At 58.5% G+C, this 115,343-nt stretch carries 104 protein-coding genes, 1 tRNA gene and 5 pseudogenes (1 of these 110 running past the window's edge); 59 read left to right on the top strand and 51 right to left on the bottom strand.

Features of this window, described 5'->3' with window-relative positions; genetic code table 11:
* From BLR16_RS27020 to dibA, 6 genes are all read right to left on the bottom strand, one after another.
* Positions 1-740: the 5' portion of a sulfate/molybdate ABC transporter ATP-binding protein gene (locus BLR16_RS27020; protein ID WP_002551393.1), read on the bottom strand. It extends 241 nt beyond the left edge of the window; the window shows 740 of its 981 coding nt (coding positions 1-740); the start codon lies at positions 738-740; its stop codon lies beyond the left edge, outside the window.
* A gap of 2 nt (positions 741-742) precedes the next feature.
* A complete protein-coding gene (gene cysW, locus BLR16_RS27015) occupies positions 743-1,615 on the bottom strand; it encodes a sulfate ABC transporter permease subunit CysW (RefSeq protein WP_002551394.1) in 873 nt (290 codons plus the stop codon).
* A 13-nt stretch (positions 1,616-1,628) separates the two neighbouring features.
* Positions 1,629-2,450, bottom strand: coding sequence for a sulfate ABC transporter permease subunit CysT (gene cysT, locus BLR16_RS27010; RefSeq protein ID WP_003367677.1), 822 nt, complete (start codon positions 2,448-2,450; stop codon positions 1,629-1,631).
* A gap of 95 nt (positions 2,451-2,545) precedes the next feature.
* Positions 2,546-3,556 carry a sulfate ABC transporter substrate-binding protein gene (locus tag BLR16_RS27005; protein WP_003435137.1) on the bottom strand — a complete coding sequence of 337 codons (1,011 nt, stop codon included), beginning with the start codon at positions 3,554-3,556 and terminating at the stop codon, positions 2,546-2,548.
* 149 nt (positions 3,557-3,705) lie between these two features.
* Positions 3,706-3,885 carry a sulfur starvation response protein OscA gene (gene oscA, locus BLR16_RS27000; RefSeq protein WP_003367675.1) on the bottom strand — a complete coding sequence of 60 codons (180 nt, stop codon included), beginning with the start codon at positions 3,883-3,885 and terminating at the stop codon, positions 3,706-3,708.
* Between the two features lie 201 nt (positions 3,886-4,086).
* Positions 4,087-6,006, bottom strand: coding sequence for a phosphodiesterase DibA (gene dibA / locus BLR16_RS26995; protein WP_003435135.1), 1,920 nt, complete (start codon positions 6,004-6,006; stop codon positions 4,087-4,089).
* A 153-nt stretch (positions 6,007-6,159) separates the two neighbouring features.
* Between dibA and desA the strand changes: the two genes are divergently transcribed.
* Positions 6,160-7,344 carry a delta-9 fatty acid desaturase DesA gene (gene desA, locus BLR16_RS26990; protein ID WP_003367671.1) on the top strand — a complete coding sequence of 395 codons (1,185 nt, stop codon included), beginning with the start codon at positions 6,160-6,162 and terminating at the stop codon, positions 7,342-7,344.
* Between the two features lie 129 nt (positions 7,345-7,473).
* Entirely contained in the window at positions 7,474-8,472 is a 999-nt protein-coding gene (locus tag BLR16_RS26985) for a GGDEF domain-containing protein (RefSeq protein WP_032609721.1), read from the top strand.
* Between the two features lie 861 nt (positions 8,473-9,333).
* Here BLR16_RS26985 and BLR16_RS26970 read toward each other — a convergent pair.
* The 5 genes and pseudogenes from BLR16_RS26970 to BLR16_RS26945 all read right to left on the bottom strand — a co-directional run bounded on the left by BLR16_RS26970 (position 9,334) and on the right by BLR16_RS26945 (position 15,498).
* On the bottom strand, positions 9,334-10,716 hold the full coding sequence (locus tag BLR16_RS26970) for an HDOD domain-containing protein (RefSeq protein ID WP_074809270.1): 1,383 nt from the start codon (positions 10,714-10,716) through the stop codon (positions 9,334-9,336).
* A 156-nt stretch (positions 10,717-10,872) separates the two neighbouring features.
* Positions 10,873-12,153, bottom strand: a complete 1,281-nt coding sequence (gene gabT / locus BLR16_RS26960) for a 4-aminobutyrate--2-oxoglutarate transaminase (protein ID WP_054082315.1) — start codon at positions 12,151-12,153, stop codon at positions 10,873-10,875.
* A gap of 179 nt (positions 12,154-12,332) precedes the next feature.
* Complete coding sequence (gene gabD, locus BLR16_RS26955) at positions 12,333-13,775, bottom strand: NADP-dependent succinate-semialdehyde dehydrogenase (RefSeq protein WP_074809268.1); 1,443 nt, start codon at positions 13,773-13,775, stop codon at positions 12,333-12,335.
* 328 nt (positions 13,776-14,103) lie between these two features.
* Positions 14,104-14,184 (bottom strand): annotated as a pseudogene (locus BLR16_RS29420) (LysE family translocator); the annotation flags it as partial.
* Positions 14,185-14,229: 45 nt separating this feature from the next.
* Positions 14,230-15,498, bottom strand: a complete 1,269-nt coding sequence (locus tag BLR16_RS26945) for an FAD-dependent monooxygenase (RefSeq protein ID WP_161437962.1) — start codon at positions 15,496-15,498, stop codon at positions 14,230-14,232.
* A gap of 156 nt (positions 15,499-15,654) precedes the next feature.
* Here BLR16_RS26945 and BLR16_RS26940 point away from each other — a divergent pair.
* The 3 genes from BLR16_RS26940 (at position 15,655) to BLR16_RS29040 (ending at position 16,931) form a co-directional block, all read left to right on the top strand.
* Positions 15,655-15,731: transfer RNA gene (locus BLR16_RS26940), tRNA-Arg, on the top strand.
* 243 nt (positions 15,732-15,974) lie between these two features.
* On the top strand, positions 15,975-16,595 hold the full coding sequence (locus tag BLR16_RS29045) for a tyrosine-type recombinase/integrase (RefSeq protein WP_241689284.1): 621 nt from the start codon (positions 15,975-15,977) through the stop codon (positions 16,593-16,595).
* A gap of 27 nt (positions 16,596-16,622) precedes the next feature.
* Complete coding sequence (locus tag BLR16_RS29040) at positions 16,623-16,931, top strand: tyrosine-type recombinase/integrase (protein ID WP_241689285.1); 309 nt, start codon at positions 16,623-16,625, stop codon at positions 16,929-16,931.
* A gap of 2,315 nt (positions 16,932-19,246) precedes the next feature.
* Here the strand turns inward: BLR16_RS29040 and BLR16_RS26925 are convergent.
* Positions 19,247-19,555, bottom strand: a complete 309-nt coding sequence (locus BLR16_RS26925) for a hypothetical protein (protein WP_092194643.1) — start codon at positions 19,553-19,555, stop codon at positions 19,247-19,249.
* Between the two features lie 279 nt (positions 19,556-19,834).
* Complete coding sequence (locus tag BLR16_RS26915; protein ID WP_241689286.1) at positions 19,835-20,212, bottom strand: hypothetical protein; 378 nt, start codon at positions 20,210-20,212, stop codon at positions 19,835-19,837.
* Positions 20,213-20,250: 38 nt separating this feature from the next.
* On the opposite strand from BLR16_RS26915, the gene BLR16_RS26910 reads away from it, so the two are divergent.
* From BLR16_RS26910 to BLR16_RS26895, 4 genes and pseudogenes are all read left to right on the top strand, one after another.
* Positions 20,251-20,454: a helix-turn-helix domain-containing protein gene (locus BLR16_RS26910; RefSeq protein ID WP_092194649.1), complete on the top strand. Its 204-nt coding sequence runs from the start codon at positions 20,251-20,253 to the stop codon at positions 20,452-20,454.
* Positions 20,455-20,686: 232 nt separating this feature from the next.
* A complete protein-coding gene (locus BLR16_RS26905) occupies positions 20,687-22,291 on the top strand; it encodes an AAA family ATPase (protein WP_092194639.1) in 1,605 nt (534 codons plus the stop codon).
* Positions 22,292-22,406: 115 nt separating this feature from the next.
* Positions 22,407-23,330, top strand: coding sequence for a hypothetical protein (locus tag BLR16_RS26900; RefSeq protein WP_092194637.1), 924 nt, complete (start codon positions 22,407-22,409; stop codon positions 23,328-23,330).
* Positions 23,331-23,880: 550 nt separating this feature from the next.
* Positions 23,881-24,642 (top strand): annotated as a pseudogene (locus tag BLR16_RS26895) (chromosome segregation protein SMC).
* Positions 24,643-24,931: 289 nt separating this feature from the next.
* On the opposite strand, the gene surE reads toward BLR16_RS26895, so the two are convergent.
* Positions 24,932-25,726 (bottom strand): 5'/3'-nucleotidase SurE, encoded by a 795-nt coding sequence (gene surE, locus BLR16_RS26890; RefSeq protein ID WP_092194635.1) that lies wholly within the window; start codon positions 25,724-25,726, stop codon positions 24,932-24,934.
* A gap of 103 nt (positions 25,727-25,829) precedes the next feature.
* Here surE and BLR16_RS26885 point away from each other — a divergent pair, with 103 nt between their 5' ends.
* Entirely contained in the window at positions 25,830-26,258 is a 429-nt protein-coding gene (locus tag BLR16_RS26885) for a MarR family winged helix-turn-helix transcriptional regulator (RefSeq protein WP_092194633.1), read from the top strand.
* 109 nt (positions 26,259-26,367) lie between these two features.
* Here BLR16_RS26885 and BLR16_RS26880 read toward each other — a convergent pair whose 3' ends face one another.
* The 3 genes from BLR16_RS26880 to BLR16_RS26870 form a co-directional block, all read right to left on the bottom strand.
* A complete protein-coding gene (locus tag BLR16_RS26880) occupies positions 26,368-27,828 on the bottom strand; it encodes a P-loop ATPase, Sll1717 family (protein WP_371125129.1) in 1,461 nt (486 codons plus the stop codon).
* Between the two features lie 51 nt (positions 27,829-27,879).
* On the bottom strand, positions 27,880-28,722 hold the full coding sequence (locus BLR16_RS26875; RefSeq protein WP_092194629.1) for a DUF4062 domain-containing protein: 843 nt from the start codon (positions 28,720-28,722) through the stop codon (positions 27,880-27,882).
* A gap of 262 nt (positions 28,723-28,984) precedes the next feature.
* Positions 28,985-29,479, bottom strand: coding sequence for a hypothetical protein (locus tag BLR16_RS26870; protein ID WP_092194627.1), 495 nt, complete (start codon positions 29,477-29,479; stop codon positions 28,985-28,987).
* Between the two features lie 727 nt (positions 29,480-30,206).
* Between BLR16_RS26870 and BLR16_RS26865 the strand changes: the two genes are divergently transcribed.
* Positions 30,207-31,025, top strand: coding sequence for a PDZ domain-containing protein (locus tag BLR16_RS26865; RefSeq protein ID WP_241689287.1), 819 nt, complete (start codon positions 30,207-30,209; stop codon positions 31,023-31,025).
* 236 nt (positions 31,026-31,261) lie between these two features.
* Here BLR16_RS26865 and BLR16_RS26860 read toward each other — a convergent pair whose 3' ends face one another.
* Complete coding sequence (locus BLR16_RS26860; RefSeq protein ID WP_074809246.1) at positions 31,262-31,888, bottom strand: TetR/AcrR family transcriptional regulator; 627 nt, start codon at positions 31,886-31,888, stop codon at positions 31,262-31,264.
* A gap of 112 nt (positions 31,889-32,000) precedes the next feature.
* Between BLR16_RS26860 and BLR16_RS26855 the strand changes: the two genes are divergently transcribed.
* The 8 genes from BLR16_RS26855 (at position 32,001) to BLR16_RS26820 (ending at position 39,342) form a co-directional block, all read left to right on the top strand.
* A complete protein-coding gene (locus BLR16_RS26855) occupies positions 32,001-32,921 on the top strand; it encodes an NmrA family NAD(P)-binding protein (protein WP_074809279.1) in 921 nt (306 codons plus the stop codon).
* Positions 32,918-34,072 carry an epoxide hydrolase family protein gene (locus BLR16_RS26850; RefSeq protein ID WP_074809244.1) on the top strand — a complete coding sequence of 385 codons (1,155 nt, stop codon included), beginning with the start codon at positions 32,918-32,920 and terminating at the stop codon, positions 34,070-34,072. Before BLR16_RS26855 ends, BLR16_RS26850 begins: the two co-directional genes overlap by 4 nt.
* Before the next feature lie 196 nt (positions 34,073-34,268).
* Positions 34,269-34,604, top strand: coding sequence for a hypothetical protein (locus tag BLR16_RS26845; RefSeq protein ID WP_005745763.1), 336 nt, complete (start codon positions 34,269-34,271; stop codon positions 34,602-34,604).
* 157 nt (positions 34,605-34,761) lie between these two features.
* Positions 34,762-35,526, top strand: coding sequence for a hypothetical protein (locus tag BLR16_RS26840; protein WP_074809240.1), 765 nt, complete (start codon positions 34,762-34,764; stop codon positions 35,524-35,526).
* Positions 35,527-35,584: 58 nt separating this feature from the next.
* A complete protein-coding gene (locus BLR16_RS26835) occupies positions 35,585-36,355 on the top strand; it encodes an SDR family NAD(P)-dependent oxidoreductase (RefSeq protein WP_074809239.1) in 771 nt (256 codons plus the stop codon).
* 172 nt (positions 36,356-36,527) lie between these two features.
* Positions 36,528-38,075 (top strand): M10 family metallopeptidase C-terminal domain-containing protein, encoded by a 1,548-nt coding sequence (locus BLR16_RS29110; protein WP_054082325.1) that lies wholly within the window; start codon positions 36,528-36,530, stop codon positions 38,073-38,075.
* A gap of 442 nt (positions 38,076-38,517) precedes the next feature.
* A complete protein-coding gene (locus tag BLR16_RS26825) occupies positions 38,518-38,883 on the top strand; it encodes a histone-like nucleoid-structuring protein, MvaT/MvaU family (RefSeq protein ID WP_003435103.1) in 366 nt (121 codons plus the stop codon).
* 159 nt (positions 38,884-39,042) lie between these two features.
* The gene (locus BLR16_RS26820) at positions 39,043-39,342 is read left to right on the top strand and encodes a hypothetical protein (RefSeq protein WP_002555839.1); all 300 of its coding nucleotides are present in this window, start codon (positions 39,043-39,045) and stop codon (positions 39,340-39,342) included.
* 156 nt (positions 39,343-39,498) lie between these two features.
* Here the strand turns inward: BLR16_RS26820 and BLR16_RS26815 are convergent, their stop codons facing one another.
* A complete protein-coding gene (locus tag BLR16_RS26815) occupies positions 39,499-40,377 on the bottom strand; it encodes an SDR family oxidoreductase (RefSeq protein ID WP_074809237.1) in 879 nt (292 codons plus the stop codon).
* 97 nt (positions 40,378-40,474) lie between these two features.
* Between BLR16_RS26815 and BLR16_RS26810 the strand changes: the two genes are divergently transcribed.
* The 3 genes and pseudogenes from BLR16_RS26810 to BLR16_RS29025 form a co-directional block, all read left to right on the top strand.
* Positions 40,475-41,296 carry a helix-turn-helix transcriptional regulator gene (locus BLR16_RS26810; protein ID WP_074809236.1) on the top strand — a complete coding sequence of 274 codons (822 nt, stop codon included), beginning with the start codon at positions 40,475-40,477 and terminating at the stop codon, positions 41,294-41,296.
* Positions 41,297-41,579: 283 nt separating this feature from the next.
* The gene (locus BLR16_RS26800) at positions 41,580-42,254 is read left to right on the top strand and encodes an HAD family hydrolase (protein ID WP_003435091.1); all 675 of its coding nucleotides are present in this window, start codon (positions 41,580-41,582) and stop codon (positions 42,252-42,254) included.
* Positions 42,255-42,263: 9 nt separating this feature from the next.
* Positions 42,264-42,437, top strand: a pseudogene (locus BLR16_RS29025) (DUF4411 domain-containing protein); the annotation flags it as partial.
* Here the strand turns inward: BLR16_RS29025 and BLR16_RS26795 are convergent.
* Complete coding sequence (locus tag BLR16_RS26795; protein WP_003367627.1) at positions 42,356-42,610, bottom strand: hypothetical protein; 255 nt, start codon at positions 42,608-42,610, stop codon at positions 42,356-42,358. The pseudogene BLR16_RS29025 and the gene BLR16_RS26795 overlap by 82 nt on opposite strands.
* 83 nt (positions 42,611-42,693) lie before the next feature.
* Positions 42,694-43,164: an Lrp/AsnC family transcriptional regulator gene (locus BLR16_RS26790; protein WP_002555835.1), complete on the bottom strand. Its 471-nt coding sequence runs from the start codon at positions 43,162-43,164 to the stop codon at positions 42,694-42,696.
* 709 nt (positions 43,165-43,873) lie between these two features.
* Between BLR16_RS26790 and BLR16_RS26780 the strand changes: the two genes are divergently transcribed.
* From BLR16_RS26780 to BLR16_RS26735, 9 genes are all read left to right on the top strand, one after another.
* Positions 43,874-45,028, top strand: a complete 1,155-nt coding sequence (locus BLR16_RS26780) for a cysteine desulfurase family protein (RefSeq protein ID WP_044310391.1) — start codon at positions 43,874-43,876, stop codon at positions 45,026-45,028.
* A gap of 1,222 nt (positions 45,029-46,250) precedes the next feature.
* Positions 46,251-47,063 carry an energy transducer TonB gene (locus BLR16_RS26770; RefSeq protein WP_161437959.1) on the top strand — a complete coding sequence of 271 codons (813 nt, stop codon included), beginning with the start codon at positions 46,251-46,253 and terminating at the stop codon, positions 47,061-47,063.
* Positions 47,064-47,137: 74 nt separating this feature from the next.
* Complete coding sequence (locus tag BLR16_RS26765; RefSeq protein WP_003435083.1) at positions 47,138-47,824, top strand: MotA/TolQ/ExbB proton channel family protein; 687 nt, start codon at positions 47,138-47,140, stop codon at positions 47,822-47,824.
* The gene (locus BLR16_RS26760; protein WP_002555939.1) at positions 47,824-48,225 is read left to right on the top strand and encodes an ExbD/TolR family protein; all 402 of its coding nucleotides are present in this window, start codon (positions 47,824-47,826) and stop codon (positions 48,223-48,225) included. Before BLR16_RS26765 ends, BLR16_RS26760 begins: the two co-directional genes overlap by 1 nt.
* Positions 48,226-48,324: 99 nt before the next feature.
* Positions 48,325-51,150: a TonB-dependent receptor gene (locus BLR16_RS26755; RefSeq protein ID WP_024661789.1), complete on the top strand. Its 2,826-nt coding sequence runs from the start codon at positions 48,325-48,327 to the stop codon at positions 51,148-51,150.
* A 143-nt stretch (positions 51,151-51,293) separates the two neighbouring features.
* On the top strand, positions 51,294-53,177 hold the full coding sequence (locus tag BLR16_RS26750; RefSeq protein ID WP_054082329.1) for an extracellular solute-binding protein: 1,884 nt from the start codon (positions 51,294-51,296) through the stop codon (positions 53,175-53,177).
* Between the two features lies 1 nt (position 53,178).
* Positions 53,179-54,246 carry a microcin C ABC transporter permease YejB gene (locus BLR16_RS26745; RefSeq protein WP_003367615.1) on the top strand — a complete coding sequence of 356 codons (1,068 nt, stop codon included), beginning with the start codon at positions 53,179-53,181 and terminating at the stop codon, positions 54,244-54,246.
* A complete protein-coding gene (locus BLR16_RS26740; protein ID WP_003435077.1) occupies positions 54,246-55,268 on the top strand; it encodes an ABC transporter permease in 1,023 nt (340 codons plus the stop codon). Before BLR16_RS26745 ends, BLR16_RS26740 begins: the two co-directional genes overlap by 1 nt.
* Position 55,269: 1 nt before the next feature.
* The gene (locus tag BLR16_RS26735) at positions 55,270-56,853 is read left to right on the top strand and encodes an ABC transporter ATP-binding protein (protein WP_024661786.1); all 1,584 of its coding nucleotides are present in this window, start codon (positions 55,270-55,272) and stop codon (positions 56,851-56,853) included.
* Between the two features lie 9 nt (positions 56,854-56,862).
* On the opposite strand, the gene BLR16_RS26730 is transcribed toward BLR16_RS26735, so the two are convergent.
* From BLR16_RS26730 to gabT (BLR16_RS26715), 4 genes are all read right to left on the bottom strand, one after another.
* Entirely contained in the window at positions 56,863-58,359 is a 1,497-nt protein-coding gene (locus BLR16_RS26730; RefSeq protein ID WP_161437960.1) for a methyl-accepting chemotaxis protein, read from the bottom strand.
* A 487-nt stretch (positions 58,360-58,846) separates the two neighbouring features.
* A complete protein-coding gene (locus BLR16_RS26725; protein WP_002555947.1) occupies positions 58,847-59,335 on the bottom strand; it encodes an Lrp/AsnC family transcriptional regulator in 489 nt (162 codons plus the stop codon).
* A 47-nt stretch (positions 59,336-59,382) separates the two neighbouring features.
* On the bottom strand, positions 59,383-60,039 hold the full coding sequence (locus tag BLR16_RS26720) for an HAD family hydrolase (RefSeq protein WP_003435070.1): 657 nt from the start codon (positions 60,037-60,039) through the stop codon (positions 59,383-59,385).
* Between the two features lie 81 nt (positions 60,040-60,120).
* On the bottom strand, positions 60,121-61,425 hold the full coding sequence (gene gabT, locus BLR16_RS26715) for a 4-aminobutyrate--2-oxoglutarate transaminase (protein ID WP_054082330.1): 1,305 nt from the start codon (positions 61,423-61,425) through the stop codon (positions 60,121-60,123).
* 284 nt (positions 61,426-61,709) lie between these two features.
* Here gabT (BLR16_RS26715) and BLR16_RS26710 point away from each other — a divergent pair, with 284 nt between their 5' ends.
* Positions 61,710-62,639, top strand: coding sequence for a 2-hydroxyacid dehydrogenase (locus BLR16_RS26710; RefSeq protein WP_044310401.1), 930 nt, complete (start codon positions 61,710-61,712; stop codon positions 62,637-62,639).
* 92 nt (positions 62,640-62,731) lie between these two features.
* Here the strand turns inward: BLR16_RS26710 and BLR16_RS26705 are convergent, their stop codons facing one another.
* From BLR16_RS26705 to BLR16_RS26655, 11 genes are all read right to left on the bottom strand, one after another.
* Entirely contained in the window at positions 62,732-64,189 is a 1,458-nt protein-coding gene (locus tag BLR16_RS26705; RefSeq protein ID WP_072365221.1) for an NAD-dependent succinate-semialdehyde dehydrogenase, read from the bottom strand.
* Between the two features lie 114 nt (positions 64,190-64,303).
* Entirely contained in the window at positions 64,304-65,461 is a 1,158-nt protein-coding gene (gene argE, locus BLR16_RS26700; RefSeq protein ID WP_054082331.1) for an acetylornithine deacetylase, read from the bottom strand.
* Positions 65,458-66,627, bottom strand: a complete 1,170-nt coding sequence (locus BLR16_RS26695) for an NAD(P)/FAD-dependent oxidoreductase (RefSeq protein ID WP_060708494.1) — start codon at positions 66,625-66,627, stop codon at positions 65,458-65,460. Before BLR16_RS26695 ends, argE (BLR16_RS26700) begins: the two co-directional genes overlap by 4 nt.
* Entirely contained in the window at positions 66,624-68,033 is a 1,410-nt protein-coding gene (locus BLR16_RS26690) for an FAD/NAD(P)-dependent oxidoreductase (protein ID WP_060708495.1), read from the bottom strand. Before BLR16_RS26690 ends, BLR16_RS26695 begins: the two co-directional genes overlap by 4 nt.
* Positions 68,012-68,323: a (2Fe-2S)-binding protein gene (locus tag BLR16_RS26685; protein WP_003367589.1), complete on the bottom strand. Its 312-nt coding sequence runs from the start codon at positions 68,321-68,323 to the stop codon at positions 68,012-68,014. Before BLR16_RS26685 ends, BLR16_RS26690 begins: the two co-directional genes overlap by 22 nt.
* Positions 68,320-70,161 (bottom strand): ABC transporter ATP-binding protein, encoded by a 1,842-nt coding sequence (locus tag BLR16_RS26680; protein WP_074809224.1) that lies wholly within the window; start codon positions 70,159-70,161, stop codon positions 68,320-68,322. Before BLR16_RS26680 ends, BLR16_RS26685 begins: the two co-directional genes overlap by 4 nt.
* A gap of 1 nt (position 70,162) precedes the next feature.
* Positions 70,163-71,041 carry an ABC transporter permease gene (locus BLR16_RS26675; RefSeq protein WP_054082334.1) on the bottom strand — a complete coding sequence of 293 codons (879 nt, stop codon included), beginning with the start codon at positions 71,039-71,041 and terminating at the stop codon, positions 70,163-70,165.
* A complete protein-coding gene (locus tag BLR16_RS26670) occupies positions 71,038-71,994 on the bottom strand; it encodes an ABC transporter permease (protein WP_003367584.1) in 957 nt (318 codons plus the stop codon). Before BLR16_RS26670 ends, BLR16_RS26675 begins: the two co-directional genes overlap by 4 nt.
* 31 nt (positions 71,995-72,025) lie before the next feature.
* Complete coding sequence (locus tag BLR16_RS26665; RefSeq protein ID WP_003367582.1) at positions 72,026-73,663, bottom strand: ABC transporter substrate-binding protein; 1,638 nt, start codon at positions 73,661-73,663, stop codon at positions 72,026-72,028.
* A gap of 93 nt (positions 73,664-73,756) precedes the next feature.
* Positions 73,757-75,031, bottom strand: coding sequence for an NAD(P)/FAD-dependent oxidoreductase (locus BLR16_RS26660; RefSeq protein WP_003367580.1), 1,275 nt, complete (start codon positions 75,029-75,031; stop codon positions 73,757-73,759).
* Between the two features lie 66 nt (positions 75,032-75,097).
* On the bottom strand, positions 75,098-75,766 hold the full coding sequence (locus tag BLR16_RS26655) for a haloacid dehalogenase type II (protein ID WP_003367579.1): 669 nt from the start codon (positions 75,764-75,766) through the stop codon (positions 75,098-75,100).
* A gap of 534 nt (positions 75,767-76,300) precedes the next feature.
* Here BLR16_RS26655 and BLR16_RS26645 point away from each other — a divergent pair.
* From BLR16_RS26645 to BLR16_RS26630, 3 genes and pseudogenes are all read left to right on the top strand, one after another.
* Positions 76,301-77,158, top strand: coding sequence for a GNAT family N-acetyltransferase (locus BLR16_RS26645; protein WP_074809222.1), 858 nt, complete (start codon positions 76,301-76,303; stop codon positions 77,156-77,158).
* 160 nt (positions 77,159-77,318) lie between these two features.
* On the top strand, positions 77,319-78,032 hold the full coding sequence (locus BLR16_RS26640; protein WP_074809219.1) for a cupin domain-containing protein: 714 nt from the start codon (positions 77,319-77,321) through the stop codon (positions 78,030-78,032).
* A gap of 539 nt (positions 78,033-78,571) precedes the next feature.
* Positions 78,572-79,278 (top strand): annotated as a pseudogene (locus tag BLR16_RS26630) (hypothetical protein).
* Positions 79,279-79,373: 95 nt separating this feature from the next.
* Here the strand turns inward: BLR16_RS26630 and BLR16_RS26625 are convergent.
* The 4 genes from BLR16_RS26625 to BLR16_RS26610 form a co-directional block, all read right to left on the bottom strand.
* Positions 79,374-79,877: a GNAT family N-acetyltransferase gene (locus BLR16_RS26625; protein ID WP_003435032.1), complete on the bottom strand. Its 504-nt coding sequence runs from the start codon at positions 79,875-79,877 to the stop codon at positions 79,374-79,376.
* Positions 79,878-80,005: 128 nt separating this feature from the next.
* Complete coding sequence (locus tag BLR16_RS26620; protein WP_092194621.1) at positions 80,006-81,550, bottom strand: phosphoenolpyruvate carboxykinase; 1,545 nt, start codon at positions 81,548-81,550, stop codon at positions 80,006-80,008.
* A gap of 179 nt (positions 81,551-81,729) precedes the next feature.
* Complete coding sequence (gene hslO, locus BLR16_RS26615; protein ID WP_003367572.1) at positions 81,730-82,632, bottom strand: Hsp33 family molecular chaperone HslO; 903 nt, start codon at positions 82,630-82,632, stop codon at positions 81,730-81,732.
* A 177-nt stretch (positions 82,633-82,809) separates the two neighbouring features.
* Positions 82,810-83,217 (bottom strand): RNA-binding S4 domain-containing protein, encoded by a 408-nt coding sequence (locus BLR16_RS26610; protein WP_044310511.1) that lies wholly within the window; start codon positions 83,215-83,217, stop codon positions 82,810-82,812.
* Positions 83,218-83,388: 171 nt separating this feature from the next.
* Between BLR16_RS26610 and BLR16_RS26605 the strand changes: the two genes are divergently transcribed.
* The 7 genes from BLR16_RS26605 to BLR16_RS26575 all read left to right on the top strand — a co-directional run bounded on the left by BLR16_RS26605 (position 83,389) and on the right by BLR16_RS26575 (position 91,216).
* On the top strand, positions 83,389-84,171 hold the full coding sequence (locus BLR16_RS26605) for a S6 modification regulatory phosphodiesterase RimA (RefSeq protein ID WP_003367569.1): 783 nt from the start codon (positions 83,389-83,391) through the stop codon (positions 84,169-84,171).
* 49 nt (positions 84,172-84,220) lie between these two features.
* Positions 84,221-84,664: a retropepsin-like aspartic endopeptidase RimB gene (locus BLR16_RS26600; RefSeq protein WP_170846052.1), complete on the top strand. Its 444-nt coding sequence runs from the start codon at positions 84,221-84,223 to the stop codon at positions 84,662-84,664.
* Entirely contained in the window at positions 84,661-85,566 is a 906-nt protein-coding gene (gene rimK / locus BLR16_RS26595) for a 30S ribosomal protein S6--L-glutamate ligase (RefSeq protein ID WP_003318100.1), read from the top strand. Before BLR16_RS26600 ends, rimK begins: the two co-directional genes overlap by 4 nt.
* 457 nt (positions 85,567-86,023) lie before the next feature.
* A complete protein-coding gene (gene gltP / locus BLR16_RS26590) occupies positions 86,024-87,355 on the top strand; it encodes a glutamate/aspartate:proton symporter GltP (RefSeq protein ID WP_074809214.1) in 1,332 nt (443 codons plus the stop codon).
* A gap of 91 nt (positions 87,356-87,446) precedes the next feature.
* Complete coding sequence (locus BLR16_RS26585; protein ID WP_003344493.1) at positions 87,447-87,722, top strand: hypothetical protein; 276 nt, start codon at positions 87,447-87,449, stop codon at positions 87,720-87,722.
* Positions 87,723-87,938: 216 nt separating this feature from the next.
* Positions 87,939-88,187, top strand: coding sequence for a TIGR02647 family protein (locus BLR16_RS26580; protein WP_074809211.1), 249 nt, complete (start codon positions 87,939-87,941; stop codon positions 88,185-88,187).
* 182 nt (positions 88,188-88,369) lie between these two features.
* Complete coding sequence (locus BLR16_RS26575; protein WP_058416108.1) at positions 88,370-91,216, top strand: class I adenylate cyclase; 2,847 nt, start codon at positions 88,370-88,372, stop codon at positions 91,214-91,216.
* Positions 91,217-91,309: 93 nt separating this feature from the next.
* On the opposite strand, the gene rnk is transcribed toward BLR16_RS26575, so the two are convergent.
* The 3 genes from rnk to cyaY form a co-directional block, all read right to left on the bottom strand.
* Positions 91,310-91,717, bottom strand: coding sequence for a nucleoside diphosphate kinase regulator (gene rnk / locus BLR16_RS26570; protein ID WP_003367560.1), 408 nt, complete (start codon positions 91,715-91,717; stop codon positions 91,310-91,312).
* A gap of 134 nt (positions 91,718-91,851) precedes the next feature.
* Complete coding sequence (locus BLR16_RS26565; RefSeq protein ID WP_003318094.1) at positions 91,852-92,088, bottom strand: DUF1289 domain-containing protein; 237 nt, start codon at positions 92,086-92,088, stop codon at positions 91,852-91,854.
* A gap of 2 nt (positions 92,089-92,090) precedes the next feature.
* Positions 92,091-92,423: an iron donor protein CyaY gene (gene cyaY / locus BLR16_RS26560; protein WP_002555818.1), complete on the bottom strand. Its 333-nt coding sequence runs from the start codon at positions 92,421-92,423 to the stop codon at positions 92,091-92,093.
* Between the two features lie 237 nt (positions 92,424-92,660).
* On the opposite strand from cyaY, the gene BLR16_RS26555 reads away from it, so the two are divergent.
* From BLR16_RS26555 to BLR16_RS26530, 6 genes are read left to right on the top strand one after another with little or no spacing between them, the layout of a single operon-like run.
* The gene (locus BLR16_RS26555; RefSeq protein ID WP_002555817.1) at positions 92,661-92,807 is read left to right on the top strand and encodes an LPS translocon maturation chaperone LptM; all 147 of its coding nucleotides are present in this window, start codon (positions 92,661-92,663) and stop codon (positions 92,805-92,807) included.
* A 9-nt stretch (positions 92,808-92,816) separates the two neighbouring features.
* The gene (gene lysA / locus BLR16_RS26550) at positions 92,817-94,064 is read left to right on the top strand and encodes a diaminopimelate decarboxylase (protein ID WP_074809209.1); all 1,248 of its coding nucleotides are present in this window, start codon (positions 92,817-92,819) and stop codon (positions 94,062-94,064) included.
* A gap of 5 nt (positions 94,065-94,069) precedes the next feature.
* Entirely contained in the window at positions 94,070-94,900 is an 831-nt protein-coding gene (gene dapF, locus BLR16_RS26545; protein WP_044310515.1) for a diaminopimelate epimerase, read from the top strand.
* 13 nt (positions 94,901-94,913) lie between these two features.
* Positions 94,914-95,648, top strand: a complete 735-nt coding sequence (locus tag BLR16_RS26540) for a DUF484 family protein (protein WP_003367552.1) — start codon at positions 94,914-94,916, stop codon at positions 95,646-95,648.
* Positions 95,649-95,650: 2 nt separating this feature from the next.
* A complete protein-coding gene (xerC, locus tag BLR16_RS26535) occupies positions 95,651-96,550 on the top strand; it encodes a tyrosine recombinase XerC (protein ID WP_003367550.1) in 900 nt (299 codons plus the stop codon).
* Positions 96,543-97,235, top strand: coding sequence for an HAD family hydrolase (locus BLR16_RS26530; RefSeq protein WP_058397866.1), 693 nt, complete (start codon positions 96,543-96,545; stop codon positions 97,233-97,235). Before xerC ends, BLR16_RS26530 begins: the two co-directional genes overlap by 8 nt.
* A gap of 70 nt (positions 97,236-97,305) precedes the next feature.
* On the opposite strand, the gene sutA is transcribed toward BLR16_RS26530, so the two are convergent.
* The 4 genes from sutA to glnK all read right to left on the bottom strand — a co-directional run bounded on the left by sutA (position 97,306) and on the right by glnK (position 100,110).
* Positions 97,306-97,635: a transcriptional regulator SutA gene (gene sutA / locus BLR16_RS26525; protein WP_003367546.1), complete on the bottom strand. Its 330-nt coding sequence runs from the start codon at positions 97,633-97,635 to the stop codon at positions 97,306-97,308.
* Between the two features lie 104 nt (positions 97,636-97,739).
* A complete protein-coding gene (locus BLR16_RS26520; RefSeq protein ID WP_003367544.1) occupies positions 97,740-98,159 on the bottom strand; it encodes a secondary thiamine-phosphate synthase enzyme YjbQ in 420 nt (139 codons plus the stop codon).
* Positions 98,160-98,400: 241 nt separating this feature from the next.
* A complete protein-coding gene (locus BLR16_RS26510; protein ID WP_003435008.1) occupies positions 98,401-99,738 on the bottom strand; it encodes an ammonium transporter in 1,338 nt (445 codons plus the stop codon).
* Positions 99,739-99,771: 33 nt separating this feature from the next.
* A complete protein-coding gene (glnK, locus tag BLR16_RS26505) occupies positions 99,772-100,110 on the bottom strand; it encodes a P-II family nitrogen regulator (protein WP_002555808.1) in 339 nt (112 codons plus the stop codon).
* Between the two features lie 417 nt (positions 100,111-100,527).
* Here glnK and BLR16_RS26495 point away from each other — a divergent pair, with 417 nt between their 5' ends.
* On the top strand, positions 100,528-100,803 hold the full coding sequence (locus BLR16_RS26495) for an accessory factor UbiK family protein (RefSeq protein ID WP_003367538.1): 276 nt from the start codon (positions 100,528-100,530) through the stop codon (positions 100,801-100,803).
* 173 nt (positions 100,804-100,976) lie between these two features.
* On the opposite strand, the gene BLR16_RS26485 is transcribed toward BLR16_RS26495, so the two are convergent.
* Positions 100,977-101,840, bottom strand: a complete 864-nt coding sequence (locus tag BLR16_RS26485) for a LysR family transcriptional regulator (protein ID WP_044310527.1) — start codon at positions 101,838-101,840, stop codon at positions 100,977-100,979.
* Positions 101,841-102,366: 526 nt separating this feature from the next.
* Between BLR16_RS26485 and BLR16_RS26480 the strand changes: the two genes are divergently transcribed.
* From BLR16_RS26480 to BLR16_RS26435, 9 genes are all read left to right on the top strand, one after another.
* The gene (locus BLR16_RS26480; RefSeq protein WP_003435000.1) at positions 102,367-103,887 is read left to right on the top strand and encodes an amino acid ABC transporter permease/ATP-binding protein; all 1,521 of its coding nucleotides are present in this window, start codon (positions 102,367-102,369) and stop codon (positions 103,885-103,887) included.
* 24 nt (positions 103,888-103,911) lie between these two features.
* Positions 103,912-104,784 carry a phytanoyl-CoA dioxygenase family protein gene (locus BLR16_RS26475; RefSeq protein WP_074809205.1) on the top strand — a complete coding sequence of 291 codons (873 nt, stop codon included), beginning with the start codon at positions 103,912-103,914 and terminating at the stop codon, positions 104,782-104,784.
* 26 nt (positions 104,785-104,810) lie between these two features.
* On the top strand, positions 104,811-105,644 hold the full coding sequence (locus tag BLR16_RS26470) for a transporter substrate-binding domain-containing protein (protein ID WP_003367532.1): 834 nt from the start codon (positions 104,811-104,813) through the stop codon (positions 105,642-105,644).
* A gap of 58 nt (positions 105,645-105,702) precedes the next feature.
* Positions 105,703-106,434 (top strand): class II aldolase and adducin N-terminal domain-containing protein, encoded by a 732-nt coding sequence (locus BLR16_RS26465; protein WP_003367530.1) that lies wholly within the window; start codon positions 105,703-105,705, stop codon positions 106,432-106,434.
* 126 nt (positions 106,435-106,560) lie between these two features.
* Complete coding sequence (locus BLR16_RS26455) at positions 106,561-107,856, top strand: flavin-containing monooxygenase (RefSeq protein ID WP_074809202.1); 1,296 nt, start codon at positions 106,561-106,563, stop codon at positions 107,854-107,856.
* A 31-nt stretch (positions 107,857-107,887) separates the two neighbouring features.
* Positions 107,888-108,304, top strand: coding sequence for a RidA family protein (locus BLR16_RS26450; RefSeq protein WP_003408344.1), 417 nt, complete (start codon positions 107,888-107,890; stop codon positions 108,302-108,304).
* 12 nt (positions 108,305-108,316) lie between these two features.
* On the top strand, positions 108,317-108,994 hold the full coding sequence (locus BLR16_RS26445) for a DUF1028 domain-containing protein (protein WP_074809199.1): 678 nt from the start codon (positions 108,317-108,319) through the stop codon (positions 108,992-108,994).
* On the top strand, positions 108,991-110,145 hold the full coding sequence (gene argE / locus BLR16_RS26440) for an acetylornithine deacetylase (protein WP_074809196.1): 1,155 nt from the start codon (positions 108,991-108,993) through the stop codon (positions 110,143-110,145). The genes BLR16_RS26445 and argE (BLR16_RS26440) overlap by 4 nt, the downstream gene beginning before the upstream one ends.
* A 114-nt stretch (positions 110,146-110,259) precedes the next feature.
* Positions 110,260-110,877 carry a hypothetical protein gene (locus BLR16_RS26435; protein ID WP_161437961.1) on the top strand — a complete coding sequence of 206 codons (618 nt, stop codon included), beginning with the start codon at positions 110,260-110,262 and terminating at the stop codon, positions 110,875-110,877.
* A gap of 15 nt (positions 110,878-110,892) precedes the next feature.
* On the opposite strand, the gene BLR16_RS26430 is transcribed toward BLR16_RS26435, so the two are convergent.
* Entirely contained in the window at positions 110,893-111,810 is a 918-nt protein-coding gene (locus tag BLR16_RS26430) for an AraC family transcriptional regulator (protein ID WP_074809192.1), read from the bottom strand.
* 235 nt (positions 111,811-112,045) lie between these two features.
* On the opposite strand from BLR16_RS26430, the gene BLR16_RS26425 reads away from it, so the two are divergent.
* Positions 112,046-112,780 (top strand): SDR family oxidoreductase, encoded by a 735-nt coding sequence (locus BLR16_RS26425; RefSeq protein ID WP_074809190.1) that lies wholly within the window; start codon positions 112,046-112,048, stop codon positions 112,778-112,780.
* Positions 112,781-112,792: 12 nt separating this feature from the next.
* On the opposite strand, the gene BLR16_RS26420 is transcribed toward BLR16_RS26425, so the two are convergent.
* Together BLR16_RS26420 and BLR16_RS26415 are read right to left on the bottom strand one after the other, a co-directional pair.
* Positions 112,793-113,536, bottom strand: coding sequence for a hypothetical protein (locus BLR16_RS26420; protein WP_003434974.1), 744 nt, complete (start codon positions 113,534-113,536; stop codon positions 112,793-112,795).
* 4 nt (positions 113,537-113,540) lie between these two features.
* Positions 113,541-115,343, bottom strand: a pseudogene (locus BLR16_RS26415) (hypothetical protein); the annotation flags it as partial.

Here is a 115,343-nt window from a genome sequence, read left to right as displayed (position 1 = left end):
TCGCCCAGGCTCAGGCGATTGGAGTCGCCGAGGAAGTGGTAGACGAAGTCGTTGGACGGGTTCTCGTAGACCTCGCCCGGCGAGCCGATCTGCTCGATCACACCCTTGTTCATCACCACGATGCGATCGGCCACTTCCATGGCCTCTTCCTGATCGTGAGTCACGAACACCGAGGTCAGGTTAATGTCCTCGTGCAGGCGCGCCAGCCAGCGACGCAGCTCCTTGCGGACCTTGGCGTCCAGCGCCCCGAACGGCTCGTCCAGCAGCAGCACTTTTGGCTCGACCGCCAGGGCGCGGGCCAGGGCGATGCGCTGGCGCTGTCCACCCGACAGTTGCTCCGGATAACGGTCGGCCAGCCAGTCCAGCTGCACCATGTTCAGCAGCTCATGGACCTTCTCGGCGATCCGTGTCTCGTTCGGGCGCTCGCGTTTGGGCTTCATGCGCAGGCCGAACGCGACGTTATCGAACACCGTCATGTGGCGGAACAGCGCGTAATGCTGGAACACGAACCCGACGTTGCGATCACGCACGTCGTGACCGGACACATCTTCGCCGTGGAACACAATGCTGCCGTCATCCGGGGTTTCCAGACCGGCAATGATGCGCAGCAGGGTGGTCTTGCCGCAGCCTGACGGGCCGAGCAACGCCACCAGCTCGCCACTCTGGATGTCCAGACTGATGTTGTTCAGGGCCTTGAAGGCGTTGAAGTTCTTGCTGACGTTACGGACTTCGATCGACATGATTATTCCTCCGCCGCGTTATGGCGCAGACGGTTAATGCGGGATTCGCTCCACTGCTTCAGCAGCAGGATGAACAGCGCCAGGATCAGCAACAGGCTCGCCACGGCAAAGGCGGCAACGTGGTTGTACTCGTTGTAGAGGATTTCGACGTGCAGCGGCAGGGTGTTGGTGACGCCGCGAATGTGCCCGGAAACCACCGACACCGCGCCAAACTCACCCATCGCCCGTGCCGTACACAGCACCACGCCGTAGATCAGGCCCCATTTGATGTTCGGCACCGTGACGTGCCAGAACATCTGCCAGCCATTGGCGCCCAGCAGCCGTGCGGCCTCTTCTTCCTGAGTGCCCTGCTCCTGCATCAGCGGGATCAGCTCACGCGCAACGAACGGCACGGTGACAAAGATGGTCGCCAGCACGATACCCGGCAGGGCGAAGACAATCTGGATGTCGTGATCCTGCAACCACGGCCCGAACAGCCCCTGCGCACCGAACATCAGCACGTAAACCAGACCGGCGATGACCGGCGACACCGAGAACGGCAGGTCGATCAGCGTGACCAGAATGCTCTTGCCACGGAACGAGTATTTGCTCACGCACCATGCGGCGCTGACGCCGAACACCAGATTGAGCGGCACCGAGATCAGTACCGCAATAACCGTCAGCTTCAACGCCGACAGCGCGTCCGGCTCGAGGATCGCGGTAAAGAACGCGCCCAGACCGTTTTTCAGGCCCTGGGACACCACGATGAACAGTGGCAGCCCTAGAAACAGGACGAACACCAGCCAGCACAGGCCGATCAGAATGCGTCGCGACACCGCGCTGCCACGACGGGCGGCGTTGGCAGAGGCGGCGGCTGAAACAGATGAATAAGACATGTTCTGCGCCTCCTCAGGATGGGGTTTCAATGCGCCGCTGCAGCAGGTTGATCAGCAGCAGCAGAATGAAGGACACCACCAGCATCATCACGCCGATAGCGGTTGCGCCGGTGTAGTCGTACTGGTCGAGCTTGACCATGATCAGCAGCGGCAGGATCTCGGTTTTCATCGGCATGTTGCCGGCAATGAAAATCACCGAACCGTACTCGCCCACGCCACGGGCAAACGCCAGGGCGAAGCCGGTCAGCCAGGCAGGCAGCAACGCCGGCACGAGGATGTGGCGAAACACCTGTAACGGACGCGCGCCCAGGCAGGCAGCGGCCTCTTCGACTTCCTTGGGGATATCGGCCAGCACAGGCTGCACGGTGCGCACCACGAACGGCAGGGTGACGAAGGTCAGCGCCAGGGTGATACCCAGCGGGGTGTAGGCGATCTTGAAACCCAGATCAGCCGCGAACTGGCCGACCCAGCCGTTGGGCGCGTACAGCGCTGTCAGGGCGATACCGGCCACTGCGGTGGGCAGGGCGAATGGCAGATCGATCATCGCATCGATGACCTTGCGCCCGGGGAAGGTGTAGCGCACCAGCACCCAGGCCAGCAGTGTGCCGATCACACCGTTGATGAGGGCTGCGTAAAAGGCGGTGCCGAAGCTCAGCTTGAGTGCCGCGATCACGCGTGGTGCCGTGATGATGGTCCAGAACTGATCCCAGGTGAGCTGCGCGGCATGTACGAACATGGCGGCGAGCGGTATTAGCACAATCAGACTGAGGTACACCAAGGTGTAGCCCAGCGTCAGCCCGAAGCCGGGTATGACGGGGGAGATACGACGCGACATAAAAGTCCCTGGTTTCACTTGCACGAAGCCCGGAGGGTAATCCGGGCTGTTTGGCCAAGCCTGCGATGCCGCTCGGGCGGCATCCTCATTTCGGCTTATTGCGCCTGATAAATCTGGTCGAAAACGCCGCCGTCATTGAAAAACTTCGGCTGCGCAGTTTTCCAGCCACCAAAGTCTTTGTCGATAGTCACCAGATCGAGTTTCGGGAATTGCTTCTCGTACCTGGCGGCCACTTCGGCATCACGTGGACGATAGAAGTTTTTCGCAGCAATTTCCTGACCTTCCTTGCTGTACAGGTGCTTGAGGTATTCAGTCGCGATTTCGGTGTTGCCCTTCTTCTCGGCGTTCTTGTCGACCACGGCGACAGGAGGTTCGGCAAGGATCGACAGCGAAGGTACGACGATGTCGAACTTGTCCTTGCCGCCGTCTTCTTTCAACGCCAGGAACGCTTCGTTTTCCCACGCCAGCAGCACGTCACCCTGACCGTTGTTGACGAAGGTGATGGTCGAACCGCGTGCGCCGGTATCCAGGATCGGCACGTGCTTGAACAGCGTCTGCACGTATTCCTTGGCCTTGGCTTCGTCACCGCCGCCCGCCTTCAGGCCGTAGGCCCAGGCGGCCAGGAAGTTCCAGCGCGCACCGCCGGAGGTTTTCGGGTTCGGTGTGATCACCGAGACGCCTTCCTTGGTCAGATCGCCCCAGTCCTTGATGCCTTTCGGGTTGCCCTTGCGCACCAGAAACACGATGGTCGAGGTGTACGGCGTGCTCGCGTCCGGCAGACGGGTCTGCCAGTTTTCGGGCAGCGTCTTGCCGAGCCTGGCGATTTCGTCGATATCACCGGCCAGTGCCAGGGTCACTACGTCAGCGCGCAGGCCATCAATCACGCCACGCGCCTGCTTGCCCGAGCCGCCGTGGGATTGCTTGATCTCGACCTTGTCGTCCGGATGGGATTTTTTCCAGAAATTAACGAATTCTGCGTTGTAATCCTGGTACAGCTCGCGGGTCGGATCGTAGGACACGTTGAGCAGTTCGTAATCCTTGGCGACAGCCGAGCCTGCGAAAACAGCACTGGCGAGAGCCGCCAGCGCAAAACGGCGAATGGACATAGATTGAAGCTCCTGGAAATGCTGTGTGTTGGCTTTTTTGATTTCTTGGCGCGTCAGAACGGCATTCGCACGGGCGCGTTGCTGTTTTTCAGGGGGGTATCAGGAGTCAGGATGAAACCCTCCGGTTGACCAGTCGGGTGATTGCCGCTTCAGTTCTGCTTGGCAGGGTTCTGCAAACGAAACTTTTCCTTGCGCTCGATCTGCACCACCTGTGCGTTGTGCACGGTGATTTCGACGGCACCAAAACGCAGGTCACGCAACGCACTCTGAATTTCACGCAGAATGGCTGCTTCGTCCTGACCGTCAACACTACGTAGAGATGCGCTCATTGTCTTAATCCTTGAGAAGTGAGGGGCCTGCCGTCGCGACTGGGGGCGATGGCGTATGGCGGTGAGGCAATAATAGTGAGGTGCGGATATTCTTAAAAAGACTATTTAAGAATGCAGATATAACCAAAAAGACTTTATAAGGGTGGAAGCCACTCAGGGTGCATTGCACACCCTGACCCGCGTTATCAGTGGGGGCCTGAACTAGTTGAACGCGGGCGCGTGCGTCCAGTCAATCGACTGTGCCGCCATGGGCCGGGCAAACCAGTAGCCCTGGCCCAACTCGCAACCGTTGCTTAACAGGAATGAAGCCTGACTGGCGTGTTCGATCCCCTCCGCCAGTACACGCATGCCCAGGCTCGAAGCCAGCGCGATGACCGTCCGTACAATCGCGATGTCATCCACGTCGCCCGGCAGCCCGGCCACGAAACCCTGGTCGATCTTGAGCTTCTGCACCGGCATGCTCTTGAGCCGCAGTAGCGATGAGTAGCCTGTGCCGAAGTCATCGATGGCCAGACTCAGGCCCAGTTCACGCAGGCGATGCAATTGCTTGATGGCCTGTTCAGGGTCCTCCATGACGGCACTTTCAGTGACTTCCAGCTCAAGAAATGCCGGATCGAGGCCGGTCTCGTTCAAGACCTCAGCCACTCGCCGATCGACATCACCACGACTGAACAGGCGGCTGGACACGTTGACCGCGACGGACGCAATCGAGACGCCTTCTGCCAGCCATGCCTGCATTTGCCGACAGGCAGTATTCAATACCCAGGCATCGATATCGGCGATGAGCCCGTTCTGCTCGGCGATAGGGATGAAATCGCCGGGCGAAACCATGCCACGAGTCGGGTGCTGCCAGCGCACCAGCGCTTCGACCGCGCAAATACGTCCGGTTACCAGGTCGTAAACCGGTTGGTAGAACACCCGCAATTGGTCCTGCTCGATGGCCTGGCGCAGCTCGCTGGCCAGTTGCACCCGCTGCTGGGCGTGGGCGGTCAGCTCTTCGGTGTACAGCGCAAACCCTTCGCGGCCATCGGTCTTGGCCTTGAACAGCGCCGAGTCGGCATTGCGCAACAATTGCTCGGCCGTCAGCGCGTCACCGGGAAACAGGCTGATACCGATACTGGCAGTGACGAACAACTGATGCCCGCCAATCGGGTACGGCGCTTTGAAGGCATTGATCACCTGCTGCGCGAGCGCTGCGGCATGCACCATGTGCGTACAGTTTTTGACCAGCAGCGCGAATTCGTCACCGCCCAGCCGCGAGACCGTCATACCGCTATCGGCCAGCGCATTGAGACGTTCGGCTGCCGCCTTGAGCACTTCGTCGCCGATGTTATGGCCAAGGCTGTCGTTGATGTTTCTGAAGTTGTCCAGGTCGACCACCAGCAGCGCACAGCCGCGCTTGCTGGAGCGCGCCGAGGTCAGCGCCTGGCTGATACGGTCGGTCAGCAGCAGACGATTGGGCAACTCGGTCAGCGCATCGTAATGGGCCAGTTGCGCCAGTTCCTGTTCGGAGCGCTTGATGGCCGTGATGTCGGAAAACACCGCCACAAAATGCCTGGCCTGCCCGTCTTCACCCTTGATGCAGCGGATGGTTTGCCATTGCGGATAGATCTCGCCGCTTTTGCGCCGGTTCCAGATCTCTCCGCTCCACTGCCCGGCACTCTGCAGTGAGTGATACATCTGCCGATAAAACTCGGGGCCATGACGACCGGACTTGAACTTGCTGGGGTTGAAACCCAGCACCTCGTCGGCCTGATAGCCAGTGATGTCCACAAACGCACGATTTACATGGACAATACGCCCTTCGGCATCACTGACCAGCACACCCTCACGCGTACTGTCGAACACCACCGCCGCCAGCAGCAGCCGGTCATAGTCCTGTTGTTGGCGCTCAAACAGCGCTTCGCCGCCGACGATGGCCTTCAATTTGTCACGTGCAATGAAGATCATGACGGTGCTGAGCAACGCCCAGCCGTAACCGATCATCTGTTGTCCGACGGACAGTCGAGCCGGATCCTTGACGAAAAAAGACAGCAGGGCGCTGCCTGTCGCGAACCACAGAATCGACAGCAGCCCATACAGAACGGCGGTTCGCAGCGCGTTACGGGAATAATCGGACATAAAAAACCGAGCCTTACGAAAGGTCTGGATTATAAAGCAAGAAACATCCTGCGACGCTTATCTGCAAGGGTGACTGGTTTTCTGAGCCATGTCAGTGATAATGCCGTTGCGACTTTTTTCTTCACAGGTATTTCTACGAGGGCCAAACAGCCTATGTGGTACAACGGTTTGCTCGACCTTTCCGTCTGGCAGTTAATAGCGGTCACGCTGGTCATGACCCATATAACGATCATTGGCGTTACGGTCTATCTGCACCGCTATTCAGCCCACCGCTCCCTGGAGCTCAATGCGGGTCTGAAACACTTCTTCCGCTTCTGGCTGTGGCTGACCACTGCCCAGAACACCCGCGAGTGGACAGCCATCCACCGCAAACACCACGCAAAATGCGAAACCGTCGACGACCCGCACAGCCCGGTCGTCAAGGGTCTGTCTACGGTACTGCGCAAGGGCGCAGAGCTGTACCGCGAGGAAGCGCAGAACCAGGACACCCTGCGGATCTACGGCAAGAACTGCCCGGAAGACTGGATCGAGCGCAATCTGTACTCGCGCTACAAGCTGCTGGGCATCGCTTTGATGGCGGTCATCGACGTGGCGCTGTTTGGCGCGCTCGGTATCACGGTCTGGGCCGTGCAGATGATGTGGATTCCCTTCTGGGCTGCCGGTGTGGTCAACGGGCTGGGTCATGCGGTCGGCTATCGCAACTTCGAGTGCCGCGATGCAGCCACCAATCTGGTGCCGTGGGGCATCGTGATCGGCGGCGAAGAACTGCACAACAATCACCACACCTACCCCAACTCGGCCAAGCTGTCGGTCAAGCCCTGGGAGTTCGACATGGGCTGGGCATGGATCAAAGTGTTCAGCTTCTTGGGTCTGGCCAAGGTCCAGCGGGTCGCGCCTATCGCCCATCGGGTCGAAGGCAAGGGCCATATGGACATGGACACCGCGATGGCGATCCTCAACAACCGTTTCCAGATCATGGCGCAGTACCGCAAGCTGGTCATCGCGCCGCTGGTTACTCAGGAACTCGGCAAGGCCGACGAGTCGGTGCGTCATCAGTTCCGTCGTGCCAAGCGCCTGCTGTCGCGTGAGACCAGCCTGCTCGATGACAGGCATCACCTGCGCATCCAGACCATGCTGGAGCACAGCCATGCGCTGAAAGTGATCTACGAAAAACGCCTCGCGTTGCAACAGATCTGGGTCAAGACCAGCAGCAACGGTCACGACATGCTGTCGGCCATGAAAGAGTGGATTCACGAGGCCGAAGCCAGCGGCATTCAGTCCCTGCGCGAGTTCGCCGACCAGCTGAAAACCTACTCGCTACGCCCCGCACACGCCTGAACCGTTGATCGGCGCGCCATCCCCTGGCGCGCCGGTCCCGGAACTTATCCCCTCCCCGTCTATCTCATCAACTTTCCCGCCAATCGGGATAGGGCGCCTTACTGGCCGTAAACGTTTGAGATGGTTCTTATGGAAAAGCAGCCTTTCACTTCCCTACCCGGCTCACCGATCACTGATATGCCCGCAGCCGCAGAAACCCTGTTAGCCCTGATGCACGCTCAGGCAGAAGTCGCACGTCTGAGCGAGCGCGAACAATTGTTCAGCTCGTTGCTGGTGAGCGTGAACGCTGTTTTGTGGGCGTTCGACTGGGAAACCCAGCACATGATCTATGTCAGCCCGGCCTACGAGCGCATCTTCGGTCGTTCGGCGGGCCTGCTGCTGGCTGACTACAGTGAGTGGCGCGACAGCATCTACCCCGATGACCTTAACTACGCCGAGCGCAGCCTGAACGAGGTCATCGAGAAAGGCTCGATCGAGGACCGCGAGTACCGGATCATTCGTGCGGATGGCGAAGTACGCTGGCTCAGCGATAAATGCTTCGTCAGTCATCGTGCCGACGCCAGCCAGCGTCTGATCGTGGTGGGTATCGCCGAAGACATCACCGAGAAGAAGCACCTCGAGGATGAGCTGCAACGCCTGGCGACCACCGATGTGCTGACCCAGAGCAGCAACCGCCGGCACTTTTTCGAATGCGCCCAGCGCGAGTTCGAACTGGCTCGCCTCAACGGTACGCCGCTGGCGTTTTTGCTGCTGGACATCGATGACTTCAAGCTGGTGAACGACACCTACGGCCATCAGGAAGGCGATACCGTACTGCAACGCATCGCCGAAAGCGGTCGTTCGGCATTGAGGCGTGGTGACCTGTTCGGGCGTATCGGCGGTGAAGAGTTCGCCGCAGTATTCCCCGGTTGCGCGCCGGACATGGCCATGCAGATCGCCGAGCGCCTGCAACGCGAGATCCAGCGTCAGAATTTCCAGTCCGGCGGCACCACTTTCAGCATCACCGCCAGCCAGGGCCTGACCAACCTGGGCGCGGACGACCCAAGCCTCGAAACCCTCTACGGCCGCGCCGACGCCGCGATGTATCAGGCCAAGCGCCAGGGCAAGAACCAGATCGTACTGGTCTGAAATGCCTTCTCGAATGTAGAAAGCACGACTGGCCCCTTCGCGAGCAAGGCGGATCGCCGCCCCGGTCGCCCCCGCGGGAGCACGAGGTATCTTGTGGGAGCGAGCTTGCTCGCGAAGACGGTCTTCCTGATCAGCAAATCTTCAGTGGCTGTACCGGCCCCTTCGCGAGCAAGTGCGCACACAGCATCAAGCCCTGTGGGAGTCTGCGGTGCCCTGTAGGAGCGGACTTGTCCGCGAAGAGGGCGGTACATTCACTGCGTTGGCTGCGTTTGGAATATAGCTTTCGCGAGCAAGCTCGCTCCCACGGGAGCGCGCACGGCATCAAGCCCTGTGGGAGTCTGCGGTGCCCTGTAGGAGCGGACTTGTCCGCGAAGAGGGCGGTACATTCACTGCGTTGGCTGCGTTTGGAATATAGCCTTCGCGAACAAGTTCGCTCCTACAGGAGTACGCGGTACCTTGTGGGAGCGAGCTTGCTCGCGAAGAGTCCGGTGCAGTCCATTGCTTTTCTGCGTCAGGAATACCGCCTTCGCGAACAAGCTCGCTCCTACGGAGTACGCGGTACCTTGTGGGAGCGAGCTTGCTCGCGAAGAGTCCGGTGCAGTCCATTGCTTTTCTGCGTCAGGAATACCGCCTTCGCGAACAAGTTCGCTCCTACGGGAGTACGCGGTACCTTGTGGGAGCGAGCTTGCTCGCGAAGAGTCCGGTGCAGTCGATGGCTTTTCGGCGTCAGGAATACCGCCTTCGCGAACAAGTTCGCTCCTACGGGAGTACGCGGTATCTTGTGGGAGCGCGCACGGCATGACACCCTGAGGGAGCGGCTGGGCGGCGATTCGCCTTGCTCGCGAAGGCGTCGGTCGGGTTTTACTTCTCGGGCGAACCCTGAACAGCGGCTGCCGGATCCTCGATTGCAGCAGGCTCTTCAGCAGGTGCCTCAGGTGCCACGTCGAGCAACCCATCTTCGACCGCCTCGGCAGCCACCTCAGTTTCGGTCGTCAGCGGCCTCAGCAAACTCGGATCCGTCACCCCCGTCAGCTTCTTGCGCAGGCGCTGCAAGTCACCGACGCTGAGCTTCAACAGTTTGGCCGACTTGGTCTTGATCAGCGTGGTGACACTTTCTTCCTCGCCCAGGCGAGCCATCTGCCCCGCCAGGTTCATTGCCAGCACTTCGCGCGTGTAGATGCCGGTGTTGTACTGATACACCGCAGCGATCAGCTCACGCAGTTCCAGCGGCAAACGCCAGCGCGTGCGCAGAGCAGAACCGAAGGCAGCGGAATACTGCTCCAGAGACTGCCCGATCACCTGCTCATCCAGTTGGCCGCCAGCCAGCAGCCACTCCTGCAGACAACCCAATACCGCCAGGTCACCCAGCGACTGCAACAGCCCGGCGCTGAAGCAGCGCTCCGCATCCAGCTCCAGCATGCCGCCCAGAATGCGTGCGTAATCTGCCGTGCGCTGCGACAGGGTCCAAAGCTCATGGGCCTTGGCCAGCAACGCATCATTGGTCAGCACCGCCATACGCTTTTTGGCCAGGCCTGACGCGATATTGGCACCCTGCACCGGCCCGAGAATGGCCAGCGCCCCGCCCATGGTCTGGATCGGCTTGCCCAGATGCTGCGCCGCCGTATTGGCAGCTGCGATCAGTACTGCCGTGATGTGCGGATCGTTGCGCAGCTCCTGCTCCAGCAAGGCGGCGTCGATGCCGCTGGCGGTCTGGCTGAGCGTCACCGCCGTGGCGACATCGACGAACAGCGGCGCGCCATCGGCTATATCACGGCGTTTGTCGAGAAACTTGGTCAGGGTCAGGCCCGGCGTCAGCGCGGGCACCGCACCCGCAACCGGGGCACTGCGTTCCAGCAACAGGCCTTCAAGACGCTGGCGCAGCCCTTCGGTGTTCAGTGGTTTGGTCAGGTAGGCAGTCGGCGCCAGCGGCACGACTTCACGCACGCTGGCGCTGTCATTGCGATTGCTGATCAGAATGAACGGGATGGCGGGCTGACGACGCAGATTGCGCACGCCCCGCAGCAGGCTCAGGCCATCGATCCCCGGCAGCTCGCGGGCGGCGATGATCAGGTCCGGCAGGTGTTTTTTCATCCACTCGACGGCCTGTTTGCCATCGGTGCACATCTCCAGCTCGATATCCGCACGCACGTCCAACACCAGGTCGCTAAGCGTCTCGCGAACCCATGGATCAGACTCGGCTATCAGTACGCGAGGAACGGCGGGCAAAACTACAGCGGTCATCATGACTCTCCGATGTCAATGCGATCACCTTAGCCAATGCAAACGTCCGGATATACCCAAAACAGCGAAATACCCTGCTCAAACGCAAAAAAAACCCGTCGAAACGGGCTTTTTTTGTCTGTTTGGTCATAAATTAATCAATTCATGACTTCACACTTTTTACGCGATTTCAGCAAAGCATTCGTCGAGAATGGCCAGGCCGCGGTTCAGCAATTCGTCTTCGGCGGTCAACGGCACCAGCACGCGCAACACGTTGCCGTAAGTACCGCAGGACAGCAGAATCAGACCCTTGTCACGCGCCTTGGCAACCACCTGAGCCACGGCAGCGGCGTTAGGCTTGTGCGAATCGCCGTCTTCGAACAGCTCGACAGCGATCATCGCACCCAGCGCACGCACTTCACCGATAACCGGGTACTTGGCCTGCATCGCCTTGAGCGAGGTCACCAACTGCTCGCCAACCGCCTTGCAGCGCTCCAGCAGGTGCTCTTCTTCGAAGATGTCCAGCACCGCCAGTGCCGCAGCACAGGCCACCGGGCTACCGGCATAGGTGCCGCCCAGACCGCCGGGTGCGATGGCGTCCATGTATTCAGCCTTGCCGCATACGCCCGCCAGCGGGAAGCCGCCTGCGATGGACTTGGCGAAAGTAGTCAGGTCAGCCGCAACGCCCATCTGCTCCATCGCGAAGAACGTGCCGGTACGACCCGCGCCGGTCTGCACTTCGTCAGCGATCAGCAGAATGCCGTGCTTGTCGCACAGCTCGCGCAGACGCAGCATGAAGGCCTTCGGCGCCACGTAGAAACCACCTTCGCCCTGAACCGGCTCAATGATGATTGCAGCGATGTCCTTGGGCTCGGCGTCGTTCTTGAAGATGCGCTCGATGCTGGCGATGGAATCGTCAACGCTCACGCCATGCAGTTCGCACGGGTACAGCGCACGGAAGATACCGCCTGGCATCAGGCCCATGCCGGCCGAGTAAGGCACGACTTTGCCGGTCAGGCCCAGGGTCATCATGGTGCGGCCGTGGTAAGCGCCGGTGAAGGCGATAACGCCCGCACGACCGGTCGCAGCACGGGCGATCTTCACGGCGTTTTCCACCGCTTCGGAACCGGTGGTCACCAGCAGGGTTTTCTTGTCGAAATCGCCTGGCACTTTGGCGTTGATCTTCTCGCACAGCTCGACGTAAGGCTCGTAGGCCAGCACCTGGAAGCAGGTATGGCTCAGCTTGGTCAGCTGCTCTTGCACAGCGGCGATGATCTTCGGATGCAGGTGACCGGTGTTCAGAACGGCAATACCGCCCGCGAAGTCGATGAACTCACGACCTTCCACGTCGGTAACGGTCGCGTTCTTCGCCGAAGCAGCAAAGATCGGGTGGATCTGACCAACGCCACGCGGGACGGCTGCATGGCGGCGTTGCATCAGGGATTCGTTAGTCTTGCTCATGTATTCCTCATTCGCCGCTCATCGGTCGGCGTGGGTCAAGGATCAAGCGGACCGGATCAACTGCGGCAGCATACGATGATCGACTGCTGCAGCCTTCAGGCCACCAGGAAACTGCGGTGCAACAAAAGCCGATGACACGTCGCTCTCGCGCGCCATCGGCTGCAATACCCGAGCGTCGGTCAGACCGACAGGCAGAGGTATTTGATTTCCAGATAATCTTCGATGCCGTACTTGGAGCCTTCACGGCCCAGGCCGGACGACTTGATACCGCCGAACGGTGCCAATTCGTTGGAGATCAGGCCGGTATTGATACCCACCATGCCATATTCCAGCGCCTCGGCAACACGGAACACGCGGCTCATGTTCTGTGCGTAGAAGTACGACGCCAGACCGAACTCGGTGTCATTGGCCATCGCGATCACTTCGGCCTCGTCCTTGAAGCGGAACAGCGGGGCCAGCGGACCAAAGGTTTCTTCCCGGGCCACGGCGGCATCTTTCGACACGTTGACCAGAATGGTCGGTTCGAAGAACGAGCCTTCCAGGCTGTTGCCACCGGTCAGCACGGTTGCGCCCTTGCTGACGGCGTCGGCGATATGTTCCTTGACCTTGGCCACCGCCTTGTCGTCGATCAACGGGCCGGTGGTGACGCCTTCTTCCAGACCGTTACCGATCTTCAACTTGCCGACCGCCACCTTGAGCTTCTCGGCGAACGCGTCATACACCGCGTCCTGCACATAGATGCGGTTGGCGCACACGCAGGTCTGGCCGTTGTTGCGGTACTTGGAGATCATCGCGCCTTCGACCGCCTTGTCGAGGTCGGCATCGTCGAACACGATGAAAGGCGCGTTACCGCCCAGCTCCAGGGAAACCTTCTTGATGTCCTTGGCGCACTCGGCCATCAGCTGGCGACCAATGTCGGTCGAGCCGGTGAAGGACAGTTTGCGCACGATCGGGTTGCCGGTCAGCTCGGCACCGATATCGCCTGCGCTGCCGGTCACCACGCTGAACACACCAGCCGGGATACCCGCACGCTCGGCCAGTTCAGCCAGGGCCAGTGCCGAGAACGGCGTTTGCGACGCAGGCTTGAGCACCATGGTGCAGCCCGCCGCCAGTGCCGGACCGGCCTTGCGGGTGATCATTGCCGCCGGGAAGTTCCACGGGGTGATCGCCGCCGTCACACCAATCGGTTGCTTGAGCACGATCAGGCGCTTGTCCGGCTGGTGACCAGGGATCACATCGCCATAGACGCGCTTGGCTTCTTCGGCGAACCACTCGATGAACGACGCGGCGTAGGTGATCTCGCCCTTGGCTTCGGCCAGCGGCTTGCCCTGCTCCAGTGTCATCAGCAGACCCAGATCGTCCTGGTTCTCGATCATCAGCTCGAACCAGCGACGCAGCTTGTTGCCGCGCTCTTTGGCGGTCAGTGCACGCCAGGCCGGCAGCGCCTTGTCAGCCGCCTCAATTGCCCGACGCGTCTCGGCTGCGCCCATTTTGGGCACAGTGCCGAGGATTTCGTTATTAGCAGGGTTGTTGACCTTGATCGACTGACCACCGTCCGCATCCAGCCACTGGCCGTTGATGTAGGCTTGCTGGCGGAACAGTGTGGAATCTTTGAGCTGCATGTCGGCCTCCTAAACAGCATCGCCCGAGAGGCGACGCGAACAATTGATATCGATGCACCCCATTTGGAAGCCATCGTCAGGAAAACATTCCATCGGGTTCCAGCGCTGCGCAACGCATGAAGGCAGGAAGACCGAACAAGAGCGTTTGAAATCTCAAACGAATCCTAGGCATTGCGGGGGGAAAGGACAATAGCCCGTTCGAAAAAAAGAACGGGAGTACGGAGGTGTGTAGTTTTCTGATCAGCGCCGAACCTGACCGCAAGGCAGCCGCAGCGTGATCAGGCAGCGCATAAAAGCCGTGAGCGACCACGGAGTAACCGGCGAAGGTCACGATCAACCTCAAGGCATTGCCGAACGACCCGATCATCGTCCTGGCCGGGCCGTGGCTGATCGAGTTCGACAGCGCCATGAGCACCGCATGGCCCGGCGCAGGTTTTAACCCACGCCTGTAGCGCTATCGATAATCCGGAAGCGTGAAGGACTGAATCGCCGGGGTCAGCGCCTTGGCAGCACGCTTGCTGATAAAGGGCGTTGCCACCAACCGCTGCACGGCGCGCAGGATTTTCACCCCGGTCTGACTGCGAGGGTGGACCAGACGCGGAACAAGTTTCGGCACGCTCTGCGACTTTTTCACCACAGGGCGCAGGACATATTCGTACGCGGCAAGCGCCTCGGCAATGGTGTCGGTCTTGGTGAGTTCGCCCGCCAGCACATACGCACCAATCAGCGCCAGCGAAGCACCCACCCCGCCCAACGGCGTGACACACCAGGCCGCATCGCCCAGTAACACCACAGGGCCGCTCGACCAGCGATCGATCTTCACCTGACGCAAGTCGTCGAACCAGAAATCCTCCGCAGCCTCCATCCCCTCCAGCAGACGAGGCACCTCCCAGCCCGCGCCTGCAAACGACGCCCGGAGAAACGCCTTCTGCTCGGCAACACTGTTGCCTACCGCAAGGTGGCTTCGGCCGTGCACATTAAAGAACGCACGCGTCGTACCGCGATTGTCCGGACGAACACCCGCACTGCGCCCGCCCACCGCGTTATACCAGCGCGCGGTCTGGCTATCGGTCGGTGCCCGAGGCACGGTAAAGAACGCGCTGGCCAAGTCCATCCGGCGCGGCTGGTTCTCGCCGGGGAACACCAGCTCCCGCGTGCGCGAACCGACACCTTCGGCAATGATCAGCAGATCAAAACGCTCCTCGCCACCGCCCTCGAACGTGACCGACACGCCCTCCGCATCGTGCTCGACCGAGACGATACGATCACCAAAGCGATAGAACGCATCAGCAGACGACGCCTCATACAGCAGACGCGCAAGATCACCGCGCAACACCTCAAGCTCAGCCGTCGGGCCGTCTCCGTCCAGACCGGCCATATCGATGCGCGCCGCCGTGCGGTTGTCCTCATCGACCCACGCAAGCCCCGTCTCGCCGGTGTTGAGACCCTTCACCGCCTGCTCAAGCCCCATCAGGCGCAAGACCTCCCGAGCCGCGCCCCGCACATCCACATTCTGCCCGCCATCGCGAAAGGCAGGCGCCTGCTCGACAACCGTGACATCGCAATCGCGCTGCGTCAGCCACCAGGCCGCGGCACACCCCGCGATACTGGCCCCGGTAATAAGAACGCGGCACGGGCTGCGCTCGATGCTTTTGAACTGATTGATAAGAGGCCCTCGGTGAGAACGAACTGACGGAGTGGTATGGGGAGCATCATGCACCACCACACAGCCGTGCCGAAAGCGCAGGTCTGATCCTTTGCGGGCGGTAATGGGTGTGGGCTGATGAAAGGCTGTCGCGGGGCGCGCTGGGTGATTTGTGTCGCACACCGCCCGCAACTGGACGCCCCGTACCCATGTGAGTATCATGGCGCCCGCGTCGCACCAGTAGCTCAGCTGGATAGAGTACTGCCCTCCGAAGGCAGGGGTCGTGGGTTCGAATCCCGCCTGGTGCGCCATCTTCTTTTCCCTTGTGTTCACGAGGGTTGTCGCTACTGCCAGATACCAGTCCTAGTCCTGAAAGTTGTTTTTGCTGCGATCTCCCATTCTCAAGTGTTGCGGGAATGGTCGAAATGGCAGCGATCAGGAGTCGCGGCCCAGCCGTTGGATGAGGACAGTGGGAAGCGCAAATTCGTCGTAAGGGCTATCCAGCCCAGCGCAAAACCTTCGAAACCAAATCCGATGCCCAAGTCTGGGCGCGCATGATCGAAAGCGAAATCGACCGGGGCATCTTTGTCTCTCGAGTCGAGGCTGAACGCACCGCCTTTCATCAACTCATCGATCGCTATATCTCCGAGATCGCTCCGAAGCACAAAGGCGCGTACTCGGAAATCAAACGCCTGGAAGCGCTCAAGCGTCATCCGCTCGCGACACGCATCGTTGCCACCCCCACCTCTTCAGATTTTGCCCGCTACCGTGACGAGCGCCTGAAGACCCGCAAGGGCAATACGGTGAAGCGTGAGCTGGCTTTGTTTCAGTGCGTGATCGAGGTCGCTCGCCGCGAGTGGGGAATTCATCTAGCCGAAAACCCGGTCAGGATGGTCAGTCGTCCCAGCTATAACGACGAGCGCTCGCGACGGCTCGACCCAATTGAAGAGCAATATATGCTCGGCGCGTTAGAGCTTCGTGAGCGACGTGCTGATGGGACCTACGCCGATGCATCACACAATCCTTTGATACGGCCCATCGTCCAACTGGCAATTGAGACAGCCATGCGCCGTGGCGAGATTTTCGAGCTGCGCTGGAAGCATGTGAACCTGGATCGTAGGACCGCGCACCTGCCTGCGACAAAGAACGGACTGCCCAGAACCGTCCCGCTTTAGCCAAAGGCTATTCATCTGCTAAAGAACTTGCCGCGCTCGCTGTGCGGTCGAGTTTTCCCCACCACGGCTGATGCGCTCAAGAAGGCCTTTGTCCGAGGCCTGGAGCGTGCGACGCTGAAATACTTGGGAGATTACGACGTAGCGCAGGTCAGGCCTCAGGAAGACTTTCTGATCGATCTGCGCTTTCACGACCTGCGGCATGAAGCGACCTGTCGGCTTGCGACCAAGCTGCCGAATTTGATTGAGCTTGCAAGCGTGACGGGGCATCGGGAGGTGAACATGCTTAAGCGGTACTACAACATTACTGCGGAGGAGCTGGCGGCAAAGCTGGCCTGATCAGACCACTCCCGTCTGTAGCCATTGCTCAGACGGGGCCCATTTGCATTCGACTTAGGTAGTCGTTTGCATCGAACTTGACCAGTAAAGTTGAGAACTTCGACCCGTAGAAGTAAACCCATTGCGATCGTTGATCAACTACAGAAATAGACCCAGAGCGGCCATTTCAACAATGCTGATTGTCGTCGGTACGATGCTTTCAATCCCGAAGTCTTCAGCGCGCCGATAGGATTTTCGTAAAATCGCGACAAAAATCCAGATTTTTACTCCGAGAGCCACTGTGTGCTTGGAGGCTATTACTTTGGCTTGAAAGTCTAACTTTACTGTAGGAGCAGCTCCCCTATCATGGTCTTAATTACGTCCGGATCCTCATGAAAACCATATTTAGATGCATGTGCTTTGTTAGTATTATGCCCCAAGTAACTACCATAGTAGGCAAAGTAATAACTTCCTATCTTTATGGTCTTTGGCTCTGGACCGCAAAGCAGTGAGTGGAGCTTAAGTAACTGGGCTCTTGTAAAGTAAAAGGGCAAAGTTTTGCTAGGATCAATATCATAAGTCAATTCAAGTTTCAGTCGTGACATAATTCAGCGGCCCAGCTTATGTAATAATTCCCCATAGGATAGCACCTTTTCTATCCGGCTGTTGATTCCGTAGCACCAAACTGCTTGTGCAGTTTTAGGTAATGCTGAACTCTATGGTAAGAATTAATTTTTCTATGCTTATCTTGCGCAAAACTTTTTCAATTTAGGAAGGGGTAAGTGTCGGTTTATTCTCCAGGTAGGTTCCGAACTCTTTCGGTAAACTCCATAAATTTTAGCACCTTGCGTGGTACATCGACGATTCATACTGTCTGTACAACGCACGCGTCAAAAAGGCTGACCACCGTAATCCTAAGCGATTCACCCATGAGCAATTGATTCCTGCGCTCTGGAGCGCAATGCCCTGAAGCCTGAATACGCACAGGAAAAGCTTTGGAGTAGAAATTTTCCGTATGGCGACTTAACCTAAGCGTGATGGAACGGTTTTGGTACAAACACATGGCGTTCTCGTGGGTGTGTGAATTTCGTTTAGCGGTACCGTTAGAATGGCTGAAGAATCCGGTCGCAGTGCCAGAGTTTGGAGTGTTTATCGAATTAGATCTTGATGTACTAGCTGATAGAATTTACTTAGACTCTTATCTAGTCGAGTCCGATATTGAGGCAGTACGCACCGCGGCAGTATACCGTGGCATTTGGTAATCGGGTTCGGGCTTCGAGTCTTCTTGACAGTCCACGTTACAGATAACAGCTAGACGTTAATATGTAGATAGTGGCACTGGAAACTCAACTCCGGAAGGCAGCTCATCAAAGACAATCCAGCTCCGTAACAAGTCCTGATGCTCATGAAGCTACACACTGACTAGCGTCCCGCTCGGTTAGTTCGTTAGTTTAAATCCCAGAAATGATTGCGAAATCATTTAAATAGAAAAATTAATTAACCATGCGGGACACTAGCATCCGTCTAGGTGGGTGGCCGACTGAGGACGGACTGTACTCCGATGTCGGCCACGCCCAACTAAGTTTTGCGTTTAAAGCATATCAATGCTTAGCACTTCACCCGTATCATCCAATACATCCCAAACATAGCTAATCTCAGTTTCTGAGCCACAATTTTGGCACTCAATAGTTCCGGAGCCGGAGTACTGCGTGGTATGACTCCCAGATGACTCTGAGTTTTCAACGTCCAAGGCGGACAGATCAAACTCTATATCTTGGCCGCACTCTTCATTGCTGCATGTAGTTGTTGGCATCTAAATATCCTTATTCCTGCTCAGTAAATATAAGGTTTAATTAAGGAGTAAGCTTTTGCCCGTCCTGCGAGCATAGCGAGCAACTTGAACCGGCGACAAGCCAAGTGCTGGATTGACTGCAACGCTGACTATACCTCAAGCCGAACTGCTTGTGGGCGTTGAAAACCCTGACAACCTGGGACTTCCAAGCTTAACCGTACCTAGCTGAAGACTTCCCATAGAACGATGGGATACGTTCCACCGCCCTCAAATCAAGTGGGTTCTAGAAAACTTTCCACCTAGTCGGGGTGCTTCTGATCGGCAACTATGGGTCGAAAGCCGCCGCTTGGGAACGACCGCTTTTGGCCGACAGCAGTCCATGCAAACGATCGGTCTCCATGGCAGGCTAAAGCCCCCGCTACCGCTCCCCACAAGCCATCTGTTAAAAACATGTCCTAGCTGTTACCTGCTCAGGGCAAGCCCCGAGACCCCACTGCGGCCAATGGCCGGAAAGTTTTGGTAGAACGGCGCTGCCGTCGATGGCTCACAACTCGCTAGAGATGCACCACAGCGCAAGAACCTCATGCTCCGCCAGCCCTTGCCTACGCTGCGCCAATCCGACGGGTGAAATAAGCGCCTCATGTTCGATGAATTGCTGTTCAAGCAACCGCCCTAAAAGCAGCAGCTCTCCCTGCGCTTCGAGTGCGCGAAGCTGCTCGGGAGAATTAAACGCCCAGCGGTCAAGAATCTGCCAGCCGCAGGCATGATACGAAGTCGATCGGCGGACAGAATCGATGGTCGTAGCCGCCAGGACACTGGACGCGATTCTCAATGGCGTGTGGTTAATCAGCATGGGCAGATTCCCTTTGTTGTAGGCAATTGATCATTCGCGTGTTCTGCGCAATGGAAGAGGTTCTGAAGCCGCCTTTGCGTATTAGCTCTCGAATGTGAGCGAGCGAAAAACCGAGACTGGATAGGACGGCAACATCGTCAGAGGCCAGCGCTTGATTGGCCAAACGCGTAGTGGCGTTGGCTTGCTTCAGTTGAGCGATATCTACCTGCCAAACACTGCCTGCAGTTAAGTCCGTCATCGGGCTACTCCGAATGGGTCAGTGAAGGCTCCATCAACCTGTTAAGTGCTGAAGATTGCATGCAGCCGTGCCTCCGTATTGGTCACGTCCGCCGTTTTAAGCGCGAGGCTGAACGTCGGAATAGCCAAGTCGCTCGTCAACAGCTCCAATCGATGGTTGCTCTTGCCGACTGGAAGGATGCGCCAGGAGCGAATCTCATCCAAACGGAAGAGATGACCGTCCTGACCAACGGGGTAGGCCAGCAACCTTTTCGATTGCAGGTCGACACCAACGTAGGCGTCATTGATCTTCGCGAACACCTCTACCTGCGGATGGAACCCTTCAGCCTGATAGCCGGTAACCATTGTTCTCAGCTTTGCGGCATAGCTCTGGTTTACACGGGAGAACAGCCATCCGCCCCCGACGAAGTAGAGAGCCAAGGCCCAGAACAGCCAACGAATTGGAGGTGCTGAAGCGCATGCGTGTTGAATCAGGCATGACCCAAGCCCAGTGCTCTGCCGCGCTGGAAAGGCCGCAATCGTTCATGAGTGATGTGGAAAGAGGGGGCCGGCGGCTGGACATGGTTCAGCTGAGGGATTTGTGCCTAGTTTTAGGTACCGGACTTAGCAGCTTCACTAAAGCTTATGAGCAAGCTCTGACAGATGGCGGACTCGAGCATTGACCTTCATCAACATCCTATAGATGAGGAATGACTGGATGGGCCACGTATAGAAACGGCCTGAAAATGCATAGCAAGGTTCTGGACGCAACGATGTCATTTTGATATTTTCAGCTGCCATGACGACTTTGGTCAAACCAACGTCATGGACGGCATAAATTGTTTTAGCTGGCAGGTGCTCATTTTTACTCTGCACAATCAAATTATATTAGTGGAAATGATGGTGGAATGATTTATGAGCGAAATTAATAGCATCGGGATTCGAGGGCTACGTAGTTTTGGCTACGAAACCCAATCAATACCGTTCCGAAAAATAAACATCTACGTTGGGAAAAATAGCTGCGGGAAGAGTTCCTACTTACGAACTTTCCCGCTCCTACGTCAATCTGTAGAATCAGACACACGCTTTCCGATACTTTGGTATGCAGGGCATGGGAGCTATGTAGACTTTGGGAATTTTGAGAGCGCCCTGCATGATACTGGAGAGTCGATTCATTTTGATTTCAACTTGACACTTTCACCACTTGTATCCTCTATAAGAAGACATGCAGAAGTTTTTGAGGATTATTATACAACCTCATTACCAAATCAACTTGAAGCCGCATTTGATGTAAACATATCGGTAAGTTTAAAAAACAAAGAAAAAACACTAGGAATCTCGATAAAGTTTGAAATTGAAAATAGCCATGTAGAGCTGAACTACTCAGGGGAGGATGTATCCAGCCTAATCGCAACCAATAAAAAATATGATATAGTCGAACAATTCTCTACCCCGCTGCAAATCTCAAAAGGATCGCTTATACCAAGAGACGTACTGCGTAGACGACAGCTAATCATAAAAGGCTCTAGCATACGCAGAGTAAGTTCTGCCCACCCCATGAGGCAGGAGGCACTTATATCTCTGAGCAAATACCTACAGCAGTTTCATCACAAGTCAAAACAGCTAAAAAACATTCAACACTCCCTAGAGTATTTAGCTCTAACACAAAAAAACCGACTATACAAAAATATAAAGAGCATTTTTTCTTCTGATAAATACTTTATAAGAAAGCTAGACGAGCATAAAAATGAAATATTGGATGTCGTATTCACTTACTTGTTTGCCAAAAACATCTATATGTTTTGGGAAAGCGCCGACGAAGCTTTCAAAAAATTCTACGGTGGGGTTAGATACTTAGGTCCGCTTCGCGCCTCGGCCGAACGCTTCTACCGCCATCAGGACCTTCAGATAGGAGAAATTGATCATACAGGTGCGAACCTGCCCATGGTAATTAACTCTTTAAGCGATGTGCAGAAGGAGGAGCTTACGATATGGATAAAAGAGAATTTCGGCTTTGATTTGCTTCTGGAAACCGCAGGGCTTCATTACGCCCTCCTAATCCGAGAAGAACACGATTTACAGTATCACAATGTTAGTGATATGGGGTTTGGCTACTCCCAGATCTTACCCGTCATAGTTTCGATATGGCTGGAATTAACCAGCGAGAGTACTGAGCCATCAGGCTTGCCAAGTTGGATGAGAGCAAAAGCCTCTAGAAGCATTGTCATAGAGCAGCCAGAGCTACATCTACACCCTGCACTGCAATATAAGTTCGGTCTAGCAATAGCAAAAGTTATCAGCCTAGTTAAAGAAAGAGACTATAACTTCATAATAGAAACACATAGCAAGCATCTAATTGATGCAATAGGACAAAGCATAGCAGACAGTATTATTGATCAAGACTATGTAAATATCACTCTGTTTGAAAAAGGCACATCAGGCGTAACCGACGTAACTCTATCTGGGTTCGATAACGAAGGTTACTTAGTTAATTGGCCTGCTGGGTTCTTGTCTGCATAATTCTATGATTATATTAATAAAGAAATCCCCTGACCTTACTACCGATAAGCACAGAAAGCTTAGAGCTCTAGAAAACATTCTGGCCTCATTTGGCGAATGCCGACATGTGGTGTGGATGCCGGTGCAAATCGCAAGCGAGTTAATGGCGCAGAAAGACTTTGGCGAATACTCTCGTAGAGTGTTGGTGGAGCTCAAAAGTTTTGTAACTGAATCCCGCGGAATTGAAAACTTATTTTCGTTCCATTTGAGCGTTGACTTTGATAACGGAAACCGCCTAGAAATTGAAAATGACAAAGTTTTAAACATCGGATATCTACACCTTACAGACTCTATGCAGCTAAGGAGATCTATTTTATTGACAGAAAATTTGCGAGACGCAGAAATTTTTAAAATAGGGAGTGAAGCATACCTATTCAGCGAGAATCTATATCGTGTTTATGGCATATCTCTGGAGCAAATGCCGGGCGGCGGCAATACTACCTATGACTTGTTTGGGCATCTAGAAAAGAATGAAATATTTTTCTTATGCATAATTGATAGCGACCTCAAACATCCGAAAGGTCCGAAAGGTAGCACCGCTAAAAGATTTTCAACTACACCTATTGGACATTTAAATAAGAGGTTCTTAAAGATCCTAGAGTGCCATGAAATTGAAAATATTATCCCACTCTCTATTGTTAAAGAGGCTACTAATGGCTTAGTAGAAAATGGTCTAATCTACAAATTGGATAGAGCAGCTTTGGACAGGACACACCCAGACCACAAAGCAGGCCTAACTGTATCAAATGCCATAGCGAATGACCACGAGTATGGAAGTGATCACTGGAGCCAATATTACCCTTATGCAGTTGCAGGCAGAGATGTTTGGATCATCCCACCGCTAGGAGAAAATCTCCTATCCAATTGCTTGAAAATTATGGCTCAAGAGAGCATTGGCAAACTATCTGAGAAAATATCTCAAGAACTAGACAGGACATGGATTGACGTAGCTCAAAGCGTCGCGTCTTGGGGTATTTCTATGAGAAGACGAGTTAACTAAAGCATTATAATTCACTGTCCAGTAATTTACGTTCTGTGCACTTTCAAATTCACAAATCAACCAGCCCACAGGCCATCTCTTCCTGCGAGCGTCAGTAAAGCAAGGCACTCGCTAGCAACGGATTCAGACCCACAACGAATTTGACAATACGCTTCCAAACCAAAATTCACGTGGAAAGCCAAGCCCGGTTCGTTTTTAGGGCGAATGCAAGCATATGTTGCATCATGCAAATCTGCCACCAATTTGCCACACTCACCCCGCTAACCAAGGCGAAAACCCGCTAACCCCAGCTAATACAACCCATTGATTTTCCAGCTAATCCCCGCTAACGTATTGACTCTAAACGTCGACTTTTAGGACTCCGAAGGCAGGGGTCGTGGGTTCGAATCCCGCCTGGTGCGCCATATTTTGCAGTCTGGATGTGTCTTGGTATTTGGATAGTCCAGGAAATGCTCGAAGCCCGCCTTGTGCGGGTTTTTTTGTTTTTGGGTTTAGCAATTCTCAAGATATGTCGGCATCCACCATCCGTGAGTATTCCGACAGCCTCCTAATGGTTGGTGAGATCAGCATGTGCGATCCGCGCATCGTCGACTCGCGCAGACACAATGCGGACCTGTTGGATCAGAAGATCAATCGCCGCGAGTCCCTCATCAACAGCCAGTCCCTGATGGCGGGTTACATCGAGGCCATGAACACCTGAAAAGCCGATGAGCAGGAGCTGAATGAAAAACGTCAGAGCCTCAGCACCCGTCTTGAACAGATCAAACAACAGGCCGTAGATGACATGGCCAAAGCGCGTCAGGACGAAATGGATGCTGCTACTGCGTATGCACATGCCGTCGCATGGGGCGACACCGAAGGCGAAAAGACCGCCAACGCCGATGCGCAAAAAGCCGCAAAAAACCTGGCAACCGCCGCCGAGCATGATCGTCGGCAGGGGCTGATCATATGCGCGCTCAAGCAGCAGCTGGCCACCGTAGATCAATACATCGTTGAAGCACAGGAAAAGCACAGAGGCATAGAGCGCGACGCCCTGTGGCTCTCTCAGACGGTCCTTGAGGAGAAATGGAACGAGGCCGCAAAGTCATTGTTTGAAGTCGGTGGAAGGCTCTGGGCGAATTACAACCTGCTCGGCCTTGATCAAGTGAGCCTGTTGAAACTGGCGGTTCCGCATGAAGGCGAAACCGTCGGGAACTGGACGTGGCATGAATTATCCGACCGAGCGCGCAACTACTGCTCGCAGGATCTGATTCAGCTTAACAATATCTCGACACCTCAACAGGCTGCACTCGTGAGCCAACTGGAGGAATGAACGGATAAAAGCCGTGAGCAACATGGCGCTGATGTCATTGAGGGATGGTTGAAGAAATAAGCAGTTTCACCTGAAAAAGGGCCCAGATGGGCCCTTTTTGGTGTAGACACTTTATTGGAAGTACACAGTATTTCTAGCCCATCGCATCAAGATAACTCTCCATAGGATGCGCGGCTCTCTACCTAGCCAGTCACAGTCTGTTCTTGGCCAAAAGCAGTCACTTGTAAAAGCGACAAATGGTTTTCTAACTGTGGCCACTCCACTCACAACCTGTAGGAACCAAGCCTTTCTAATCCACTGGCGAGCCTCGGTTCGGCTGCCCAAGCGATCCGAATGCCTTGTCGTATGTTCGCTCAAATTGCAGCGGCGTCACGGTAATATGCCCAGCAAGAAGCTCGGCCGTTTCAGTGCCTAAGGCATCGGCTTGTGTATGCCTATCCAGCTTCAGCCAGTGATACTGAAGACCACGAGGATCATTTTCTGTGCGTACAGATACACCGCTCAAACGCCCAGATCTTTGGCGTGTCAATTTCAATGGAAGCACGGCGGCCAAGGCGCAGCTGGGGAAGTTGATGTTCAGGCAAACATCCTTCGGCCAGTCCATATCCATGAGCTGGGCGATGACATGTGGCGCATGATTGAGCGCGTTTTCCCAAGGCACAGCACTCCTATCGGCAAAGGACTGGCTCAATGCGATAGATGGTATTCCAAACAGCAAACCCGTCATGGCCGCCCCAACCGTACCCGAGAACACTGTTTCGACTCCCAAGTTCGCGCCTCGATTCACTCCTGACAAAATCAGATCCGGACTGTCGTGGCTGAGCAGGTGCCCGAGCGCCATTGCCACACAATCTCCCGGCGTTCCGTTGACTGCAAAACGTCTGACACCATGAAAGCTCAGCCGCAACGGCGTGTGAAGACTCAGCGAGTGGGAGGTGCCGCTTTGATCCAGTAAAGGGGCTACGACCCAAACCTCCCGTGCCATTTGAGACGCAATACCCTCCAAGACCTTGAGTCCCGGAGCGTTAATACCGTCATCATTGGTCAGAAGAATCCGCTCGAATCTTCGATGATCATTAGGCATCGTTATCCCCTTCGTAATTTTCTGCGGCCGCGTCTCAGAGTGAACACCATCGCAGGCCCATTTAGCTATAATTGCATAGCTATTTTATTATAGGTATAGGTTTATGGATATTTCGTTGTTTCGTGGACAGGTAACTCGATTAAGCAAGCGCCTGCGTCAGGAAGCGCAAAACCACCCCGAAACCTGGTCGCAGATGCTGGTCATGAGTGCAATTGACCATATGGACGGGACGGCAACGCCCTCGAAAATTGCAGAAGCGGAAAATATGCGGTCGTCGAATTTGGCCTCTCTGCTGCGCGACCTAGAAGCTCGCGAGCTAATTACGCGCACTCAAGACACAGGTGATCGTCGCCGCACATGGATAGAGTTATCCGAAAAAGGCAGGTTGGTATTGCAGGAAAACCGTGATCGGCGTGATGAATGGCTGGGCAATGCGGTGCAAGCCTGCCTTACGGACAAAGAACGTGAACAATTGGGAGCTGCTGGAGCGCTGATAGAGAAGCTGAGCGCCTATAGAGGTTTAGGTGATTAGGACAACATGGGCCACGACAAAAGTTCGCTTTGGGTCGATTGCAGTCACCCACCGCCAACGTCAGCGCTCAATGCATCCGCTGGGTGGCTGATATGATCCGAGAATCTCTTCAATGAATATTCAGGAATTTACGATAACTAGGATGAATTGACCATGTGACTTTATCTCGCCGATTTTCAATTGAGCGATAAAGGTCTGGGTCATCAGTGAAATGAGTAAATTCTTTTCCGTCCAAGTGTACGTGCGAAATTATGCCAAGTTTATAAAGAAAGTCGCCTAGGTCTTCAGGCGCTGAATATTGCTTGCCATCAACAGGAGGGATGTTCTCTTTGTCGCGCCCTCGCACGTAATTGAACTCAAGCATTTCTTCTAAGCCAGAGCAAAGAAATTCTTTTTTTGATGCTCTCAATGCGTCAATTAAATTGGATAACTCATCAAATTGATGGATGTGCTCTTTTATTAGATCGTCCCTGCGATTAGCTCCATACTCGGAAAGAATGTAGTCTATGTGCTCGATGTTGATTTTCTTTATTCTCGGATTCTCTTTGGCTTTTTTGCCCGCCATTCGACACAGTTGTCCCATCCATCGAGGTCTGCGGTTCGAGAACGTTGATATAGCCTCAAAGAGCTTGGCATCTTTGTTGTCGCCCCATTCAATTGGCGAATTAAAAACCACGTCTAATATTTTGTTATAGTCCGTTGCGATTTTGAGCTTAGATTCGGGAGAGTCTGAATGTTTATTTTTTATGTATACCAAAATTTTTTGGGCGAGCATGTCCCTCATTTGTTTTTTTGTCCAAACAATAGGGATCATGTACTGTTGTAGCTTGTCAAGGTCTTCGAGATGTCGAAGACAAGACCAGACGTCACTACGAACCGTAGTGCGAACCACAAGCCCTTTATAGTCGAATGCAAGCGAGCGAATTGCGCTGAAGAAAGATCCAACCTTGGCTTGGCTTTCCACTGTATTCTGAAATTTTGCGTCGATGTCGTCAATTAGTAACCAGACGGTCTTATCAGCATGAGTCTCTTGATATCTTCTCAGTAGTGCCTCACTGTTGTTGGGAATGGAGTTTTTGATTTCAATTCCTAGGCCTGGGATTTTTCCAACTGTGCGGGAAATAAGAGCGCCTATCATGTTTTTGCTCTTTGCCCCTTCTAGCTCTGCCAACTCAACCAGCGACATTTCATCACTGGTCAACGCCATGTTCAAGCGACTACCAACTTCGATGAGAATTCTCTTGCAGATAATTTGTTTCCAGTAATTTTCCAGATACGTATGATCCGAACCTTGGAAATTGCCAAGCCCAATAAGCTCATTGCCCTTGACTCTAATGACAATTGGTGTTTGAAAATTATCCGGCTCAGTTTTTAGACGGTATTCAAGCCGAGATAAAAGCGCTGATTTGCCCATTCCTTTTCGTGCGCTTGCTATTGATAACTGCTCGCGCGGGTCGAAATAATCATGGAAATTTGCATTGTCTATATAGTAGGCGTTTAAAATCTCAAGATCTTCGTCTTCCCCTGCGTCATTGCCAAATAATCTTTTATCATCGAGCCTAACATTAATTACGTTACATCTTCCCTGTAATGATTGTCGGTCTAAAGATTTAATACTGGGCTAAGCAGGCTTTAATATTGTGGCGATCTGGTAGCCGCTATTGGTTACTTCGTATATTTCCCCTTTTTGACCTCTTCCAATCACAAGCTTTTGATCAAGCAGTTCTTGCAATGCAGCTTCCCACTTTGCAGTAATTCTGCGTTCATTACTATCTATCAGGTTTTTGTTATTGGTTTGGAGGTCCGTGCCACCTAGGTGGCGCAAATAAAGTATTACCCCTGATGAATCGAGTGATGCTTCATGCAGAAGCATCGTGGCTTCATAGGATAAATCCGGAATATCTGTTTGACTGGAAATCACAATTTGTTGCTCACGATTTTCAGCGATGCTAAACAGCTCGTGACTATTGATTTTTAATTGAAGCTGGCGGTTGAATTTTGTGTGAAATTCAGTGAGAGTTTCGTAGCTCTCATGCAAACTGCGACTACGGCAACTTTCTTTGAAAGATTTTAACTTGGCGTACTGTTCCGGCAGGACTGTATCAAGTACTACAGGTTTGCTCGAAAAGTAAAGCATAGCTGGTCGGCCACTCGCAACATGCCGCTCTATTTCTTCCACTGTACCGCTAGCATATTCACCGGTCGCAGTGCCAATACGTGTCCAGAAAATGCCCACGAGCAAATCACATTTTTGGAGGATCTGCTGGTTGATTATCGCTTGCGGTTCCGCACCCATGTCCGGAGAGGAGTGAGATTCCCAGCCGATAGGGAGCAGGACAATTTTTTGTTTAGCGGAATGGATCGCATTCCACTCAGCGAGTACTTCTCGTACAATGTTGCGTTCTGCGTCGACGTCCCCAGGAGAGGCGATCATTACATTGAACACTTCAGCCGAATAGCTCATGCGGTTCCCTTGCGTGGCAGATGTTTCTTAAATGCGTCCATACTGCCTGCACGGGAGTGGCTTGGCTATCGAATTTCCAGCGTATTCATGATGTTCGGCATCGTGATGGCTCGCCGCATACCATCGTGTGCCGTCGTTTTAACGGGGCGGTTTAGGCCCAAAGCTTTTCAGGAGGCTTCACTGGCTGTCCGCTTTTGGCCGATAGCTGCCCGTCAAGAACGGTAGAAATCGGCCAAAAGCGGTCGCACCATTCACTACATCCTCAGCTATGGGCGACGTCATGCCGACTTCGCACTCGTAGTACAAATACGCCCCACACGATAAACATAACACCTACAACCACACCGCCAACAATGGACGAATTTTTTATTTTAGATCGATCCAAAGATTTGGTTCTTTCTGGATCACGTATGATCTTTTCGCCGTCATCAAGTCCAACCAGCTTGTTCCTCCTAATCCCGCCATAAACTGACTGACGATACCAATGAGCTGTTACGCGCCTACCGGTCAAAGCTTGAAGCTGCTCTTGCGAAAAACATCGCGTCGAGCCACTCATACCCAGAGAGCAACTGAGAACAACAGCCCCCTGTTCATTGGAGATTGACAAGTACTCGTCTCGCCCACCTGTTTTGACGGAAAACGTCCCGACAGCCACCTCCAACTGTTCGGGCCACGTAGACGAAATCAGCTTATCGACCACGACCAGGCACTCAATGGCAAATATCACAAAAATCACGATCAAATAACGTTTTCGCATCAAAGCCCTTCCTGGAAAATGATGAGCACGGCGTGAATCCGGCTGCTTCGCCAACCTCGCATAACATTAGATGAATGTTTGACGGTCGGTTTACTTTCACGATGCCCAGCAGGATTTTGCGGGTTGATGATTCGCATTGAGCTTCAATGCCTGGCAACACAAGCAGCGCACGGGGAGATCGGTCGTAGGCGTCCGCTCTTGGTCGATAGCGGCCTATTGCCCGTAGGGCACAGAGGCAGCGACAGCGTTACACAAATCCGTATTGTTACATCGCATACATAGAAACTCCCGGCGAAGTGTTACAGCTATTTTATTCTTGTTTTTCATGTAGTTAAGCGTTACCGCTACACCTGAAACACCAGTTACACCGCATTTGAAGGGCCTGGCCCCCGCCCCCCTATGAAGTGAGCCCCATCAGCGAATGGAATCCGGCATAAGCCGGGGGACCCTGAGGACTTCCGCTGCATACGGGGCAGGGAACCCGCGCGTCTTGAGTAGCTGACGCTTCCGCAGCTTAGTGAACTGGTGAACTCGGTGAACTCACTCATCGGCTGGTGAACTGACTTCTCATTCCTTCCGCGACTAATCCGATTCAGTAACTGCCAACAGCCTCACCGCTTCCACGGCCAGCGGCCACGCGCTGCATACGGGCTAAGCTGTATCAAGTAGCGGCATTCCGCCATACTGGAGAAAGACAATGGCGTCATTGGGGCAAGGACCGGTTCGTATGAGAAAGCTATCTATGCACGCTCTGTTGGCAATAATCGCGTCGCTTGTCATGACTGGATGCGCCAGTGGCTACAAAAAGTTTTATACCCCGAGTTCCGGCGCAACGCCTGAGGAGATCTCCGCAAATCGAGCTTCGACGCCTCCTGCGACGCCCCTTGTCGAAAGGTCAGCATTCGGAGATGCCGATCAAATCGTCGACAGGTACACGAAACGGGGATACGTGATCATTGGCGAGTCGCACTTCAACAGCGGAGAAAGAGTTTCTGAAGAGGACGCATTGGAGCAAGGCAAGGCGGTAGGAGCAGATTTGGTTCTGGTCTATCTACCGAAATATACCGGTTCCATTACCTCAAGCATGCCGATCACGACTCCCACCACCAGCACTTCCTTCACCTCAGGAAGCGCCAACGCCTATGGTCCTGGTGGCCCGGTCACTGCTTACGGAAATGCCACGACTACCACTTACGGGAGCACCACCACTTATGTACCAATTACGGTAAACCGATCCGACTATGGAGCGGTTTACTTTGTGAAGGGGAGATTTCGCCTTGGGGCGTTTGTGCGCAACCTGAACGACTTAGAAAGGCAACTGCTGCAGACAAACCAAGGAGTCGTGGTCCGGACCATCGTCGATGATAGTCCTGCTTACAAAGCAGATGTCTTGCTTGGCGATATGCTCGTGGCGATTGATGGTGAGAAAATCTCGAATGAAGAGGGCTTTACCAAAATGATCGCCGCTCGGAGGGGGCAAGCCGTCAGACTCGCTTTGATTCGAAATGGCACCCCCTTATCGAAGACCATACAGGTAGGAAAATGAATCATCCAAATGACCAGCTGCTAACCATAGCGAGCTGGGCCGTGTATGCCCATGTGTATGCCTAACTGAGATGCAGTCAGCAGAGCCCTTATAAAACGGGCCTCTGACAGTCCAGTTCAAACGACGCCTGGGCAAGCTATTAGTAATGGCCAGTGGCAGGCCTCCTGAGTCAAAGCCCCCACGAGGGCTTCACAGCCTAGGCCCATTGCCTCACAAGCTGGTAAAACCCAACCCCCTCACCCCAACAACCCAGCACCTCCAACCATCCTCACCCCCCATTCCACCCGCTCCGGAATACCCTGAATCAACTCCCCCCGATCCTCCCCCAACAGCGCTCTAAGCTGATGGGGAGCGAACACCAGATCAATGAATTGACGGGCCAGTGCGTCAGGGTCGGTGGGCTGGTCCGAGCCTGCCAATATCGCCGAACGTACTCTGATGAAACCGCCTTCCCACCCGATGCGGTTGACCTCAGCCGCCAGCAGCGGGGTGCGGTTAGAGGTGGCGATCACCAGGCGCATCATGGCCAAGGTATCGGCTTGCAATGCATGTTCGAGGATGCCGTGGCCCACGTGCCGCAGGCGGCCTTCGAGTGGGAGCGCGGGAGTTGTTTCGGCGGGCCCCAGCAAGGTCGCTACGTGGCGTCGCACCACGGCTTCGAACAGCGCTTCCTTGTTGGCGTAACGGGCATAGAGGGTGGCTTTGCTTGCACCTGCGGCGCGGGCGATGTCTTCGCATGAGGTACCTTCGAAACCGCAGGCCAGAAAGCGCTGCAGGGCGGCATCCAGCAATCGACGCTCGGCCTCGCCCGCCTGGTCTTGCCTGGGCCTGCCACCTTTGGATTTGGTCTTGATCGCTGTCATGGCCGGAAACTTACAGCCCGCTTGTTTGTTCGTCAACTAAACGGTAACGTTCAGTTAAATGGAAGCAGGTGAACGCCGTTTCTACCTATTCATAACGACCAAGGAAGCGCTTGTGAATGACGTGACTGCTTTACCCATTGTGGTTGCTGGCGCTACGGGAGATCTGGGCCACCGCGTCGTGCGGGCCTTGGCAGAGCGCGGTGCCCATGTCATAGCGCTGGTTCGGCCGGGCACTGAACCAGCCCGGCTGAATGGCCTGCGCAACAGCACCACGACGATCACGCCTGTTTCACTGGATGACGCTCAGGGCCTGCGCCGTGCTATTGCCGGCTCGGGTTGTGTGGTGTCTACGCTCAACGGCTTGGAAGAGGTGATTATCGAGCAGCAGGGCAGGCTGTTGGAGGCTGCCGTGGCGGCTGGCGTGCCCAGGTTCATTCCCTCGGATTATTCGCTCGACTACACCCGTACCCGGCCTGGCGATAACCGCAACCTGGACCTTCGCCGACGCTTCGTCACCCAGCTCGATGCGGCCGACATCAACGTGACCTCGATCCTCAACGGTGGCTTTCTGGAGCTGCTCGAAGGCGACGCACCTATCGTGCTGCCCGGACGGCGGGTGCTGCATTTCGGTGATGCACAACAGCCGCTGGACTTCACGGCCAAGGACGACGTAGCCGCTTTCACCGCCGATGCCGCGCTGGATTCCCACACGCCGCGCTTTCTGCGCATTGCCGGTAACAGTCTGTCGCCTGCGCAGATCGCCAGTCTCCTCACCGAGCTGACCGGGCAGCGTTACCGCACCCTGCGCCCCGGCAATATCGGCACGCTGTCCACCCTCATCGGCGTGGTGCGCGCGCTCACGCCGGCCAGTGACAAGCCGTTCCCGGCTTGGCAGGGCATGCAATACCTGCGCGATATGATGAGCGGGCGCGGCAAGCTGCTCAATCTGGATAACGACCGCTATGGCCAACGTGAATGGGCATCCGTGCGTGACACGCTGGCCCGTACCCATGTGCAAGGGAGCAACCAATGACCTACCTTATCGAGCCTTTTCCTCTTCAAGTCCCCCAGGCGCAACTCGACGATCTGGCTCAGCGCCTTGCGCAAACCCGCTGGCCTGATCCCGAAACCGTGTCCGACAACAGCCAGGGACCACGGCTTGAGCGTCTGGGCGCGCTGGTCGAGCGCTGGCGTAATGGCTATGACTGGCGGTCCACCGAAGCCCAACTCAACCAGTGGAACAGTAGCCGAGTCGAGATCGACGGCCTTGGTATTCACTTTCTGCACATCCGCTCGCCTCATCCTGACGCCTTGCCCTTGCTGATGACCCACGGTTGGCCGGGCTCGATTCTTGAGTTCAGGAAGATGATCGGGCCACTCACCGACCCCGTCGCCCACGGTGGGCAGGCCAGCGATGCGTTCCATTTGGTGATCCCGGCGCTACCGGGCTTTGGTTTCAGTGATAAGCCGCGTTCTACAGGCTGGGGCGTGGGCAAAACGGCGGCGGCCTGGGCACAGTTGATGGACCGTTTGGGCTATGGCCAGCGCTGGGCCGCTCAGGGTGGGGATTGGGGCGCGGCCGTGACCACCGCCCTTGGGCACATGCGCCCGCCTGGCCTGATCGGCATTCACCTGAACATGGTCATGTACCAACCCACCGAGGCGGAAATCGCCCAGGCCACGCCTGAAGAACAGCGCATGTTGGCCGACGCGCTGCGCTACGACCGAGAGCTTTCCGGCTATATGAAAGTGCACAGCACACGGCCGCAGTCAGTGGGCTTCGCCCTGTCGGATTCGCCCGTTGGCCTGGCGGCGTGGGTGTATGCACTGTTTCAGGATGCCTCCGACAGCGGCGGCGAGCCTGAGCGGGTAATCGAGCTCGATGCGCTGATCGACGACATCATGCTGTACTGGCTGCCCAATGCCGGCCCCAGCTCGGTGCGTTTCTATTGGGAAGGTATGCGCGAAATGCAACAGCAAGGCCCTGCCCCCGCGATGCCGATCCCTGCCGGCGTAAGCATGTTCCCGGGCGAGCTGCTGCGCCTGTCACGGCGCTGGGCGCAGGCGCGTTTCGACGACCTGCGGTTCTTCGCGGAAGCCGAGCACGGCGGCCACTTCGCGGCCATGGAAAACCCGAAAACGCTCACCGAGCATGTGCGTGAGACCTTCCGCCTGCTGCGTTAATACTTTTGCAGGCGTGCTGAATATCTTGGAGGTGGAGCGCCCCGCTACAACCGGAAACAGTCACTCTCGGAGTTGGCGGATGCTCGGTCGTGAGCGCGCTGTGAGGCAATTTCAAAAAATTACCTCAAGCATGAACCCTGCGAGTAAAGTACCGCCGCCCGAGACGTGGATCCGGGTTTTCCCATGGAGTTTCACCTTGAAGTCATTTAGCAAAGTCGTAGCCGCAGCAGTATGTGGTCTGGTTCTGGCGGGTTGCACCGGCACCCCTATGAAAACGCCGCAATACGACAGCAGCCAATACACCGTCGTAGGTCACAGTGAAGCAAGCGCCACCGGCCTGATGCTGTTCGGTCTGATCCCGATTCGTCAGAACGACCGTTTCGTTCGTGCGCAGAACAGCGCCATTCAGGCCAAGGGTGGCGATGCGCTGATCAATACCCAAGTGCAGGAGAAGTGGTTCTGGGCCTGGGTTCTGAACGGCTACACCACTACGGTTTCTGGTGACGTGATCAAGCTGAAAACCGCTAAATAAGCACTGCCCGTTTTCAGAAAGCCCGGTTCGCCGGGCTTTTCTGTTTCTGGCGATTGGCGGATGCGCTGTCGAGCGATGGAGTAAGCGCTGACATGCATCGTTACCCACCGCCAAAAGGTTTAGCATTCAGCCCACTTTCGGATGTGAAGTTTTCTGCATGACGGCCTTCTACCTCAAGTTACTCATCACCCCCGCGCTGATGCTGGCTATTTCATTGGCGGCAAAGCGCTGGGGTACCGGCGTGGCAGGGCTGCTTTCCGGCCTGCCGATGACCTCGGCGCTGGTCATGCTGTTTCTCAGCCTTGAGCAAGGCACCCAGTTCGCCTCGATGGCGGTGCCCGGCGCACTGGCCGGGCTGGCGGCGATTCAGGCGACTTACCTGTTTTATTTTCTGGTCACTCGACGCGTTTCAGCGTTGACGGGATGCATCCTGGCGCTCGCGGTGTATGGCGCGACGGCCTTTGTGGTGAACCTGTCGGGCTTACTGGCGCTGTCGATCATTGTCACGCTGCTGATGGTTGCGCTGATCGTCGTTGCCACCTCGAAACAGACACCGCCGGACGTAGCGTCATACGTGGCGCTGCCGCGCTGGGTCATCCCGATGCGAATGCTGACGGCCACCCTTCTGCTGCTGGCGATTACCGCAAGCGCTACCTGGCTCGGGCCGGTGATCAGTGGGCTGCTGGCGCCGATCCCGGTGATCGCCTGGCCGCTTGCAGTGTTCGTCCACGTGCAAGGCGGGCGTTATGAACTGGCGGCGATAATCCGCGGCAATGCTATTGGCGCCGTTGGGGTGGTGAGTTTCTACCTGACCCTCAGGTACTCCATAGTGCAATGGGGTGCGCTTCTGTCTATCGCAACTGCCGTTTTGCTGGCGGTCGTGGTGACGGCTGGGTTGGCGCGGTTGTTGGCGAGGCGTTAGGGCTATAGTTGCCCCACAGAAGTCAAAAACACTTCAACCATGCTCCTCAAGGTGCCTTATGAGTTTGATACCCGAACTGAGCAGCGAGGCCAACGTGCTGATATGCGGGGCCAGCCGAGGAATTGGCTTGGCACTGTGCGCGGCGTTGCTTGCTCGCGATGATGTGGCGCAGGTATGGGCGGTCGCGCGCAAAGCCAGCACTTCCACAGAGCTGGCAACGCTTGCAGAGCAATATGGCCAACGCATCAAACGCGTCGACTGCGACGCGCGCAATGAACAATCCCTCGAAGCGCTCGTGAGCGAGACGCTTGATGGATGCGAGCATCTGCACCTCGTCATCAGTACGCTAGGCATCCTTCATCAGGACGGCGCAAAAGCAGAAAAGGGCCTGGCACAACTGACACTCGCGAGCCTGCAAGCGAGTTTCGCGACCAACACCTTTGCACCGATCCTGCTGCTCAAACACCTGCTCCCGTTATTGCGCAAACAACCTTCTACCTTCGTGGCGCTCTCCGCGAGGGTTGGCTCTATTGGCGATAACCGATTGGGTGGCTGGTACAGCTACAGAGCCAGCAAAGCGGCGCTCAACCAGTTGCTGCACACGGCCAGTATCGAATTGAAACGCCTTAACCCGGCCTCTACCGTCCTGGCAATACACCCAGGCACGACTGACACGGAGCTGTCTCAGCCATTCCAGGCGAACGTGCCCGAAGGCCAACTGTTCGAACCGGCGTTCTCGGCGGATCGCATCATTGAGGTGGTAGGCGCACATGGATCGGCCGATAGCGGGACCTTCTGGGCCTGGGACGACAAGCCTATTGTTTGGTGACTTGTTTCACTTGTGAGAATGAGGTCGCTATCCGTCCTCACTAACGGGCTGTTTTGGTCGGAAAGCCCCCGCCGCTACCCCTTCGTCGGATAAGGCCCATTGCTATCAACGAGACGGCATTACTGGCGTCATACCCCACCCCAGTGGACCAACTGCAAGTAAGGAGCACGGCATGACCCAGGTATTCAACATCAAGGACGCCACCAATCCTACGGCGCTTGGGAATTTGCAGGTCAAAAGCGCCAGTAGCCAGGTCAGCAATAACCCGATTGAACTCATCGTGCAGGGCACTCCTGGCAACGACTACATACGTGGTGGGCTGGCCAATGAACTGCTGATGGGTGGGGGCGGCAACGACCAGCTAGTCAGCGGGGGTGGCAACGATGTGATGGTCTCCAGTGCCGGATACGACGGTATGGACGGCGGCGCCGGTAATGATGTATTCCGCTTCGACCGCATCGGCGACAGCTATATCAATGGCGGAGGCGAGCACACCGATTCCATCAGCCATTTTGACCCCGCCCACGATACCCTCGACGTGTCGGCCTTGGGCTATAGCCATTTAGGCGATGGCTATGGCGATACCTTGCACATCCGTAGCGAGCCTCTGCGCGGCATTTACTTTTTGGAAAGCTACGAGCGAGACGGTAATGGTAAACATTTTGCCGTGCAGTTCCTGGCCAGTAGCGGCCTTGTTACCGATGCCAACTTCCAGCCGCTGATCAACGGCACTTCGCACAACGATCTGCTCGAAGGCACAGACGCCAGCGAATCCCTGAGGGCCGGCGCTGGCCGCGACAACGTCGAAGCGGGTGCGGGCAATGATCGGCTGTTCGGCGGCACCGGCGGCGACACTCTGAGCGGCGGCGCGGGTGCCGACAGCTTCGTGTATACCCGGCTCAGCGACAGTTACCGCAACGATGCCAGTGGCAGCTACAGCAGCCGCGACCTGATCACCGACTTCAGTGGCAACGGCCATGACATGATCGACGTGTCCGCCTTGGGCTTCACCGGGCTGGGTAACGGCTACAACGGTACGCTGAAGGTGGTCCTCAACCTGGCCGGCGATGCCACCGCGCTTAAATCATTAGAGGCCGATGCCAACGGTAACCGCTTTGAAATTCTGCTCAGTGGCAACCATGTCAATGAGCTCAACGCCAGCACTGTGCTGTTCGCCCCGCCCAGTGATGCGACGGTTGTGACCACTCCGCAGCCGATCACCTCGGTGAGTCTGGTAGGCGGTGACAAGTCCGACACCCTTTATGGTTACTGGGGCAACGATACCCTCGTCGGCGGTGCCGGAAACGACACCCTCGAGGGTAACGCCGGTGACGATGTGCTGACCGGTGGGGTGGGCGCGGACAAGCTCACCGGCGGCACAGGCAACGACCGTTTCGTGTTCACTAGCAGCGCCGACAGCCATGCGGGCAGCAGCGACCTGATCACTGATTTCATCTGGGGCCAGGACAAGCTCGACGTCGCTGCGCTCGGCGTGACCGGTTTTGGCAACGGCCGCGACGGCACCTTGAGCATGACCTACGATGAAAACACCGACCGTACCTACCTGCGCAGTAGCGAGCCAGGCGCCGATGGGCATGCGTTCCAGGTCACGCTAGCAGGGTTCGACTACACGCGAGAGCTCACCAACGCCGACCTGGTGGTTGCCGATACGGCAGACGTGACGCTCGTGGGTCAAACCGCCGTCGACCTCGCGAGCTGATATCACCTGAACAGCTAGCGTGTGGGCTCCCCTTCCCACATTTAGTTGCCTGGACGCCTACAAGGCAGGAACAGTGAGCGGTATTGATGCTCACTGCTCCTGCATTTTCAACGCGACCAGGCTTGGTTCGCTGTCAAAGCGCTCGCCTTCCGCTCTTGCTTTTCGCTGGCGCGCATTCAATAGATGGAGTCGCCGTTTTATTGCGTCAGGAAATAGACCAATCAAAACTTTCCACTGGCTTGCAGAACAGATGGGCAAAAACCGCTGTTAATTCTGTGCGCGAAAAACCGCATTTTTGAAAATAACCGGAAGCTCGGGCAATCCGGCTTATGGTGTTACTCCCACGTATTGAAAGCCAACCAACCTGCAGAAAATAGGCTGAACTTGTAACGGGCGCTATCTCTCTCAATAACTACGCACACCTGTTTATAAGGAAAACACCATGTCCAAACTCGCAGAATACCGCCAGCTGGAAAAGCACCTCGCCGAGCAACTCCAGGCACTGGAGACGATGAAGGGCGACCAAGGGCTCAAGAAGGAAATCGAGTTCGAAACCAAGCTGCGCAAGCTGCTTGAGCACTATGGCTTCAGCCTGAAGCACATCATCAATCTGCTGGACCCACAGACCTCGGCTCGCGGACAGACCGCTGAAAAGCCTGCGGGCAAGCGTAAGCCGCGCGAACTCAAGGTTTATAAACATCCGAAAACCGGTGAAGTGATCGAGACCAAGGGTGGAAATCACAAGGTCTTGAAGGAGTGGAAAGCGGAGCATGGTGCCGATGTTGTTGAGGGCTGGCTGAAGAAATAAAGCTTTGCCGCGTGCAACTACCGATTGATCGATCTTGATCCTTGCGTCGACTCATTACCGTTGGCGCGGTGGAATAGCCGACGCCGGGAACGATCCGCGGCGGCTATTCGTCAGACCTGTATCGGCTCACTGAAAAGGTACAGCACAATGGACAAGGCAATGGAAAAGACGATCACCGTGGACCAACTGGCTAAAACTGACCTCAGATCAGTTAAAGAGATATGGCTTGGTGATACCCATACTCAGCTATGTCTGTGGCGTGGCGAACAAGTCGTCACACACGACATGCTCAGCGAGGGTACCCACGATCAGAACAATAGTCGCCTGCACTTGCAACTGGTCAACCCTGACGACCGGGCTGCAGTGGCCAGCGTCGAGGCGCTCGTTCGTGAGCGGCTGGAAAGGATGGGCAGCAAGGGTGAGTTTTATCCCGCTGAGAATGCGGATACTCACCAGTAATCACGCTGATTACACGCGATTCTGTAGGGTCCTTGGGCTGCGTTGCCAGACTGTAGATGTGTGACGCAGAGCGTCACGAACTGCATGCCAACGCAGAGCATTGGCACGATGATCATCTGCAATTGCAGAGTTGTTCCGCCTGCAGACACTACCCCTTCAAACACCTTCCAAATCCTCAATCAAACCTGGCCCCTTGGGCTGCCAGTCCAAGCGTTTGCGTGTCTTGTGGCTCAGGCTGCTCATGTCCTTGGCCACAAATGTCGACAGCCAGCCAAAGTGTGCGGCAGCTTCATAGGCGGGCAAGGCCAATGTGGGCAGGCCGAGGTGTTCTCCGATGGTTTCGGCAATCAGGCGGAAGGTGATGCCTGATTCGGCAGTCGCGTGATAACGAGCCCCCGGCTGATGTTTCTCCAGAGCGAGGCGATACAGGCGCGCCGTGTCTTCAAGGTGCGCTGCGGACCACTGATTAAGACCTTGGTCGATATAGGCCGAGCAGCCTTTCTCCTTGGCCTGTTTGATGACTTCGCTGACCAAGCCCTGTTTGACCGGGTTATGAATTTGCGAGAGGCGCATGACGACTATGTTGACGCCACGTTGCAACAGCGCCTGCCCGGCGAGTTCCGATGCGACGCGAGGGTTGGGATGGGCTGGGTCGAAGTGGTCCTCGTCTGCGGCCTGCCCGGGTGCTGAAGAGCCCATCGCCGTGCTGGAGGTGATCACCAGCGGGCGCGCAGAGCCTGCCAGGGCAGAACCCAATGCGTCGATAACGCGAGCGTCGTGCTGGCAGTTGGCGACGAAGTGCGCGAAGTTGTGATCAAACGCCGTGTGAATCACCGCGTCGCACTTCTCCACGCCACGCTGAAGGCTGGACAGGTCTTCGATATCACCGCGATGCGGATCGGCTCCCATGGCAAGTAGAGCTCGATCCCCGGCTTCCGAACGTGTCAGCCCCACTACCTGATGGCCTGCGTTGATCAGTTCCCAAGTGACGTGAGTGCCAATAAAGCCTGTGGCGCCGGTTATAAATATGCGCATAGTCAAATCTCTCTTTGCTGAAGTCGGCAGAGTGCGCGTAACGTTTATCCCGTAAAAGACGTGACGTTATCAGGGTATAAAAACCAACAGGATCATCATGGCCAACCCGCTGGGAACGTATTTGAAGGACTGTCGGGCGCGTCTGGACCCCGCGAGTCTGGGGCTTTCTACTACGCGTCGACGCACGCCAGGCTTGCGTCGAGAAGAAGTTGCCCAGCGCGCCAATATCAGCGCAACGTGGTACACGTGGCTGGAACAAGGTCGCGGTGGCGCGCCGTCGGCTCAGGTTCTGGACCGGATCGCGCAAAGTCTCCTGATGACCGAGCCGGAGCGGCAACACTTGTTCATGCTCGCTTTTGGTCATCTGCCCGAAGTGGTCTACAGCGCACCCGAGGGCGTATCGCCACGCTTGCAGCGTATTCTGGATACGCTCGCGTTCAGCCCGGCTTTTATCAAGACCGCCACTTGGGATGTTCTGGCCTGGAACAACGCTGCTGCCGCCGTATTTACTGACTACAGCCTGCTGCCCGTAGAGCAGCGCAACATCCTGCGCCTGATGTTTTGCAATGCTGGCACGCGTGCAAAGCAGGACGATTGGCAGGCCGTCGCGCGCTTCATAGTCGCCGCATTCAGGGCCGACGCGACCCGTGCCGGAGCCGCCTCGGAACTCCATGAACTCGCTGACGAACTCTGCACCCTCAGCGCTGATTTCGCTGCGTTGTGGCGCGACAACGATGTGCGTTTACAGGGCGAAGGTACCAAGCGCCTGAGGCATCCGGTTCATGGGCTGATTGAGCTGGAGTATTCGGGTTTCGCAGTGGATGGCCGGCCGGATCTGTCGATGATTGTTTATAACCCGGTTACCCATGAGGACGCAGCGCGGGTTCAGGCGCTGGTGGAGGGTTACGTACAGCGTTAACGCGGCTGGAGAGTCTTCAAACCGACTGGAAAGCCATCAGGCTTTTCTGCTACCAGGTCGCCCTCCCGCCCGAAAGATCGAACCGCCATTCCATCACGTACTCGAAAGTGTGTGACCAAAAAAAACCAGCCCTTTCCCTCCATCTGGCAATGCCGTATTCGAAGCCCCGGTACAGCCCTCGCTTCATTCATGATCGCCGCATTCCGACACCGCCGAACAGGTGTCGACCACAACGCCCCGAACCTCGCCAGATGGTCAATCCGCATTCAAAAAGAGTAACCCTATGAGACCCCAAACCTCCTTCATCTTCGACCTGGACGGCACGCTGACCGACAGCGTTTATCAAAACGTTGCCGCCTGGAAAGAAGCACTGGACGCAGAAGAAATCCCGCTTGCGATGTGGCGTATTCACCGCAAGATCGGCATGAGCGGCGGACTGATGTTGAAATCACTGTCGCGTGAAACCGGCTTGAACATCAGCGAAGAACAAGCCGAACGGCTCAGCGAGAAACATGCTCAGGCTTACGAGCGGCTGCAAGGACAGATCATCGCATTGCCCGGCGCCGTCGAGTTGCTGGAGACGCTCGACAAGGAAAACCTCAAGTGGTGCATCGCCACCAGCGGCGGGATCGATACGGCGACGATCAACCTGAAAGCGCTGAAACTGGACATCAAAAAGATCAACATCGTTACGCGCGATGACGTGAGCTATGGCAAGCCTGACCCCGACCTGTTTCTGGCGGCTGCAAAGAAGATAAACGCTCCGATTGACGAGTGTCTGGTGATAGGGGACGCGATCTGGGACATGCTGGCGGCACGTCGCTGCAAGGCAACCGGCGTCGGTCTGCTGTCGGGTGGCTATGACATAGGCGAGCTTGAGCGTGCTGGCGCGTTAAGGGTTTATGAGGACCCGCTGGATCTGCTGAATCATCTGGACGAGATTGCTTCTCGGCCTTGAGTCGGCGTATTCATCATCCCCAACCTCTGTGAACAGCTCAACGTCCCTTATATGAACACGTTTGAGCTGTTACATCACCTTAGCGCCATATTTGTGCTCCCTCAGCCCGGCGAAACACCACCACCCTCATCCGCAACGATATCCGGGTCATCCGAATACACTTCCGGCTCGTCATCTTCGTAAGCCTCGTCGCCTTCCGTGCGTTTCTTGACCTCGTCGCCGCGTTCCGAGCCGACACCGGGTCTGTTCGCATTCATGGCGAGGACCGGGTCTGCTTCACGGTCGTACTGGCCGAGTTGCGGGCTGGCGGGGTCTTCTTTGGGCACGCTGTTTGTGAGTATGTGATCGGTTGTCATGTCAGCCACCTTTTTCGTTTGCCAAAGAAAGTGGACGTGGCATCGGGCTGAGGGTTCGATTCAATCGATGAGCGTGGCGGTGCTCAGCCGCCAAACGATGCGTATTGCAAGGGCAGGCCGGTGGTGAATTTGATCTGCTCCATGGCGAAGCTGGAGCTTACGTCGCTGATCCCGGGGATGCTGATCAGTTGTTTGTACACCGCGTCGTACCCTGCGATGTCGGCTACGACGATGCGCAGCATGTAGTCGGTGTCGCCTGCCATGCGGTAGCACTCGACTACTTCAGGCAGCTCGCCGACGGCGGCGTGAAACTGTTCGAGCCAGGCGGCGTTGTGCTGGTTGGTGCGGATGGCGGCGAAGACGCTGACTGAGACGTTCAGCCGTTGCGGATTGAGCAGCGCGACCCGGCGGTCGATGATGCCGGCCTCTTCCAGCTTCTGGATACGTCGCCAGCACGCGGTACTGCCCAGGCCGATACGTTCGGCGATGTCCGCCACCGAACGGGTGCAGTCGGTTTGCAGGATGTCGAGGATTGCCCGGTCGAATTTGTCCATTAGCGGTTTCCTGCGTTAGTCGCTTTACACTGATCGTTCCTCACGCTCCGCGTGGGAATGCCTGTCGTGACGCTCTGCGTCACCCAACGGTGCGGCCCCTTGAGTTCCCGGAGTGGACGCGGAGCGTCCAGAACTGCATTCCCACGCGGAGCGTGAGGAACGATGGTGTCTGGCTACGATCTGCGCCTCACGCAGCATGACTATCGTGCCAATGCTCCGCGTTGGCATGCATTTCGTGACGCTCTGCGTCACCCAACGGTACAGCCCCTTGCATCCTCGGATTGGACGCGGAGCGTCCAGAACTGCATTCCCACGCGGAGCGTGAGGAACGATGGTGTCTGGCTACGATCTGCGCCTCACGCAGCATGACTATCGTGCCAATGCTCCGCGTTGGCATGCATTTCGTGACGCTCTGCGTCACCCAACGGTGCAGCCCCTTGCATCCTCGGATTGGACGCGGAGCGTCCAGAACTGCATTCCCACGTGGAGCGTGAGGAACGATGGGTGTCTGGCTGCGATTCTGCGCCTGAAGCAGCATCCTAGAATTTTTAATCGTAAAAATCCAAGCGTAAGCGAATATTTTTTCGCTTTGGCTGCTCGTATCCGTGTAAATGTCAAAAAATTTTCGCCTGCGGATCAGTAATCTTTCAAGCAGTCGGTCTGGTAATGCCAGCCCTTGATTTTGACTCGATTACAAAGCGAATTGCCCATGACCACTTCTGCGCTCTATCTGGATTACGCCGCCACCACGCCTGTTGATGAACAGGTCATCGAAGCTATGGTTGCCTGCATGGGGCGCGAAGGTCATTTCGGTAATCCGGCATCCAGCGGGCACGGTTATGGGCAGGTGGCGCGGCAGGCCGTTGAACAGGCACGCGCGCAGGTGGCCGATGCGGTGGGTGCGCCTGTCGACACCATTGTCTGGACCTCCGGCGCAACCGAGTCCAACAACCTGGCGATCAAGGGCATCGCCCATGATGCCAGCGCGCAGCGCCGTCACATCATCACCAGCGTGCTGGAACACAAGGCCGTGCTCGACACCGTCAGCACACTGGAGCGCCAGGGCTTTCCCGTCACTTGGCTGAGGCCGGACGCTCAGGGCCTGATCCAGCCTCACGCCGTACAGGCTGCATTGCGCGAAGACACGCTGCTGGTATCGCTGATGCTGGTGAATAACGAGTTGGGTACGCTGACCGATATCGCCAGCATTGGCGCCTTGGTACGCGAGCACGGCGCGCTGTTTCATGTGGACGCTGCGCAGGGCGTCGGCAAGGTGAAGGTCGATCTGGCGAGTCTGGCCGTCGACCTGATGTCGTTCTCGGCACACAAGGCCTACGGCCCCAAGGGTATTGGCGCGCTGTACGTGGGCCCACGCGCGCATTCGTTGCTGAAAGCGCAGATCCACGGCGGCGGACATGAAGGCGGCTTTCGTTCGGGCACCTTGGCCACCCATCAGATCGTCGGCATGGGTACAGCCTTTGCGTTGGCGATCAGCCAGGCCGACGCTGAAAACCGTCGTATCGAAGAGCTGAGTCGTCACCTGCGCGAAGGCCTGCTGAGCTTGCCGGATGTGCAGCTCAATGGCTGTCCGCAACAACGCATTCCGCACACCCTGAACCTGTGCATCACCCGCAGTGGCTTCACCAGCTCGCAGCTATCCCACAGCCTGGCGTTGTCCTCGACGTCCGCGTGCAACTCGGCCAGCAATGCCCCCTCGCATGTGCTGCTCGCTCTGGGCATGGACTCCGCCAAGGCCCTGGCCAGCGTGCGTGTCAGCCTTGGCCGCTATACCACGCAGGCAGATGTCGAGCGGGCCATCGAGGTGTTCAGCAAGGCGCTCAGCGCACCTGCTGCGTTCTGGTAATTCACCATGCCTACTGGCCGCCCTAATCCCGGGCGGCTCTCTCCCGGCGCACCCGCGCCACTCTGCCGAGTTGATACCCGCCAGGGTCTATGACTGCGCCTTGCAGCCGCAAAAACTCGTCTTCAGATGAAAATGTACCCCTCCAGATACAAAAAGACACAAATTGGCACAGATCTTTCAAGTGGAACGGTCGTGCCATAAACCAATGGTGCACGCTGCATTCATGGGGTGCCTACACGCACCAAAGTGCAGTTCACGGACGTCAGAGCGTCCACAAACAGTGCAGGGGAGCAGACCACAAGTCTCGCTGCCCGCCAGGAAAGGAATCTAGCTGTGCCCTATCAGTCTTGCGTCAGACCACCGTTACGCTGGCAATTCACACCTTGGGCATCACCTGCCTCAAGCGATGCCGGCACGGCCGCTTCAACCTTGTCCCGATCTGCGCGCTGTTATTCGACCGCCCTGCACGTCTGGACTTAAGACATTTCGCGTGTGCCTTGAATGTTCTGATGATGAATCAGCGCCTTGCACGCCTGTGCGCGTCATTAAGTACACACGGGGTTGTTTTTAATTAAAAGACGGTCGACCTATAAAGAGTGTCCGACACTTTATTTTGAGTGGTTTCATTTTGCCACCATCTAAAAGGGTGGCGTTTATTTCAATAACCGCAACTGTCCACACAACCGCCGTACCCACACGGAGTATTGTTTTTATGAGGCGCTGATCAACTAACGCACCAACGTGGTCCTCGTGACACAGTATTGGTGCATTTAAAAAAGTGACTTGCAGGTCATGATTTTCGAACGCGTCTGCTCAAGCAGAGGGTCATTGTTTGCCTGTTTTTTTGTTCAAGGTCTTATTCATATCTGCCGCTTTGAAGTCAACGAAATCGGGAATCGATAAATAGTTATACGAATGCGACACCCGCTCTGCATCAGCGGTTCCAGCGAGGGCTTTCTGGCACAGCGGTTGCAATGTAAGCATTCAGGAACATCGCTGTACGTCCCCGTACATGACGATAAGCAAGCAAGGATCTGCAATGTCAGTGCCCTGATTCAAGACGTCCTTTAACCGTTTGAGTTCGCCGTGTGCGCACCCACCGCGTTGCCCTGCCTATTCACAATATGCAGGTCTTCATCAATCGAACAGTTACCCGTTGTTCGAGCGGAATCTTATTGCCCTTTAACTACCCGAGGGAGCGTTAATGAATGATGCGGTAATAATGAAAGCGGTTCCCTCTCCCTCGCCCGATGACACTTCGACGGCGTGGCAGGGTATTCCTTTCAGCGCCAATACGTCGCGTCCTGGCGGCCTTAACAAGCCGCAAGTAATGGTGTTGATTGCTGCGTCGGTCCTTATTCATGGTGTGATCTGGTGGTACATACAAACTGCCCAGCCAGACGTCCCGGAAGTTGCACCACAAGTTCCGGAAATGACCATTGAACTGACCAGCCCTACGCCACCCGCACCGGAACCGCCGCCGCCCGAGCCACCACCACCTCCGCCGCCGCCGCCTCCACCGCCTCCCCCCGAACCGGAACAACCGGTCGAGGATCCGGACGCGGTCGAACCGCCGCCCAAACCGGTGGAAAAGCCCAAGGTCGAGAAGCCCAAGCCGGTCAAGAAAGTCGAGCCGGTGAAAAAGCCGACGCCGCCTGCGCCAACGCCTGCCGCCGCACCCAGCCCGCCCGCGCCGCCAACACCTGCGCCCGCGCCGCCGGCACCTGCTGCGCCACCGGCTCCGGTCAAGGAAAGCGCTGCGGTATCCGGGCTCGCCAGTCTGGGCAACCCGCCGCCGGAATACCCGGGGCTGGCCTTGCGACGCAGTTGGGAAGGTCGCGTGATTCTGCGCATCAAGGTGCTGCCAAACGGCCGCGCTGGCGCTGTCGAGGTGACCAAATCCAGCGGCAAACCGGTACTGGACGAAGCGGCCGTGGAGGCTGTGCGCAACTGGAAGTTCATACCGGCCAAACGCGGTGACACGCCGATAGAAGGCTTCGCGACGCAGACCATCGACTTCAAGTTGCCGGAATGATCCGGCGCATGACAACCGACTATTCAATTATCAAAGCTGGTGAGGTTTAAACCATGAACGCATCGCTCTCTTCCATGATCGTCCCGGCCGTGCTCTGGGCACTGATTCTGTTTTCCGTATTGAGTTGGGCACTGTTGCTGATCAAGTCGGCGCAGTACGTGCGCCAGAAGTCCCAGAACAAACAGTTCACCAAGGCGTTCTGGAGCGCGCCGGACCTGCTGACCGCCGCCGAGCACTCTGCGCAATACCCCGGCGCGCTGGCGCGTATCGCCAATAGTGGCTTCGAAGCCATGGCGGTCGATGAGTCGCCGCGCACCACGCAACAACTGGCGCACACCATCAACCGCTCGGACCGTCTGGAGCGCAACCTGCGCCAGCAGATACAAAAAGAGCGTCGCGCACTGGAAAGTGGTCAGGCAATTCTCGCGAGTATCGGCAGCACCGCGCCCTTCATCGGCCTGTTCGGTACGGTCTGGGGGATCATGGAAGCACTGCAAAGCATCGGTGTGACCGGCTCGGCGAGCCTTGAAGCGGTCGCCGGGCCTATCGGTCACGCGCTGGTCGCCACCGGTGTGGGTATCGCCGTAGCCGTGCCAGCAGTGTTGATCTACAACTTCTTCCTGCGCCGCCTCAAGCTCGCCGTGGCCGACATGGATGACTTCGCCCACGACTTCGACGCCCTCGCCCAGCGCAGCGCCTTCGCGGTCACCCGTCAGCCCATCGCCAGCAAGAATGGCCATGCCGTTCGGGAGGCCAGCTAATGTCTTTCTCCACTCAGGACAGCGATGAAGTACTCAGCGAAATGAACGTCACGCCGCTGGTCGACGTGATGCTTGTGCTGCTGGTGGTGTTCATCGTCACCACGCCGCTGATGACCAACGCGATCAAGGTCAACTTGCCCAAGACCGACGCAGTCGCCCCCGCCGAGAAGAAAAACCCGGTGGTGGTCAGCGTCGATCAGGACGGCAAGTTCTACCTCGCCAAATCGGAAATCGCCCCGGAGCTGCTGGAAAAAAGCCTGCAGGACGAAAAGGCCAAGGACCCGGAAATCCGCGTTCAGTTGCAGGCCGATACCGCCGTGAATTATGGCCAGGTGGCCAAGGCCATGGCCTCCATCGAACGTTCCGGCATTACGAAGATATCCGTCATGACAGCGAAATGACGCTCGACTGACCGGGTGGCTTCGCCTCGCGAAGCCGTCTGACCCGACCCCCGTGAATGCGGTTGTCCGTGGGCTGAAAAGCCCTTGGAGGGGAGCGGCTTGCTGGAAAAAGAAGAAGTGGAACTCCCGCTCGGCACAACCGCGTCGGGAACAGAGGGCTCACAAGGCCATTTCAATAATGTCTGGATCAAGTCGGAACTAACCATGCTGATGAATCTTCCCGGTTGCACCCTCAAACCACTGGCCCTCGCGGTCCGGCGTCATCCACGTGCCCTGCTCTGTGCATTGGCCATGGGCATGAGCGGTGCCCAGGCGGCAGACGCCGTCGATGCGGATACCAGCGGCTCGGCCGTGTCCACCAGTGCAGCGGTTGTGCCTGCCACAACTCAACTGCAACGTGTAGAAGTCACCGGTTCGGCAATCCGCCGGGTCGATGCCGAAACCGCCGTGCCGATAACCATCCTGCGCGCCGACGACCTGAAGAAACAGGGCGTGACCACCACCCAGGAAATGGTCCAGCGCATTACCGGCAGCCAGTCGATCAACAACAGCGCAGGCTCGGTCGGCGCCGGAACAGGTGGTGCCTCGTTTGCCGATATGCGCGGCATCGGCGCCAACAAGACGCTGGTGCTGCTCAACGGCCGCCGTCTGGCCAATAACGCACTGTCGGGTGTGGGCACGCCCAACGGCAGCGCCATCGACCTGAACATGATCCCTTTTGCCGCCATCGACCGTGTGGAAGTGTTGCGTGACGGTGCCTCGGCGTTGTACGGCACTGACGCCATTGGCGGTGTGATCAACTTCATCACCAAAAAATCCCTGACCGACGGCAGCCTGACCCTGGGTGGAGAAACCCCGACCGCCAGCGGCGGCGGTGCCACCAAGGACATGAGCGCCAGTTGGGGCTTTGGCGATCTGGAGCAAGACCGCTTCAACGTCATGGGTGTATTCAACTACAACAAACAGCAAAACCTGGACGCCAACGACCGCTCGTTTGCCAGAGATTACGTGCCAGGACGCGGGCTCAATCAGACCTCCGGTACGGCCTATCCCGGCAATTACTTCCAGGGTGACAACTCTGCGAACCCGCTGGGCAGAAACTGCGGCGGCCCTAACCTGATCGCCAGCAACGGCATCTGCCGGTTCAGCACCCGTGAATACATCGACCTGATCCCGCAAACCGAAAAGACCTCGTTTTTTGGCAAGGCCACCGGCAAGCTGGCAGACGATCATAACGTCAGCCTCGAATACTTCTGGGCTCGTAACAACAACCATACCGATATCGGGCCTGCGCCCCTTACCGGCCTGTCTCTGGACTCATCGTCGCCTTTTTATCCCGGCAACGGCATCACTCCGGCACCGACCGACTTTACTCTCGACCCGACCCAACCGATCAGCACAGCCTGGCGAGAAACCGCAGCCGGGCCACGCGGGTCCAGCGACCAGAACACCAGCCAGCGTTTCCTGCTGAACTTCGACGGCCTGGTGGGCGGCTGGGACTACAACGTAGGTGCTTCTTACAACCAGAACAAAGTCCTGTCATCGCTCACCAACGGTTATGTCAGTGACGCTGCAATGCTCAACGGCCTGGCCAATGGCACCCTTAACCCGTTCGGCCCGCAAACCGCTGCCGGTCAGGCACTGATCGATGCCAACGAATATCACGGCCAGTACTCCAGTGCTGTGGGCCGGGTGGCCGGGCTCGATGCGCGCATCAGCCGGGAAATCGGTGACTGGTTCGGTGCAGGCCCTGCGGGTCTGGCGTTGGGCGGCGAATACCGCAAAGAGAAAATGCATCAGCAGTACGAAGCCTACGTCAACGACATCAGCAGCCTGGGCGCAGATGCCGCCGGTAGCGTCGAAGGCGACAGGAGCGTCAAGGCGGAATACGCCGAACTGAACGTGCCCGTGCTGGACAGCCTTGAACTGACCGCCGCCGTCCGTCACGACAAATACAGCGACTTCGGCAGCACCACCAACCCGAAATACTCGTTCCGCTACCAGCCGTTCAAGCAACTGGTGGTCCGTGGTGCCTACAGCGAAGGTTTCCGCGCGCCGTCGCTTTACGAGCTGTATGCCCCGCGCAGTACGACTTTCACCCAGGGCTATTACAACGACCCGGTTCTGTGTGCCGGTGGCGTCGTCCAGCCGGGTGGTAACGCCGGTCGTGATTGCCAGCAGCAGTTCCTCAACAATGGTGGAGGCAACACCGAGCTGGCCCCGGAAAAAGCCCGCAACATGACGCTGGGCTTCGTCTATCAGCCGGTCAACAACCTGTCGATGGGCCTGGATTTCTGGTGGATTCACATTTCCAACCAGATCCAGGCGTTCCCCGAGTCGACCGTGTTCGATGACCCCAACACCTACGCCGACCGCTACGTGCGCGCTGCCGACGGTTCGATCGCCAATATCGTCACCGGCAACGCCAACCTGGGCATCGTCAAGACCAGCGGTGTCGACGTAACCCTCGACTATCGCTTCCCGAACACGCCTTATGGTCAGTTCGGTCTGGGCATGACCGGCACCTATGTGACGCGTTATGACTTCCAGAACATCATCGACGGCCCGTACACCGACAAGGTCGGCGACTTCCAGGGCGACGGCGTGATTTCGCGTTGGAAACACGTGCTGACCGGTACCTGGGCACTGGGCGATACCCGCGCCTCCATCACCAACCGCTTCACCAGCGGCTACAACGACTACGACCGCACCACCAATGCGCGGGTCGCATCGTATGCGTTGTGGGACATGTCGGTGGGTCATACCTTCGACAAAGTGCTGGATATCGACGCCGGTGTGCGCAACATGTTCGACCGCAACCCGCCGTTCTCCAACCAGGCCTACAACTTCCAGTCCGGCTACGACCCTCGTTACGCCGACCCGCTGGGCCGCACCCTGTTCGCCCGCGCGACTTACCACTTCTGAGTGTGACGACGTGGCCCATAACGCTCCGTGGGCCACGTCAGATTGCGAGCTCGCCCCCTCCGGCCCAGGTTTCATCCACCTTCCCCGGCCGGGGGCTTTTTCGCGACTCATCGTCATTCAGTGCGTACGAGGAAAGCCCCACCATGTCGCGTCTTAACCGTTTTCTGCGGCGCCTGCTTCTGGGTGTTGCACTGTGCAGTGGCTGGCAGACTGTGCTGGCGACGCCGACCCACGCCTTGACCGTCTATGGCGAGGCACCGAAATACCCGGCCGGCTTCCAGCACTTCGATTACGTCAACCCGAACGCTCCCAAGGGTGGTTCGCTGACCCGGTCGGCGGAAGAAATCGGCCAGTTCAATTACCTCAATCCCTACGTCGATCAGGGCATCAATGTGCGCGAGGTCGACAGCTGGGTGTACTCGCCACTGGCCTATCGCTCGCTGGATGAGCCGTACACGGTGTATGGCCTGATCGCGGAAAAGATGGAGATGGACCCGGACGGTCTGTGGATTCGTTTTTTCCTCAACCCCAAGGCGCGCTTCGAGGACGGCAAGCCCGTCACCGCCGAAGACGTGCGCTACACCTTCGAGCTGATAACCACCAAGGCCAGCTTCAGTTATCGACCCATGTTCGCCGACGTCAAAGAGGTGACCATCGAAGGGCCGCTGCAGATTCGCTTCGACTTCAAGAACAACCTCAACCGCATGCTGGCGCTGGACATCGCCAGCCTGCACATCCTCCCCGAACACTGGTGGAAGACCCGCGACTTCGCCAACGGCGGCGGTTTCGAGCCGCCTTTGGGCAACGGGCCGTACCGGGTCGCCAAGGTTGACGCCGGGCGCAGCGTCACCTTCGAACGGGTCAAGGACTGGTGGGGCAAGGACCTGTCGGTCAGCCGTGGCCTGTACAACTTCGACACGCTCACCGTGAACTACTACGGCGACATCGAAATCGCCCGCCAACTGCTGCAGGCCGGGATGTTCGACTACAACCGCGAGTTCTCCTCTTCAGGCTTCGTGGTCGGCTACAGCGGCCCGGCGATTGACGACGGGCGCCTGCAAAAGCGCATCCTCGCACCGCAACGTCCGGTCGCCGCGCAGGGCTTTGTGTTCAATCTGGACAAACCCATGTTCAAGGACCGCCGCGTGCGCGAGGCGCTGTCGTTGCTGTGGGATTTCGACTGGATCAATCGTCGGGTCATGCGCAATTTCTACGTGCGCGAACAAAGCTATTTCCCGAAAAGCGACATGGCCGCCACCGAGCTGCCGACCCCGGCCGAGCTGAAAATTCTCGAGCCCTTGCGTGGCCAAGTGCCGGAAGAGGTGTTCAGCAAGGTCTATCAGCCACCGAAAACCGACGGCAGCGGCTACATCCGTGACAAGCAGTTGCAGGCCCTCAAGCTGCTGGCCGAAGCCGGTTGGCATCCGAAGGACAACAAGCTGGTCAACGCGGCGGGCGAGCCGATGGTGTTCAGCTTCATCGACGGTCAAGGCGGTTTCGACCGGCTGATTCTGCCGTTCAAGCGCACGCTGGCGCAGATCGGCATCACCCTGGATTTCCTGCGCATCGATTCGGCGCAGTACATCAACCGGCTCAATGCGCGGGACTACGACATGATCGTGGTCAACCTGCCGAAAAACGGTAATCCGATCATTTCCCCTGGCCGTGAGCTGTACAACCTGTACGGCTCGCAAAGCGCCACCGAAGTGGGCAGCTCCAACGCCATGGTGCTGCGCAATCCTGCGGTGGACACGCTGATCGACGGGCTGGTCAGCGCCAATACGCGCAATGACATGGTGCTCTACGCACGGTCGCTGGATCGGGTCCTGCAATGGGGTTACTACATGATTCCCAACTACTACTCCAAGGGCACGCCACTGGTGTTCGCCAACCGTTTCGGCATGCCTGATGTGGCACCGACCTATGACGTTGGTCTGGAAACCTGGTGGCAGATCAGCCCGACGCCGCTGACCAATGCTCAGGCCGCTGCGCTGACCGGCAAGCCTGCCGCCGCCAAGGAGTACTGAGATGCTGGCTTATGTGATTCGACGCCTGCTGCTGATCATTCCCACGCTGCTGGCCATTCTGATTGTGAATTTCCTGATCGTGCAGGCCGCTCCCGGCGGACCGGTCGAGCAGGCCATCGCGCGCATTCAGGGCTTCAGCCCCAACGGTGTGGGGGGCGGCGGGGGCGAAGTAGCCGCAAGCGGCACCGCCAGCCGCAGCACCCGTGGGCTGGACCCGGCGCTGATCGAGCAGATCAAGGAACATTACGGTTTCGACAAACCGATGCACGAACGACTGTGGCTGATGCTCAAGAATTACGCACAGCTGGACTTCGGCACCAGCTTCTTCCGTGGCGCGCCGGTCACCGAACTGATTGCACAAAAGCTCCCGGTGTCGCTGTCTCTCGGGCTCTGGGCGACGCTGATCACGTATCTGATTTCCATCCCGCTGGGCATTCGCAAGGCGGTGCGGCACGGCAGCGCGTTCGATGTCTGGAGCAGCACGCTGGTGATCATCGGTTACGCCACGCCCGCGTTTCTGTTCGCCATTCTGCTGATCGTGGTGTTTGCCGGGGGCAGTTACCTGAGCTGGTTTCCGGCGCAAGGGCTGTTCTCGGACAACTTCGACAGCCTGAGCACCTGGGGCAAGGTAAAGGACTATCTGTGGCACCTGGTGTTGCCAGTCAGCTCGCTGGTAATCGGCGGCTTCGCCACGCTGACCATCCTCACCAAGAACAGCTTTCTCAACGAGATCAGCCGCCAGTACGTGGTCACGGCGCGCGCCAAGGGCCTGACCGAGCATCGCGTGCTGTACGGCCACGTGTTTCGCAACGCCATGTTGCTGGTGATCGCCGGTATTCCGCAGGCCTTGATCGAGGTGTTCTTCGCCGGCTCGCTGCTGATCGAAACCATCTTCGGCCTCGATGGTTTGGGGCGCATGAGTTACGAAGCTGCCGTCTCGCGCGACTACCCCATCGTATTCGGCACGCTGTTTCTGTTCACGCTGTTCGGCCTGCTGATCAAACTGATCGGTGACCTGTGTTACACGCTGGTCGACCCACGCATCGACTTTTCCGCGAGGAGCGCCTGATGTTCGAGTTCTCTCCCCAGACCCGGCGTCGCTTCGACCTGTTCAAGGCCAACCGTCGCGGTTGGTGGTCGCTGTGGATCTTCATCGGCCTGATGCTGGTGTGCCTGTGCGGCGAACTGATCGCCAACGACAAGCCGCTGCTGGTCAGCTACGACGGGCAGATGTATTACCCGGTGTTGCACACCTACATGGAAACCGATTTCGGCGGCGAGCTGCCTTTCGAGCCGGACTATGCCAGCGATTATGTGCGCAAGCTGATCGCGGCAAAAAACGGCTGGATGCTGTTCGCGCCGATCCCGTTCAGCTACGACACCATCAACTACGACCTGGACGCGCCATCGCCCAGCCCGCCGGACCACATCAACTGGCTGGGCACGGATGAACAGGCCCGTGATGTGCTGGCGCGGGTGTTGTTCGGCGCGCGGATTTCCATTCTGTTCGCGTTACTGCTGACCGCGATCAGCACGGTGATCGGCGTGTGTGCCGGGGCGATTCAGGGGTACTACGGCGGCATGACCGACCTGATCGGCCAGCGCATTCAGGAGATCTGGTCGGGGCTGCCGGTGCTGTACCTGCTGATCATTCTGTCCGGCTTCGTGTCCCCCAGTTTCTGGTGGCTGCTGGGGATCATGGCGCTGTTCTCCTGGCTGTCGCTGGTTGACGTGGTGCGTGCCGAGTTCCTGCGCGGGCGCAATCTGGAATACGTCAAAGCCGCCCGCGCACTGGGCCTGACCGACGCTGCGCTGATGTGGCGGCACATCCTGCCCAACGCGATGACCAGCACCCTGACCTACCTGCCGTTCATCATCACCGGCGCCATCGCCACCCTCACTGCGCTGGATTTTCTCGGCTTCGGCATGCCGGCGGGCAGTGCGTCGCTGGGCGAGCTGATCGGCGAGGCCAAGCGCAATCTGCAAGCGCCCTGGTTGGGGCTGACCGCGTTCGTGGTGCTGGCCCTGATTCTTTCTCTGCTGGTGTTCATCGGCGAAGCCTGCCGCGACGCGTTCGATCCTCGGAGCTGACATGCAAGACAACCTGATTGAAATTCGCGACCTGCGGGTCGCTTTCAACGGCCGCGAAGTGGTGCATGGCGTCAGCCTCGACATCCGTCGTGGCGAGTGCCTGGCGCTGGTGGGCGAATCCGGCTCGGGCAAGTCGGTCACGGCGCATTCGATTCTGCGTCTGTTGCCGGCGAAAACCGTCAGCACCCAGGGCTCGATTCGTTACGACGGGCTGGATCTGGTCAGCGCCAGCGACAAGCAGTTGCGCAGTCTGCGCGGCAACCGCGTGGCGATGATTTTTCAGGAGCCCATGAGTTCGCTGAACCCGCTGCACACGGTCGAAAAACAGATCGGTGAAATCCTCGTGACCCACAAGGGCCTCAAGGGCAAGGCCGCGCTGAGCCGCACCCTGGAGCTGCTGGAACTGGTCGGCATTCGTGACCCGCTGTCACGTCTCAAGGCGTATCCGCATCAACTGTCGGGCGGGCAGCGGCAGCGCATCATGATTGCCATGGCGCTGGCCAACGAGCCGGATCTGCTGATCGCCGACGAGCCGACCACCGCGCTGGACGTGACCGTGCAGGTGAAGATCCTGGAATTGCTCAAGTCCCTGCAACAGCGGCTGAACATGTCGCTGCTGCTGATCAGCCACGACCTCAATCTGGTGCGGCGCATCGCCCAGCGGGTCTGCGTGATGCGTGAGGGCGAGATTGTCGAGCAGGCCGATTGCCAGACCCTGTTCGACAGTCCGCAGCACCCTTACAGCTGTCTGCTGATCAATGCCGAGCCGGATGGCGAACCGGTGCCGTCCACGCACAGCAACACGCTGCTGTCGGTGCAGGACCTGAAGGTCTGGTTCCCGCTGGGCAAGGCCTGGTTCAAACGTGAGCCGCAGTATGTGAAGGCGGTGGACGGGGTGAGTTTCGAGCTGCTCAAGGGCAAGACGCTGGGCATTGTCGGCGAGTCGGGTTCGGGTAAATCGACTTTGGGTCAGGCGATTTTGCGCCTGGTCGATTCAGAGGGCAGCATACGCTTCGGCACCAAGGAACTGAGCCTGCACAGTCAGCACCTGATGCGCCCGTTGCGCCGCCAGTTGCAGGTGGTGTTTCAGGACCCGTTCGGCAGCCTCAGCCCGCGCATGACCGTGGAACAGATCATTGCCGAGGGCCTGGTGACGCACAACATCGGTACGCCGAAAGAGCGGGAACAGACGGTGATCCGCGTGTTGCAGGAAGTCGGTCTGGACCCGGCCACCCGGCATCGTTACCCGCACGAGTTTTCCGGCGGTCAGCGTCAGCGTATTTCCATCGCACGGGCGTTGGTGCTTGAACCGGATCTGATCCTGCTCGACGAGCCGACCTCGGCGCTCGACCGGACCGTGCAAAAGCAAATCGTCGCCCTGCTGCGTGACCTGCAAATCCGTCGCGGTCTGACGTACCTGTTCATCAGCCATGACCTGGCGGTGGTTCACGCCCTGGCCCATGATCTGATCGTGATCAAGGACGGCAAGGTGGTCGAGCAGGGCCCGTCCCGCGAGATCTTCGCCGCACCGCAGCAGGCCTACACTCAGGAACTGCTGCGCTCGTCGGGGCTGGTGTTTGCCTGAGCCCGAAAGCTACGCGTGAAAGCTCTGGCCCAGCGCTTCCAGGCGAATGGCCAGCGGCGACAGGCTCTGGCTGCTGGTCGCCAACACACCGATATTGGCAGCGGTGTGCTCGGCGATGGTCTGTACCGAGCGCAGCTGATCGGCAATTTCCCGGCTGACGGCGGACTGTTGTTCGGTCGTCGTGGCAATCAGGCCGTTGAGCTGGGTGATATGGCCGATGCCTTCGCCGACCGCGCGCAAGGATTCCGAAGCGCGCTGGCTGTCCTCGACACAACGCCCGACGCCCTGCAGGCTGTCGTTCATGGCCGTAGCGGCCTGACGACTGCCTTTTTGCAGGTCTTCGATGATGGTCTGGATTTCCTTGGTCGACGACGCTGTGCGCTGCGCGAGGTTGCGCACCTCGTCCGCCACCACCGCAAAGCCTCGGCCCTGCTCACCGGCGCGTGCGGCTTCGATTGCAGCATTGAGGGCCAGCAGGTTGGTCTGCTCGGCAATGCTGCCGATTACGTCCAGCACTTTGCCGATCTGTTCTGACTGGTTGGCCAGGGCCTGTACGGTTTCATCGGTGGTCGTGATGCGTGCGGCAAGCTGGGTGATTTCGCTCTGCGCACGGTCGACACTGTCGCGCCCGTGGGCGACCTGATCGCTGGCGTCACCGGCCCGCTGCACGGCTTGCGCGACGTGGCTGGAGATATCGTTCATGGCTTCGCCCATGCGCTGCATGGCGCTGGTCATGCGGGCGATTTCACTGAGCTGATGCTGCGCACCGGTTTCCAGCGTACCACTGGCCTTGGCGAGGTCATGACCCAGTTCGCCCAGCCCGCGAGTGTCACGTACCACACCGTCGACCAGGCTGGTGATCTGCGCCAGAAACTGCTCGAAACGTTGTGCCAGCGAGACATGTTTGCCCGAGCGCTCGCTGGACTGGCTATCGGTAGAGAACTGGTTGGTGGTGGCCAGCATCCGGTCCAGCATGTCCTGATTCTCGACCGCCTCGGCCTGATTCTGCACGGCCAGGTAAACCAGAATCGCGCTTTCAACGACTACATACACCGCATGCACAAGCACCATGCTCCAGCCGAAGCCGTGGTGCATGACGTACACCGGGAAGCCGGAGTGCTGCAAGGCATGGAAAACGATGTGGTGGAGAGCGATGGTGACGGCAGCGACCAGAATCGGCAGCCAGTCGCGGTAGAAGGTCAGCACTGCCAGCAGGACGAAGATGCCGAAATGTATCTCGACCTGCCCGTGCGTCTGATTGATGTGCAGCGCGGTCATGACCATCAGGCCCACACCGAAACAGCAACGCATCAATCGGGTGCCGCCGATGGCCCGATACAGCCCGGTCAGCACCACCGCGGTGCCGCCACCGCCGATGACTGCCTGGGTGAAGGTGTCGAACCAGAACGCCAACCCGAGCGCGTAGATGAACAACAGCCAGATCAGACCCAGCATGATCCGGTCGGCCTTGCGGTAATGGTCAAGGAAACGGGGGGCTACGGGCATCGAACACATCCTTTTGAAATCCATGGCGACAGGGGCTCCTGCCGGTTTTCAAATCTGCACGAGCAAAAGCCCGGCCAAAGTGCCGTCCGGATAGTAGCCCTATGCCAGAATTTCAGAAATACATATTCTTTGCCCGGTATTCACGGCTGCGTATGCGGTGCTGCGCAGATCTGTGACTCGGAGCGTCACGCAAGGCATTCCCACGCTGGAGCGTGAGGAACGATAGGTGTCAGGGATATCGCAGAGCGGGTGGCGCGCGAGGTGTCCGGGCAAACACCATCGTGGCTCAGCGCGATACACACATCCTATGGGAGCGAGCTTGCTCGCGAAGAGGCCAGTCAGCCTTGATATCAGGTCGCTTTAACCACCGCCTTCGAAGCAATGCAGATCGCCGTCCCGGTCACTCCCACAATCCACATGGCCCTCGTGCCCATGCTCTGAAGTGGGTATGCCGTTACGGACGCTCCGCGTCCTCTTGGCTGAAGCTTCAGTGGCGCAACAGTTTGCGCAGCGGTACGCCGTCTTTCATGACCGGGGATTTGATGACGATGTAGCTGAAGTACTTGGAGATGCCGATGTTCTTGTCCAGCAGCTCTTCGATCACTTCCTGATAATGCTGAATGCTGCGGGTCATGAAGCGCACCAGGTAATCGTAGCCGCCGCTGATCAGGTGGCATTCCAGCACTTCGTCGACGTGACGGATGTTGGCTTCGAATTTGGCGAAGTCTTCGCGCTTGTGGTCGCTGAGGGAGATCTCCGTGAACACGGTGACCGATTCGGTGATCTTGGCCAGATTGAGGTGCGCCTTGTAGCTGGAAATGTAACCTGCCGACTCCAGACGTTTGACGCGTTGCAGGCAAGGGCTCGCGGAAAGTCCGACGGCATCGGCCAGGCTGACGTTGGTCATGCGCCCGTCTTTCTGGAGTTCTACCAAAATATTGATATCAATCCGATCCAGTTTGACCAAGCCTTCCATTACCTACCTCTTGTATTGCCATTCACGGTGCCTACCTTCTAGCAAAATCAGCGCCGTAAAGACAGCTGATGCTGAGCGACCAGATCGGCCATGCTGTTGATGCACAGGTCGGCGGTGCATGGCTGACGGTGTTGCTCACGGCTGCGGCGGATCAGGCACAGCCCGCCAGTGCTCAGCGCCGAGGCCGGAGGGCGTGACACTATCAGGGTGTCACGCGGCTCCAGATCCATGTCGGCAAGCCACGCCGTGTCGCCCAACGGGTGGGTGGTCAGTGACAGCAGGCTGTCGGGCTCGAGCCCCAGTCGTTCGCACAGCACACCGCGATCCTGCAGGTCGCGGTCGGCGTACACCAGCAATCGATAGAACTTGCGCAGGTAGAGCATCGCGCCGGGCGCATCCTCGAACAGCGTCCAGTTCGGCACCGAGCGGGCGAAGGTCATGCCCTCTTCCCAACTCGCCTTGATCCCCAGTCGTTCGGCCAGCTGTCGATGCGCAAAGCACAGCAGCCCGCTGAAACCCAGTTCGTCGAAGCGCGGGTACAAGGTGCGGACCACGTCATTGAACTCGGTCAGCACCTGATCTTTCTCCGGTGTATTCAGGCCGTTTTCCAGCAACGGCTGCAACGCCGCCCAGACACCTGAATCACGGTCCACCAGCACTTCATCACAATCGATCAGCAGTGCGCGGTAATCAATAAGCCCCATGGCAGGCAACGTCTCCATTCAACAATGATCCCCAGCGCGGGTGGTCGCAGCGTCTGGCGACGGCCGCGACCACGCTTGCGCTCAGCTGGACTTCAATACTCGTGCCAAGGCAGCGTCGAGAATGCCCAGTGCTTCATCGATCTGCTGCTCGGTGGTCACCAGTGGGGCCAGGAAACGCAGGACGTTGCGGTACACGCCGCACTTGATCACCAGCAGGCCGCCGATACGCGCCTGATCGATGACCTTCTGGTTAAGATCGGCGTCCGGACTGCGTGCCGCGTCATTCTTGACCAGCTCCATGGCGAGCATGAAACCCGTGCCGCGCACGTCGCCAATACACGCGTAACGTTCTTTGAGCGCAAGCAGACCCGCACGCAGACGTTCGCCCAACTGCTCGCCGCGTGCCAGCAGGTTTTCCTGCTCGTACGTGTCGATCACCGCCAGCGCAGCGGCGCACGACAGCGCATTACCGCCGTAGGTGCCGCCCAGGCCGCCCGGAAGCGGTGCGTCCATGATCTCGGCACGCCCGACCACGCCCGACAGCGGCATGCCGCCCGCCAGGCTCTTGGCCACGGTCACCAGATCAGGCTGGATACCCGAATGCTCGAAGCCGAACCATTTGCCGGTCCGCCCGAAACCGGACTGGATTTCATCGACAATCAGCACGATGCCGTGTTGCTCGGTCAGCGCACGCAAGGCCTTCATGAACTCCACCGGCGCAGTCAGGAAGCCGCCATCGCCCTGCATCGGCTCGATCAGAATCGCCGCCACACGCTCCGGTGCGACCTGAGTGGCCAACAGCTCGTGCAACGCCGCCAGCGCGACTTCGCTGGTCACGCCGCGATACTCGTTCGGGTACGGCGTGTGGAACACTTCGGGAGCCATCGGGCCGAAATTCTGTTTGTACGGCTGGCTCATGCCGGTCAGCGTGGTGCCAAGCAGCGTACGCCCATGAAAACCGCCGCGGAACGAGATGATTGCCGGGCGATTGGTGTGGGCGCGGGCGATTTTCACCGCGTTTTCGACCGCTTCGGCGCCGGAGGTGAAAAGCACGGCCTTGTGATCGATGCCGCTCTGGCCCGCGATGAGATGGCTCAGGCGTTTGGCCAGGTCCAGATAGGGCTGATAGGACGCCACCTGAAAGCAGGCGTGGGTGACTTTGGTCAGTTGCGCCTGAATCGCCGCGACCACGTTCGGGTGGTTGTGGCCGATGTTCAACACGCCGATACCGCCGACGAAATCCAGATAGCGCTTGCCATCGACGTCCCACAATTCAGAACCCTGTGCCCGGTCGATGACCAGCGGGTGGGCCGTGACAATCCCGCGCGGCACGAACTGATCGCGCTGGCGGAGCAGATGAGGGGTTTCGTCGACTTTGCTGTTCATGGTTATACCTGTCGTGGGCCAGGCAGCCGGCGGGGTGGCTGCGATGCTGTTCAGGTTAAGCGTTCAGCGAAATGATCTACGCCGAACTTGCCCCCTCAGATGTCCATATCGACTGTTTTTCGCCTTGCAAACGGCAGATTCCTTCATGCCCGCAAATCGCCATGCAATCTGCCGGGCAGCGGCGCTTTTCGGACATTGGAGAGGCCAGGAAGCAGGCGTTTCGACAGATCCTGCTTTGCATTTGCGGCATGATGGGGCTCCCCTTTCATGCTCAGGAAATGCCCATGCCCGCCCTGCTCTACAAAGCCGATCCCGCACGTGCCGAACGATGGCGCGTCCTGTTTGCCGAGCACGCGCCGGACATTGAATGGAGGGTATGGCCGGACATCGGCGACCCGGCCGACATCCACTATCTGGGTGCCTGGCTGGCGCCCGATGATCTGCAGGAGCTGCTGCCCAACCTGAAAGTGCTGTTCGCCCTCTCGGCAGGTGTGGACCAGCTGGACCTGAGCCGTATTCCGAAATCGCTGCCGGTGGTGCGTCTGCTGGACCCCGGTATCAGTCACGGGATGTGTGAGTACGCAACCTTTGCCGTGCTGAGCCTGCACCGGGAAATGTTGCGTTATCGGCAGCAGCAGGTTGAAGGCGTCTGGAAAGCCCACCCGCTGATACCGGCAAGGCAACGTCGAGTGGGCGTGATGGGGCTTGGGTTGCAGGCGCAGCATATTCTGTCGAGCCTCAAACCGTTCGGTTTCCAACTGTCGGGCTGGGCGCGCAGCGAGCATCGAATCGACGCTGTCGAGTGCTATGCCGGGGAAGGGCAACTGCAAGCCTTTCTGGGGCAGTGCGACATTTTGCTGTGTGTACTGCCGCTGACCGGGCAGACCGAAGGCATCCTTAATCGTCAGCTTTTCGAACAATTGCCCAAGGGTGCCGCGCTGATCAATATGGGTCGTGGCGGGCATCTGGTGGAAGCGGACTTGCTGGAAGCGCTGGACAGCGGCCAACTCAGCGCTGCGGTACTGGATGTGCTGCAGCAGGAACCGGCGGCAGCCGACCATCCGTTCTGGACCCACCCGAAGATCCTGCTGACCCCGCATGTGGCGGCCATGACCCAGCCGGAAAGCGCCTTTCCTGGCCTGCTCGATAACATTCGCCGTTTTGAGCGTGGTGAAGCGATGCAGGGGCAGGTGGATCGCGGCCAGGGTTACTGATGCGTTGGATTATCGTGCCCCACGCTGGAGCGTGAGGAACGATAATCTCAACTATCGTGCCGACGCTCCGCGTTGGTACGCCGTTCTGAACGCTACAACCCGCCCACATGAAACGCCTTCACTTCCAGGTATTCATCCAGTCCGTAGCTGGAGCCTTCGCGGCCCAGGCCGGATTGTTTGATGCCGCCGAACGGGGCGACTTCCATGGAGATGATGCCGGTGTTGAGGCCGACCATGCCGAACTCCAGCGCCTCGCCGAAACGCCATGAGCGACGCAGGTCCTGGGTGAAGTAATACGCACCCAGGCCATAAGGCGTGGCGTTGGCCAGTGCCAGCGCTTCGGCTTCATCTGTGAAGCGCATCAGCGGCGCGACCGGGCCGAAGGTTTCTTCGTTGGCCAGCAGCATGCCCGCGTGGGTATCGCCCAGTACCGTGGGCTGGACGAACTGGCTGGTGCCGTCGGGAGAGCCGCCGTGCAGCAGTTTCGCCCCCTGGCTCAGCGCATCGTCGATATGCCGGGCGACTTTGCTGACCGCTGCCGGGTTGATCAGCGGGCCGATGGTCACGCACTCTTCCAGGCCGTTGCCGACCTTGAGCTTGGCGACCTCTTCCACCAGCCGCGCAGCGAAACGGTCGTAGATGCCGTTTTGCACCATAATCCGGTTGGCGCACACGCAGGTCTGCCCGGCGTTGCGGAATTTGCTGAGCATGATGCCCGTCACCGCCTGTTCCAGGTCCGCGTCGTCAAACACGATGAAGGGCGCGTTGCCGCCCAGTTCGAGGCTCAGACGTTTGATGTGTTCAGCGCTCTGGCGCATCAGCAGACGGCCGACCGGCGTCGAACCGGTGAAGGAAATCTTGCGCACCACCGGGTTGCCGGTCAGTTCTTCGCCAATCCCGGCGGGCATGCCAGTGATGACATTGAACACCCCGGCAGGAATGCCCACGCGTTCGGCCAGTACCGCCAGCGCGAGGGCTGACAAGGGCGTGAGGTCCGATGGCTTGACGATGATCGGGCACCCTGCGGCCAAGGCTGGCGCACACTTGCGGGTGATCATGGCGTTGGGGAAATTCCACGGCGTGATCGCGGCGCAGACACCCACCGGCTGCTTGAGGGTCATCAAGCGACGGTCTGCGCTGGGGGCGGGAATGGTTTCACCGTACGAGCGACGCGCCTCTTCGGCGAACCATTTGACGAAGCTGGCACCGTAGCGGATCTCGCCGCGCGACTCGTTCAGCGGCTTGCCCTGCTCAAGGGTCATGATCAGCGCCAGGTCTTCGACGTTGTCGAGCATTGCCTGATGCCAGCGCTCCAGCAGCGCCGCGCGTTCGGCCGCGGGACGCGCGCGCCAGGCAGGCCAGACGCGATCGGCCGCTTCGATGGCACGCCGGGTTTCGACGCCCTGCAGGGCCGGCACCTGCGCCAGCGCCTCGCCGGTGGCCGGGTCGCTGATGGTCAGGGTTGCACCATCGTCAGCGCTGATCCATTGCCCATCGACGTAGGCGCGGTCTACCAGCAGGCTGGGGTCTTTCAACTGATTCTTGAGCATGATCGAGTCCTGTTCCGGGATGACTGCCAGTCTAGGCAGACGCCACAGTCCAGGATGCTGAAAGCAGGATAACGGCAGCGTCCGATGCTGAAATTTGCCTGCGGACGGCAGCCTCTACTGCTTCAATGACCCCAGCAGGCTCTGCAGAAACCGCTCGCCCGCGTCCATCTGGCTCTCGTCGATAAACTCGTCCGGCTTGTGTGCCTGCTCGATGGAGCCTGGCCCGCAGACCACCACCGGCACATTCAGGCGCCCGGCGAACAGGCCGCCCTCGGTGCCATAAGAGACCTTGATGTGCTGTGTGCCCGGTTCGGCAAACGCATGCAGCATGCGCACCGCCTCAACGCTCGGATGAGTCTCCAGCGCCGGGTATTCGTTCATGACCTCGATCTCGATGTCCGCCACCCCCGACAGCTGTCGCGCTTCACGTACCAGCACTTCGGCACGCTCGCGCAGCTGCTCCAGCAATAGATCGGGGTTGTCGCCCGGCAGGTTGCGGAACTCGAATTCCATGGTGCACAGGTTGGGCACGATGTTCAGCGCCTTGCCGCCATCGATACGGCCGATGTGCACGGTGCTGTAGGGAATGTCGTAGCCCTCGTCACGCGCGCCCTGCTGTTCGATCTGCTTCTGACTCTTGCGCAGCTCGGCGATGAAATCGCTGGCCAGATGAATCGCGTTGACCGCTCTTGGGGCCAGCGAGGAATGCGCTTCCTGGCCTCGACAGAAGGTGCGATAGGACGCCTTGCCCTTGTGACCGACAGCGAACTGCATCAGGGTCGGCTCGCCAACCACGCACAGGAACGGGCGTACCGGTGCCAGATGCAGGACGTCGAGCAGACGCCGCACACCGACACAGCCGATCTCTTCGTCGTGGGACAGCGCCAATTGCAGCGGTCGCATCAGGGGCATGTCCGCGGCATTGAGCATCGCGTCGATAGCCAGGGCGATAAAGCCCTTCATGTCGCAGGTGCCACGGCCGTAGATGCGCCCGTCACGCAGGGTGGCCTGAAACGGCGGCATCGTCCACGCCTGACCGGCCGCAGGAACCACGTCGGTGTGGCCGGACAGCAGCACGCCGGGTACATCACGCGGGCCGGTGCTGGCGAACAGGTTGGCCTTCTTGCCGGTCTCGTCCTTGACGATCAGCGACTCGATGCCTTTGCTGGCCAACAGTTCACGGACGTATTCGATCAGCGCCATGTTCGGCTCCGACGACACGGTGTCGAAGGCGATCAGGCGCTTGAGGATTTCCAGTGCGCGTGGGCTCATGAGGCTTTACTCGTCTGTTCAGTGAGGTTGTCCACAAGGCTGACATCAAACCGGCGAATGTCGAACGGGCTGATCGAGGTGCTGGTCGCGCCGGTGCTGATCAGCTCAGCCATCACGTCGCCCACGCCCGGACCGAGCTGGAAGCCGTGGCCGCAGAAGCCGAACGCATAGAACAGGCCGTCGACCTTGCCGCTGCGACCCATCACCGGCAGGGAATCCGGCGTGTAGCCTTCGATGCCGCTCCACACGCGGATGATGTTCAGGTTGCCGACGCCGGGCAACAGGCGACGCATTTGCTGCACCTGATTGATGATGCTGCGCGGCTCGACGTAGGCGCGGCGGTTGATCATGTCCGGCTTGCTGCGAAAACCACCACCGATGACGATGTTGCCGCGTGCGATCTGTCGGAAGTAGATCACTTCGTGAGGGATTTTTGTGAACACACCGATCACTGTCGGCAGTGCATACGGCACCGGCTCGGTCACGGCCATCTGCGGACCGTGGGTGTCCAGCGGCACGGATTCACCAAACTGCGTGGAGAGTTTCTGTCCCCAGGCGCCAGCGGTGATCAGCAACTGATCGGCGGTGAATATGCGCCCGTCAGTGGTGGTGACTTCGAATTCGTGACCGACCTTTTCCACATGGGCCACTTCGGTACGCTCTTCGATCCGCGCCCCGGCCCGAATCGCCGCGCGGGCGAAAGCTGGTGCTGCCAGACGCGGGTTGGCGTGGCCATCGTGTGGCGCGTAGGAGCCGCCCTTCACGTCCGGCCCGAGAAACGGAAAGCGCTCGTGCAGTGCTTTCCCGCTATAGATTTTCAGGTCCAGCTCACGGGCTTCCGGTGCCGCTGCGTAGGCTTCCAGTTCGGCGATTTCGTCCTCGCGATAGCAGACGCGCATGTGGCCGCTGGGCAGGAATTCCAGGTCTTCACCGATCAGCTCCGGCAGCCGCTGCCATAACGCTCTGGAACGGTTGGCGAGTTCCAGCTGGCCGAGATGCCGCCCCTGACGGCGCACGTTGCCGAAGTTCACGCCGCTGGCGTACTGACCAATCACGTCGCGCTCCAGCAGCGTCACCGACTTGCCGCGCTGGCGCAGAAAGAAGGCTGACGCCGAGCCCATGAAGCCGCCGCCGACAATCAGCACATCGACTCTCGGCTGCCTCATGACACCACCTCGTCGATCAGCATCGACAACGGTTTGACCGGCGCCTGTCCGCGCTGGCGACCGACCTGTTCGACCGGCACACCGGCTTCGGCCGCGATCACCTCGGCCCCGGCCTGCGAGCAGTAACGGCCCTGGCAGCGGCCCATGCCGACGCGACTGAAAGCCTTGGCGCGATTGACTTCGCAGGCGCCCTTTTCACGTACGACGCCGCGCAGTTCTCCCGCGCTGATCATCTCGCAGCGGCAGACAATGGCGTCATCGGGCAAGGCAGCGGCCTGGGCCGCAGGCCACGGAAACGCTTCGGCCAGCCCGACCCGAAAGCGATCCATTGCCACCAGGCTCTTGCGTACTTCTTCCTGACGCGAGTTATCCACAGGTCGCCCGAGGTCCTCCAGCAGCGCCATCGCCACCAGTCGACCGGCCTGTTCAGCGGCATCGGCGCCACGAATCTTCGCGCCGTCGCCCGCCGCGTAAAACCCTTTGACCGAGGTCCGCCCCTCCTCATCGACTGCCAGCACCCATTGCCCGGACGCTTCGTCGAAGCGTAACTGGCAGCCGGCCAGATCAGCCAGCTGGGTTTCCGGGCGCAGGTGGTAACCCAGCGCCAGAGCATCGCAATCGACGTTCAGCGAGGTGCCATTGGCCAGCTTCACGCGCACGCCGACCACGCCGTCCTGTTCGCTGCCGATGATTTCCTCGGGCTGCACGCCCAGATGCACCGGCACCCCGGCGCTGTACAGTTGGCCCAACAGTTTCATGCCGTTGAACAGCAGACCGGGACGCGCCAGCAATTTGGGCATCGCACCGACGCGTTTGCCGAACGGTGAGGTGTCGAGCACCGCAGCGACATCGGCACCGGCTTTGACGTACTGGCTGGCGACCAGGTACAGCAGCGGGCCGCTGCCCATGAACACCACGCGACTGCCAATCGAGACCGATTGCGACTTGAGCGCAATCTGCGAGCCGCCGAGGCTGTAGGTGCCTGCCAGCTGCCAGCCCTTGATCGGCATCAGGCGGTCGGTGGCCCCGGCACACAGGATCAGTGCGTCGTATTCGACCACGGTGTGCACGCCCTGACTGGCGCAGCACAGTTCGCCGTGGGTCAGGTTCCAGGCCAGCGTGTCGGGGCGGTAGTCGATCTGCGTGCGCAGGCGATCGAAGCTTTCATGCAGATCACGCGCCTTGGCCGCTTCGGTGCCATACAGCGCTGAATAATCGCGCTTGAAGCCCTCTGGCTGACGGCGATAGATCTGCCCGCCGTCACGCCGGTTTTCGTCGATCAAAATCGGTTTGATGCCTGCAGCCAGCAAGGTTTCGGCGCAACGGGTGCCTGCCGGGCCGGCGCCGATGATGACGACTCTCGGGCTGCCAGGGTTGCGAACGTCTAACCGTGAAGAAGTGGCCATTTCGCCTCCGGTTGGGTGGTGACGATGTCGAGTCCGTCGCGGACTTCGTTGGAGCAGGCGCGTAGCCGCTCGCCGCTGCGGGTCCAGACCCAGCAATCCTGGCAGGCGCCCATCAGGCAGAAACCTGCACGGCGCCCGGTGTCGAACTCGGACTGGCGTAATGTGGCCTTGCGGGTCAGCAACGCCACCATCAGGGTATCGCCCTGCAATGCCTCGATGGGCGCGCCATCGACCATCAGGCTCACGACCGGGCGTTCACGTTCGCCCAGTCTCACAAAACGGCCATTCATGCGTAAGCTCCGACGGTTTCAGGGTTCAGGTTTTCTTGCGCGGCCTGCAGCTCGTCGCTGTCGCGGTGGCAAAGGATCTCGCTGCCACCTGCGATCAGGCGACGACCCGGCGCGGTCTTGTTGCACAGGCCTTCGATGCGGGCCGGGCAGCGATTGAGGAAGGTGCACAGCTCCGGATTGTTGGCCGGTGCGCTGATGGGCGGCAGCTTGCCGCTGGTCACACCGCAGGTTTCCAGCCAGCCCTGACGCAATTCCGGCACCGAATGCACCAGCAGATCGGTGTAAGGATGGAATGGCACTCGGCTGAAGGCTTCGCGGCTGCCCTCTTCGACCTTGTGGCCGCTGTACATCACCACGATGTCGTCGCACAGCGCGCGAACGGTGGAGATGTCGTGGCTGATGAACAGGTAGGAAACCCCCAGCTTGCGGCGCAGTTCGCCGAGCAGTTCGAGGATGCATGCACCGACCACGGTATCCAGCGCCGAGGTCACTTCATCACAGAGGATCAGGTCCGGCTTGGCCGCCAGGGCGCGGGCCAGGTTGACGCGCTGTTTCTGCCCGCCCGAGAGTTCGTTGGGACGCCGCTCGGCCAGCTCGCGAGGCAGGCGCACCAGGTCCATCAGCTCATCGATGCGCTCGCGCAGGGCCTTGCCCTTCAGGCCGAAATACATCTTCAGCGGGCGGGCCAGAATCGCGCTGATGCTGTGCATGGGGTTGAGCGCGGTATCGGCGTTCTGAAACACCATCTGGATGCGCCGGAACTGTTCTTCGGTACGACCCGCCAGGGTGCCGGACAAGTCGGCACCGTCGAACGTCAGGCTGCCATGCGCCGGGTCCAGAAGACCGGCGACCACACGGGCCAGCGTCGATTTGCCCGAGCCCGACTCACCGATCACGCCGATGGCCTGACCACGGCGGATGGTCAGGTCGATGTCTTCCAGCACGCGAATCGTCGGCATGCCTTGCAGGTCTTTTTTGCCATACCCCGCCGTCAGGCCTTTGATGGTCAGCAGCGTGCTGTCCTTGACCACTTCGCTGGCCGGACTCAGTACTTTATCCGGACGCGCCGCCGCCAGCAGGCTGCGGCTGTAGGCATCCGCCGGGCCTTTGAGCAGCTCGGCGGTGCTGCTCTGTTCGATGATCCGCCCGCCATTGAGCACCACGATCTGATCGGCCATCTGCGCCACCACCGCAAGGTCGTGGGAGACATAGACTGCCGTGGCACCCCGGTCGCGGACGACCCGCTTGAATGCGCGCAGCACGTCGATCTGCGTGGTGACGTCCAGTGCGGTGGTCGGCTCGTCGAGGATCACCAGCAACGGATCACTGATCAGCGCCATGGCCGCCATGACGCGCTGCAACTGGCCACCCGAGACCTGATGCGGGTAACGCCGGCCGATGCTTTCCGGATTGGGCAGGGCCAGGTCGCGGAATAGCTCGACAGCCTTGGCTTCCAGTTCCGCGCGGCTGCCCAGACCATGAATCAGCGCACCTTCGATCACCTGATCGATCAGCTTTTTCGCCGGGTTGAAGGCGGCTGCGGCGCTTTGTGCAATGTAGGAAACGCGGTTGCCACGCAGGCCCTGCAATTGGCTTTCGGGCAGGCTGAGCATGTCGTGCTCGCCCACTTGAACCACCCCGCCAGCCAGCTTGCAACCGCGTCGGGCGTAACCGAGCAGGGCCAGCGCGATGGTGGTCTTGCCGGAGCCCGACTCGCCGATCAGTGCCAGCACTTCACCTTTTTCCAGCGAGAAGCTGACGCCTTTGACGATCTCCAGCTCGCCATGGTCGCCCTCGGCAACCACACGCAGGTCTTGCACACGAATCAACTGGCTCATCTCAATGCCCTCCCGAACGACGGCCGCGCCGCGAGGCCAGCCGGTCGATGAACAGGTTGACGCCGATGGTCAGGGTGCCGATGGCCAGTGCCGGGATCACAATGGCCGGAGCGCCCTGGCTGAGGCCGCCGATGTTCTCGCGTACCAGCGAGCCAAGATCGGCGTCAGGTGGTTGTACACCCAGCCCCAGAAAGCTCATGCCGCTGAGCAGCAAGACGATGAAGCCGAAGCGCAGGCCCAGGTCGGTCATGACCGGGTTGAGCATGTTCGGCAGGATTTCCCGGCAGGCAATGTAGATACGGCCCTCGCCGCGTGTGCGCGCCACTTGCACGTACTCCAGCGCCTCGATGTTCACCGCCAGGCTGCGGGCGATCCGAAACGCGCCTGGCGTGTAGCTCAGTACCGCCGTGCAGATGAGCAACACTTCGGACGAGCCGAACGCCGAGACCATGATCAGTGCCAGCATTTTGCTGGGGATCGAGATGAACGCGTCCATCAGGCGGCTGATGATTTCGTCCAGCCATTTTGGCGCGACCACCGACAGCAGCGCACACAGGGTGCCGATGCCGCTGGCCAGCACGGCAGAAATCAATGCCAGACCGACGGTGAAGCGCGCACCGACCAGCACGCGGCTGAGCATGTCGCGGCCCAGGTAATCAGTGCCGAACGGGTAGGCTGCGCTCATGTTTTCGAACATGTTGTCGGAGACCACTTCGCCCACCGGATGCGGCGCGAGCCAGGGGCCGAACAGGGCGACCATCAACCAGATGAAGCACACCGTAGCGCCCAGCAGGCCGAGCCATGAGGTCGGACGGGACACCTTTTTGCGAAGCACCGGTTGCGGCGCCGCGGGCGTCGATTTCGCAATGAATTGAGTCATTGGGTTCTCAGCCTCGGATTGGAAAGAATTGCACACAGATCGGCCATCAGCACCAACCCAAGGTAAGCGGAGCAGAACAGCATCGTGCAGCCCTGCACCAGGGCCATGTCACGGTTGGTCACGGCATCAACCATCAGGCTGGCGATGCCGGGATAGTTGAAGATGGTCTCGACGATAACCACCCCGCCGAGCAGGTACGACAGGCTCAGTGCCACGGCGTTGACGATCGGCCCGATGGCGTTCGGCAAGGCATGGCGCAAGACGATGCGCACCGGGCTGACGCCCTTGAGGCGCGCCATTTCCACATACGGGCTGTCCAGCTGATCGATGACCGCAGCGCGGGTCATGCGCGCCATCTGCGCCACGATCACGCAGCACAGGGTCATCACCGGCAATGCATACGTGCGCATGAACTGCCACGGCGAGCTGACATCGGCGCCGTAGGACAGCGCGGACAGCCAGCCCAGGTTGACAGCGAAAATCAGCACCGCCAGCGTCGCCACCAGAAACTCGGGCACCGCGACCAGTGACAGGGTGATGAAATTCAGCGCGCCATCGAGGCGACCGCCACGGCCCATTGCGGCGCCGATGCCCAGTGCCAGCGCGACCGGCACCGATACCAGCGCGGTGGTGGCCGACAGCATCAGGGTTTTCGGGAAGCGTCCGGCAATCAGCTCGGAAACCGGCATCGCGTTGGAGACCGATTCGCCGAGGTTGCCGCCGAGCAGGTTGGTCAACCAATGCAGATAACGCACCACACCTGGCTGATCGAGGCCCAGTTGGGTACGCAATGCCGCGACCTGTTCAGGCGTCGCGAATTGCCCAAGGGCCTGTTGCGCTGCGTCTCCGGGCAACACCGCCGTGATGGCGAAGACCACGATGGAAACGATCAACAACGTCACGATCGCTGCGCCGAAGCGCTGCACGATCAACCAGAGTGTGTTGCTATTCATCTGCATCCTCCTGCTCGGTTCAGCGTTGCAATCACGCGTCCAGCCACACCTGCTCGCTGAACATGTAGCCCATGAAGCCGCCCAGCGGGTTGCTGGAGTAGCCCTGGATACGCTTGTCCACACCGTCGATGTTGCTGATGAACACGGGGATGCCGATGCCGCAGTTCTGGCTCACCAGAGCCTGCATGTCGCCATACATTTTGGCGCGCTTGGCGTCGTCGGTTTCGCCACGGGCCAGCAACAGCAACTGGTCGAACTGGTCGTTTTTCCAGCCGGATTCATTCCACGGCGCGGTGGACTGGAAGAACTGCGAGAAAATCACGTCTGCGTTGGGGCGCGGGTTGATGTTGCCGAAGCTCAGCGGGTGTTTCATCCAGTGGTTGGACCAGTAGCCGTCGCTTGGCAAACGGTTGACGTTGAGGGTCAGCCCGGCCTGTTTGGCGGACTGTTGCAGCAGCACGGCGATGTCCACCGAACCCGTGGCGGCAGGCGATGCCGCGACGGCCATGGTGATCTTTTCCATGCCGGCTTTCTTGAGCAGGAATTTGGCTTTTTCCGGGTCGTAGGCGCGCTGTGGCAGGTCGGCGTTGAAGTAACGCGAGCCTGGCGAGATCGGATGGTCATTACCCACGCGCGCGTAGCCACGGAACACCGCCGATTTGACCTGTTCACGGTCCAGCAGGTACTTCATGGCCTCGGTGAATTCCGGGCTCTTGCCGGGCATCTGGTCCTGACGAATGATCAGGTTGGTGTAGTTGCCGGACGGTGCATCGACCACGCGGTGTTTGGCGCTGGCGGCAATGCGTGTGGTGGAGCGCGGATTGACCTCGTTGATCATGTGTACGTCGCCGGAAAGCAGCGCGTTGACCCGCGATGGCTCGTCGCTGATGGCGATGAATTCGATCTCGTCCAGGTACGGCAGGCCCGGCTTCCAGTAGTTGGGGTTGCGTGCACTGACCGAGCGCACGCCAGGGTTGAATTCCTTGACGGTGAACGGCCCGGTGCCGATGCCTTTGCTGAAGTCGGTGGTGCCTTCGGGCACGATCAGCAGGTGTGAAACGGCGAGGATCGACGGCAGCTCGGCGTTGGGCGAACTGAGGGTGATCTGCACTTCCAGCGGGCCGGTGGCCTTGATTTCGGAAAACTGTGCCATCAGTGGCAGGACTTTCGAGCCAGTGGCCGGGTCCTTGTGGCGCGACAGGGAGAACACCACGTCGCCAGCGGTCAGCGCCTTGCCGTTGTGGAAGGTCACGCCCTGGCGCAGGGTCACGGTCCAGACGGTCGCGTTGTCGCTTTCGATCTTCTCGGCCAGCTCCATGTGCGGGACCAGATGGCTGTCGAAACGGGTCAGGCCGTTGTAGAACATGAAATGACGCACGTAGTCGGTAGACAGCGCGCCTTTGGCCGGATCCAGCGTGTCGGCGGTAGAACTGGACATGCCGGCAACGCGAATGCGGCCGCCCGGCTTGCCTTTGACAGGGGCATCCGCGTCATCGGCAAAGACCTTGCCGGCCGCGCCGAACAGGCTGGTGGAGCCCGCCGCAACCACACCTGCAACACCCAGCATGCGCAACGCATCGCGCCGCGACAGGCCACGATTGAGACCTTCGAAAACCCGCAGGCTGTCTTGGCCTGTGATCAACGCGGAGTCGGTTTTGTTATCAGCCATATCAGTTCTACCTGTCGAAAAGGGGAAATTCCGAATTGCTCACGGTTGGCCGGAGCGTCCTTCAAACACACACGACGACGGTCAAACAAACACTCAGTGGCGGCTGTCCTGGTAGCGGTAATACGCGCCTACCAGCGGCAGAAACCATGGCTTGCCGAAGTGACCGGGAATGGCTGGCCAGCTCAGGTCCTTCCACGGATTGGCCTGTGCCTTGCCTTCCATGACTTCGGCCATCATCCGCCCCATGTGCACTGACATCTGTACACCGTGGCCGCTGTAACCCATCGAGTAGAAGACCCCGTTGTGTTCGCCTGCACGCGGCAGACGGTCCGAGGTCATGTCCACCAGCCCGCCCCAGCAGTAGTCGACCTTGACGTGTGCCAGTTGCGGAAACATCTGCACCATGGCCGCCTGCAGCACCTTGCCGCTCTTGGCGTCGGAGCTGCTGTTGGACATGGCGAAGCGCGCCCGCCCGCCGAACAGCAGGCGGTTGTCCGGCGTGAGGCGGAAATAGTTGCCGATCAAACGGCTGGTCACGTAAGCGCGCTGGTGGGGGAACAGTTGGTCGATCAGCGCTTGCGGCAACACTTCAGTGACGATGACGAAACTGCCGACCGGCACGATGCGCCGGCGATACCAGCCCAGTCCGCCATGCTGGCAGGCACCGGTCGCCAGCAGCAGCTGGCCGGCCTGGATCGAGCCCTTCGAGGTGTTGACCACAAAGCCGCCACGGTTGGTCTTCCAGTCCTTTACCGTTGCGTTCTGATAGACCCTTGCGCCATGACGCACCGCCGCGTCGGCGAGACCCAGACCGAAACGTCCGACATGCATCTGTATGCCGTTGCGCTGCAGCAGGCCGCCGTGAAACTCGTTCGAATCGATTTCGGCGCGCACGTCCTGGGCGGACAGCAGCTCGACGTCAGCATCGACTTCACGGCGGATCAGCTCGCAGGTGCGCGCCAGTCCCTCGTAATGCCCTGGCTTGGCCGCCAGCTTGAGCTTGCCGTTACGCTTGATGTCGCAGGTGATGTTTTCCTGCTCAATCACGGTCACGACGCTCTGCACCGCACTTTCGTAAGCCTTGTAATACTCGCGTGCCTGATCGGCACCCAGGGTTGCGCTCAGCGACGCATAGTCCTGGGCCACGCCGGTATTGCACTGTCCGCCATTGCGGCCCGACGCTTCGCCGATCACCCGGCCTGCTTCCAGAACCACCACGCTGGCACCTTTCAAGGCCAATGCACGCGCCGCCGCAAGGCCGGTGAAACCGCCACCGACCACTACCACGTCAGCCTGCCCCTCCACTGCGCCGTCCTGCGCGCCGGTAAAGCCTGGAGCCGTATCGAGCCAGTAAGACTCACTGCGCATCTCGTTCCCCTTGTCACTCATCGAAGAGCACCTTGAAAAATGCCGGTGTCAGGCGTCGGGCCTGGCTTACAGGCCGACCAGCCCGGCCAGTCCGCCGATATCGGGAATCTGGTGGTATTCGAAGCTGCTGTTGGCTGGCTGCTCATGACCACGCGCCACGAATGCCTTGTTCCTGATCTTCATGTCATGCGCCGAGAACAGGTCGTAACGGAAGCTCGAGGACACATGCAAGATGTCTTCCGGGCCGCAACCCAGGTTGTCGAGCATGAACTCGAAAGCAGCCAGACGCGGTTTGTAGGCCTTGGCCTGTTCAGCGGTGAACACCTTGTGGAACGGCGCGCCGAGCTTTTCGACGTTGGACATGATCTGGCTGTCGCTGGCGTTGGAGAAAATCACCAGCGGGATCTTGTCGGCGATTTTCGACAGGCCGGCGGGCACATCGGCGTGCGGGCCCCAGGTCGGCACGGCGTCGTAATACAGTTGGCCTTCTTCGCGGTATTCAACGTTCCAGCGCTTGCAGGTGCGAGCCAGTGCGACCTTGAGGATTTCGTCGTACGGCATCCAGTCACCCATGACCTGATCCAGACGATACGCCGAAAAATCCTTGACGAACTGATCCATCTGTTCAGCCGCAACGCGGTCGGCAAACAGCTCGCGCGTCATGGTGCCCATGTGGAAATTGGTCAAGGTGCCGTAGCAGTCGAACGTAATGAATTTTGGTCGAAGAAAGCTCATTGTGTGCGGTCCTGAAAGTTCGTTGAGGTCATGGCATGACGAGCAATCCGGCCTGATGTCCAGGGGCGGTGATGCACGCTGCAGCACAACCTCATTACAACACCGTGAAATCAGCAGATGGCGTTAAAAGTGATGGCTGCTTGATAGAAACCACCGTTTTGAGGTGCGCGCTCAGCAGACTTTGCGGGGCGCTCCAGCCTTGGGCAGAGCCCGGTTTTCGGCGCTTTTATGACCCTTTTCAGGGCGCTCGGGCTCAAACCCGCGGGTTTGCGCCGCAGAAACTGCGCCGCGACAGCGCTTGGCGGGCGACAAACTCCGGGCCCTATATAAAAGGCTTGAACACGGGGTGAAAACCCTAAGCATTTGCTGCCGGAGGCCGCGCCGATTTAAGCAGTAACTGTGGTCTGGCGAACGGCACTTCGTGGAATCTGCCGAATGCGCGCAGCCCTCTTGTCACCGTCCGCAGCAGGTGGGATACAACATGCCTGACGCATCCTTTTATTGCCTGTGCATCCTTCTGGACGGAGACACGTCATGCTCGCTCAGCAACGCCTCGATTTTGAATTTCGCCCCATGACCGCAGCCGACGTCGGCAACGCGCACGAGTTATCCATCGCCTTGAAGTGGCCGCATCGGCTTGAGGACTGGGCCATGCTGCAACGTGTCGCCCAAGGCTTTGTCGCGGTACACAACGGGCGGTTGATCGGCAGTGCCTTTGCCTGCCATCAGGGCGAGTTTTCTACCATTGGTCTGGTGATCGTCAGCGACGACTATCAGGGCAAGGGCATTGGTCGCAAGTTGATGGAGCTGGCCGTAGGCTGCGTCGCGCCCCGCACGGCGGTCCTCAACGCCACACTGGCGGGTGCGCCGCTCTACGCGAAGATGGGGTTTGTCAGTTTTGGCGAGATCCAGCAGCGTCAGGGGCAGGCACAACCGACCGGCACCACCGAATTGAAGGCACAGGAACGTTGCCGGGGGCTGAGCGAGGCTGACCACCCTCGCGTGCTGGAACTGGCCAACGCCGGTTCGGGCATGGACCGCTCGGTGACGCTGGGCGATGTGCTGAACAACCTTGAGCACGCCGTCGGCATCGAGCACGACGGCCAGTTACAGGCCTTTGCTCTGCTGCGCCCGTTCGGCCGCGGTCTGTGCCTCGGCCCTGTCGTCGCCCAGAGCGTCGACCAGGCCAAACACATGATCGGAGAACTGCTGGCCCGCGTGCCTTATGCCTTCGTACGTATCGACATCCCGACCGACAGCGGCATGGCCGACTGGCTGGAGGACGCCGGCCTCAAGCGCGTCGATAGCGTGACCTGCATGAGCATGGGCGCAGTCCCGCAAGCCAGTCAGGGTGTGCGCCAGTTTGCGCTGATTACCCAGGCGATCGGCTGATCGCCCGGAAGAACATCATCGTGCCAATGCTCTGCGTTGGCATGCAGTTCTGGACGCTCTGCGTCCGGTCTTGAGCATGTGACGCAAAGCGTCACGAAAGGCATTACCACGCAGAGCGTGGGAACGATCAGCCACTCTTCAACTTCAGGAGCCCGACTCAATGCCCCACCCCACAGTCCTGCTATTGGCCCGCGCTGACCTCAGCCCGGTAGATACCGAATTCACCACCGGCCCCATTGATGCGCATGACCCGTTCGACAGTGGCCGCCGCACGGCATTTGTCGATGAACAGGGTATTGCGGCTGGCATCGTTGAATTGGGTACGGCGCTCTCGGTAGAGGCCTACCCCTACACCGAAATGCTGGTGATGCATCGCGGCAGCGTCACGCTGACCTCTGGCACCGGCAGCATCACCATCAGCACCGGCGAAAGTGCCGTGATCGGGCGCGGCACGCAAGTACGTATCGAAGCGCAACCGGACAGCCTCTGGGCGTTCTGCGCATCCACTCAGGCCAGCGGCCCCGACAAACCCGGTGTCACCGCCCTGGACCGCCTCGCCATGCTCACACCGTCCTCACCGCCAGACCCGGCGATCATGATCAGCGCGCTGCCGCAGTGCCGCAGCAACAACCTGTTTGAAGACACCGCAAGCACTTTGCGCATCGGCGTCTGGGACTCCACACCCTACGAGCGCATCTCGCGGCCGCACAAGATCCATGAACTGATGAACCTGATCGAAGGCAGCGTAGTGTTGAGCCTGGAAAACGGCTCGAGCCTGAGTGTGAATACCGGCGATACCGTATTCGTCGCCCAGGGCGCGCCCTGCAAATGGACCAGCACGGGGTATGTGCGCAAGTTTTATGCGGTGACGTGAAGAAAGTTATTGCGCCCTTCAGCCTTGTAGGGCGCAATATACTTACATGTTTAGCTCTCGCCAGCGCAGTTAATCCAATGCAGCGCTAAAAGACAAGAATTAAAAATTTCTTTCGCCAACGCACGAAGAATCAGAAGTTTCCTACTTGCCTTCCGTGTCGCTTGTGTTAAAAAACAATAACTAATTTCAGCAAGTAAAAATTTGCTCCTGACGGGCACAGTAAGATAGCGATACGCCTCATGCGTCGCTTTAACGTTTATCTATTAAATTAACTGGAGGCATTTTATCTGACCGACGCATTCACTGTGCGCACGCCTTCAAACTCTGAAGGCGGCGCTGTCTGCGCGGCGACGTCTCGCGCCACCAATCTGTCCACCTACGCGTGGGCTGCTGAATTCACCATGAAATAAGCCCCCGGAGCGGGCGTGTCGCATTTTGATACGCACGCTTTTCAGCGGAAAACTAAAGCGGTGTCTGGCTGGGCCGATACAAAGAGTGAATATAAAGCCATGGATTGGACCCTGCCGCGAGGACGCAGCATGATTGATACAACATCCCTCACACACCTCACCCATAAACTGCACTAACGACTGTCGAGAAAAGCACCTCCGCCACGCCTTTAAACTCCAGCCTGAAAGAACTTGATTCTGCATCTGCTATTGACGGTGCCACCTTCTCGACATTGTCCCGTCAATTAAGTAGTAGTGCCGCACGAGCTCAGGCTCGCGACAGCAGTCTTGACTTCAAAAGCCTGAGGTCTCTGGCAAACAGTATTAGTGATAAAGTTGCAGGCAACAGCTATTACGCCAATAGAAAACTGCACGACGCAGAGATTCCGGATACGGACGACCCTGCATTGCTCGAAAGAGCCGTGCAAGCGACTTCGTTCAAAAACGGGGCAGGAAAAAACCCATTCGCGGGTTTATCTCAGGATCAACTGAGGTTGATTATTTATGACGAGGGTGGCGACTTCACAATAAACGAAAGAAATGCTGCTTACTCCGAAAACTACTCTCAAGAGCAAGTATGGAAAAGGGCCATATGCCAAAGGTATACCGACGAATACAACGAAACCGGCAAAAGTACTCAAACGCTGGTCATGCTTCTCGCCCATTATGACCAGCTGCCACCCATAGAAAAAGCCCAATACCCCGCCCATTACGCCGCCAACATTACATCGGGGGACAGCTCGGCGATGGACATTTTTAACACGCTGAAAAGCCAGTCAGGCACTCAGGGGACTTGAGCGCCTGTGACGGAGCACGCGGGTTCGCGTGCCCTCTATGGCTGTCCGCGTTCTGCTGCATTGCGGTTCGCCGACACCGCTGCGGTGTAGCCACGTCATTGTTCTTTCAGGCCCAGCACATAGAACTTGCTGTCCACCGCGATCAACGGAAAGCTCGCAGGCAGGTCCTCCTTCGTGATCTCTCTAAAGCCGTGCTTTTCATAGAAGCGATGCGCAGCGTGAAACTTGTCGGTCGTGCCCAGGAATACTTCGGTGACGCCCTTGCGAGTTGATTCCTCGATCAGGCGCTCGAGCAGTCTGGCTGCAACGGAGAATTCCCGGCCGCGAAACGGCGCGGCGACAAACATCTTGCGCAGTGCTGCCTGGCCTGCGCCGATGTCCCTGAGGCCGATGCTGCCGATGACCTGATCGTCTTGTACCGCGACCCAGAAATCCCCCGTGCCGGTCTGGTAAAAGTCCGGAATCGCTTTCAGGTCAGGCTGGTCTTCGGCGGTGATGGGAATACCGAACTCTTCGCGTTGGATGGGCAGAATCATCGCCGATACACCTTGCTCGTCGCTCGGCACGAAACGCCGTATCTGAATCCCGGTTACCCCCACAACACACCTCCTGGCCATCGTTCTCAGTGGAAATCAGTATTCCAGACAAGCAAACGCCCCGACAAGTCGAGGCGTTTGCTTGAGCATTTTCGAGGGTCACACGGGCGTGTGACCCTGAAGATGTTTAATTACAACTTCGGACCCGCAGCCTTGATGGCGTCGCTCACGTCGAACTTCTTGAAGTTCTCCACGAACAGGCCAGCCAGTGCTTTTGCCGCTTCGTCGTAGGCAGCTTTGTCAGCCCAGGTGTTACGTGGGTTGAGCAGGCCGGTATCGACGCCGGGTACCGACTTCGGTACGTCGAGGTTGATGGTGTCGAGGTGCTCGGTTTCGGCACCGATCAGTGCGCCGCTCTGGATCGCTGCGATCACGCCACGGGTGGTCGGGATGTTGAAGCGCTTGCCGACGCCGTAGCTGCCGCCGGTCCAGCCGGTGTTGACCAGGTAGACCTTGGATTTGAAGCCACGGATGCGTTTGATCAGCAGTTCTGCGTATTCGCCAGCCGGACGCGGGAAGAACGGTGCGCCGAAGCAGGTGGAGAAGGTGGACTTGATGCCCGAACCCGAACCCATTTCAGTCGAGCCGACCAGTGCGGTGTAACCCGACAGGAAGTGGTAGGCGGCCTGTTCTTCGCTGAGGATCGACACAGGCGGCAGTACGCCGGTCAGGTCGCAGGTCAGGAAGATAACGGCGTTCGGCTCGCCACCGAGGTTTTTCGGTGCGCGTTTTTCGATCAGTTCGCGCGGGTAGGCCGCACGGCTGTTCTGGGTCAGGCTGCTGTCGGCGTAATCGGCTTTTTTGGTAACCGGGTCGAGTACGACGTTTTCCAGTACCGCGCCGTGCTGGATGGCTTTCCAGATGACCGGCTCGTTCTTCTCGGACAGGTCGATGCACTTGGCATAGCAACCGCCTTCGATGTTGAACACCACGCCTTCGCCCCAGCCGTGTTCGTCGTCACCGATCAGGTAACGGCTTTCGTCGGCGGACAGGGTGGTTTTGCCGGTGCCGGACAGGCCGAAGAACAGGGTTACATCGCCCTCTTCGCCCATGTTGGCTGCGCAGTGCATCGGCAGAACGTCGGAAGCCGGGAGCAGGAAGTTCTGCACCGAGAACATGGCTTTCTTCATTTCGCCGGCATAACGCATGCCTGCGATCAGCACCTTGCGGGCTGCGAAGTTGATGATCACGGTGCCGTCGGAGTTGGTGCCGTCACGCTCAGGGTCGCAAACGAACCATGGCGCGTTCTGGATTTCCCACTCGTCCTTGCCAGCCGGGTTGTACTGTTCAGGGTTGATGAACAGGCAACGGCCGAACAGATTGTGCCACGCAGTCTCGGTGGTCATCTTGACGGGCAGGTAGTGCGCAGGATCGGAGCCTACATGAACATGGGAAACGAAGCGCTCGCGCTCGGCGAGGTACGCACCGACACGGTTCCACAGGGCGTCGAATTTCTCGGCCGGGAACTTGCGGTTGATCGGGCCCCAGGCGATGGCGTCCTGAGTGCTCGGCTCTTCAACGATGAAACGATCGACCGGCGAACGGCCAGTACGATGGCCTGTCTCCACAACCAGTGCGCCAGTATCGGAAAGTACGCCTTCTTTGCGGGCAAGGGCTTCCTTGACCAGTTCGTCGGTGCTCAGATCGGTGTACACAGCGTTGTTGGTTTGCGTCATGAGGTTCCCCGTCGGCCTGTGGCCGAGTGCTCCAAACGGTTTTGTAGTAAAAAAACAACCACTACTACAGCGTAAAAGTGGGCCGGATTATGCCAGAAATGCCCGGAAATGGTAGGACCCTCCTGTCAGAACAGCATTACAGGGGCCCACACCGTATTCTGAGGCCCTTTACGCGATGATTAATGGCGCGTGTCAGATGGCGAATCGACACCGCCGCCAGCAAACAGCTGCGCGACGTCAGTGGCATCGAACAGATAGCGTTCGTTGCAGAACTGGCAGTCGATCTCGATCGTGCCGTTGTGCTCGATAACCAATTGCTGCGCGTCCTCCAGCCCGAGACTGACCAGCGCATTGGCAGATCGTTCGCGAGAGCAACTGCAACGGAAGCAGATCGGTTGAATATCGAACAGGCGAACCGGGTCTTCGTGAAACAGGCGATGCAGGATGGTCTGGTTATCCAGACTCAGCATTTCTTCGGCCGTGAGGGTGTTGGCCAGGGTGATGACATGCTCCCAGTTGGCATCACGCTCTTCAGCGTCGGTGATCTGCGCGGCGGGCAATTGTTGCAGCAGCAAGCCACGCGCACGGTGACTGTCAGCCTTGAGCCAGAAACGCGAACCCAACTGCTCGGACATCACGAAATAGTTGGAGAGGCTTTCCGACAAGTCGACCCCGTCCAGCGCCACGATGCCCTGATAACGCTGGCCCTGGCGCGGGTCTACGGTCAGCGCAAGCGATCCGTCAGGCATCATGTCCTGAAGGCCCGCGCCGGGGTTGATCAGCGATTCGTCGTAGCGAGCGATGCCACGCAACTCACGCTCGCTGGAGCACTCGACCATCAGCAATGGCACTGCGCCGCTGGAGCGAGCCTGCAGGATCAACAGGCCGTCGAATTTGAGGGTGCCGACGAGCAGCGCAGCCGCCGCCATCAGTTCGCCTAGCAACTGCGCGACCGGCTCCGGATAGGGATGCTTGGCGAGCACTTCGGCGTAACTGCGCTCCAGAGCGACCAGTTCTCCGCGAACGTCGCTTTCGTCGAAGATGAAGCGCTGGGTGAAATCGATGTCCGGGAAATCATGCATAGGTAGGAAAGGTATCTGAAGTAATGACAATGGATGGCACGCGGCTGAGCAAACGCCGTCCGGCACTCGAAAGCGCCGTGGGCCATGCGGATTGACCGGCATTTTAGGAGCTATCCGGTGCGCTTCCAAGCTGGATGGCACTTCGGACTGATAGCCGGAGCTGCCCGGTGCAGTGTTTCAGTCGTTGCTCTGGCTGGCGCGGAAACCGAAAAGCTCCCGGCGTTGCTTCTTGGTCGGCTTTCCGTCGGTGGTTACACCCAGGTTGCCGGCCTTGCGCTGAGCCGCCGCGTTCTCGCGTCTGGCGATGCTCTCGGGCGTCTCGTGATACAGCGTTTGAGCCTCCGGCGCGCCACGCCGAACGATGGATAATGCCTCGACCACCACCGTGCGGTCGTCGAAGCCCATGCGAATCTGAAACTCGTCACCGATACGCGGCTCCTTGCCGGGCTTGCAACGTTCGCCGCGACAGTGCACCTTGCCGCTTTCGATAGCCGCTTTGGCCAGCGCACGTGTTTTGAAAAAGCGCGCGGCCCAGAGCCATTTATCCAGGCGGACCTTATCGTCTTCTTCTGGCTTTTGCGCCATTTGAATTCCTCATCAATGTGACAGTCTGAACTTTACCAGGCCAGATAAACAAAGCGACGGCACACGCTCGCCCCCTTTTTCTGCGCCGCCATGAACATGAAGTAACCGATATGTGCTTGTCAAAAACAGCTATTCATCTTTTTATTGCCCCACACCTAAATGGAGCGCGACGTGACAGATTTTCCAACTTCGTTGACCGCCCCTAGAAAAGGGTGTGCTGGATGCACTGGCAGTCCAGAGCTGGATTTCTCGTTTGACTACGCCTATCAGCCGATCGTGAACCTTCACGACCAGTCGATTTTCGCCCATGAGGCGCTGGTTCGCGGGCCTAATGGCGAGGGCGCAATGTCAGTCCTGAGTCAGGTCACCGACCAGAACCGCTATCGATTCGATCAAAGCTGTCGCACCACCGCCATTGCTGGTGCGGCGAAACTGGGCATGACCGAGCGTCTCTCGATCAACTTCTTGCCCAACGCCGTGTATCGTCCCGAGCTGTGCATCCGCAGTACGCTGGAGGCCGCCAGGCAACACAACTTCCCTATCGAGCGTTTGATTTTCGAAACCATCGAAAGCGAGCATGTGAACAACAACGGTCATTTGAGCAACATTCTGCGCGAGTATCGCGAGTTCGGCTTCATGACCGCCATCGATGATTTCGGGGCCGGGTATTCCGGGCTGACGCTGCTCGCAGATTTCCAACCCGACCTGATAAAGCTCGACATGAACCTGATCCGCGACATTCACCGCAATCGCGCGCGTCAGTCCATTGTTCGTGGGGTTGTCACAATGTGTTCGGACTTGGGGATTAAGCTGATTGCCGAAGGTATAGAGCAGGTGGAGGAGCGGGACTTTCTCGCCGACTGCGGCATTTCCCTGATGCAGGGTTATCTGTTCGCAAAACCTGCATTCAAAGCCCTGGCCCGGATAAGTCCCGAGGCCTGGCAGAAGTCTTGAGAAGTACGGAATCACATTGAAGACATTCGATCATCTGACAGTCATCGGCCTGCGCGAGTGGGTGGCGCTCCCCGATCTGGGGGTGGCAGGCCTGCGGGCAAAAATCGATACCGGTGCGAGCACGTCGAGTCTGCATGCCACGGAAATCGAACCTTTTGAACGCGATGGCCAGAAATGGGTGCGCTTCAACGCGCATCTTGGCACGGTGGTGCAGTTGCGCCATCGTCGCTGCGAGGCGCAACTGGTTGCCATGAAAACCATTAAAAGCTCCAACGGTCAGGCGCAGGTGCGTTATGTCATTCGCACCACGCTGGCCCTGGGTGATCGTATCTGGCCGGTGGAATTCACACTGGCCTGCCGCAAGTCGATGCGTTATCGACTGCTGCTGGGTTCCAAGGCTCTGATCGACGGCCAGCTGGTGGTCAATCCGGGCATAACTTACGTACAAGACAAGCCGGTGTTCCCGGCCTCTACTTCCTCAGGTGTTGCATGAAGATCGCTGTGCTTTCGCGTAATCCGCGTCTGTATTCCACCCGTCGTCTGGTCGAAGCTGGCATCGAGCGTGGCCATGAGATGGTGGTGATCGACACCCTGCGCGCCTATATGAACATCGCCAGCCACAAGCCGCAGATCCACTACCGCGGCAAACCTCTGGAGGGCTTCGATGCGGTGATCCCGCGCATCGGTGCTTCGGTGACTTTCTATGGCTGTGCGGTGTTGCGTCAGTTTGAAATGATGGGCGTGTTTCCGCTCAATGAATCGGTCGCCATTGCCCGTTCGCGGGACAAGCTGCGCTCGTTGCAACTCCTGTCACGCCGGGGGATCGGCTTGCCGGTCACCGGTTTCGCTCACTCGCCCGACGACATTCCCGACCTGATCCAGATGGTCAATGGCGCGCCGCTGGTCATCAAGGTGCTTGAAGGCACTCAGGGGATCGGCGTGGTGCTGTGCGAAACGGCCACGGCGGCCGAATCGGTGATCGAAGCCTTCATGGGCCTCAAGCAGGACATCATGGTTCAGGAGTACATCAAGGAAGCGGGCGGCGCCGACATTCGCTGCTTCGTGGTCGGTGACAAGGTCATTGCCTCGATGAAGCGTCAGGCCAAACCGGGCGAGTTTCGCTCCAACCTGCACCGCGGTGGCAGCGCCAGCCTGATCAAGATCACGCCTGAAGAGCGCATGACCGCGTTGCGTGCAGCCAAGGTCATGGGACTGAGCGTGGCGGGTGTGGATATCCTGCGTTCCAATCACGGCCCTCTGGTGATGGAGGTCAACTCCTCGCCTGGCCTGGAAGGCATTGAAGTGACCACCAGCAAGGACGTGGCCGGGATGATCATCGAGTACCTCGAGAAAAACAGCGGCCCGCACATGACCCGTACCAAAGGTAAGGGCTGACGGGTCCCGCACCCGTTCAGATTGCTCGGGCCGGCGTTCTGTCTGCGGACAGACTGGCCTGGGCTCTCAGCTACCGTACATCAGGTAAATAGGCCTGGTAGTCGAGTCCGGGTCTTTGTATCGCGTCTTTGTATCCGTATCCCCCTGTTCAGCTTAAGGCGACGTAATAGCCAGCTTCGCGCCGAATAGCCATCCTCCCGCTTGACATAAATCAACACATTTCTCCCGTATTTGTATGCCGATCATGCATGAGGTAGTCGTTTACGGCATTAGACGTATACGCGCGCCATGGGAATAGTTGCGACTTTTTTCGCCTGCTACAGAGCTGGGATGCTCGTCTGCGGTGACCTTCTCGGGACATTTCCAAAGGGAGCTTCTGCCCCGAAACTGCTGTGAAAAAGCAGCTCGGCGCATTGGTTTTGGACGTGCCCAAGCCACTTTGAACAAGGGTAATAATATGAAGAAGGCAAAGCTGAGTCTGGCCTGGCAGATTCTGATCGGACTGGTACTGGGTATCGCTGTGGGGGCGTTACTCAATCATTTCAGCGCAGAAAAGGCCTGGTGGATCACCAACATCCTGCAGCCCGCAGGCGATATCTTCATTCGTCTGATCAAGATGATCGTTATCCCTATCGTTGTTGCCTCGCTGATCGTCGGCATCGCGGGTGTGGGCGATGCCAAGAAGTTGGGGCGTATCGGTCTCAAGACCATCCTCTATTTCGAAGTCGTCACCACTATCGCGATTCTGGTGGGCCTGGTGCTGGCTAACGTGTTCCATCCGGGCACCGGCATCGACATGAGTACCCTGGGCACCGTCGATATCTCCAAGTATCAGCAGACTACGGCCGAGGTTCAGCACGATCACGCATTTATCGCGACCATTCTCAACCTGATCCCGTCCAACATCTTCGCCGCCATGGCGCGTGGCGAGATGCTGCCGATCATCTTCTTCTCAGTGCTGTTCGGTTTGGGGCTTTCCAGCCTGCAGGCCGAGGTCCGTGAGCCGCTGGTGAAACTATTTCAGGGTGTCTCGGAAACCATGTTCAAGGTCACTCACATGATCATGAACTACGCGCCGATCGGCGTGTTTGCCCTGATTGCGGTGACTGTCGCCAACTTCGGCTTCGCCTCCCTGTTGCCGCTCGCCAAGCTGGTGATTCTGGTTTATGTGGCCATCGCCTTCTTCGCCTTTGTGGTGCTGGGGTTGATCGCTCGTGCATTCGGTTTTTCGGTCGTCAAGCTGATGCGCATCTTCAAGGACGAGCTGATTCTGTCCTACTCCACCGCCAGCTCCGAAACCGTGCTGCCACGCGTGATCCAGAAGATGGAAGCGTATGGCGCGCCGAAGGCGATCTGCAGCTTCGTGGTGCCTACGGGCTACTCGTTCAACCTCGACGGCTCGACGCTCTATCAGAGCATCGCAGCGATCTTCATCGCTCAGTTGTACGGCATCGACCTGTCAATTGGCGCGCAGTTGATGCTGGTACTGACCCTGATGGTCACCTCCAAAGGCATCGCGGGTGTACCGGGCGTTTCCTTCGTCGTGCTGCTGGCGACCCTGGGCAGTGCCGGTATTCCACTGGAAGGCCTGGCATTCATCGCCGGTGTCGACCGCATCATGGACATGGCGCGTACCGCCTTGAACGTGATCGGCAATGCGCTGGCAGTGCTGGTCATTTCGCGCTGGGAAGGCATGTACGACGATGCCAAGGGCGAACGCTACTGGGAATCCCTGCCGCACTGGCGCAGCAAAGAGCCTGTACCGATGGGCCAGCCGACAGCGGACTGATCTTCGCCAATGTACTGACAAACCCCGGACCTCCGGGGTTTGTTGTTTTCAGGTCGCCGGTTAGACTGCCTGCCTTACCTGAGGATTGACCATGACCGACGACATCGATAATGACGAAGAAGACTTTGCTGCCTCGACCCTGATCGAAGCCATCGAAAACCAGATCGAAGCCGGTAATCCGCCTGCAGCCAGAGCGGTCTTCAACATGCTGACCCTGGTGAACTATGAGCGTGAGGATATTCTGGAGATGATGGCCCACGTGCTGGCTATCGAGATCGATGCCTTGCTGGAGCAGGACCGTCCGTTCGACACTCAATGGTATGAAGCAGCGCTGCGCGCCCTGCCCGACCTGCCGCCGGAAAAGTAATCCTGCGGTCCGAGCATGCCAGCAAGATATATGCTGCAAACACTTCAGACGCTGACTACACTGCAAATGCCCCGCTGCCGCTTGATCCTCCGGGGCCACACGCCAAACCGGCTTTAACGGTCATCCAGAACCGACGAGCGCAGATCGGACACGTCGATTCCAGAGCACACCCACCAGCCGGTGAGGTCGTACTACTACAAAAAGTCTGGAGTACCTATGTCGTATACCCCTGAGTTGGTTGCCGAACTGGAAATCCTTGCACTGTTCAATCTGGGAAACACCCAGGAAGGCCTCAAAGTCCACCATGTAGCGGCACCCACGGCCGTCGCAGCAGCACAAAGACTCTTCGATAAAGGGCTGACGACCCAGGTCGATGGCGGTTATCTGACCAGCCTCGGGCTCGAGGCCGCCCATCATGCCCAATCATTGCTGACCATCCTCAACGTCTCTAAACAAGCTGCCTGACAGGCGCAGGGCCTGCGCACAAAAAAGCGTGGCAGGCCCTTCACTTATTCGAGCGCCAGTCGATACAGGACGTTGGCGCCAGAATAACCATCCGACCGGATCCGCTTCCCTCGGCTGCAAACCTTCTCCGCCATCTTTCTCGGTAATTCCACGCCTGCACAGGCCAGATGCCTTGAGTTGCGATGACGCGTAATCCTGAAATTCGCCCCGACCTGGATGAGGGCATCGACCGCAAGGTTCTCAGCCAGCTGCGTAACCGTTTCCTGTCGCTCAACGACGGGCGATACGCGCGTGCGCTGGAAGGTATGTCGACTCGCCAGCAAAGCGTTCTGACCCTGCTGCCGCTGTTCTTTCACGTCAATCATCCGCTGTTGCCCGGTTATGTTTCCGGCAGCACGCCTGCTGGCGTTTCGCATTACGAGCCGGACACGCTGGCCCTGGCCGAGGCGCAGCGGCTGACACGCTCCTTTTCCTACAAGGCCCGGCACGGCAACCCGCCCCAGCCGATTCATGGCCTGTTTCTGATGGGCAGCCTCGGCACACTGGCTCAGGCTGAACAAAGCGATATGGATGTCTGGGTCTGCCACGACAGCGAGCTGGACCCGGAGGCTATCGCCGAACTGCGCAAGAAATGCCAGGCACTTGAAGCCTGGGCTGCGACGATGGGCGCAGAGGCGCATTTTTTTCTGATCGACCCACAGCGTTTCAAGAGTGGCGAGCGCGATTCGCAGCTCAGCTCGGACGATTGCGGGACTACTCAGCATTACCTGTTGCTCGACGAGTTTTATCGCACGGCGATCTGGCTCGCCGGGCGCACCCCGATGTGGTGGCTGGTGCCGGTCTATGAGGAGCAGAATTACGAGGATTACACCCATACCCTGCTGAGCAAGCGCTTCATCCGCGCCAGCGAGGTGCTCGATCTCGGTCCGATGTCGCACATTCCTCCGGCCGAGTTCATCGGTGCCGGATTGTGGCAGTTGTTCAAAGGCATCGAGTCGCCCTACAAGTCTGTGCTCAAGCTGCTGTTGATCGAGGTCTATTCCAGCGAGCATCCTCGCGTGCAGTGCCTGAGCCTGCGCTTCAAGCAAGCGGTGTTCGCCAATCAACTGGACCCGGATGAGCTGGACCCTTACGTGGTCGTGTACCGACGTATCGAGGAGCACCTGCAGGCACGCAACGAGCCGGAACGCCTGGAGTTGGTGCGGCGCAGCCTGTACCTGAAGGTCAACAAGAAGCTCACCGGGTCGACCCGCCTGCGCAACGTCGGTTGGCAGCGTCAACTGCTGGAACGCCTGACGACGGAGTGGGGTTGGGACGAGCGACAACTGGCGCTGCTCGACAGCCGCAGCCAGTGGAAAGTCCGCCAGGTGGCCGGCGAGCGCCGCGCACTGGTCAACGAGTTGAATTACAGCTACCGCTTTCAGAGCCGATTCGCCAAAACGCAAAGCACTGCCGATGCGCTCAACGCCCGCGACCTGACCATTCTGGGGCGGCGCCTTTATGCGGCTTTTGAGCGCAAGGCGGGCAAGGTCGAGTTCATCAACCCGGGCATCGCCCCTGACCTTGCCGAAGATACGCTGACGCTGGTGCATTCCCCCGACAAGCGCGAGCCCGGCAAGCATCAGTGGGCCTTGTTCAACGGCAATCTGGGCATTCATGAGTGGCCGAATTTCTCACCCATCAAACGCAGCCGTGAATTGCTTGACCTGCTGACCTGGTGCCATCGCAATACCGTGATCGACAGCACCACCCGCGTGGCATTGCACCCGGGCGCCAGTGACCTGAGCGAGTTCGAGCTGTTCAACCTGATGGGCGCCTTGCAGCAGAGCATTCAACTGCCACTGCCCGAGGTCAGCGATGAGGCGTTGCTGATGCCCAGTACGCCCAGTGAGATCCTGCTGTTGATCAATGTCGGCGTCGATCCGCTCAGGCATCACCGCGACCTGAATATTCTGATGACCACCGAGCGCACCGACTCGCTCAGTTATGCGGGTGTCCGGGAAAATCTGGTGCTGACGCTGGACCAGATTACCCTCAATACCTGGAACGAAACATTGGTCAGCCGCTACGACGGCCCGCACGCCCTGCTCGACTGCATGAGCGAACTGCTCGGCAGCCTGCCGCAGAGTGGTAAGCAGCCGCAGATTCACGTGCGCTGCTTCTGCCACAACCGCGCGCCCGCGATTGCCCAGCGTGTTGAAGAGCTGATCGGCACGGCGCGTTTGTTACTGGAGAGGCGGCTCAATCACCGTTACCTGATTCAGGTGCAGCAGCAGTATCACGTGCTGGAGATGAAGCCGGGTCAGATCGGACATGTGGTGGTCAACAGCCTGCCGGGTCTGTTCAAGTACCTGGGTGAGGAACTGTCGTCCTACAGCCCGTTGCACTTGGACCCGCAGGCACTCGATGATCACGATCTGTCCCTGATCCTGCCGCTGGGTCAGCCTGAGTGCATTCAGGTGTTCTACCGGGTCAACGAGCCGGATGCTGACCTGTATGTACTCGACGAACACAATTCGCTCTGGCACCAGCGTCTGCCGTATCACGATGAACAAAGCCTGCTGGTGCCGCTGCAGCGCTTTCTGAACGCGCTGGTTTATCGCCGCGGCGCTTCATTGCCGCTGGATGATCCGTCCGCGCCGGTTACGCTGGAAACCCTTTACTATCAGATGCTGCCCTCCGGTGCTGGGCCTGCACGACGTGTCGAACATCGACTGGTGCCGATTGCAGTGGACAAGGCGTTTTACGACGTGCAGGCAATCATCGAAGAAACCTCGCCAGGGCAACTGAACGCCACCCTGTACTGCGACAACAGCGAGTTTTCAGAACTGGAATACGGCGATCGACTGTACGCCGCCGTCGCGCAGCAAATCCTCGGCAAACGCCTGGAGCCCCAGCGCTATCGCTGTTACATCACCGACCTGGACCTGTCCGGTCTGCTGGACGGCAAGCACGGGCAAAGCATTCTCTTCCTGCGCCACAAGGCCGAACTGGAAAAGCTGCTGAACGAGGCGATGGATCAGGCCTGAAGTACGCTTGTCCTTCCTCGCGCGCCTATCGTTCCGCACGCTCTGCGTCCGCATCCTGGATGCGGACGCGCTCTACGGATGCGGCGCCTTCGATTACTCGTACTCGCCCGCCGCTTCCGGCTGATACTCCACTGCCAGCAAGGTCAGTTTCAGGGTCTTGCCGCCCGGTGCAGGCCAGTCGATGTGTTGGCCGATTTGCAGGCCCAGCAGCGCCGAGCCCATTGGCGCCAGGACCGAGACGGTGCCGTCCGCGCCCGCATCCTGTGGATAAACCAGCTTGAGATGGTAGTCCTTGCCGCTGACTTCTTCGCGGCAATGCACACGCGAATTCATGGTCACAACGCCTGCAGGCACTTCATCGTGGCCAACCACCTGGTCGGCGCGGTCCAGTTCGGCCTGCAACGCCTGGATACCCGGCGTGTCTTCGTCCTGGCTGGCGATAAAGCTCTCAAGACGCTGTACATCGAGTCGGGTGAGGATGATCGAAGGTGCTGTGGTCATGGTCTGGGCAGACTCCTTTATTCTCCCTGATAAAACAAAACCCCACCAATTGGCGGGGTTTAACGAGCCTCCTGATCTGCAGAGGCATGGCCTGACACTAACACAGCGCAATAAATACACAACCCGACGCGGTTTCAGCCTGCGGCCTGATCAACCTCGGCGCGGGCTCGACGCTGATCGGCCTCATGGCGAATCTGGCGGCGGCGGTCGTCATCGGCCGAGCGCCATTCGCGGATGTCTTCGACATGACGGAAGCACCCCAGGCAAACCTTCTGCTCATCGAGCCGACACAGGCTGATACACGGAGAGGCTACTGCCGGGCTGACGTTGCTGAAAAGCGGCTTGGGCGGTCGAACGGGGGACTGGCTCACGATCAGATCTCGTCGAAATCCAGTTCGACGCCGGCTTGCTCAAGGGTGATGCGCGCAAGCATTTCGCTGAGCAGCTCATCACTGGTGTCGCATGCCCAACGGCTGTTCTCTTCGTCATAATCGAAATGAAAGCCGCCGGAGCGGGCTGCCAGCCACAGCTGACGAAGCGGCTCCTGACGACTGAAGATCAGTTGCGAGCCGTTTTCGAACTTGACGGTGAGGACGCCGGCCGAGTTTTCCAGATCGACATCCAGGCCGCTCTCGTCGAAAACATCTTCCAGCACCTGCTGCGTCGCATCGACGAGGTCGTGAAAACGGGCTTCGGTCAAACTCATTGCGGGAACCTCGATAAGTGTCTGCAAATAGCGCAGAGGGGCAAGATACGGACGCAGGCAGGCAAATGCAAAGCTTACTCATCATTGGCAACACACGATCGTATTAATCCGATCAACCGCCGCTCTGCTGCGGCTTTCACGCCAAAGGCCCGCCAGACGGGACGCCGCTCGCATAGGCAAGGTGCCGGGTGGTCGGTATACTCGGGCGCAATTAATGCTTTTACAAAGGATTTCGCCATGAAGCGCCTGATCTCTTCGCTTGCTGCGCTTGTCGCGGTCGCTTGTCTTGTTACAGCCTGTGGCCAGAAAGGCCCGCTGTATCTGCCGGATGACACCAAGACCCCGGACGAACAAGCCAAATCGCAATCGCACAAGCACCTTTAAGGGACTCCAATGGACGCCTTCAACTACCGCGACGGTGAGCTGTTCGCGGAAGGGGTAGCATTGTCTGCCATTGCCGAGCGCTTCGGCACGCCGACCTATGTCTACTCGCGCGCTCACATCGAAGCGCAATACCGTGCCTACGCCGACGCGCTGAGCGGCATGCCGCACATGGTCTGCTTCGCCGTCAAAGCCAACTCCAACCTGGGCGTGCTCAGTGTCCTGGCGCGCCTCGGCGCCGGTTTCGACATCGTCTCGCGTGGCGAGCTGGAGCGTGTGCTGGCGGCAGGTGGTAAAGCCGAAAAGATCGTCTTTTCCGGTGTCGGCAAGACCCGCGAAGACATGCGTCGCGCCCTTGAAGTCGGCGTGCATTGCTTCAACGTCGAATCCACCGACGAGCTGGAGCGCCTGCAGGGAGTGGCCGCTGAACTCAACGTTCGTGCGCCGATATCGCTGCGGGTCAATCCGGACGTGGATGCGGGCACTCACCCTTACATCTCCACGGGCCTCAAGGAAAACAAGTTCGGCATCGCCATTGCAGCGGCTGAAGACGTGTACATTCGCGCTTCGCAACTGCCGAACCTCGAAGTGATCGGGGTCGACTGCCATATCGGCTCGCAACTGACCACGCTCGAACCGTTCATCGATGCACTGGATCGTCTGCTGGACCTGGTTGATCGTCTGGGCGACTGCGGCATTCATCTGCACCACATCGATCTGGGTGGCGGCCTTGGCGTGCGTTATCGCGACGAAGAACCTCCGCTGGCGGCCGACTACATCAAGGCCGTGCGTGAGCGACTGGCCGGTCGCGACCTGGGGCTGCTGTTCGAGCCGGGACGCTTCATCGTCGCCAACGCGGGCGCGCTGCTGACTCGTGTCGAATACCTCAAGCACACCGAGCACAAGGATTTTGCCATCGTCGATGCGGCGATGAACGATCTGATCCGGCCTGCCCTGTATCAGGCCTGGATGGATGTCACGGCGGTGCGTCCGCGTGACAGCGAACCTCGTGCGTACGACATCGTCGGGCCGATCTGCGAGACCGGCGATTTCCTCGCCAAGGGTCGCGAGCTGGCGCTGGCCGAGGGCGATCTGCTGGCCGTTCATTCAGCCGGCGCCTATGGCTTCGTCATGAGCTCGAACTACAACACCCGTGGCCGTGCCGCTGAGGTGCTGGTCGACGGTTCCCAGGCTTTTGAAGTGCGTCGTCGCGAAACCGTGGCCGAGCTGTTCGCTGGCGAAAGCCTGCTGCCGGAGTAATCCCCATGCTGCTGCGTTTTACCAAGATGCACGGGCTGGGTAACGACTTCATGGTCCTTGACCTTGTGAGTCAGCACGCGCATATCTTGCCCAAGCACGCCAAACAATGGGGCGACCGCCACACCGGTATCGGTTTCGATCAGCTTTTGCTGGTCGAGGCGCCGAACAACCCGGATGTGGACTTTCGCTATCGAATCTTCAATTCCGACGGCTCCGAAGTCGAACAATGCGGCAACGGCGCGCGCTGCTTTGCCCGTTTCGTACTCGACAAGCGTCTGACGGCCAAGAAGCAGATCCGCGTCGAGACCAAGAGCGGCATCATCGAACTGGATATCCGCAGCGACGGGCAGATCAGCGTCGACATGGGACCGCCAAGGTTTGTCCCCGAAGAGATACCTTTCGAAGCAGCGGAGCAGGCCACCTGTTACACCGTTGACGTCGACGGACAGAGTATCGAAATGGCGGCTGTGTCCATGGGCAATCCGCATGCCGTGCTGCGGGTCGATGACATCAATAACGCACCGGTGCATGAGCTGGGGCCGAAGATCGAGCATCACCCGCGCTTTCCGGCCCGGGTCAACGTCGGCTTTCTCCACGTTGTAGACCGTCAGCGGGCGCAATTGCGTGTCTGGGAACGCGGCGCCGGGGAAACCCAGGCGTGTGGAACCGGTGCCTGTGCGGCGGCTGTCGCTGCCATCAGTCAGGGCTGGATGGATTCGCCACTGCTGATCGACCTGCCCGGAGGGCGCCTGTCCATCGAATGGGCTGGGCCGGGACATTCTGTCATGATGACCGGCCCCGCAGTCAGGGTTTATGAAGGCCAAGTTCGTCTTTGAGTGAGTAAGTACCATGACCGATCAACCTCCCGCTTCAACAGGCACCCCCTGCGAATCGCCTGTCGATAGCGCAGCGCCAGACCTTGAAGCAGAGGCGGTCATCGCCTTCCTGCTCGAGCACCCGGACTTCTTCGCCGAGCACGACGAGCTGCTGGTGTCGATGCGCATCCCGCACCAGCGTGGCGACACCGTTTCGCTGGTCGAACGTCAGCTCAAGCTGCTGCGCGAGCGCAATATCGAAATGCGCCATCGCCTCTCGCAATTGATGGACGTCGCACGGGACAACGACCGCCTGTTCGAGAAGACCCGACGCCTGAACCTCGCGCTGATGGATGCGACCAGCCTGGACGAGCTGGTCATCGCCGTCGAAGACAGCCTGCGTCAGGACTTTCAGGTGCCCTTCGTCAGCCTGATCCTGTTCAGCGACAGCCCGATGCCCGTGGGGCGCTGGGTCAGCGGTGCCGAAGCACAGAAAGCCATCGGCGGCCTGATTGGCGAGAAGATCATCTGCGGCGCCCTGCGTGAGCATGAACTGGCGTTTCTGTTTGGTGCAGAACAGGGCAAGGAGGTCGGTTCGACCGCCATCGCCAGCCTCAATCATCTGGGCCTGCATGGCGTGCTGGCCATCGGCAGCCGCGATCCGCAGCATTACAAAAGCTCGGTCGGCACCCTGTTTCTCAGCTATATCGCCGACGTGCTGAGCCGCCTGCTGCCGCGCTTCGCCCACTCATTACGCTCGGTTCGCTAGCCATGGAACAGCATCTGGACGCCTACTGCATGCACCTGCGCAGTGAGCGCCAGGTGTCGCCTCACACGCTGGAAGCCTACCGGCGCGATCTGGGCAAGGTTCTGGCGTATTGCCAGAAGGCCCGGTTGTCGAGCTGGAGTGACCTCGATATCCAGCACCTGCGCAGCTTCACCGCCCGCCAGCACCAGCAGGGCCAGTCCTCGCGCAGCCTGGCGCGGATGCTGTCGGCGGTGCGCGGCTTCTACAAGTACCTCAATCGCGAAGGCATCTGCCAGCACGACCCGGCAAACGGCCTGTCACCGCCCAAGGGCGAGCGGCGTCTGCCCAAGACCCTGGACACCGACCGCACCGCACAATTGCTGGACGGCGGCGTTGAAGATGATTTTCTGGCGCACCGCGATCAGGCCATTCTGGAGCTGCTTTACTCATCAGGGTTGCGATTGTCCGAACTGACCGGCTTGAACCTCGATCAACTGGACCTGCGCGACGGTCTGGTGCAGGTGCTGGGGAAGGGCAGCAAGACCCGCGTATTGCCTGTGGGCAGCAAGGCGCGCCAGGCACTGGAAGTCTGGTTGCCGTTACGCGCCCTGACCCATCCGCAGGACGATGCGGTATTTGTCAGCCTGCAAGGCAGGCGCCTGGGCCCGCGCGCGATTCAGGTGCGACTCAAGGCGGCCGGTGAGCGAGAGCTGGGGCAGAATCTGCACCCGCACATGCTGCGTCACTCCTTCGCCAGCCATCTGCTCGAATCGTCACAGGACTTGCGCGCCGTGCAGGAATTGCTGGGTCATGCGGATATCAAGACCACGCAGATATACACGCACCTGGATTTCCAGCATTTGGCTACTGTTTATGACAGCGCCCACCCCCGAGCCAAACGTAAAGGAGCTGCAGATGATTAAGCTGGTGACGTTTGATCTTGACGACACGCTCTGGGACACCGCTCCTGCCATTGCTGGTGCCGAGGTCACATTGCGTGACTGGCTGGGCGAACACGCGCCCAGGCTGGGGGCGGTTCCTGTCGAGCACCTGTGGGAAATCCGCTCGCGTCTCGTGGCTGAAGACCCTTCCTTCAAGCACCGCATCAGCGCCTTACGCCGCCGCGTGCTGTTCCATGCACTCGAAGATGCCGGTTACGACCCTGACGCGGCACAGGACCTGGCCGACCAGGGCTTTGAGGTCTTCCTGCATGGCCGCCATCAGGTGCAGATTTTCCCTGAGGTGCAACCGATGCTGGAAATTCTTGCCAAGACCTTCACGCTGGGCGTGATTACCAATGGCAATGCCGATGTGCGTCGTTTAGGACTGGCAGACTACTTTGCCTTCGCGCTGTGCGCCGAGGACCTGGGCATCGGCAAGCCTGACCCGGCGCCGTTCGTGGAGGCGCTACGCCGGGCAAGGGTCGATGCCGGCTCGGCGGTGCATGTCGGCGACCACCCCAGGGACGATATCGCAGGCGCCCAGCAGGCTGGCATGCGCGCCATCTGGTACAACCCGCAGGGCAAGGCCTGGGATGCGGATCGACTGCCGGATGCCGAGATCCACAACCTGTCGCAACTGCCCGAGGTGCTGGCGCGCTGGGCCTGAAAGCGCACTGACAGGCGCGCATAGAAAAGCCCGCAGCGACGGCGGGCTTTCCTCATACAGCCATGCAGCCTCAGATAGGGCGGCTACCGTATTTGTTGTCAGGCTTCTTGGGCGGATCGGCGACCACGTTGGCCTCCACTTCCTGCACCTTGCCGCCACGCGCCAGGAATTCTTCCATGGCACGTGCCAGCGCATCACGTTCCTTGTTCTTGGCTTCTACGCTGGGCAGTTCATCGACCGAGACAGCAGCCTTGGCCTTGCCTTTTGCGGGTGCCGCCGGAACGTCGGAATCGTCTGGTTCGGCTGCTTCGTCTTCCGGGGAGGCAGCTGCGAGACCATCGTCTTCTTCGCCGTCCAGATCGTCTTCCAGATCATCCTTAATATCGTCGTCGTCGCTCATGTTGTACCTCATGACTTGCGAAAGCTGATTAGTTATAGCCCAACCGCCCGGAAATGCTAAGGCGATCGGAAAAATTCAACAACCGCTGATCTCAGCGGTGATGTCTACTCACCCTGAAGGGTGGCCAGGACGTTACGAGATCCACCAGCGTCTCGATGTTCGCCCAGGTAAATACCTTGCCAGGTGCCCAGCGCCAGTCGCCCAGCCGTAACCGGCAACAGCAACTGGCAGCCCAGCAGACTGGCCTTGAAATGCGCTGGCAAGTCATCAGGGCCTTCGTCGTCATGTTCGTAGCCGTCCACGCCCTGGGGCACCAGACGGTTGAAAAAACGCTCAAAGTCGCGACGTACCGCCGGATCGGCATTTTCGTTGACGGTCAACGAAGCCGAGGTATGTTGCAGCCATACATGCAGTAGCCCGACACGACAATCGCGTAATGCGGGCAAACCCGCGACTATCTCGTCAGTCACCAGATGGAACCCGCGGGGCCTGGCCCGCAAGGCAATCCTGGATTGATGCCACATACCGTTCTCCGCACCTTCGGCGCGCATTCTAACTCGACTGAGAAAAAAGCAAAGCGCGCAATAAACCGGCTTCCCTGCAAGTTGACGAAGACTGTCGCAACCTCGTTACCTGCGCTGCGTCACGGTGCCGAAATCATTGACACGGGCAAGATCAATGACAGCAAAAAGCGGCGGTATATCCACAAACGTCAGACAAAAAAATGCCCGGAGACCGGGCATTCTTTTTTACGTAGGCCGAAGCTTACAAGTTGTAGCCACGCTCGTTGTGTTGCGCAAGGTCCAGACCGACAGACTCTTCCTCGTCGGTGACGCGCAGCCCCATGACCGCATCCAGCACCTTGAGGATGATGAAGGTCACGATTGCGGTGTAGACAACGGTGAACGCAACGCCCTTGAATTGAATCCAGACCTGAGCACCGATGTCAGTCACGGTGCCGAAACCGCCCAGTGCAGGTGCTGCGAACACGCCGGTCAGGATCGCGCCGACGATACCGCCGATGCCGTGAACGCCGAACGCATCCAGGGAGTCGTCGTAGCCCAGCTTGCGCTTGAGGCTGGTTGCGCAGAAGAAGCAGATCACGCCCGCTGCCAGACCGATGATCAAAGCGCCCATCGGGCCAACGGTACCGGCGGCAGGGGTAATGGCAACCAGACCGGCAACCACGCCCGAAGCGATACCCAGAGCACTTGGCTTACCGTGAGTCAGCCACTCGGCGAACATCCAGCCCAGTGCGGCGGCCGCGGTAGCGATTTGAGTAACCAGCATGGCCATACCGGCAGTGCCGTTGGCTGCAGCCGCGGAGCCGGCGTTGAAGCCGAACCAGCCGACCCAGAGCATCGCTGCGCCGATCAGGGTGTAACCCAGGTTGTGCGGTGCCATCGGTGTGGTCGGGAAACCTTTGCGCTTGCCCAGTACCAGGCAGGCCACCAGACCGGCTATACCGGCGTTGATGTGTACGACGGTGCCGCCAGCGAAGTCCAGAACGCCCCAGTCCCACAGCAAACCACCGACGCCGCCCCAGACCATGTGGGCGATTGGCGCGTAGACCAGAGTGAACCAGATACCCATGAACACCAGCATCGCGGAGAACTTCATGCGTTCTGCGAAAGCGCCGACAATCAGGGCAGGGGTGATGATTGCGAAGGTCATCTGGAAGGTGACGAACACCGCCTCAGGGAACAACGCAGCAGGACCGGTAATGCTTGCCGGCGTGATGCCTGCCAGGAACGCTTTACCCATACCGCCAAAGAAGGAATTGAAGTTGACGACGCCCGCTTCCATGCCGGTTGTGTCAAACGCGATGCTGTAGCCGTAGACGACCCACAGGATGCTGATCAGGCCGGTAATGGCGAAGCACTGCATCATCACCGACAGAATGTTCTTGGAACGAACCATGCCGCCGTAGAACAGCGCGAGACCGGGGATGGTCATGAACAGGACCAGAGCGGTCGAGGTCAGCATCCATGCAGTGTCGCCAGAGTTCAGCACCGGCTCGGCCACTGGGTCAGCCGCCAGGGCAAGACCAGGTAATGCGAGGGACAACAGGGCACCGAGCCCTGCGAATTGACGCAGAGTCATATTGTTTTCTCCTGGGGCGTTGGGTTTGGCGGCTTAAATAGCGTCTGTATCGGTCTCGCCGGTACGGATGCGGATGGCCTGTTCCAGATTGACCACGAAAATCTTGCCGTCACCGATCTTGCCAGTGTTGGCAGCCTTGGTTATGGCTTCGATGACACGATCCAGATCCTTGTCATCGATGGCGACATCGATCTTCACTTTGGGAAGGAAGTCGACGACGTATTCAGCACCGCGATAAAGCTCAGTGTGACCCTTCTGACGCCCGAAGCCTTTGACTTCAGTGACGGTGATGCCCTGCACGCCGATTTCAGACAACGACTCGCGCACGTCATCCAGTTTGAACGGCTTGATGATGGCAGTGACTAGCTTCATGAAAACTTTCTCCCGAATTTGGTGGACTTGCCCCAGGAAAACAAACCCGACTCAAGTCTAAGCGCAGTGTCTGGCTTTGTAACGTGCTGGCCGCCTGATCAGGCCAGACCAACTCCAGAAAACCGCTTCTGACGAAACACTTCCCCGCTCCGCCTGCCGCACTGCATTCGTCACAGCGACTGCATCAGTGCATGGGTCATAAGCCACTAAGCAGAAAGCTTGCCATCTCGCGAATATTCATTGAATACAGGCTCTTGGGCTGGTTTTGCACGACCTTGCAGGGTCCATCAAGGAGCGAGTGCACAGCAATGGTGCTCATGTGCCCGTCATCGCGCTCCATAAGCGTGCATCGCGCACCTGGAAGTGACTATAGACACTGCGTGTTACACTGCCGCCCTCTGATTCAGGAAAATCACCATGCTTGCGCCCAAAGCCTTTCTTGACGCTCTCAGCGGCCACGCTTCTCGCCTGTTCAATGGCGAAACGCCTGTACCGCGCAGCGAATTCGAAACCCAGTTCAAGGCCCTGCTGCAAAGCGGCTTCAGCAAACTGGATCTGGTCAGCCGTGAAGAGTTCGACAGCCAGATGGCCGTCCTCGCCCGCACCCGCGCCCGCCTGGAAGCGCTGGAGGCCAAGATGGCCGAGTTGGAAGAAAAGGCCGCCGGGGCCGCAGGGCCTGAAAAAGCCGAATAAGGGCTTTCCTTGTTTTGCTGTCAGTGCGCTGCAGCGCTGAACATTGTCATGCACAGCGAGCCAGGCACCTGACCTGCTCGCGAATCTGAACGGCCTTTTCCATTTCTGTCTTGCCCAGGTGGTGAGTAAGTTGCAGGTTCAGCCAGCATTCGTTGCACGCTTCGCAAGCGCCTTCAGGCTGCAGGCGGTGCCAGCTCGATGGTCCGGCAGTAATCCATGAACAGGCGTGTCGCACGGGTTGGCTGGTTGTTGCGCAGGTAGGCCATGACCAGGGTGGAGGCGGGCATGTCGTCTTCGATATCGAGCTGCACCAGCAGCTCGCCGTCGTAGGTCATGTTGGTTCTTGGGCGCGTGACCAGCACCGAAAACCCCAGGCCCTGGCCGACCATGCAGCGCACCATTTCGATCGATGGTGAACTGTACGCGACCACCGGCGCGTAGCCCTTTTCCGTGAAGATATCGATGAAGTAGGTCCTGCTGGGTACGGCGTCGAGCAGGATCATCGGTTCGTGGCTCAGCTCCAGCAAGGTCACGGTTTTTTTCTTCGCCAGAGGGTGGGCTGCCGGCAGCAGCGCATAGGGCTTGTGCGGTGCATTCAATTCCTCCTTGTTGATCGTGGTTCCCAGTTCCAGGTCGTACAGAAACGCCAGATCGAAGCGCCCACGGTGCAGCCCGTGCATCAGTTCATGTTGCTCGCCGTCATAGAGCTGAATGGTGACGTCCGGGTATAAGCGCTTGAAACCGGCCACCAGTCTGGGCATGTAAAGCGGGGCGGCCGATTCAAAACAGCCAATGGCGATAGTGCCGGAGACATGTTTGTTTTCAGCCCGGGAGTTTTGTTCGAGCTCTTCGGAAAGTCGCAGCAACTCCTTGGCTTTCTCATACACTTTCCCGCCACCGGAAGTTAGCGAAACACCTTGAGCGTGGTGACGGACAAACAGCGGCTGATTGAAGGCTTCTTCGAGGTTTTTGATGGCGACGGAAATAGACGGCTGCGAAATATGCAACTGTCGCGAGGCCTCGGCAATGCTGTCCATTTCGACCGCTGTCACGAAATACTTGAGCTGTTTCAAGGTGAAGTGAGCCACGTGTTACCTCGTGCTGAGCAGACCCTGGACGGCTGCACTTGAATAGCTTTTACCTATGCTTAGCGAGGAGCGTGCCAGCCGCTTGCGTCTTGCGGTATTAGTTGAGCCCGCCGCTGGCCATGGTCATTCAGCAGCATCCCTAAATAATAGGCGCTTGCCAGACAAGCCCGCAAATGCGGGCGGCGCACCTATTACGAGCGATTATCGCGGCGTCTTTATTCAATCGCCCTAAAAGTGTGCAATCCACTCGGTGTGACACTAAAGCATCACTAAGCCTTTTTAACGCGCTGCCGCCCTGGAGATGAATACAGGCATCTCTGCTTAGGATTTTCCTATGCTGCGGGCCAAAACTTACTATTTGGCGGCCGGACCTGGCATCAATCATGATGGCTTCAGAAGGGCAAACGGACAGCGTCCCGTTTCAACTTCAACAGGACGTCGCCCATCACTATTCAATTTGCCGAGCGAGCCGACAATGACGTTTGATTGGAAATACATGTTTGGCCTGTTCAGCGATACGGAATTCTGGATGGCCACCTGGACGGTCATTCAACTCAGTGTACTGACCTGGGTTATCAGTATTGTTCTGGGTTTTGTTCTGGCGCTGGCCAAACAATCATCGTTGCCGCTGATCAACTTGCCGGCCAAAGCCTATATCTGGTTATTTCGCAGTTTGCCGTTACTGGTACTGCTGATCTTTGTCTACAACTTGCCACAGGCAGTACCCGCTACCTCGGCGGTGCTGGCCAATCCGTTCTGGGCCGGCCTGATTGCCATGGTGATGTGCGAAACGGCCTACGTCGCGGAAATTCATCGCGGCGGCCTGCTGTCCATCGCCAAGGGCCAGACCGAAGCTGCCCGGGCACTGGGCCTGCGTTTCGTGGGCACGCAATGGCGGATCGTGATCCCGCAGGCGCTGCGTGTGGCGCTGCCGTCGCTGACCAACGAATACATCTCCATCGTCAAACTCAGTTCACTGGTTTCAGTGATCTCGCTGACCGAGATCCTGATGGTCGGTCAGCGCCTGTATTCGCAGAACTTTCTGGTAATGGAAACCATGGCGGCCGTGGCGTTCTATTACGTGCTGATCGTGACCGTATTCGACTTCCTGCTCAAACGCCTGGAGCGCTATCTGGACGTCACGCAGCACAAGGTGACCCGCACGCCGGACGCCGAAATGCTTGAGCTGGCCAGCCGCAAATCGGCGGTTGTCGCTCGTCCTGTCATCGACTTCGAAGGGCCGGCACTGCAAGCGACGCGACTGCACAAGGCGTACAACGACATCGAGGTGCTCGGTGCGGTCAGCCTGCAGATCAATTCCGGCGAGGTGGTGTCGGTGATCGGCCCATCAGGCTCGGGCAAAACCACGCTGATCCGGCTGCTTAATGGCCTTGAGCAGATCGACAACGGCGACATCAAGATCAACGGCCAGCCATTCATTCACCTGGTTCGCCAGGGCGCGCAAAAGCCGCGTTACGTGGAGAACGCCGCCTACCGCCTGAACATCGGCATGGTGTTTCAGAGCTTCAACCTGTTTCCGCACCTGACGGTGTTGAACAACCTGCTGCTGGCCCCGCGTTATCACCGCCTGGCGCCGGTCCCCGAGCTCAAGCAGCAGGCCTACGAATTGCTGAACAAGGTCGGGATGCTGGAGCACGCCTGGAAATACCCGCATCAGTTGTCGGGTGGCCAGCAGCAACGTGTCGCCATCGCTCGCGCCCTGATGATGCGCCCGCAAATCATGCTGTTCGACGAGCCCACCTCGGCGCTCGACCCGGAGAAGGTCAACGAGGTGTTGCAGGTCATTGAAACCCTGGCCCAGGAAGGCATCACGATGGTCATCGTGACCCATGAAATGAACTTCGCCTTCAAGGTCTCTGACCGCATCGTCTTTATGGAGAAGGGACGCGTGATCTGCGATGACAAACCCCAGGCGCTACGCGACGGCCAGCACCCCCGCGTTGAAGCCTTTCTTAAAGATGTCTCACTGGCCTGAGGCCTTGTTGAAGAGGAGAAGAACATGATCGAGCAATGGCAGATTGACCAGTTTCACGAGCAGGGTTTTCTGGTAGTGGAGGGCGTGCTGGCAGCCGATGAAGTGGCAGCGCTTCAGCAGGACTTCGACCAGTGGGTCGACGACAGCCGCAGTCAGAGTCAGGCCTGGGGGCAGACTCAGGACGGGCGTCCGCGCTTCGACATCGAAAGCGATCATCGGCCGGATCACCCGTCGCTGCGCCGTGTGGCTTCGCCCACGGAGATCTCGCCGGCCTACCAGCACGCGGCATTCCAGTCACGGATGGCAGCCATCGCGGCGCAGCTGATCGGCGGCAATGGCACCCGTTTTCATCACAGCAAGATCAACTCCAAGCTGCCGCACACTGCGACTCAGGTGAAGTGGCATCAGGACTTCCTCTTCACACCGCACAGCAACGATGACCTGGTTACCGCGTTGCTGATGATCAGCGATGTGACCCCCGAAAACGGCCCGCTGAACGTGGCGCCGGGCAGCCATAAGCAGGCGCTTTGGTCGCATTGGCAGAACGAGCGTTTCACCGGTGCCGTGGAAGATGCGGTGGTTGAACAGCATTGCCAGCAACCGGTCGCCTGCTATGGCCCGTCGGGCTCGGTGTGCTTCATGCACACACGCCTGCTGCATGCTTCAAGCCCCAACGAAACCGAGTTCCCGCGCACGCTGTTCATCAGCGTCTATGCGGCTGAAGACGCATTGCCGTTCGGTGAGAACCCTTTGCCCAGCGAGCATGCCGGGTTGATGGTCGCAGGCCTGGAGAGCGGTCTGGTACGCAGCACCGAGAACCATATCCGCCTGCCGCAGAAACCCAAGGGTGCTTCATTTTTCGTGCAGCAAGCCGGAAAAGACGCCGCCGTTGCCTGATCTCCATGACTCCACGAGGAATACCTATGAAGCTGTCAGCTCTGATTGTTCGTCCCGTAGCCCTGGCTTTGCTGGGCGCGGTGGTTGCCATGTCCTCGTCTGCCGCTTCGGCTTTCCAGCAGCCCGGCAAGATCATCGCCGGCTCGGACATGACGTTCTTCCCCTATGAATACATGGACAAGAACCGTCCCGCCGGTTTCGACATCGAGTTTCTCGACGGCCTGGCAAAGGTCATGGGGCTCAAGGCCGAGAACATCGACACGCGCTTTCCCAATCTGATCGGCGGGCTGCAGGGCGGACGTTTCGACATCACCAACTCGTCGATGTACATCACCGCCGACCGCCTGAAAGTCATCGACATGATTCCTTACCTGAAAAGCGGCGAGGCGATTCTGTCGGTCAAGGGCAGCGACTATCAGCCCAAGACGCCAGAGGACTTCTGTGGCCACAAGATCGGCTCCATGGCGGCCACTTCCTGGCTGCAACAACTGCAGAAACTTTCGACCGACTACTGCGTGAAGAACGGCCTGCAACCAATCGCCATCAGCGAGTACGGCACCGACCCACAGACCACCCAGGCCATGCTGGCCCATGCCGTCGAAGCGCAGATCACTGACGCAGCCGTCGCACGCGGCGTGGTCGAAAAACTGGGTAGCCGGGTGGTGATTTCTTCCGAAACCCTGATTTACCCGGTGCTCAACGGCTTTGGCGTGAAGAAGGGCAACGACGAGGTCCGCAAGGCCCTGGAAGACGGCCTTGAGAAGTACAGCAAGACCCCGGAATACGCCGCGTTGCTGGAGAAATACAAGTTCCAGGCACCGACAGCCGATGACATCGCCGCCCTGATGCCCAAGCCCTGACAACCAAAGGACGTGCCTGGCAGGTTCGGCAGGCACGCTCGACCGGAGAGCAATTAGCATGGCCCTTAATTTCGAAGAGCAGACGCGCATAGACCTGGCCGCGACGTTCCGCATCATCGCCCATCTGGGTATGCATGAAGCGGTCGCCAACCACTTCAGCGCGGCCATTTCGGCGGATGGCAAACAGTTTTTGCTCAACCCGAAGTGGAAACATTTTTCACGCATACGTGCCAGCGATCTGTTGCTGCTCGACGCCGATGATGCCGACGCGGCGCATCGCCCTGATGTCGATGCGACGGCATGGTCCATTCACGGCCAGGTCCACCAGCGTCTGCCCGATGCGCGCGTGGTGCTGCACTTGCACCCGGTCTACACCACAGCCGTGGCGTGCCTGGCCAAGCCGCATATTCCGCCCATCGATCAGAACACTGCGCGCTACTTCAACCGCATCGCGGTAGACGAGCTTTACGGAGGCATGGCCGACACGACCGCCGAGGGCGCTCGACTGGCCGGTTTGCTGGAGGACAAGAGCCGCTTATTGATGGGCAACCACGGCGTGATCGTCACCGCGCCCACCGTTGGCGAAGCCTTCGATGACATCTGGACCCTGGAGCGCGCTTGCCAGATTCTGGTAACGGCCTGGTCCACCGGCCAGCCGCTCAAGGTGCTGGCGGACGATGTCGCCGAGAAGACCGCCCGTGACTGGCAGAAGATTACGGATTTCTCTCATCAGCACTTCGAGGAAATGAAACTGCTGATGATTCAGGCTGACCCCTCTTTGGTCGACTGATCGCCCCTGCTACTGACTGGATGCGCGTCTGCGGATGGCGTAGGGCTTTTTGCGCCCGCGCATCGACGTTTCAACACTTTTCATTACGTCCAACAGGTCGTAAGCCACCTGTCGAGGGATGCCGAGATGACAGAAAAAATCATAGAAATCGATACGCTCGTCGTAGGTGCAGGACAGGCCGGAGTGGCCACCAGCGAACACCTGAGCCGTCTTGGCATCGAGCACCTAGTGCTTGAAAAACACCGCGTTGCCGAGGCGTGGCGCAGTGGCCGCTGGGACTCGCTGGTAGCCAACGGTCCGGCCTGGCATGACCGGTTTCCCGGCCTTGAATTCGCCATGGATCAGGACGGGTTCGCGTGCAAGGAGCAAGTGGCCGAGTACTTCGAGCGCTATGCCCGCAAATTCAATGCGCCGATCAAGACCGGCGTCGAGGTCAAGCGCGTTACCCGCAATACCGGGCGTGCAGGCTTTACCGTCGAAACCAGTGCCGGCACCTATGTGGTCAATCATCTGGTCTCGGCGACAGGGCCGTTCCAGAAACCGGTCATCCCGCCGATTGCGCCGGTTAACGAGGCGCTTCATCAGATCCACTCGGCGCACTATTTCAATCCGCAACAACTGCCCGAGGGCGGCGTACTGGTGGTCGGCGCTGGTTCCTCGGGTGTGCAAATCGCCGAGGAGCTGCTGCTCTCGGGTCGCAAAGTGTACTTGTCGGTCGGCCCTCACGACCGTCCGCCGCGCGCCTATCGCGGCCGGGACTTCTGCTGGTGGATGGGTGTGCTGGGGTTGTGGGACAGCGAAACCATGCAGCCCGGCAAGGAACACGTGACCATCGCGGTCAGTGGTGCAAGGGGCGGCTACACGGTCGACTTCCGCCGGCTGGCTCAGGCCGGAATGAACCTCGTGGGCCTGACCGAAAGCTTCGTCGGCAACAAGGTGCACTTCCAGAACGATCTGGTGATCAACCTCGACAGTGGCGACGCGAACTACCTGTCGCTGCTCGATGCCGCTGATGCCTACGCCGCACGCAACGGCCTGGACCTGCCGCTGGAGCCGTCGGCCCGTGAACGCGTGGCGGATGCGCCGTGCATCACCCATCCGCTCAGCGAGCTGGACCTGATCGAGTCAGGCGTCACGTCGATCATCTGGGCCACCGGCTATGCCCTGGATTACAGCTGGCTGCAGGTCGATGCCTTCGACAGCAAAGGCAAACCTCGTCACCAGCGTGGCGTGTCCTGCGAGCAAGGCCTGTACTTCGTCGGCCTGCCATGGCTGTCGCGCCGCGGCTCCGCGTTTATCTGGGGCGTATGGCACGACGCCAAACACGTCGCCGATCAGATCGCCACGCAGCACAAATACCGTTCCTATGACGCCGGCAAACGTGCGGCCCCCGTCGTGCCGTTGCGCAACGTCAACGGTTGATCATCGCGCTCAATGCCCACAGGAGTTACCCATGACTACGCCGACTCATACTCGTATCCGCATGTTCAACACCAAGGACACCTACCCCAATCAAAGCCTGAACAACGACCTGTGTCAGGCGGTGCGCGCGGGCAATACCGTGTACGTCAGGGGCCAGGTCGGCACCGATTTCGACGGTAATCTGGTCGGCCTCGGTGATCCGGCTGCACAGGCGCAGCAGGCGATGAAAAACGTCAAACAATTGCTCGAAGAGGCGGGCAGTGACTTGTCGCACATCGTCAAGACCACCACTTACATCACCGACCCGCGCTACCGCGAGCCGGTCTATCACGAAGTGGGCAAGTGGCTGAAAGGCGTGTTCCCGATCTCCACCGGGCTGGTGGTGTCGGCGCTGGGGCAGCCGCAATGGCTGATGGAAATCGACGTGATCGCCGTGATCCCTGAATAAGGACTGTTGCCCATGACTTTTTCCATTGCCGCCCGCTGTGCCAAAACCGGCCAGCTGGGCATTGCCATCAGCTCGTCGAGCATTGCCGTAGGCGCGCGTTGCCCCTGGCTGCGTGCGGGTGTCGGCGCGGTGTCGTCGCAGAACATCACACTGCCGGCCCTGGGACCGCAAACGCTGGACCTGATGGAGCAGGGCATGTCTGCCTCTCAAGCGCTGGACCAGGTCATGAACGCCAGCCCGTTCAGCGAGTATCGGCAGATCACGGCGATTGATCATCAGGGGCGAGTCGCGCATTTCAGCGGCAGCGAAACACTGGGCATCAACAACGCGGGCAGCGGCGATCAGTGCGTGGTGGCTGGCAACATGCTGGCGAGCCAGGCCGTCATCGACGCGATGATTCAGTGCTTCGAGCAGGCAACCGGGCACCTGGCCGAGCGTCTGCTACAGGCGATGCAGGCCGGTCTGGCAGCAGGCGGCGAAGCAGGGCCGGTCCATTCGGCGGCGCTGAAAGTCGTGGGCGAGCAGTCCTGGCCCATCGTCGATCTGCGCGTCGACTGGGCCGAGCACGACCCGCTAGGCGAGCTGAAAATTCTTTGGCAGGCCTACCAGCCGCAAATGCAGGATTACCTCGACCGCGCGCTGAACCCGGCTGGCGCACCAGGCTACGGCGTGCCGGGAGACGAGCGATGAGCTCCAGCCGCGAGCTGTTGGCGCGGCTGGTGGCCTTCGACACCACCAGTCGCGAATCGAATCTGGCCCTGATCGACTTCGTGGGTGAATACCTCGAGCGCTTCGGCGTCTCCTGCGAGTTGATCTACAACGCGCAGAAAACCAAGGCCAATCTGTTCGCCACCATCGGCCCGGCTGACGTGCCAGGCATCGTATTGTCCGGCCACACTGACGTGGTGCCGGTCGACGGCCAGCCATGGACGTTCCCGCCGTTCGAACTGAGCGAAGCGGATGGCAAACTCTACGGCCGTGGCACTGCGGACATGAAAGGCTACATTGCCTGCGTGCTGGCGCTGGTTCCGGCGCTGACCCAGGCATCGCTGCACATGCCGGTGCATATCGCGCTGTCCTACGACGAGGAAGTGGGTTGCCTGGGCGTACGCTCGTTACTGGCATCGCTGCGGTCGCGGCCGGTGAAGCCGATGCTGTGTGTGATTGGCGAACCCACGGAGCTGAAGCCGGTACTCGGCCACAAAGGCAAGGTCGCGGTGCGCTGCGATGTACAGGGTGCTGCCTGCCACTCGGCCCACGCGCCCAGTGGCGTCAACGCCATTGAGTATGCGGCGCAGTTGATCGGTGAACTGGGTCGCCTGGGCGAAGCATTACGGGCAGCTGATGCCCTTGACGAGCGCTTTGATCCGCCGTTTTCGACCATTCAGACCGGCGTAATCAGCGGCGGCACGGCCTTGAACATCGTGCCCGAGCAGTGCCGTTTCGATTTCGAAGTGCGTGCGCTCCCCACCCTGGACCCGCAGCAGATCGTCACTGCCATGCACGCCTACGCCGCGCAAAAACTGTTGCCGGCCATGCAGGCGGTCAGTGCCCGGAGCGAGATTCGCTTTACTGAATTGTCGAGCTATCCGGGACTGGATATTTCCCAGCACAGCCATGCGGCGGAATTGATTGCCGGATTCTGTGGCTCCCGAGCGTTTGGCACAGTGGCGTTCGGAACCGAAGGCGGGTTGTTCGACCAGTCAGGCATTCCGGCTGTGGTCTGCGGACCAGGCAGCATGGAGCAAGGGCACAAGCCGGACGAGTTCATCAGCGTCGCGCAACTTGACGCCTGTGACGAGATGCTCAAACGTGTACTGGCCTTCGCGTCGCAGCCATGAATCGCCCCCGGATTTCAGTGATACAGTTGCGCGCCGAAATACGCTAACGTCTCGACGCGCCAGTCATGGACTGGCCACTCTTCCCGGCTACTCGAACGTTCTATGGATGGAAGCATGACTGACAAACGTCCCCTTACTCGCTGGTCCCTGGCCGCAACTCTATTGCTGTGTGTTGGCACGTCGGTTTTCGCTCAGGACTCGGCACTGCATTCCGGCAAATACGAGCAGTTGATGCTGGCCGTAACGCCCGAGCATCAGGTCGAGGGTTATTACTCGGAGACGCGCGGCGAGGCATTCAGCTGTGCGTTCTATCTGCAAGGCAAGGTCGAGGCCGGGAAGGGCGCAGCGGTGTCGTCCTGGCTTGATGACGTCTACCCAGGAACGCTAAAAGCCTCGGCTGATGGCGTGGTGCTGACGATCAAGCAAGGCCAGCAGCATCCTGGCTGCATGAACGTGTTGGTACCGGACATCGCCACCGGCATGGATCTGACCCGGACCGCCAGCAAGCAGTGGGTCGGTCTGGTGACCGTCACCGTGGACAAGGCCTGGCTGCAAAAAATACCGAATGCCAAAGCCACCCGAGGCGCCTATATCGTCAAGGATGACGTTGTCGGGGTTCTGGCATTCAAGGATGGCGCGGCTCAGGTCGAGTTCATCAATGCCAATGATCGCTCGTTTACCGGGTGGATCAGTCAGGACCAATATGCGCGGTTGGCCGCGCCCGGACGCTGATGCCGGACGGGGAGGTCAGCCGATCAGCCGCACTCTGCTGAGATCTGTCGAGGGCGGGCAGCCAAACTGGCGGCTGTACTCCCTGCTGAATTGCGAAGGGCTTTCATAGCCGACGCGATAGCAGGCGCTGGAGGCGTCCAGGCCTTCATTGATGATCAGTCGTCGGGCCTCTTGCAGGCGCAGCTTTTTCTGATACTGCAACGGGCTCATAGCAGTCAGCGCCTTGAATCGGTGGTGCAGCGTCGAATTCCCCAGGTTGGCCAGACGCGCCAGTTCGTCGATGCGCAGCGGCTCGGTGTAGTGACTGTTCAGCCAGTCGACCGCCCGCGTAACGCGATGCGTCTGCGAATCCCCGACCGCGATTTCGTAGAGTCGCCGCCCATTGTTGCCCCGCAGCAGCCGGTAGCAGAGCTCCCGAAGTGCAAGGGGCGCGAGCATGCCGATGTCGCGAGGCGTGTCGAGCAGGCGCACCAGCCTCAACACCGTCTCCAGCAATGGCTGATCCATCTGCTCAAGAAACAGGCCCCGCTGCGGCTCGTCCGGAACGCCGTTCAGGGGCGCCTCCGCAATGAGCTGGGCGATGTGCGCAGGCTCGAAATCCAGACGAATACACAGATAGGGAGCTTCGCCACTCGCTTCAAGCACGCGTCCGGCGACCGGCACAGTCACCGCGACGACCAGGTAGTTGAGCGGGTCGTACACATACTGCTCATCGCCCAGCGCAACCTCCTTGCGACCTTGAACGATCACGCAAAGGGCTGGCCGATGCAGCGCATGAATCAGCTCGGACGGCGCGTCGCAGCGGATAACGTGCAGCGGTGCAATAGCGGTTTCATAAACACCGGGAGCCGCAAAGCGCTGCGTCAGCAACTGGATGATTTCAGCCCGGCAAACATCGGTGCCCGGAGCGCTCGCGGCATTGTGTGTATCCATGAAGAACCCCGTCCCAAAGTCAGTGTTGCTGCACGCCTTTCCTTTGCATCGAACGCCATCATAGCGGCCATTGCGCGGCGATTCAGCGTAAGGCAGACCCACAGACAGGAATAGGCAAGTGTCGCGCAGGTATCGGCATGCGCGCAGTGATGAGCGACTCGTAGCATGGCCATCGCAATCAGTTTGAGCCGCGTGCTGAAACTGAGCCAACGATGACTCACGAGGAAAGCCAGTCATGTCGAACATTCAAGGCAAGGTTGTACTGATCACAGGTGCCAGCAGCGGCATTGGCGAAGCTGCCGCCCGACTCATCGCCGCCAAGGGCGCACACGTGGTGCTGGGCGCTCGGCGCATCGAGCGTCTGCAGACGCTGGCGGCAGACATCGAGGTGCAGGGCGGCTCGGCACGCTTCCGCGCGCTGGACGTTACCGATGTGCTCGACATGCAAGCCTTTGCCGACTTCGCCACACACGCGTTCGGCAAGATCGACGTGATCATCAACAACGCCGGCGTCATGCCCCTGTCGCCGCTCGCCGCGCTGAACATCGCAGAGTGGAACCTGATGCTCGACGTCAACGTGCGCGGCGTACTGCACGGCATCGCCGCCGTGCTGCCGAGCATGCAAGCGCAAGGGCACGGCCAGATCATCAACATCTCGTCCATCGGCGGCCTCGCCGTTTCCCCGACCGCCGCAGTTTACTGCGCCACCAAATTCGCTGTTCGTGCCATCTCCGATGGTCTTCGGCAGGAAACCGACAAAATCCGCGTCACCGTAGTCTGCCCCGGAGTGGTCGAATCAGAACTGGCCGACTCGATTTCCGACGAGACCGCGCGCGAGGCGATGAAAGCATTTCGAAAGGTTGCGCTGGAGCCGGATGCGATCGCACGTGCGCTTGTTTACGCGATCGAGCAGCCGGACGGGGTGGATGTGAGCGAGATTGTGGTGCGGCCTACGGGGAGTGCTTATTGATACAGGTAAGGGCTACCACTTCCAGGCCCTTTCAGTGAAGTCGGCCGTTGGGGGGAGCGCGGCTCGGAGAAACGTGAGGTATTTATTGAACAGTACCTCGTGCTGGAAGCGGGCCTCGAAGCCAAGTGTAACGTCGGTGCGGTGGGTGATGATCATGAGGCGCTTTCGGTCGACGGTGACGAAGTTGTACTCGGCCCATGGCAGGCTTTGTTCATGGTGGACGGGGTTTTCCCAGTTGAGCAGCTTGATGGCTGCGATAAAGGAAATGGCCACGGGGCCGATCAGGAACAGCAGCGAGCCGGTGAGTATGGCTACGAATACGAACAGCATGATCACGGTGATGGCGATGCCTTTGAAAAAGGAAGAGGCAAAGTCGGGGTAGTGGAGGTAGTACTCGAGGTGGGCTCTGTCGGTTTTGATGGTGTAGTTGTAGATGGTTTTTTGGCGGACGCCTAACGCTATGATGTAGATGGCGGCGCCGGTTAACGCAACTATTTGGTAGATCGAATGCACTGGATTTTGTAAATAATAGTCCCCGCCTGCCCATAAAATAAAACTCAGCATGATGGCGCATACGAAAATCACGCCAAGTTCAGCGACTAATGTTTCTTTTGGTGATCTTGAGATGGTTTTTATTGACCATGTTAATAGATCTATGTCTGTAAGATGCGGGTTATCATCTTTGTTGGTCTTCTGCTCGTCGTCTATTTTTGTGCTTTTTTTTGCATGCCCGGCTGAGTAGTTTTTTTCGATCATTTTTTCATTCCGCAATTTCAAGGGTCAGTGAGCCCAGTCGACTTGCCGCTTTTACTTCCAGATCTGTGGTGCTAAGCCCATCCATTTTAGTCTCGCCCTCGCTGTTTAGTTTGACTTGAAATAGGTAGCCGATATCCTCAGGGCCCGGATTTATCAGTTCATCGGAGTACCATATTTGCAGCTCCAGATACGTTGCTCCTTCCTCAAGGGGTACCCAGGTTTCCCAGACCACGTCTTCACCGGCAGGAGGCATAAGCGGAAATGTAAAGTCCTCGTGTGCGTTGCCTAAGGGTTTATTAGCAAGCGTTTTAAACTGATCAACACTCTTGAACTGTCCTCTGTCCAGAAATGGCTCGTGTATGGGGGATTTTATTTCTTCTACTGGAAGCACGCCCCATGGACGTTTGCTGCTGATTACGTTGAAATGCACTGACTGCCCGCGCAGAGCACCAGGGAAAAGAATCTGCACGCCAGCGCCGTCTTGCGCTGGAGCGCTGTATGGGCTGTCTCGGCCGAAATAATGATCTTTGTCGCGCGTGGTGCTCTTTACATAAATTTGAGGGCTAAGCTGTATCGTGAATAGAGCGCGTTTTTCTTCAAATTGGCCTTCTGCGTTCGTCGGGTATTTATAGGCTATCGAATTTGACCAGGAACATTTTCGCAACCACCACCCTATACTGTCTTGCTTAAAATAATTCAAGGCCATTGTGGATAACAGATATACCGTGCCGGTCAGCATCAGCACAACACTAAACCATGAGCCCATTGCGAATGCAGTGAGAGAACTCGATGGGTAAAAACCGCTAATAAGTTGAGCCGCGCTGCCTAACCCCATCACGCCTACTGACGCGATTTTTATCTGAGTCGCTATTTGCTCTTCGTTTGTTTTGAGCTTGGTGAGATCATCCTGTATATCAAAAATTTCTAACGTAGCCGCCGCTACTCCAAACGCCCCTATCGCCACCATCGAAACCCGGAACCCACTTATCGCCTCACCCCACGCAACATTACCCCTTGCTTTCCAGTACCCTGCCGACCTGTCAAGAATCCCGACATTCCTGCCATCAATCAGCACCGGCGTGGCCTCCTTGATCACGCGCCACGGCGCTTCAACAAACACCGCCATCAACAAGTTAAAGCTATACCCCAACCCATACGTCACCTTGCCGATGTCCTTGGCACTGAAGTCTCCATCCCGAGTAAGGTCGCGATAAGTGAAGGCGGTGTTGATGAAGTTGAGCATGATCACGCTTCAGGTGATCGAGCCGGCAATCCCTCCCAGTCCATCGAGCCAGCGCCTGGCGGTGCTCAGCCAGTTTTTGGCGATGGCTTTGCCGGACTGGAAGTGCAGGCGAATCTCATCCTGCAACTGCCTGGCGTACTGGTTGTTCTGAAAGTCGAGCAGGGCGGGCATGCTCAGTTCGTGCAGGCGAAGCTTTTGCTCAAGCGCGCGCAGTTGGCTGGCGATGCTTTTGCGGGGGTTGTAAGCGGTGGGGTAGAGCCAGCTGCGACGGGTATCGCTGATCTGTTTGTTGAGCACCTGCCACTCACTGATCCAGTTTTTCAGCTTCGCGAGCATCTTGTGATCGATCGCGATACGCGCCTTCGAATCGAGCAGGATCTGGCCTATCAACAGCGTGCGTATCAGTGCAACGATGTTCTGCTGCTTGCCCACCGCCAGGCGGCTGTCGATGGGTACCCAGGCCAGCAGGATACTTTCGAACGTTGCCTTGCCTGCGCTGCTGGCCAGTTGGCCGAGAGCTTTGAAGGTGTCCTGAACGGGTTGTTTCAGCGCCTTCATCCACGG

Source organism: Pseudomonas sp. BS3767, assembly GCF_900099665.1.
Taxonomy (GTDB): Bacteria; Pseudomonadota; Gammaproteobacteria; order Pseudomonadales; family Pseudomonadaceae; genus Aquipseudomonas; species Aquipseudomonas cerasi.
This window is presented reverse-complemented; position numbering and strand designations above follow the sequence as displayed.

Bases quoted from the DNA above. Each gene is read 5' to 3' on its own strand.
- BLR16_RS26680 (WP_074809224.1), bottom strand. From the start codon at position 70,161: ATGAGCCAGTTGATTCGTGTGCAAGACCTGCGTGTGGTTGCCGAGGGC.
- BLR16_RS26860 (WP_074809246.1), bottom strand. From the start codon at position 31,888: ATGACAGCGATCAAGACCAAATCCAAAGGTGGCAGGCCCAGGCAAGAC.
- BLR16_RS26870 (WP_092194627.1), bottom strand. From the start codon at position 29,479: ATGCGAAAACGTTATTTGATCGTGATTTTTGTGATATTTGCCATTGAG.
- BLR16_RS26435 (WP_161437961.1), top strand. From the start codon at position 110,260: ATGACTGACAAACGTCCCCTTACTCGCTGGTCCCTGGCCGCAACTCTA.
- xerC (WP_003367550.1), top strand. From the start codon at position 95,651: ATGGAACAGCATCTGGACGCCTACTGCATGCACCTGCGCAGTGAGCGC.
- gabT (WP_054082315.1), bottom strand. From the start codon at position 12,153: ATGAGCAAGACTAACGAATCCCTGATGCAACGCCGCCATGCAGCCGTC.
- BLR16_RS26580 (WP_074809211.1), top strand. From the start codon at position 87,939: ATGTCGTATACCCCTGAGTTGGTTGCCGAACTGGAAATCCTTGCACTG.
- BLR16_RS26510 (WP_003435008.1), bottom strand. From the start codon at position 99,738: ATGACTCTGCGTCAATTCGCAGGGCTCGGTGCCCTGTTGTCCCTCGCA.
- BLR16_RS26730 (WP_161437960.1), bottom strand. From the start codon at position 58,359: ATGCCCGTAGCCCCCCGTTTCCTTGACCATTACCGCAAGGCCGACCGG.
- glnK (WP_002555808.1), bottom strand. From the start codon at position 100,110: ATGAAGCTAGTCACTGCCATCATCAAGCCGTTCAAACTGGATGACGTG.
- BLR16_RS26480 (WP_003435000.1), top strand. From the start codon at position 102,367: ATGACGTTTGATTGGAAATACATGTTTGGCCTGTTCAGCGATACGGAA.
- BLR16_RS26910 (WP_092194649.1), top strand. From the start codon at position 20,251: ATGCGTGTTGAATCAGGCATGACCCAAGCCCAGTGCTCTGCCGCGCTG.
- BLR16_RS29110 (WP_054082325.1), top strand. From the start codon at position 36,528: ATGACCCAGGTATTCAACATCAAGGACGCCACCAATCCTACGGCGCTT.
- desA (WP_003367671.1), top strand. From the start codon at position 6,160: ATGTGGTACAACGGTTTGCTCGACCTTTCCGTCTGGCAGTTAATAGCG.
- BLR16_RS26640 (WP_074809219.1), top strand. From the start codon at position 77,319: ATGCCCCACCCCACAGTCCTGCTATTGGCCCGCGCTGACCTCAGCCCG.
- BLR16_RS26865 (WP_241689287.1), top strand. From the start codon at position 30,207: ATGAGAAAGCTATCTATGCACGCTCTGTTGGCAATAATCGCGTCGCTT.
- BLR16_RS26655 (WP_003367579.1), bottom strand. From the start codon at position 75,766: ATGAGCTTTCTTCGACCAAAATTCATTACGTTCGACTGCTACGGCACC.
- BLR16_RS26475 (WP_074809205.1), top strand. From the start codon at position 103,912: ATGATCGAGCAATGGCAGATTGACCAGTTTCACGAGCAGGGTTTTCTG.
- BLR16_RS26760 (WP_002555939.1), top strand. From the start codon at position 47,824: ATGTCTTTCTCCACTCAGGACAGCGATGAAGTACTCAGCGAAATGAAC.
- BLR16_RS26905 (WP_092194639.1), top strand. From the start codon at position 20,687: ATGAGCGAAATTAATAGCATCGGGATTCGAGGGCTACGTAGTTTTGGC.
- cysW (WP_002551394.1), bottom strand. From the start codon at position 1,615: ATGTCTTATTCATCTGTTTCAGCCGCCGCCTCTGCCAACGCCGCCCGT.
- BLR16_RS26495 (WP_003367538.1), top strand. From the start codon at position 100,528: ATGCTTGCGCCCAAAGCCTTTCTTGACGCTCTCAGCGGCCACGCTTCT.
- gltP (WP_074809214.1), top strand. From the start codon at position 86,024: ATGAAGAAGGCAAAGCTGAGTCTGGCCTGGCAGATTCTGATCGGACTG.
- gabT (WP_054082330.1), bottom strand. From the start codon at position 61,425: ATGAACAGCAAAGTCGACGAAACCCCTCATCTGCTCCGCCAGCGCGAT.
- BLR16_RS26485 (WP_044310527.1), bottom strand. From the start codon at position 101,840: ATGGACAGCATTGCCGAGGCCTCGCGACAGTTGCATATTTCGCAGCCG.
- BLR16_RS26620 (WP_092194621.1), bottom strand. From the start codon at position 81,550: ATGACGCAAACCAACAACGCTGTGTACACCGATCTGAGCACCGACGAA.
- BLR16_RS26780 (WP_044310391.1), top strand. From the start codon at position 43,874: ATGACCACTTCTGCGCTCTATCTGGATTACGCCGCCACCACGCCTGTT.
- BLR16_RS26815 (WP_074809237.1), bottom strand. From the start codon at position 40,377: ATGCGCATATTTATAACCGGCGCCACAGGCTTTATTGGCACTCACGTC.
- BLR16_RS26740 (WP_003435077.1), top strand. From the start codon at position 54,246: ATGTTCGAGTTCTCTCCCCAGACCCGGCGTCGCTTCGACCTGTTCAAG.
- BLR16_RS26450 (WP_003408344.1), top strand. From the start codon at position 107,888: ATGACTACGCCGACTCATACTCGTATCCGCATGTTCAACACCAAGGAC.
- rnk (WP_003367560.1), bottom strand. From the start codon at position 91,717: ATGACCACAGCACCTTCGATCATCCTCACCCGACTCGATGTACAGCGT.
- BLR16_RS26900 (WP_092194637.1), top strand. From the start codon at position 22,407: ATGCCGGTGCAAATCGCAAGCGAGTTAATGGCGCAGAAAGACTTTGGC.
- BLR16_RS26665 (WP_003367582.1), bottom strand. From the start codon at position 73,663: ATGGCTGATAACAAAACCGACTCCGCGTTGATCACAGGCCAAGACAGC.
- BLR16_RS26610 (WP_044310511.1), bottom strand. From the start codon at position 83,217: ATGGCGCAAAAGCCAGAAGAAGACGATAAGGTCCGCCTGGATAAATGG.
- BLR16_RS26685 (WP_003367589.1), bottom strand. From the start codon at position 68,323: ATGAATGGCCGTTTTGTGAGACTGGGCGAACGTGAACGCCCGGTCGTG.
- BLR16_RS29045 (WP_241689284.1), top strand. From the start codon at position 15,975: ATGATCGAAAGCGAAATCGACCGGGGCATCTTTGTCTCTCGAGTCGAG.
- BLR16_RS26790 (WP_002555835.1), bottom strand. From the start codon at position 43,164: ATGGACAAATTCGACCGGGCAATCCTCGACATCCTGCAAACCGACTGC.
- BLR16_RS26645 (WP_074809222.1), top strand. From the start codon at position 76,301: ATGCTCGCTCAGCAACGCCTCGATTTTGAATTTCGCCCCATGACCGCA.
- BLR16_RS26430 (WP_074809192.1), bottom strand. From the start codon at position 111,810: ATGGATACACACAATGCCGCGAGCGCTCCGGGCACCGATGTTTGCCGG.
- cyaY (WP_002555818.1), bottom strand. From the start codon at position 92,423: ATGAGTTTGACCGAAGCCCGTTTTCACGACCTCGTCGATGCGACGCAG.
- dapF (WP_044310515.1), top strand. From the start codon at position 94,070: ATGCTGCTGCGTTTTACCAAGATGCACGGGCTGGGTAACGACTTCATG.
- BLR16_RS26840 (WP_074809240.1), top strand. From the start codon at position 34,762: ATGACGGCCTTCTACCTCAAGTTACTCATCACCCCCGCGCTGATGCTG.
- oscA (WP_003367675.1), bottom strand. From the start codon at position 3,885: ATGAGCGCATCTCTACGTAGTGTTGACGGTCAGGACGAAGCAGCCATT.
- BLR16_RS26520 (WP_003367544.1), bottom strand. From the start codon at position 98,159: ATGTGGCATCAATCCAGGATTGCCTTGCGGGCCAGGCCCCGCGGGTTC.
- BLR16_RS26445 (WP_074809199.1), top strand. From the start codon at position 108,317: ATGACTTTTTCCATTGCCGCCCGCTGTGCCAAAACCGGCCAGCTGGGC.
- BLR16_RS26540 (WP_003367552.1), top strand. From the start codon at position 94,914: ATGACCGATCAACCTCCCGCTTCAACAGGCACCCCCTGCGAATCGCCT.
- BLR16_RS26810 (WP_074809236.1), top strand. From the start codon at position 40,475: ATGGCCAACCCGCTGGGAACGTATTTGAAGGACTGTCGGGCGCGTCTG.
- BLR16_RS26695 (WP_060708494.1), bottom strand. From the start codon at position 66,627: ATGAGGCAGCCGAGAGTCGATGTGCTGATTGTCGGCGGCGGCTTCATG.
- BLR16_RS26835 (WP_074809239.1), top strand. From the start codon at position 35,585: ATGAGTTTGATACCCGAACTGAGCAGCGAGGCCAACGTGCTGATATGC.
- BLR16_RS26470 (WP_003367532.1), top strand. From the start codon at position 104,811: ATGAAGCTGTCAGCTCTGATTGTTCGTCCCGTAGCCCTGGCTTTGCTG.
- BLR16_RS26710 (WP_044310401.1), top strand. From the start codon at position 61,710: ATGCCCGCCCTGCTCTACAAAGCCGATCCCGCACGTGCCGAACGATGG.
- rimK (WP_003318100.1), top strand. From the start codon at position 84,661: ATGAAGATCGCTGTGCTTTCGCGTAATCCGCGTCTGTATTCCACCCGT.
- BLR16_RS26795 (WP_003367627.1), bottom strand. From the start codon at position 42,610: ATGACAACCGATCACATACTCACAAACAGCGTGCCCAAAGAAGACCCC.
- BLR16_RS26925 (WP_092194643.1), bottom strand. From the start codon at position 19,555: ATGCTGATTAACCACACGCCATTGAGAATCGCGTCCAGTGTCCTGGCG.
- BLR16_RS26970 (WP_074809270.1), bottom strand. From the start codon at position 10,716: ATGATGACCGCTGTAGTTTTGCCCGCCGTTCCTCGCGTACTGATAGCC.
- BLR16_RS26820 (WP_002555839.1), top strand. From the start codon at position 39,043: ATGGAAAAGACGATCACCGTGGACCAACTGGCTAAAACTGACCTCAGA.
- BLR16_RS26770 (WP_161437959.1), top strand. From the start codon at position 46,251: ATGAAAGCGGTTCCCTCTCCCTCGCCCGATGACACTTCGACGGCGTGG.
- BLR16_RS26575 (WP_058416108.1), top strand. From the start codon at position 88,370: ATGACGCGTAATCCTGAAATTCGCCCCGACCTGGATGAGGGCATCGAC.
- BLR16_RS26850 (WP_074809244.1), top strand. From the start codon at position 32,918: ATGACCTACCTTATCGAGCCTTTTCCTCTTCAAGTCCCCCAGGCGCAA.
- BLR16_RS26690 (WP_060708495.1), bottom strand. From the start codon at position 68,033: ATGGCCACTTCTTCACGGTTAGACGTTCGCAACCCTGGCAGCCCGAGA.
- BLR16_RS26675 (WP_054082334.1), bottom strand. From the start codon at position 71,041: ATGACTCAATTCATTGCGAAATCGACGCCCGCGGCGCCGCAACCGGTG.
- BLR16_RS26420 (WP_003434974.1), bottom strand. From the start codon at position 113,536: ATGATCGAAAAAAACTACTCAGCCGGGCATGCAAAAAAAAGCACAAAA.
- BLR16_RS26555 (WP_002555817.1), top strand. From the start codon at position 92,661: ATGAAGCGCCTGATCTCTTCGCTTGCTGCGCTTGTCGCGGTCGCTTGT.
- BLR16_RS26670 (WP_003367584.1), bottom strand. From the start codon at position 71,994: ATGAATAGCAACACACTCTGGTTGATCGTGCAGCGCTTCGGCGCAGCG.
- cysT (WP_003367677.1), bottom strand. From the start codon at position 2,450: ATGTCGCGTCGTATCTCCCCCGTCATACCCGGCTTCGGGCTGACGCTG.
- BLR16_RS26875 (WP_092194629.1), bottom strand. From the start codon at position 28,722: ATGAGCTATTCGGCTGAAGTGTTCAATGTAATGATCGCCTCTCCTGGG.
- BLR16_RS26735 (WP_024661786.1), top strand. From the start codon at position 55,270: ATGCAAGACAACCTGATTGAAATTCGCGACCTGCGGGTCGCTTTCAAC.
- BLR16_RS26425 (WP_074809190.1), top strand. From the start codon at position 112,046: ATGTCGAACATTCAAGGCAAGGTTGTACTGATCACAGGTGCCAGCAGC.
- BLR16_RS26530 (WP_058397866.1), top strand. From the start codon at position 96,543: ATGATTAAGCTGGTGACGTTTGATCTTGACGACACGCTCTGGGACACC.
- BLR16_RS26745 (WP_003367615.1), top strand. From the start codon at position 53,179: ATGCTGGCTTATGTGATTCGACGCCTGCTGCTGATCATTCCCACGCTG.
- surE (WP_092194635.1), bottom strand. From the start codon at position 25,726: ATGCCTAATGATCATCGAAGATTCGAGCGGATTCTTCTGACCAATGAT.
- argE (WP_074809196.1), top strand. From the start codon at position 108,991: ATGAGCTCCAGCCGCGAGCTGTTGGCGCGGCTGGTGGCCTTCGACACC.
- BLR16_RS26585 (WP_003344493.1), top strand. From the start codon at position 87,447: ATGACCGACGACATCGATAATGACGAAGAAGACTTTGCTGCCTCGACC.
- BLR16_RS26825 (WP_003435103.1), top strand. From the start codon at position 38,518: ATGTCCAAACTCGCAGAATACCGCCAGCTGGAAAAGCACCTCGCCGAG.
- hslO (WP_003367572.1), bottom strand. From the start codon at position 82,632: ATGCATGATTTCCCGGACATCGATTTCACCCAGCGCTTCATCTTCGAC.
- BLR16_RS26455 (WP_074809202.1), top strand. From the start codon at position 106,561: ATGACAGAAAAAATCATAGAAATCGATACGCTCGTCGTAGGTGCAGGA.
- dibA (WP_003435135.1), bottom strand. From the start codon at position 6,006: ATGTCCGATTATTCCCGTAACGCGCTGCGAACCGCCGTTCTGTATGGG.
- argE (WP_054082331.1), bottom strand. From the start codon at position 65,461: ATGAGCCCACGCGCACTGGAAATCCTCAAGCGCCTGATCGCCTTCGAC.
- BLR16_RS26705 (WP_072365221.1), bottom strand. From the start codon at position 64,189: ATGCTCAAGAATCAGTTGAAAGACCCCAGCCTGCTGGTAGACCGCGCC.
- BLR16_RS26725 (WP_002555947.1), bottom strand. From the start codon at position 59,335: ATGGAAGGCTTGGTCAAACTGGATCGGATTGATATCAATATTTTGGTA.
- BLR16_RS26885 (WP_092194633.1), top strand. From the start codon at position 25,830: ATGGATATTTCGTTGTTTCGTGGACAGGTAACTCGATTAAGCAAGCGC.
- BLR16_RS26800 (WP_003435091.1), top strand. From the start codon at position 41,580: ATGAGACCCCAAACCTCCTTCATCTTCGACCTGGACGGCACGCTGACC.
- BLR16_RS26720 (WP_003435070.1), bottom strand. From the start codon at position 60,039: ATGGGGCTTATTGATTACCGCGCACTGCTGATCGATTGTGATGAAGTG.
- BLR16_RS26765 (WP_003435083.1), top strand. From the start codon at position 47,138: ATGATCGTCCCGGCCGTGCTCTGGGCACTGATTCTGTTTTCCGTATTG.
- sutA (WP_003367546.1), bottom strand. From the start codon at position 97,635: ATGAGCGACGACGACGATATTAAGGATGATCTGGAAGACGATCTGGAC.
- BLR16_RS27005 (WP_003435137.1), bottom strand. From the start codon at position 3,556: ATGTCCATTCGCCGTTTTGCGCTGGCGGCTCTCGCCAGTGCTGTTTTC.
- BLR16_RS26750 (WP_054082329.1), top strand. From the start codon at position 51,294: ATGTCGCGTCTTAACCGTTTTCTGCGGCGCCTGCTTCTGGGTGTTGCA.
- BLR16_RS26985 (WP_032609721.1), top strand. From the start codon at position 7,474: ATGGAAAAGCAGCCTTTCACTTCCCTACCCGGCTCACCGATCACTGAT.
- lysA (WP_074809209.1), top strand. From the start codon at position 92,817: ATGGACGCCTTCAACTACCGCGACGGTGAGCTGTTCGCGGAAGGGGTA.
- BLR16_RS26465 (WP_003367530.1), top strand. From the start codon at position 105,703: ATGGCCCTTAATTTCGAAGAGCAGACGCGCATAGACCTGGCCGCGACG.
- gabD (WP_074809268.1), bottom strand. From the start codon at position 13,775: ATGCAGCTCAAAGATTCCACACTGTTCCGCCAGCAAGCCTACATCAAC.
- BLR16_RS26660 (WP_003367580.1), bottom strand. From the start codon at position 75,031: ATGCGCAGTGAGTCTTACTGGCTCGATACGGCTCCAGGCTTTACCGGC.